This window comes from Amycolatopsis sp. DSM 110486, from assembly GCF_019468465.1.
Taxonomy (GTDB): domain Bacteria; phylum Actinomycetota; class Actinomycetes; order Mycobacteriales; family Pseudonocardiaceae; genus Amycolatopsis.
On record NZ_CP080519.1, the window covers coordinates 10076938 to 10188059 of the forward strand.

The 111122-nt window shown below is 68.9% G+C and carries 116 protein-coding genes and 13 pseudogenes (2 of these 129 only partly in view); 52 read left to right on the forward strand and 77 right to left on the reverse strand.

Going from position 1 to position 111122, the window contains the following annotated elements:
* On the forward strand, positions 1–569 hold the end of the coding sequence (locus tag K1T34_RS48595) for a site-2 protease family protein (protein ID WP_220241544.1). 580 nt of this gene lie to the left of the window's left edge; 569 of the gene's 1149 nt are visible here — the last part of the coding sequence; the start codon falls outside the window, past its left edge; the stop codon is at positions 567–569.
* 4 nt (positions 570–573) lie between these two features.
* On the opposite strand, the gene K1T34_RS48600 is transcribed toward K1T34_RS48595, so the two are convergent.
* The gene (locus K1T34_RS48600) at positions 574–2871 is read right to left on the reverse strand and encodes a heavy metal translocating P-type ATPase (RefSeq protein ID WP_220241545.1); all 2298 of its coding nucleotides are present in this window, start codon (positions 2869–2871) and stop codon (positions 574–576) included.
* An 11-nt stretch (positions 2872–2882) separates the two neighbouring features.
* A complete protein-coding gene (locus tag K1T34_RS48605; protein ID WP_220241546.1) occupies positions 2883–3899 on the reverse strand; it encodes a zinc-binding alcohol dehydrogenase family protein in 1017 nt (338 codons plus the stop codon).
* 165 nt (positions 3900–4064) lie between these two features.
* Here K1T34_RS48605 and K1T34_RS48610 point away from each other — a divergent pair, with 165 nt between their 5' ends.
* Together K1T34_RS48610 and K1T34_RS48615 are read left to right on the forward strand one after the other, a co-directional pair.
* Positions 4065–4352: a hypothetical protein gene (locus K1T34_RS48610; RefSeq protein WP_255638109.1), complete on the forward strand. Its 288-nt coding sequence runs from the start codon at positions 4065–4067 to the stop codon at positions 4350–4352.
* 71 nt (positions 4353–4423) lie between these two features.
* Entirely contained in the window at positions 4424–5284 is an 861-nt protein-coding gene (locus K1T34_RS48615; RefSeq protein WP_220241547.1) for a universal stress protein, read from the forward strand.
* 179 nt (positions 5285–5463) lie between these two features.
* On the opposite strand, the gene K1T34_RS48620 is transcribed toward K1T34_RS48615, so the two are convergent.
* Positions 5464–5655, reverse strand: coding sequence for a hypothetical protein (locus K1T34_RS48620; protein WP_220241548.1), 192 nt, complete (start codon positions 5653–5655; stop codon positions 5464–5466).
* Positions 5656–5792: 137 nt separating this feature from the next.
* On the opposite strand from K1T34_RS48620, the gene K1T34_RS48625 reads away from it, so the two are divergent.
* Positions 5793–6638, forward strand: coding sequence for a hypothetical protein (locus K1T34_RS48625; RefSeq protein ID WP_220241549.1), 846 nt, complete (start codon positions 5793–5795; stop codon positions 6636–6638).
* Positions 6639–7177: 539 nt separating this feature from the next.
* Here K1T34_RS48625 and K1T34_RS48630 read toward each other — a convergent pair.
* Both K1T34_RS48630 and K1T34_RS48635 read right to left on the reverse strand, forming a co-directional pair.
* Positions 7178–7387: a dsRBD fold-containing protein gene (locus K1T34_RS48630; RefSeq protein WP_220241550.1), complete on the reverse strand. Its 210-nt coding sequence runs from the start codon at positions 7385–7387 to the stop codon at positions 7178–7180.
* Positions 7323–8660 carry a nicotinate phosphoribosyltransferase gene (locus K1T34_RS48635; RefSeq protein WP_220241551.1) on the reverse strand — a complete coding sequence of 446 codons (1338 nt, stop codon included), beginning with the start codon at positions 8658–8660 and terminating at the stop codon, positions 7323–7325. The genes K1T34_RS48630 and K1T34_RS48635 overlap by 65 nt, the downstream gene beginning before the upstream one ends.
* 192 nt (positions 8661–8852) lie before the next feature.
* Here K1T34_RS48635 and K1T34_RS48640 point away from each other — a divergent pair, with 192 nt between their 5' ends.
* Together K1T34_RS48640 and K1T34_RS48645 are read left to right on the forward strand one after the other, a co-directional pair.
* The gene (locus K1T34_RS48640) at positions 8853–10271 is read left to right on the forward strand and encodes a glycosyltransferase (RefSeq protein WP_220241552.1); all 1419 of its coding nucleotides are present in this window, start codon (positions 8853–8855) and stop codon (positions 10269–10271) included.
* On the forward strand, positions 10268–11194 hold the full coding sequence (locus K1T34_RS48645; protein WP_220241553.1) for a galactose-1-phosphate uridylyltransferase: 927 nt from the start codon (positions 10268–10270) through the stop codon (positions 11192–11194). The genes K1T34_RS48640 and K1T34_RS48645 overlap by 4 nt, the downstream gene beginning before the upstream one ends.
* Positions 11195–11218: 24 nt before the next feature.
* Here K1T34_RS48645 and K1T34_RS48650 read toward each other — a convergent pair whose 3' ends face one another.
* Entirely contained in the window at positions 11219–11818 is a 600-nt protein-coding gene (locus K1T34_RS48650; RefSeq protein ID WP_220241554.1) for a hypothetical protein, read from the reverse strand.
* A 278-nt stretch (positions 11819–12096) separates the two neighbouring features.
* On the opposite strand from K1T34_RS48650, the gene K1T34_RS48655 reads away from it, so the two are divergent.
* Complete coding sequence (locus K1T34_RS48655) at positions 12097–12438, forward strand: HPP family protein (protein ID WP_255638110.1); 342 nt, start codon at positions 12097–12099, stop codon at positions 12436–12438.
* On the opposite strand, the gene K1T34_RS48660 is transcribed toward K1T34_RS48655, so the two are convergent.
* Both K1T34_RS48660 and K1T34_RS48665 read right to left on the reverse strand, forming a co-directional pair.
* Entirely contained in the window at positions 12352–13431 is a 1080-nt protein-coding gene (locus K1T34_RS48660) for a hypothetical protein (protein WP_255638111.1), read from the reverse strand. The genes K1T34_RS48655 and K1T34_RS48660 overlap by 87 nt on opposite strands.
* Entirely contained in the window at positions 13431–14456 is a 1026-nt protein-coding gene (locus K1T34_RS48665) for a nitroreductase family protein (protein ID WP_220241555.1), read from the reverse strand. Before K1T34_RS48665 ends, K1T34_RS48660 begins: the two co-directional genes overlap by 1 nt.
* A 164-nt stretch (positions 14457–14620) precedes the next feature.
* Here K1T34_RS48665 and K1T34_RS48670 point away from each other — a divergent pair, with 164 nt between their 5' ends.
* Positions 14621–15100, forward strand: a complete 480-nt coding sequence (locus tag K1T34_RS48670; protein WP_220241556.1) for a universal stress protein — start codon at positions 14621–14623, stop codon at positions 15098–15100.
* Between the two features lies 1 nt (position 15101).
* Here K1T34_RS48670 and K1T34_RS48675 read toward each other — a convergent pair whose 3' ends face one another.
* Positions 15102–16823 (reverse strand): GAF domain-containing sensor histidine kinase, encoded by a 1722-nt coding sequence (locus K1T34_RS48675; protein WP_220241557.1) that lies wholly within the window; start codon positions 16821–16823, stop codon positions 15102–15104.
* A 135-nt stretch (positions 16824–16958) separates the two neighbouring features.
* Here K1T34_RS48675 and K1T34_RS48680 point away from each other — a divergent pair, with 135 nt between their 5' ends.
* The gene (locus tag K1T34_RS48680; RefSeq protein WP_220241558.1) at positions 16959–17945 is read left to right on the forward strand and encodes a hypothetical protein; all 987 of its coding nucleotides are present in this window, start codon (positions 16959–16961) and stop codon (positions 17943–17945) included.
* A gap of 3 nt (positions 17946–17948) precedes the next feature.
* Here K1T34_RS48680 and K1T34_RS48685 read toward each other — a convergent pair whose 3' ends face one another.
* The 11 genes and pseudogenes from K1T34_RS48685 to K1T34_RS55005 form a co-directional block, all read right to left on the reverse strand.
* Positions 17949–18587, reverse strand: coding sequence for a response regulator transcription factor (locus K1T34_RS48685; RefSeq protein WP_220241559.1), 639 nt, complete (start codon positions 18585–18587; stop codon positions 17949–17951).
* Positions 18588–18705: 118 nt separating this feature from the next.
* Entirely contained in the window at positions 18706–20406 is a 1701-nt protein-coding gene (locus K1T34_RS48690; protein WP_220241560.1) for a GAF domain-containing protein, read from the reverse strand.
* A 218-nt stretch (positions 20407–20624) separates the two neighbouring features.
* Positions 20625–22985, reverse strand: coding sequence for a phosphoketolase (locus K1T34_RS48695; protein WP_220241561.1), 2361 nt, complete (start codon positions 22983–22985; stop codon positions 20625–20627).
* Entirely contained in the window at positions 22982–23884 is a 903-nt protein-coding gene (locus K1T34_RS48700) for a universal stress protein (protein ID WP_220241562.1), read from the reverse strand. Before K1T34_RS48700 ends, K1T34_RS48695 begins: the two co-directional genes overlap by 4 nt.
* Positions 23881–24495, reverse strand: a complete 615-nt coding sequence (locus tag K1T34_RS48705; protein WP_220241563.1) for an HPP family protein — start codon at positions 24493–24495, stop codon at positions 23881–23883. Before K1T34_RS48705 ends, K1T34_RS48700 begins: the two co-directional genes overlap by 4 nt.
* A 418-nt stretch (positions 24496–24913) precedes the next feature.
* On the reverse strand, positions 24914–25804 hold the full coding sequence (locus tag K1T34_RS48710) for a universal stress protein (RefSeq protein WP_220241564.1): 891 nt from the start codon (positions 25802–25804) through the stop codon (positions 24914–24916).
* On the reverse strand, positions 25791–26069 hold the full coding sequence (locus K1T34_RS48715; RefSeq protein WP_220241565.1) for a DUF1918 domain-containing protein: 279 nt from the start codon (positions 26067–26069) through the stop codon (positions 25791–25793). The genes K1T34_RS48710 and K1T34_RS48715 overlap by 14 nt, the downstream gene beginning before the upstream one ends.
* A gap of 3 nt (positions 26070–26072) precedes the next feature.
* Entirely contained in the window at positions 26073–26438 is a 366-nt protein-coding gene (locus K1T34_RS54995; RefSeq protein ID WP_360586720.1) for a BON domain-containing protein, read from the reverse strand.
* A gap of 136 nt (positions 26439–26574) precedes the next feature.
* Positions 26575–26658, reverse strand: a pseudogene (locus tag K1T34_RS55000) (signal transduction protein); the annotation flags it as partial.
* Between the two features lie 35 nt (positions 26659–26693).
* Positions 26694–27533, reverse strand: coding sequence for a universal stress protein (locus K1T34_RS48725; RefSeq protein WP_255638112.1), 840 nt, complete (start codon positions 27531–27533; stop codon positions 26694–26696).
* 552 nt (positions 27534–28085) lie between these two features.
* Positions 28086–28346, reverse strand: a complete 261-nt coding sequence (locus tag K1T34_RS55005; protein ID WP_360586723.1) for a hypothetical protein — start codon at positions 28344–28346, stop codon at positions 28086–28088.
* 254 nt (positions 28347–28600) lie between these two features.
* Here K1T34_RS55005 and acsA point away from each other — a divergent pair, with 254 nt between their 5' ends.
* The 7 genes from acsA to K1T34_RS54260 all read left to right on the forward strand — a co-directional run bounded on the left by acsA (position 28601) and on the right by K1T34_RS54260 (position 34806).
* Positions 28601–30367, forward strand: coding sequence for an acetate--CoA ligase (gene acsA, locus K1T34_RS48735; RefSeq protein WP_220241567.1), 1767 nt, complete (start codon positions 28601–28603; stop codon positions 30365–30367).
* The gene (gene pdhA, locus K1T34_RS48740; RefSeq protein WP_220241568.1) at positions 30364–31353 is read left to right on the forward strand and encodes a pyruvate dehydrogenase (acetyl-transferring) E1 component subunit alpha; all 990 of its coding nucleotides are present in this window, start codon (positions 30364–30366) and stop codon (positions 31351–31353) included. The genes acsA and pdhA overlap by 4 nt, the downstream gene beginning before the upstream one ends.
* The gene (locus K1T34_RS48745) at positions 31350–32318 is read left to right on the forward strand and encodes an alpha-ketoacid dehydrogenase subunit beta (RefSeq protein ID WP_220241569.1); all 969 of its coding nucleotides are present in this window, start codon (positions 31350–31352) and stop codon (positions 32316–32318) included. Before pdhA ends, K1T34_RS48745 begins: the two co-directional genes overlap by 4 nt.
* Position 32319: 1 nt before the next feature.
* Complete coding sequence (locus tag K1T34_RS48750) at positions 32320–33618, forward strand: dihydrolipoamide acetyltransferase family protein (RefSeq protein WP_220241570.1); 1299 nt, start codon at positions 32320–32322, stop codon at positions 33616–33618.
* Positions 33615–33872 (forward strand): acyl carrier protein, encoded by a 258-nt coding sequence (locus tag K1T34_RS48755; protein WP_220241571.1) that lies wholly within the window; start codon positions 33615–33617, stop codon positions 33870–33872. The genes K1T34_RS48750 and K1T34_RS48755 overlap by 4 nt, the downstream gene beginning before the upstream one ends.
* 273 nt (positions 33873–34145) lie before the next feature.
* Positions 34146–34511, forward strand: coding sequence for a LiaI-LiaF-like domain-containing protein (locus K1T34_RS54255; protein ID WP_255638114.1), 366 nt, complete (start codon positions 34146–34148; stop codon positions 34509–34511).
* Entirely contained in the window at positions 34438–34806 is a 369-nt protein-coding gene (locus K1T34_RS54260; protein WP_255638115.1) for a LiaF domain-containing protein, read from the forward strand. Before K1T34_RS54255 ends, K1T34_RS54260 begins: the two co-directional genes overlap by 74 nt.
* A gap of 11 nt (positions 34807–34817) precedes the next feature.
* Here the strand turns inward: K1T34_RS54260 and K1T34_RS48765 are convergent, their stop codons facing one another.
* The 9 genes and pseudogenes from K1T34_RS48765 to K1T34_RS54265 all read right to left on the reverse strand — a co-directional run bounded on the left by K1T34_RS48765 (position 34818) and on the right by K1T34_RS54265 (position 42908).
* Complete coding sequence (locus K1T34_RS48765) at positions 34818–35804, reverse strand: nitroreductase (protein ID WP_220241572.1); 987 nt, start codon at positions 35802–35804, stop codon at positions 34818–34820.
* Positions 35805–35809: 5 nt separating this feature from the next.
* Positions 35810–36271: a DUF6292 family protein gene (locus tag K1T34_RS48770; protein WP_255638116.1), complete on the reverse strand. Its 462-nt coding sequence runs from the start codon at positions 36269–36271 to the stop codon at positions 35810–35812.
* A 338-nt stretch (positions 36272–36609) separates the two neighbouring features.
* A complete protein-coding gene (locus K1T34_RS48775) occupies positions 36610–37041 on the reverse strand; it encodes a DUF2267 domain-containing protein (RefSeq protein ID WP_220241573.1) in 432 nt (143 codons plus the stop codon).
* Positions 37042–37154: 113 nt separating this feature from the next.
* Positions 37155–39707, reverse strand: a complete 2553-nt coding sequence (locus K1T34_RS48780; protein WP_220241574.1) for an HAD-IC family P-type ATPase — start codon at positions 39705–39707, stop codon at positions 37155–37157.
* A gap of 211 nt (positions 39708–39918) precedes the next feature.
* Complete coding sequence (locus K1T34_RS48785) at positions 39919–40812, reverse strand: class I fructose-bisphosphate aldolase (RefSeq protein WP_220241575.1); 894 nt, start codon at positions 40810–40812, stop codon at positions 39919–39921.
* A gap of 28 nt (positions 40813–40840) precedes the next feature.
* On the reverse strand, positions 40841–41671 hold the full coding sequence (locus K1T34_RS48790) for a slipin family protein (protein ID WP_220241576.1): 831 nt from the start codon (positions 41669–41671) through the stop codon (positions 40841–40843).
* Between the two features lie 4 nt (positions 41672–41675).
* Positions 41676–42104, reverse strand: a complete 429-nt coding sequence (locus K1T34_RS48795; protein WP_370643569.1) for an ATP-binding cassette domain-containing protein — start codon at positions 42102–42104, stop codon at positions 41676–41678.
* Between the two features lie 58 nt (positions 42105–42162).
* Positions 42163–42216, reverse strand: a pseudogene (locus K1T34_RS55010) (hypothetical protein); the annotation flags it as partial.
* The gene (locus K1T34_RS54265) at positions 42198–42908 is read right to left on the reverse strand and encodes a universal stress protein (RefSeq protein WP_370643570.1); all 711 of its coding nucleotides are present in this window, start codon (positions 42906–42908) and stop codon (positions 42198–42200) included. The pseudogene K1T34_RS55010 and the gene K1T34_RS54265, both read right to left, overlap by 19 nt.
* A gap of 111 nt (positions 42909–43019) precedes the next feature.
* Between K1T34_RS54265 and K1T34_RS48800 the strand changes: the two genes are divergently transcribed.
* The gene (locus K1T34_RS48800) at positions 43020–43658 is read left to right on the forward strand and encodes a hypothetical protein (protein ID WP_220241577.1); all 639 of its coding nucleotides are present in this window, start codon (positions 43020–43022) and stop codon (positions 43656–43658) included.
* 68 nt (positions 43659–43726) lie between these two features.
* On the forward strand, positions 43727–44182 hold the full coding sequence (locus K1T34_RS48805; protein WP_220241578.1) for a DUF2267 domain-containing protein: 456 nt from the start codon (positions 43727–43729) through the stop codon (positions 44180–44182).
* On the opposite strand, the gene K1T34_RS54270 is transcribed toward K1T34_RS48805, so the two are convergent.
* Together K1T34_RS54270 and K1T34_RS48810 are read right to left on the reverse strand one after the other, a co-directional pair.
* Positions 44103–44459 carry a universal stress protein gene (locus tag K1T34_RS54270; protein ID WP_360587080.1) on the reverse strand — a complete coding sequence of 119 codons (357 nt, stop codon included), beginning with the start codon at positions 44457–44459 and terminating at the stop codon, positions 44103–44105. The two genes, K1T34_RS48805 and K1T34_RS54270, sit on opposite strands and share 80 nt — an antisense overlap.
* Complete coding sequence (locus K1T34_RS48810; RefSeq protein ID WP_255638118.1) at positions 44460–45131, reverse strand: universal stress protein; 672 nt, start codon at positions 45129–45131, stop codon at positions 44460–44462.
* A 172-nt stretch (positions 45132–45303) separates the two neighbouring features.
* Here K1T34_RS48810 and K1T34_RS48815 point away from each other — a divergent pair.
* The 3 genes and pseudogenes from K1T34_RS48815 to K1T34_RS48825 form a co-directional block, all read left to right on the forward strand.
* Positions 45304–45582, forward strand: a pseudogene (locus K1T34_RS48815) (transposase); the annotation flags it as partial.
* A gap of 46 nt (positions 45583–45628) precedes the next feature.
* Entirely contained in the window at positions 45629–46777 is a 1149-nt protein-coding gene (locus K1T34_RS48820; RefSeq protein WP_220241580.1) for an IS30 family transposase, read from the forward strand.
* 45 nt (positions 46778–46822) lie between these two features.
* The gene (locus K1T34_RS48825) at positions 46823–47743 is read left to right on the forward strand and encodes an IS3 family transposase (RefSeq protein ID WP_220241581.1); all 921 of its coding nucleotides are present in this window, start codon (positions 46823–46825) and stop codon (positions 47741–47743) included.
* Between the two features lie 284 nt (positions 47744–48027).
* On the opposite strand, the gene K1T34_RS48830 is transcribed toward K1T34_RS48825, so the two are convergent.
* From K1T34_RS48830 to K1T34_RS48850, 5 genes and pseudogenes are all read right to left on the reverse strand, one after another.
* Positions 48028–48906 (reverse strand): universal stress protein, encoded by an 879-nt coding sequence (locus K1T34_RS48830; RefSeq protein WP_220241582.1) that lies wholly within the window; start codon positions 48904–48906, stop codon positions 48028–48030.
* A gap of 96 nt (positions 48907–49002) precedes the next feature.
* Positions 49003–49347 (reverse strand): STAS domain-containing protein, encoded by a 345-nt coding sequence (locus K1T34_RS48835; protein WP_220241583.1) that lies wholly within the window; start codon positions 49345–49347, stop codon positions 49003–49005.
* Positions 49348–50004: 657 nt separating this feature from the next.
* A pseudogene (locus K1T34_RS55015) lies at positions 50005–50325 on the reverse strand (transposase); the annotation flags it as partial.
* Between the two features lie 74 nt (positions 50326–50399).
* Positions 50400–50618, reverse strand: a complete 219-nt coding sequence (locus K1T34_RS48845; protein WP_220241585.1) for a universal stress protein — start codon at positions 50616–50618, stop codon at positions 50400–50402.
* Positions 50619–50687: 69 nt separating this feature from the next.
* Entirely contained in the window at positions 50688–51167 is a 480-nt protein-coding gene (locus K1T34_RS48850) for a universal stress protein (RefSeq protein WP_220241586.1), read from the reverse strand.
* Positions 51168–51914: 747 nt separating this feature from the next.
* On the opposite strand from K1T34_RS48850, the gene K1T34_RS54275 reads away from it, so the two are divergent.
* From K1T34_RS54275 to K1T34_RS48860, 4 genes and pseudogenes are all read left to right on the forward strand, one after another.
* Positions 51915–52361 (forward strand): SPFH domain-containing protein, encoded by a 447-nt coding sequence (locus K1T34_RS54275; RefSeq protein ID WP_255638119.1) that lies wholly within the window; start codon positions 51915–51917, stop codon positions 52359–52361.
* Positions 52261–52746, forward strand: coding sequence for an SPFH domain-containing protein (locus tag K1T34_RS54280; protein ID WP_255638120.1), 486 nt, complete (start codon positions 52261–52263; stop codon positions 52744–52746). Before K1T34_RS54275 ends, K1T34_RS54280 begins: the two co-directional genes overlap by 101 nt.
* 113 nt (positions 52747–52859) lie before the next feature.
* Positions 52860–53221, forward strand: a pseudogene (locus tag K1T34_RS54285) (NAD(P)H nitroreductase); the annotation flags it as partial.
* A 25-nt stretch (positions 53222–53246) separates the two neighbouring features.
* Positions 53247–54689: a wax ester/triacylglycerol synthase family O-acyltransferase gene (locus tag K1T34_RS48860; RefSeq protein ID WP_220241587.1), complete on the forward strand. Its 1443-nt coding sequence runs from the start codon at positions 53247–53249 to the stop codon at positions 54687–54689.
* Here K1T34_RS48860 and K1T34_RS55020 read toward each other — a convergent pair.
* Positions 54674–54784: pseudogene (locus tag K1T34_RS55020) on the reverse strand (WS/DGAT domain-containing protein); the annotation flags it as partial. The gene K1T34_RS48860 and the pseudogene K1T34_RS55020 sit on opposite strands and share 16 nt — an antisense overlap.
* Before the next feature lie 278 nt (positions 54785–55062).
* Between K1T34_RS55020 and K1T34_RS48865 the strand changes: the two are divergent.
* Both K1T34_RS48865 and K1T34_RS48870 read left to right on the forward strand, forming a co-directional pair.
* Positions 55063–55242: pseudogene (locus K1T34_RS48865) on the forward strand (transposase); the annotation flags it as partial.
* Positions 55243–55264: 22 nt separating this feature from the next.
* A pseudogene (locus tag K1T34_RS48870) lies at positions 55265–55723 on the forward strand (IS5 family transposase); the annotation flags it as partial.
* A gap of 119 nt (positions 55724–55842) precedes the next feature.
* Here the strand turns inward: K1T34_RS48870 and K1T34_RS48875 are convergent.
* On the reverse strand, positions 55843–59448 hold the full coding sequence (locus K1T34_RS48875) for a hydantoinase B/oxoprolinase family protein (protein WP_220241588.1): 3606 nt from the start codon (positions 59446–59448) through the stop codon (positions 55843–55845).
* A gap of 148 nt (positions 59449–59596) precedes the next feature.
* Here K1T34_RS48875 and K1T34_RS48880 point away from each other — a divergent pair, with 148 nt between their 5' ends.
* Positions 59597–60184 (forward strand): hypothetical protein, encoded by a 588-nt coding sequence (locus K1T34_RS48880; RefSeq protein WP_220241589.1) that lies wholly within the window; start codon positions 59597–59599, stop codon positions 60182–60184.
* Between the two features lie 3 nt (positions 60185–60187).
* Here K1T34_RS48880 and K1T34_RS48885 read toward each other — a convergent pair whose 3' ends face one another.
* The 5 genes and pseudogenes from K1T34_RS48885 to K1T34_RS48900 form a co-directional block, all read right to left on the reverse strand.
* Positions 60188–60841 (reverse strand): hypothetical protein, encoded by a 654-nt coding sequence (locus K1T34_RS48885; RefSeq protein WP_220241590.1) that lies wholly within the window; start codon positions 60839–60841, stop codon positions 60188–60190.
* A 171-nt stretch (positions 60842–61012) separates the two neighbouring features.
* The gene (locus K1T34_RS48890; RefSeq protein WP_220241591.1) at positions 61013–61450 is read right to left on the reverse strand and encodes a pyridoxamine 5'-phosphate oxidase family protein; all 438 of its coding nucleotides are present in this window, start codon (positions 61448–61450) and stop codon (positions 61013–61015) included.
* Positions 61451–61707: 257 nt separating this feature from the next.
* Positions 61708–61848, reverse strand: a complete 141-nt coding sequence (locus tag K1T34_RS54290; protein WP_255638886.1) for a hypothetical protein — start codon at positions 61846–61848, stop codon at positions 61708–61710.
* A gap of 54 nt (positions 61849–61902) precedes the next feature.
* Positions 61903–62119: pseudogene (locus K1T34_RS48895) on the reverse strand (transposase); the annotation flags it as partial.
* 50 nt (positions 62120–62169) lie between these two features.
* On the reverse strand, positions 62170–62295 hold the full coding sequence (locus K1T34_RS48900) for an alpha/beta fold hydrolase (RefSeq protein ID WP_255638121.1): 126 nt from the start codon (positions 62293–62295) through the stop codon (positions 62170–62172).
* 167 nt (positions 62296–62462) lie between these two features.
* Here K1T34_RS48900 and K1T34_RS48905 point away from each other — a divergent pair, with 167 nt between their 5' ends.
* On the forward strand, positions 62463–62921 hold the full coding sequence (locus K1T34_RS48905; RefSeq protein ID WP_220241593.1) for a hypothetical protein: 459 nt from the start codon (positions 62463–62465) through the stop codon (positions 62919–62921).
* Between the two features lie 367 nt (positions 62922–63288).
* On the opposite strand, the gene K1T34_RS48910 is transcribed toward K1T34_RS48905, so the two are convergent.
* Both K1T34_RS48910 and K1T34_RS48915 read right to left on the reverse strand, forming a co-directional pair.
* Entirely contained in the window at positions 63289–63486 is a 198-nt protein-coding gene (locus K1T34_RS48910) for a hypothetical protein (RefSeq protein WP_220241594.1), read from the reverse strand.
* A gap of 118 nt (positions 63487–63604) precedes the next feature.
* Positions 63605–63910 (reverse strand): hypothetical protein, encoded by a 306-nt coding sequence (locus K1T34_RS48915; RefSeq protein WP_220241595.1) that lies wholly within the window; start codon positions 63908–63910, stop codon positions 63605–63607.
* Between the two features lie 306 nt (positions 63911–64216).
* Here K1T34_RS48915 and K1T34_RS48920 point away from each other — a divergent pair, with 306 nt between their 5' ends.
* Together K1T34_RS48920 and K1T34_RS48925 are read left to right on the forward strand one after the other, a co-directional pair.
* Entirely contained in the window at positions 64217–65560 is a 1344-nt protein-coding gene (locus K1T34_RS48920; protein ID WP_255638122.1) for a recombinase family protein, read from the forward strand.
* 1047 nt (positions 65561–66607) lie between these two features.
* A complete protein-coding gene (locus tag K1T34_RS48925; RefSeq protein ID WP_220241596.1) occupies positions 66608–66826 on the forward strand; it encodes a hypothetical protein in 219 nt (72 codons plus the stop codon).
* 322 nt (positions 66827–67148) lie between these two features.
* Here K1T34_RS48925 and K1T34_RS48930 read toward each other — a convergent pair whose 3' ends face one another.
* Complete coding sequence (locus tag K1T34_RS48930; RefSeq protein ID WP_255638123.1) at positions 67149–67667, reverse strand: VOC family protein; 519 nt, start codon at positions 67665–67667, stop codon at positions 67149–67151.
* Between the two features lie 331 nt (positions 67668–67998).
* Between K1T34_RS48930 and K1T34_RS48935 the strand changes: the two genes are divergently transcribed.
* A complete protein-coding gene (locus K1T34_RS48935; RefSeq protein WP_220241597.1) occupies positions 67999–68487 on the forward strand; it encodes a carboxymuconolactone decarboxylase family protein in 489 nt (162 codons plus the stop codon).
* Between the two features lie 84 nt (positions 68488–68571).
* Here the strand turns inward: K1T34_RS48935 and K1T34_RS48940 are convergent, their stop codons facing one another.
* The 3 genes from K1T34_RS48940 to K1T34_RS48950 all read right to left on the reverse strand — a co-directional run bounded on the left by K1T34_RS48940 (position 68572) and on the right by K1T34_RS48950 (position 71054).
* Positions 68572–69885, reverse strand: coding sequence for an FAD-dependent oxidoreductase (locus K1T34_RS48940; RefSeq protein WP_220241598.1), 1314 nt, complete (start codon positions 69883–69885; stop codon positions 68572–68574).
* Positions 69882–70355, reverse strand: a complete 474-nt coding sequence (locus tag K1T34_RS48945; RefSeq protein WP_255638124.1) for a nitroreductase family deazaflavin-dependent oxidoreductase — start codon at positions 70353–70355, stop codon at positions 69882–69884. The genes K1T34_RS48940 and K1T34_RS48945 overlap by 4 nt, the downstream gene beginning before the upstream one ends.
* 69 nt (positions 70356–70424) lie before the next feature.
* Positions 70425–71054, reverse strand: a complete 630-nt coding sequence (locus tag K1T34_RS48950) for a TetR/AcrR family transcriptional regulator (RefSeq protein WP_220241600.1) — start codon at positions 71052–71054, stop codon at positions 70425–70427.
* 740 nt (positions 71055–71794) lie between these two features.
* Between K1T34_RS48950 and K1T34_RS54300 the strand changes: the two genes are divergently transcribed.
* Complete coding sequence (locus K1T34_RS54300; RefSeq protein ID WP_255638125.1) at positions 71795–71959, forward strand: hypothetical protein; 165 nt, start codon at positions 71795–71797, stop codon at positions 71957–71959.
* Between the two features lie 104 nt (positions 71960–72063).
* On the opposite strand, the gene K1T34_RS48960 is transcribed toward K1T34_RS54300, so the two are convergent.
* The 5 genes from K1T34_RS48960 to K1T34_RS54305 all read right to left on the reverse strand — a co-directional run bounded on the left by K1T34_RS48960 (position 72064) and on the right by K1T34_RS54305 (position 75767).
* Positions 72064–72315 (reverse strand): hypothetical protein, encoded by a 252-nt coding sequence (locus K1T34_RS48960; RefSeq protein WP_220241601.1) that lies wholly within the window; start codon positions 72313–72315, stop codon positions 72064–72066.
* Positions 72316–72499: 184 nt separating this feature from the next.
* Positions 72500–73792, reverse strand: coding sequence for an ArsB/NhaD family transporter (locus tag K1T34_RS48965; RefSeq protein ID WP_220241602.1), 1293 nt, complete (start codon positions 73790–73792; stop codon positions 72500–72502).
* Positions 73793–73808: 16 nt separating this feature from the next.
* Positions 73809–74249 (reverse strand): CBS domain-containing protein, encoded by a 441-nt coding sequence (locus tag K1T34_RS48970; RefSeq protein ID WP_220241603.1) that lies wholly within the window; start codon positions 74247–74249, stop codon positions 73809–73811.
* Between the two features lie 39 nt (positions 74250–74288).
* Positions 74289–75512, reverse strand: a complete 1224-nt coding sequence (locus K1T34_RS48975; RefSeq protein WP_220241604.1) for a sodium:proton antiporter — start codon at positions 75510–75512, stop codon at positions 74289–74291.
* 120 nt (positions 75513–75632) lie between these two features.
* Entirely contained in the window at positions 75633–75767 is a 135-nt protein-coding gene (locus K1T34_RS54305; protein ID WP_255638126.1) for a hypothetical protein, read from the reverse strand.
* An 85-nt stretch (positions 75768–75852) separates the two neighbouring features.
* Here K1T34_RS54305 and K1T34_RS54310 point away from each other — a divergent pair, with 85 nt between their 5' ends.
* The 7 genes and pseudogenes from K1T34_RS54310 (at position 75853) to K1T34_RS49010 (ending at position 81136) form a co-directional block, all read left to right on the forward strand.
* Complete coding sequence (locus tag K1T34_RS54310) at positions 75853–76320, forward strand: hypothetical protein (RefSeq protein ID WP_255638127.1); 468 nt, start codon at positions 75853–75855, stop codon at positions 76318–76320.
* Positions 76321–76337: 17 nt separating this feature from the next.
* Positions 76338–76956: pseudogene (locus K1T34_RS48985) on the forward strand (glycine betaine ABC transporter substrate-binding protein).
* Between the two features lie 113 nt (positions 76957–77069).
* The gene (locus K1T34_RS48990; protein WP_220241605.1) at positions 77070–77561 is read left to right on the forward strand and encodes a MarR family winged helix-turn-helix transcriptional regulator; all 492 of its coding nucleotides are present in this window, start codon (positions 77070–77072) and stop codon (positions 77559–77561) included.
* 124 nt (positions 77562–77685) lie between these two features.
* On the forward strand, positions 77686–78351 hold the full coding sequence (locus K1T34_RS48995) for a helix-turn-helix domain-containing protein (protein WP_220247810.1): 666 nt from the start codon (positions 77686–77688) through the stop codon (positions 78349–78351).
* 348 nt (positions 78352–78699) lie between these two features.
* On the forward strand, positions 78700–79380 hold the full coding sequence (locus K1T34_RS49000) for a response regulator transcription factor (RefSeq protein ID WP_220247811.1): 681 nt from the start codon (positions 78700–78702) through the stop codon (positions 79378–79380).
* Positions 79377–80753: a cell wall metabolism sensor histidine kinase WalK gene (locus tag K1T34_RS49005; RefSeq protein WP_220241606.1), complete on the forward strand. Its 1377-nt coding sequence runs from the start codon at positions 79377–79379 to the stop codon at positions 80751–80753. The genes K1T34_RS49000 and K1T34_RS49005 overlap by 4 nt, the downstream gene beginning before the upstream one ends.
* Positions 80754–80875: 122 nt before the next feature.
* On the forward strand, positions 80876–81136 hold the full coding sequence (locus K1T34_RS49010) for a hypothetical protein (RefSeq protein WP_220241607.1): 261 nt from the start codon (positions 80876–80878) through the stop codon (positions 81134–81136).
* Here K1T34_RS49010 and K1T34_RS49015 read toward each other — a convergent pair.
* A complete protein-coding gene (locus tag K1T34_RS49015) occupies positions 81091–81504 on the reverse strand; it encodes a DUF6292 family protein (protein WP_255638861.1) in 414 nt (137 codons plus the stop codon). The genes K1T34_RS49010 and K1T34_RS49015 overlap by 46 nt on opposite strands.
* 13 nt (positions 81505–81517) lie before the next feature.
* On the reverse strand, positions 81518–82423 hold the full coding sequence (locus tag K1T34_RS49020) for a cytochrome c oxidase assembly protein (RefSeq protein ID WP_220241609.1): 906 nt from the start codon (positions 82421–82423) through the stop codon (positions 81518–81520).
* A 103-nt stretch (positions 82424–82526) separates the two neighbouring features.
* Between K1T34_RS49020 and K1T34_RS49025 the strand changes: the two genes are divergently transcribed.
* Entirely contained in the window at positions 82527–84773 is a 2247-nt protein-coding gene (locus K1T34_RS49025) for a cation-translocating P-type ATPase (protein WP_220241610.1), read from the forward strand.
* Here the strand turns inward: K1T34_RS49025 and K1T34_RS49030 are convergent.
* The 5 genes from K1T34_RS49030 to K1T34_RS49050 are packed head-to-tail and all read right to left on the reverse strand — an operon-like array spanning position 84752 to position 90144.
* Positions 84752–85324, reverse strand: a complete 573-nt coding sequence (locus K1T34_RS49030; protein ID WP_220241611.1) for a vitamin K epoxide reductase family protein — start codon at positions 85322–85324, stop codon at positions 84752–84754. The two genes, K1T34_RS49025 and K1T34_RS49030, sit on opposite strands and share 22 nt — an antisense overlap.
* Positions 85321–86061 (reverse strand): thioredoxin domain-containing protein, encoded by a 741-nt coding sequence (locus K1T34_RS49035; RefSeq protein WP_220241612.1) that lies wholly within the window; start codon positions 86059–86061, stop codon positions 85321–85323. The genes K1T34_RS49030 and K1T34_RS49035 overlap by 4 nt, the downstream gene beginning before the upstream one ends.
* Entirely contained in the window at positions 86034–87878 is a 1845-nt protein-coding gene (locus K1T34_RS49040) for a cytochrome c oxidase assembly protein (protein WP_220241613.1), read from the reverse strand. The genes K1T34_RS49035 and K1T34_RS49040 overlap by 28 nt, the downstream gene beginning before the upstream one ends.
* Positions 87879–87889: 11 nt before the next feature.
* Complete coding sequence (locus tag K1T34_RS49045) at positions 87890–88438, reverse strand: DUF5134 domain-containing protein (RefSeq protein WP_255638862.1); 549 nt, start codon at positions 88436–88438, stop codon at positions 87890–87892.
* Between the two features lie 5 nt (positions 88439–88443).
* Positions 88444–90144, reverse strand: coding sequence for a chloride channel protein (locus tag K1T34_RS49050; RefSeq protein WP_370643572.1), 1701 nt, complete (start codon positions 90142–90144; stop codon positions 88444–88446).
* A gap of 195 nt (positions 90145–90339) precedes the next feature.
* On the opposite strand from K1T34_RS49050, the gene K1T34_RS49055 reads away from it, so the two are divergent.
* The 3 genes and pseudogenes from K1T34_RS49055 to K1T34_RS49065 all read left to right on the forward strand — a co-directional run bounded on the left by K1T34_RS49055 (position 90340) and on the right by K1T34_RS49065 (position 91955).
* Positions 90340–90909 (forward strand): TetR/AcrR family transcriptional regulator, encoded by a 570-nt coding sequence (locus K1T34_RS49055; protein WP_220241616.1) that lies wholly within the window; start codon positions 90340–90342, stop codon positions 90907–90909.
* Between the two features lie 284 nt (positions 90910–91193).
* Positions 91194–91568 (forward strand): DUF190 domain-containing protein, encoded by a 375-nt coding sequence (locus tag K1T34_RS49060; protein ID WP_220241617.1) that lies wholly within the window; start codon positions 91194–91196, stop codon positions 91566–91568.
* A 46-nt stretch (positions 91569–91614) separates the two neighbouring features.
* A pseudogene (locus tag K1T34_RS49065) lies at positions 91615–91955 on the forward strand (DUF190 domain-containing protein).
* Positions 91956–92245: 290 nt separating this feature from the next.
* On the opposite strand, the gene nhaA reads toward K1T34_RS49065, so the two are convergent.
* From nhaA to K1T34_RS49090, 5 genes are all read right to left on the reverse strand, one after another.
* On the reverse strand, positions 92246–93586 hold the full coding sequence (gene nhaA / locus K1T34_RS49070; protein WP_220241618.1) for a Na+/H+ antiporter NhaA: 1341 nt from the start codon (positions 93584–93586) through the stop codon (positions 92246–92248).
* Between the two features lie 196 nt (positions 93587–93782).
* On the reverse strand, positions 93783–94274 hold the full coding sequence (locus K1T34_RS49075; RefSeq protein WP_220241619.1) for a hypothetical protein: 492 nt from the start codon (positions 94272–94274) through the stop codon (positions 93783–93785).
* An 838-nt stretch (positions 94275–95112) separates the two neighbouring features.
* On the reverse strand, positions 95113–95616 hold the full coding sequence (locus K1T34_RS49080) for a hypothetical protein (RefSeq protein WP_255638128.1): 504 nt from the start codon (positions 95614–95616) through the stop codon (positions 95113–95115).
* Positions 95574–95948 (reverse strand): hypothetical protein, encoded by a 375-nt coding sequence (locus tag K1T34_RS49085; RefSeq protein ID WP_220247890.1) that lies wholly within the window; start codon positions 95946–95948, stop codon positions 95574–95576. Before K1T34_RS49085 ends, K1T34_RS49080 begins: the two co-directional genes overlap by 43 nt.
* 11 nt (positions 95949–95959) lie before the next feature.
* Positions 95960–98563, reverse strand: a complete 2604-nt coding sequence (locus K1T34_RS49090; protein ID WP_220241620.1) for an AAA family ATPase — start codon at positions 98561–98563, stop codon at positions 95960–95962.
* Positions 98564–99014: 451 nt separating this feature from the next.
* Between K1T34_RS49090 and K1T34_RS49095 the strand changes: the two genes are divergently transcribed.
* The 3 genes from K1T34_RS49095 (at position 99015) to K1T34_RS49105 (ending at position 101006) form a co-directional block, all read left to right on the forward strand.
* Positions 99015–99338 (forward strand): NAD(P)H-dependent oxidoreductase, encoded by a 324-nt coding sequence (locus tag K1T34_RS49095; protein ID WP_220241621.1) that lies wholly within the window; start codon positions 99015–99017, stop codon positions 99336–99338.
* Between the two features lie 325 nt (positions 99339–99663).
* Positions 99664–100272, forward strand: a complete 609-nt coding sequence (locus K1T34_RS49100; RefSeq protein ID WP_220241622.1) for an isochorismatase family protein — start codon at positions 99664–99666, stop codon at positions 100270–100272.
* A 38-nt stretch (positions 100273–100310) separates the two neighbouring features.
* Complete coding sequence (locus tag K1T34_RS49105; RefSeq protein ID WP_220241623.1) at positions 100311–101006, forward strand: DsbA family protein; 696 nt, start codon at positions 100311–100313, stop codon at positions 101004–101006.
* A gap of 65 nt (positions 101007–101071) precedes the next feature.
* Here K1T34_RS49105 and K1T34_RS49110 read toward each other — a convergent pair whose 3' ends face one another.
* A complete protein-coding gene (locus K1T34_RS49110) occupies positions 101072–101476 on the reverse strand; it encodes a nitrile hydratase accessory protein (RefSeq protein ID WP_255638129.1) in 405 nt (134 codons plus the stop codon).
* A 677-nt stretch (positions 101477–102153) separates the two neighbouring features.
* Between K1T34_RS49110 and K1T34_RS49115 the strand changes: the two genes are divergently transcribed.
* Both K1T34_RS49115 and K1T34_RS49120 read left to right on the forward strand, forming a co-directional pair.
* The gene (locus tag K1T34_RS49115) at positions 102154–102507 is read left to right on the forward strand and encodes an alpha/beta fold hydrolase (RefSeq protein WP_220241625.1); all 354 of its coding nucleotides are present in this window, start codon (positions 102154–102156) and stop codon (positions 102505–102507) included.
* A gap of 164 nt (positions 102508–102671) precedes the next feature.
* The gene (locus K1T34_RS49120) at positions 102672–102836 is read left to right on the forward strand and encodes a hypothetical protein (protein ID WP_220241626.1); all 165 of its coding nucleotides are present in this window, start codon (positions 102672–102674) and stop codon (positions 102834–102836) included.
* A gap of 257 nt (positions 102837–103093) precedes the next feature.
* On the opposite strand, the gene K1T34_RS54315 is transcribed toward K1T34_RS49120, so the two are convergent.
* From K1T34_RS54315 to K1T34_RS49135, 3 genes are read right to left on the reverse strand one after another with little or no spacing between them, the layout of a single operon-like run.
* Entirely contained in the window at positions 103094–103300 is a 207-nt protein-coding gene (locus K1T34_RS54315) for a muconolactone Delta-isomerase family protein (RefSeq protein WP_255638130.1), read from the reverse strand.
* A 40-nt stretch (positions 103301–103340) separates the two neighbouring features.
* Entirely contained in the window at positions 103341–103847 is a 507-nt protein-coding gene (locus K1T34_RS49130; protein WP_220241627.1) for an NAD(P)H-dependent oxidoreductase, read from the reverse strand.
* A 29-nt stretch (positions 103848–103876) separates the two neighbouring features.
* Complete coding sequence (locus K1T34_RS49135; protein ID WP_255638131.1) at positions 103877–105052, reverse strand: MFS transporter; 1176 nt, start codon at positions 105050–105052, stop codon at positions 103877–103879.
* A 132-nt stretch (positions 105053–105184) separates the two neighbouring features.
* On the opposite strand from K1T34_RS49135, the gene K1T34_RS49140 reads away from it, so the two are divergent.
* Positions 105185–105556, forward strand: a complete 372-nt coding sequence (locus K1T34_RS49140) for a helix-turn-helix transcriptional regulator (RefSeq protein ID WP_255638132.1) — start codon at positions 105185–105187, stop codon at positions 105554–105556.
* Between the two features lie 98 nt (positions 105557–105654).
* Here K1T34_RS49140 and K1T34_RS49145 read toward each other — a convergent pair.
* From K1T34_RS49145 to K1T34_RS49165, 5 genes and pseudogenes are all read right to left on the reverse strand, one after another.
* Positions 105655–105945 (reverse strand): annotated as a pseudogene (locus K1T34_RS49145) (acyl-CoA dehydrogenase family protein); the annotation flags it as partial.
* A gap of 54 nt (positions 105946–105999) precedes the next feature.
* Positions 106000–106173 carry a hypothetical protein gene (locus tag K1T34_RS49150; protein WP_220241629.1) on the reverse strand — a complete coding sequence of 58 codons (174 nt, stop codon included), beginning with the start codon at positions 106171–106173 and terminating at the stop codon, positions 106000–106002.
* An 86-nt stretch (positions 106174–106259) separates the two neighbouring features.
* Positions 106260–106714 (reverse strand): annotated as a pseudogene (locus K1T34_RS55025) (aldehyde dehydrogenase family protein).
* The gene (locus tag K1T34_RS55030; RefSeq protein WP_360586778.1) at positions 106687–107067 is read right to left on the reverse strand and encodes an aldehyde dehydrogenase family protein; all 381 of its coding nucleotides are present in this window, start codon (positions 107065–107067) and stop codon (positions 106687–106689) included. Before K1T34_RS55030 ends, K1T34_RS55025 begins: the two are co-directional and overlap by 28 nt.
* Positions 107068–107266: 199 nt before the next feature.
* Positions 107267–108283: an NAD(P)-dependent oxidoreductase gene (locus tag K1T34_RS49165; RefSeq protein ID WP_220241631.1), complete on the reverse strand. Its 1017-nt coding sequence runs from the start codon at positions 108281–108283 to the stop codon at positions 107267–107269.
* Positions 108284–108330: 47 nt separating this feature from the next.
* Between K1T34_RS49165 and K1T34_RS49170 the strand changes: the two genes are divergently transcribed.
* Positions 108331–108984, forward strand: coding sequence for a hypothetical protein (locus K1T34_RS49170; protein WP_220241632.1), 654 nt, complete (start codon positions 108331–108333; stop codon positions 108982–108984).
* On the opposite strand, the gene K1T34_RS49175 is transcribed toward K1T34_RS49170, so the two are convergent.
* Complete coding sequence (locus tag K1T34_RS49175; RefSeq protein WP_220241633.1) at positions 108885–109757, reverse strand: helix-turn-helix transcriptional regulator; 873 nt, start codon at positions 109755–109757, stop codon at positions 108885–108887. The genes K1T34_RS49170 and K1T34_RS49175 overlap by 100 nt on opposite strands.
* A 182-nt stretch (positions 109758–109939) precedes the next feature.
* Here K1T34_RS49175 and K1T34_RS49180 point away from each other — a divergent pair, with 182 nt between their 5' ends.
* Complete coding sequence (locus tag K1T34_RS49180; protein WP_220241634.1) at positions 109940–110800, forward strand: SDR family oxidoreductase; 861 nt, start codon at positions 109940–109942, stop codon at positions 110798–110800.
* A 110-nt stretch (positions 110801–110910) separates the two neighbouring features.
* On the opposite strand, the gene K1T34_RS54325 is transcribed toward K1T34_RS49180, so the two are convergent.
* Positions 110911–111122, reverse strand: partial view of a hypothetical protein gene (locus K1T34_RS54325; protein WP_255638134.1) — the 3' portion only. 16 nt of this gene lie beyond the right edge of the window; only the last 212 of its 228 coding nucleotides appear in the window; its start codon lies off the right edge, out of view; its stop codon occupies positions 110911–110913.

Here is a 111122-nt window from a genome sequence, read left to right on the forward strand (position 1 = left end):
AGCTCCTGGCGGCCGTTCTCGTCGGCGGCGGGATGTGGGCGTTCCTGGTGACGGGTTCGTTCGAAGGCCTGTGGCTCGTGGTCATCGGCTGGTTCCTGATGTTCGCAGCGCGCAACGAACTCGTCGCGGCGCCGCTACGGGAAGCGCTCTCCCGGATCAGGCTGGCCGACATCATGACAACTTCCCCCGTGGCCGCTCCCGGCTGGTACACGGTGCAGGGTTTCCTCGATCTCGCGGCGGAGCTACCCTTCCGCACCTTTCCCGTGGTGTCCTTCGACGGACAGCCGGTCGGGGTCGTCAGCCTCGGGCAGCTCGCCCGCGTGCCAGAAACCACTCGCACGTCCACCCGGCTCGAGGCGGTGTGCACGAAGCCCCCGGCATGCTTCGCCGGACCACCGGAAACGCCCCTGACGGAAGTGCTCGGCAGGACTGCGTTGCGGCCGGGACAGAACCTCGTACTCGTCGTCGACCACGGCGCACTCGCCGGGGTCGTCGCGCCGGGTGACCTCGCACGCGCGGTCGAACTCGTCGCGCTCGGAGCCCGCGTACGCCGGCCCGCCGAGTCCTGACCGCTCACGAAACGGGCAGCGTGAAGAACGCTTCCTCCTCCTGCGTGAAATGCAGGGTCAGCACCGCGTCAAGGCCGTAGAGCGTCGCGCGGAGGTCGTCGACCTGGTCGGGCTGGATCATCTCCGGCGACTCCCGCAGGTGCCGGTCGAGCCGGCGGGCGAGGCGGGCGATCTCGGTGTGAGTGCGGCTCATCGTCACCGTGCCCTCCACGCCACCGAGCGGTCCCGCCAACGCCGGGTACAGCTCGTGCTCTTCGGCAGCTTCGTGTGGCAGGATCTGCCGGAACAACACGTCACGCGCCCGCCGCACGACGCGGTCGGCCTCGGCGGTTGGCCCGCCGCCGAGCGCATCAGCTGCCTGCCGGATCGCCACCAGCGCTGGACGAAGCCGCTCGTGCTCCGTCTCGAACCGCCGCACCAGACGGGCGGGTGCTGGATCCGCAGCACCGGGCACCCTCAGTGCTCGCAAGGCGTTCACGATGACGGCGACATCGATGGCCTCTTGCACGAGCGCGCCCCAGACTGGCGGCAGCAAACCGAAAGCCGCGGCCACCATCGCCACGAACGACAACCCGATTCCGGCGAGTGCGCTCTGCACGGCCAGGCTCCGCGAGCGGCGCGCGATCTCGGCAGCGTCGGCGAGCCGAGCCAGCCGGTCGTCGAGGATCACGGCGTCGGCCGCCTGCGCCGCCGCGGTTGCTCCCCGCGACCCGAGTGCCACCCCCACGTCGGCGGCCGCGAGCGCGGGGGCGTCGTTGATCCCGTCGCCGGTCATCACGGTCAGCCCCGTCGCACGGGCCGCGGCGACCACTTCGAGCTTGTCCCCCGGGGTGGCCTCGGCCCGCACGTCGTCGAGTTCCAGGAGCGCGGCAACCTCCCGCGCGTTGTCAACGCGGTCCCCGGTGAGGAGACGAATCGACGTGATGCCCGCGGCTCGCAGCCGACGCATCGTGCGAGCGGCGTCGGGCCGGACCCGGTCCTTCGCCAGCAGCGCCGCAATCGGTTCACCGTCACGGTCCACCCACAGCACCGTCGCGAGGTCGAGCCGGCCGCGGCGCGCAGCACTCTCCGCCCAGGCCGGCACCGCCCGCGCTGCCGGCCACCGGCCGACACGCACAGCGTGGCCCCCGACCCGGCCGGACACGCCGGTGCCCGGCTCTTCCCGGACATCCCCACCGGGCTGGCGCTCGACGCCCGCGGTCTCGGCGGCCCGGACCACCGCGGCGGCTAGGACGTGCGGGGAATAGAACTCGACACTCGCGGCCAGCCGGAGCGCCTCCTCCGCCACCACGCCCGGCGCGCAGATCACGTCGACGACGTCCGGGCGTCCGACGGTGATCGTGCCGGTCTTGTCCAGCAGCAGTACCCGCGCCCGCCCGAGCGACTCCAGCGCGGCACCATCCTTCACCACGACGCCCGCCCGGCTCGCGCGCGACATCCCCGCGGTCACGGCGATCGGCACCGCCAGCAGCAGCGGACACGGAGTTGCGGTCACCAGCACCGCCACCGCCCGGTCGACGACGCCGGTGAGAAGCCAGGCGAGGCCGGCGAGCGTCAGGGCTGCGGGCAGGAACCACACAGCGGCCCGGTCGGCGAGGCGGGCAACCGGTGCCGTGTGCGCCGCGGCCGTCTCGGCCAGCCGCACGACCCCGGCGTATGTGCTGTCACGAGCGCTCGCCGTCGCACGGACCTCCACCGCGGCTCCGGCGTTGACCACTCCGCTGTGGACGGTGTCGTCTGCCGGGCGGGAGACGGGTAAAGGTTCTCCGGTGAGGGCGGACTCGTCGAACAGCCCGCCCTCCGGAAGTTCACCGTCGACGGGAACGACCTCGCCGGACAGCACCACGACCTGGTCGCCCGCCCGCACGTCGCCCACCGGAACGGACCGGAGCTCCGAACCGGCGCGCACGTGAGCGACCCGCGGGGCGCGGTCGAGCAGCGCCGTGAGGTCGCGCCCGGCTCGCCGCCGGGCCCCTGACTCGAGTACCCGCCCGGTCGCGACCATCACCGCGATCACCGCGCCGGCGAGGAACTCGCCCACCGCGAGCGTCGACGCCAGCGCCAGCACGGCCAGCGAGTCGGCTCCCCAGCGCCGCGCCCGCAGGTCCCGGGCGACCCACCAGGCCGTGGGTACCAACGCAACGATGGTCGCCGCGGCCCAGCACGCGCCGGCACCGGCGACCCCGGAAAACCAGAGAATGCCACCGGCGAGCAGCAACGCGACCGCGGCGACAAGAAGTGCCGACTCGCGCAGCCACCACGGCCGGGACCGCCCATCCGGTGGAGCGGAGGTGTGCTCCATGGTCGACCGGCTCAGTCCGCGTACAGCACCGCGGCACCGGTGACCCGGTCCGCGGCCAGGTCCGCCAGGGCCTGCGGTGCGTCAGCCAGCGCGTAGGACACCGTGCGGGCATGGAGGGTGTGCTCGCAGGCGAAGCGGAGGAACTCGCGCGCGGCAGCCCTGGTGTTGGCCGTAACGGTGCGGACCTGGCGTTCCTGGAACAGGTGGCAATGGTAGTTCAGCCTGGGGATGTCCGACAGGTGGATCCCGGCGACCGCGAGCGTGCCGCCGCGGTCGAGCGCCTCCAGCGCAACAGGGACGAGCTCGCCCGCGGGGGCGGACAGGATCGCCGAGTCCAGTGGCTCCGGAGGGCGGTCGGTGGGTCCCCCGGCCGACGACGCGCCGAGCTCGAGCGCCAGCCGCCGGGCGCCTGCGCTTCGCGTCAGCACATGGACTGTCGCGCCACGGGCCAGCGCGACCTGCGCGGCAAGGTGCGCGCTGCCGCCGAACCCGTAGAGACCCAGCCGCCCACCGGTCGGAACCTCCGCCCTCCGAAGGGCGCGGGACCCGATCACGCCGGCGCACAGTAGCGGCGCCAGTTCCGCGTCGGGGTACCCGGCGGGCAGGTGGTGCGCGAAGGCGGCCGGCACCAGCGCGTACTGCGCATACCCGCCGTCTGCGTCCCAGCCGGTGTAAGCCGATTCGGGACACAGGTTCTCCCGGCCCGCGAGACAGAACCGGCAGCGGCCGCATGTGGATCGCAGCCAGGCGATCCCGACGCGATCACCGGGCCCGAACCCGCCCGTTTCGCCGGCTCCCAGCGCCACGACTTCGCCGACGACTTCGTGGCCCGAGGTCACCTTGGCCCGATGCACCGGCAAGTCTCCCTCGGCCACGTGCAGGTCCGTCCGGCACACCCCGCACACGCGCATCCGCACCAGCAGTTCGCCCGGAGCGGGTTCCGGTACAGCGCCGAGTTCCCAGCTCAGGGGACCGGTCGCCACAGACCCCGGCGAACGGACTCGCCATGACCACGCTTTTTCGGTCATCGCCCCTCCCATCAAGGACACCGGGCCCAGCATCGGCGGGCGCCCGGCGGTGACGCGACGTCCGCAGGTCCCGTCGTCCGGGGACGTTCGGCTCTTCTGCGTGAAACCCTGGCCGGACACGGTGGCGGGGTGAGCACTCGAATCCGGAAACACCACAGGTGGGTTGTGGGGGCCATCCTCGTGCTGGGCGGTGCGCTGGTGCTGACGTCCTGTGCGGCCAGTGCGAACCCCGACGCCGGGACCGCGGCCCCGGGCTTCTGGCTGGGGATCTGGCACGGGTTGATCTGCCCGATCACCTTCCTGATCTCGCTGTTCAACGACGACGTGGGGATCTACGAGGTGAACAACAACGGCCACCTTTATGACTTCGGGTTCGTCTTCGGCATCGTCCTCGGCGCGACGATCGCACGGGGCCCCGCCTACGCTCAGCGGCGTAACCGGAAAGAGAACTGACGCCGGAAGTCCCACCACCGGGGGACTTCCGGCCACAGCGTGATAGCGGCACCGCTTCCTACCCTCAAGTTGTGAATCTTCCACTTGATGGTCGTGTCCCGATCATCGCCGGAGTCGACGGTTCGGCGGAGGCGATCGATGCCGTCCGCTGGGCCGCGCGTGCCGCACTCCGCCACCACCTGCCGCTCGAGCTGGTCCACGCCACAGCGTTCACCGACCTGCTGGTCGCCAGCGTTGTCCCGCCCACCGACGAGACCAAGGACCTCATCCGTCGGCACGGCCGTCATCTCCTGCGCGCGGCGCACGAAGTGGCGTGCGGCGCCGGAGCGTCAGATGTTCGGGAGCGCCTGGACCCCGACCGGCCGGCACAGGCGTTGCTGGACCTCGCCGGAGAGGCCACGGCAGTGGTCGTCGGCCACGGTCGCGGCCGGTTCGGCGCGCTACTCGCCGGCTCGGTCGCGACCGCACTGGCCGCGCACGCACCTCGTCCGGTCGTGGTGGCCCGCGGAGACCTCTGGGACGCCCCCACGGTAAGCGGCCCGGTGGTCGCCGGGATCGACGGAGGCCCGGACACCGCCGCGGTCGTCGCGGCGGCGTTCGCCGAAGCCGCCTCTCTCGGCGCGACATTGCTGGTGCTGCACGCGAAGAGCGACCCCGATGTCGGCGAAACGGCCACCGCGCTGGACGAGGTCCTGGAGGAGCCGGGTCGCCGCCATCCCGACGTTCACGTCGAGCACACTGTGGTGGCCGGCCGACCCCGCCACGAACTGCTCGAACGCAGCGCACACGCACAGCTCGTGGTCCTGGGTCGCCGCGGCCGCGGCGGGTTCCCCGGTTTGCTGCTCGGCTCCACCGCTCAGGCACTGGTGCACCACGCTTCCTGTCCGGTACTGATCACCCACGCCGGGGAGCAAACGTCCTCGCAGCCGTGAGCCGCGTCGTCACCACCTCATCGTCGAGGCGCCGAGCGCCGCCGCCTTGGCCGCGTACTTCTCGAGCACCCGGGACCGCTTGACCTTCATCATCGAAGTCAGCTCGTCACCCACGAGGAACTTCCGCGCTCAGCACTCGGAAGGTTCAGCGTCACGCCCGCCGTGGGCTCGATCAGGCCCTACCCATCGAGTACCGAAATCGCCGCGACTCGCAAGGAAAAGCCCGGCTCCGGCGCCAGCGCCGCGCTCGGGGTCGCCGAAGCCGTGCTGACACCGGATACCTCGCTTCTGCTTACCAAGGTCATCGACGACGGCAGCGCTTCCGGAACACCCGGTTCCACCGGGCCGGCGGACTCGCGCTCGTCACTCATGGGCTCCACGGTGCCCACCGCAGCAGGCGCTGGAAGGAGGCCAAGGTCCCTCGCGTCGGCGACGTTCGGACGCTCCCGCGCGTGATGTCAATCGGCCATCGTGACCTAGTGCGCACCTCCACCTCCGGACACGCGCGATGACTCCGCAGCTGGGCGTCGCGGTGGGGTTCGGCGCGTCCGGGGTCGCCGCCGCGCTCGACGGGCTCGCGACGCTCCTCGAATCCCGCGCGGCCCGCACGACCGGGCGGCAGACACGCCGCCGGGTAGCGAGATACGGCGTCGGTCTGACGGTCGACTTCCTCGGCTGGGTCATGACGGTGGTCGCGCTGCGGTTCCTGCCGGTTTTCGCCGTGCAAGCCGTGCTCGGCACCCAGATCGCTATCGCGGCCGTGCTGGCCCGACGTGCCTTCCAGACCTCCGTGTCGGCACGCGACCTCGTCGCGATCGGCTGCGTAGCCGGCGGTCTCGGCCTGATCGCCGCGGGGGCGACCACCCGGACGGGCCCGGTCGCGCCCGGCCCGGTGGTGCTCGGTGTACTGGCCGCGCTCGCCGCGGGCCTCGTGGCCGCCGCGCTGACGGCGAGGACGCGCGAAGGCGCGGTGCCGCGGGCCGTCGTAGCGGGGCTGGCCTACGGCAGCTCGCGGGTGGCGGTCCGTGCCCTCCTTCAGATCCCCGGTATCACTCTGGTGGTGCTCTGGCGACAGCCATTGGCGTACCTGGTGGCGGTGTTCACCGCGCTCGGCATCGCCATGTACGCGACGTCGCTGCGCCGCACCACACCATCGGTGCCCAGTGCGGTCACCACCGTGACCGGTGTCGTCTTCCCAGGCGCACTGGCGATGCTGCTACTCGGCGACCGCATCCGCCCCGGGTGGTGGTGGCTGTCCGGGCTGGGCCTCGTCCTGGCCGTCGCTGGGGTGAGTGCGGTGGTGCACGACCAAAACACCACTGGAACCCGGACCGAGAGCCAGACCGTCCGCTGAGCGGGCTCAGGCTCGGCCGGGCCACGCACGCCGGGCTGCGGCCTGGCTCGCGCCCCACACCCGTGCTCGGGCCCGTGCTCCCTCGACAAGCCGGGTTTCGCTCCCTGCCGCCTCGACGAGGAAGCTCGCCGGCGGAACCACCGGCGCGTGCCGAGCCGGCGCAAGATCTTCGCCACCGCTCGCGCCGCCGACCCGGTGAGCCACCGCGGTTTGGCGAGCCGGGTCCAGAAGACGGCCGTGTCCAGCCCCGGGGGCAGTATCCGGAACGCGGCCAGCCACTCGCGCATCCCCGGCTCGTGCGTCTGGGTCCCCTCCGGCGCCTGCTCGGCCGCAGCCTTGCGCGTGGCCGGCCGACTCAAGCCGTGGACGTGCGTCGGCACGCCCACGACCAGCCGGTCGCGGCCCGCCAGGTCGTGGGGTGCCGTGTCCACGGGCACGACATCGGCTGCACCGAGCCCCTCGGCCACAGCGCGGGTAAGCTCCTCGGTCGTACCGAACATCGATTCGTACACGATCGCCGCGCCCATCCCGACCTCCCGTCAGCGCTCGAGCCGCACCGGCTCGTGGGTCACGCCCTCGATGTCTCCGGCGGCCACCTCCAACAGCCGCTGTGCCAGCTCGCTCAAGGCTCGCGCTGCCGCGAGTTCGTCGCCGATCTCAGGCACATCGCGATCCCGATCGGCACTATCGAGCCACCGGGGCTGCGTGCTCGTGGTCTTCGCCCACGCGTCCGGCCACGTCGGCGGCAAGGCTCGCCAGCGCGGTCGAGTGCACCACGCCGACCGGCTCGGGGCGACGCAGCCGCCGCGCCGGCGGCGGAAGCCAGGCGAGGTCGTGCTCGCACCGGCGGCGCGAGCCGGAAACGCTGGGCTGTCCGAGGCTGCGGCCGCCCAGCATCACCGGAAGCAGCAACACGTCGCGGCCGGAGCACGGCGGCTCGCCCGTCGTCGCGAGCACGTCCGGTTCTCCCGCGGCACCCCGGTAGACCTGCTTGGCGCCGGGGAGCGTCCGCTTCCCGGTCGACAGCTTCACCACCGGCCTGCCGTCGTAGCCGACGAGCTTGTACGCGGTGTCCAGCGTCGGCGCGTCCGCCGAGACGCCCACCGCTGTGCCCAGCCCGTAGACGTCAATCGGAGCCTCCGCACTGGTGAGCCGTTCGAGCTCGTACTCGTCCAGCCCGCCACTCGCCATGATGCGGGCCGCGCGGAACCCGGCCTCATCCAGCATCTTGCGTGCGATCTCCGACAGCGCGAGGAGGTCGCCGGAATCGAGCCGCACTCCCGCGGCCGCGGGCTGAACTCCGAACTCGCGGAACACCTCGATTGCACGGGCGATCCCCGTGACCGGGTCATAGGTGTCGACGAGGAGCACCGGTGCGGCCGGAAAGTCTTCGACGAAGGCGCGAAAAGCGTCGGGTTCGGACCGGAACGCCTGGATGTACGAGTGTGCAACGGTCCCGGCGGCGCGCAGGCCGTAGCGAGCGGCCCCTTCGACGTTGCTGGTGCGGCTGAACCCGGCCAGCGCCGTCAGCCGGGCCGCGGCCAGCGCCGCGTCACCCCCGTGCGCGCGCCGCGCCGAGAAGTCGACCAGTTCGGCGCGCGGAGCTGCGAGACGGCACCGGGCGGCCTTCGTAGCCACGGCAGTCGCGAACGTCACGGAGTTCAGCAGCATCGTCTCCACCAGCTGCGCCTCCGGCAGCGGTGCGGTGACCTCCAGCAGCGGCTCCCCAGCGAAGACCGCCCGGCCTTCAGGGACCGCGCGGACGTCGCCGGTGAACCGGAGCCGGGACAGCGCCTCGACGTCGGTCGCCGGGAAACCGAGCTCCTGTCCCACATACGCCAGTTCCTCGGGCTCGTCGCGCAGAAGGTCGAGGCATTCCGCGAGCCCGGCCGCGATCAGGAAACCCCGGTCGCGGGGCAAGTCGCGGACGAACAGGCTGAACGTGGCCGGGGCAGTCATGCCGCGGCGGAGGTAGCTCGCGGCCATCCGGATCTCGTAGAGGTCAGTGCGCAGCGCGTTCATCCTTTCCACCTCCGCGAAGTCGTCCGCACCCCCAAGCTACGAGCGGTCTCGCCCGGGTCCGGAAAGTCACACGGCCCTCGTCGCGACGACGATGGTCACCGCTGCGCGACATCAGAGGGCTTTCGCCTCTTTCCGCGTCACGGCGTCCACCGGTTGGCTGTGCCGTGGAAACCGCGACGAGAGGTGCGTCCGATGCAGACCGTTGACACCGGTGACTTAGCGCTCGACGCCTACCACGCCGTCGCACCGGAATGGATCCTCGATTCCCTGGTCTCCGTGGCGGAACGCCTGCGTGGCGCACGCGTGCTGCACCTGAGCGCCACGCCCTACGGCGGCGGCGTGTCGGAACTCCTCCGGTCAGTCGTCCCGCTCTACAACGACCTCGGCCTGCACACGGAATGGCAGATCATCAACGGCGAACCGGCCTTCTTCGCCGCCACCAAGAAACTCCACAACGCCCTGCAAGGCGCACCGGATCCGCTGACCGCCACCGACCGAGCCGTCTACGAGGAGACCACCCGTCGCAACGCCGCCGACCTCGGCGAGGACCCTGACTTCGCGTCGTGGGACTTCGTCTTCGTCCACGATCCGCAACCGGCTGCCCTGCGTCCTTTCGCGAGCGATTCGCGGGCCCGCTGGATCTGGCGCTGCCACATCGACACCTCGCAACCGCACCCCGAAGCGTGGCGATACCTGGAGAGGTTCATCGCCCCCTACGACGCGACGGTCTTCACGCTCGCAGAGTTCGTCCCTCCGTCGCTGTCCAGTGACCGCGTCGACGTCATTCCTCCGGCGATCGACCCGCTGAGCCCGAAGAACATGTCGCTCGACGAACGCACCGCGCACGCGGTCCTGAACTGGATCGGGATCGAGCCCGCGCAACCGCTCATCACGCAGGTTTCTCGTTTCGACCCGTGGAAGGACCCGCTCGGCGTGATCGAGGCGTATCGGCTGGTCCGTGACGAGGTGCCGGACTTACAGCTCGCCCTGGTCGGTTCAATGGCGCTCGACGACCCGGAAGCCTGGGAGGTCTACCGCACGATCAGCGACGCGACCCGGACCGACAGCGGCGTCCACGTGTTCACAAACCTCACTGGCGTCGGCAACATCGAGGTCAACGCCTTCCAGCGCACGTCCGCGGTGATGGTGCAGAAGTCCATCCGCGAGGGGTTCGGCCTGGTCGTCTCCGAAGCTTTGTGGAAGAACACACCGGTCGTGGCGGGCCGGGCCGGCGGGATCCCTCTGCAAGTCGCCGACGATTCGGGCGGAGTACTGGTCGACTCGACGGAAGGCTGCGCAAAAGCGCTGGCCGAGCTGTTGACTGACCACGTGCGGTCCGCCGCGCTGGCCGCTGCCGGCCACGAACGGGTCCACCGCCACTTCCTCGTGCCCCGCCTCGTACTCGATGAGCTGACCCTGCTCGACGGCCTAGCCCACGGAGACCAGCCCGGCGCCTTGATGACACGCAGCGGGCACCGGGACCCGATCTGCGGACTGTCGACGACGCCCGGTGACGAATCTTTCACCGCACTCCGAGACGGGGTGCTCCACCGATTCTGCTCGCAGGCGTGCCGCACCGCGTATCTCGCATCCGGGAGGAAGAACCGATGACTGCGAAGCCCTGGCACGGAGGCGAACTGCGCCGTAACGCCGAGACCCACGGGTGGTCGATCCTGGCGCCCGACCGGGCCGCCCGGCCGCACTTGCCGACCCGCGCGTGCTGCCCGTTCTGCCCCGGGCCGAGCGAGGACACCCCCGCCGAGACCTGGCGGCTCGCCGACGGCAACGGCTGGCGTGTGCGCGCGGTACGCAACCGGTTCGCGCTCTCCGACCGGCACGAAGTCGTGATCGAATCACCGCGCCACGACTGGGATCCGGCAACGGCTACGGTTTCCGAGGTCGCCGACGTGCTGTCCGCGTGGCAGGCACGGCACCGTGCGCTGCGGGTGGACACGGCCCAGGTCGCCGTCTTCCGCAACTACGGCCCGGCCGCAGGCATCTCCCTTTCCCACCCGCACTCGCAGGTAGCGGGCCTCCCCGTGCTGTCGTCGGCCACCCGCCGCGAGCTCGAGATCGCCCGCGAGCACCACGCTTCGACCGGCCGGTGTATCGCGAACGACGAACTGACGGCCGAACTCACCACCGGCACCAGAATCGTCTACGCCGACGAGCACGTCGTCGCGTTCAGCCCTTTCGCGCCGGCCGCCGACTGTGAAGTGCGGTTCACCCTCCACGAGCCGCACGCCGACTTCGCAGTGGCGCCCCGTGCGAGCATCGACGCGCTCGCTCGCTGCTTGCGCGCGGTCCTCTCCGCCGCACGGGCCGAGTTCGGCGATCCTGCCTACAACCTGGTCGTCCGCACCGCACCGAGCGGATTCGAGGACGCACCGTTCCTCGCGTGGTCCCTTCAGCTGCTCCCCCGGCTCGGCATTGCCGCCGGGCTGGAGCTCGTGACGGGGATCCCGGTGGTCACTGTTTCTCCGGAACGAGCCGCCGCCCGGCTACGCAACCGGGTTGCCGCCGCCCCGGCGTGAGTCACAGCACTGAGGCAAAGCGGCTCAGGAATGCGCCTTCTTCGCCAGCTCCGCATACCACTCCTGCTGCCACTTCCGGGCGCGATAACGGTTCAGCGCAATCACAGAGATCCCGTAGGCCACCGCCAGCGCCAAGCATGTGACGAAGTACAGGCCGACTGCGGCGGCAGCCGAGTTGACCACCGCGCCCGCAGAAGACGTCGGCGGAGCGACGACGGTCCCGGAGCTGTTCACCCAGATCGGCACCACGTCACCGCGGTGTGTGCCTGCGTTCGCGTTCACCTGTCCGAGGTGGCGCGCTCCATCGCGACCAAACCACATGGCGTCGGTCGGCATCGGACTGCCGACTTCCCCGCTGCGGCCCCCGATTGAGACCGGCGGCCCATCTGCGAGCAGCGTCGCGGTCGCCGGCCGGTTTTCGGCGAGCTCCCGGGCGGACTGCTCCTTCTGCGCGGCGTAGACCGCCGAGCCGGCCGCTGCGGAGAACGGGATCGCGGCCAGCGCCACCAGGATCGTCACAAGCACCAAGGCGGCTTGCACCCGGTCCGAGGTCCGCGCCACCGAGCCGTGTCCGGGGACGAGTAGATGCCACCACCGCAGCAAAGGGTTCGCCGACGAGTTCATGTCTCTCACCTCTCCTTGCCGCGCAACGGGCTTCGTCCCCCAGCATGGGCCGAACACCGGCCAGGCCGAAGAGGCCTTGTACCCGCGGTGGCGGGCCGCCGGCCCCGCAACCGGCCGCGTTGCCCGTCAGATGAGGGCCAAAGACCCTTGGCCTCTCGTCGACGCGACCGGCAGGGTCGGATCAGGAAGAACGGACACGTCATGCAGACGCACGACATCATGACCACCCCGTGATCGCGGTGACCGCGTCCGCCTCACTCGCGGAGGCCGCAGGTGTGATGACCGAACACGGCTTCACCACGCTCCCGGTCGTCGACCAGGCCGCCAAACTGGTCGGGCTCGTCAGCGAGGTCGATCTCGTGCAGGCCGGCTTTCCCAGCGACTCCACGGCCACCGGTGATCCCGACACGGGCGCGATGCTGGGCCGCCACCGCACGGTCGCGACCGTCATGCGCTCCCCCGGCTTGGCTGTGCCAGGAGGTCTCGATCCGACCGAACTCGCCCATCGCATGACCGAGGCGGGCGTGCGCGCATTACCCTTGGTGGACAACGGAATCCTGGTCGGCATGGTGACGTTCCGAGACGTGCTCCGTGCCGTGCCCGCCACCGGAAACTCCTGAGGCCGTCCCGCCTATTGGCGCGTCCGGCGTCGCGCGCACCGTCGTCACATCGGCTGCCGGCCTGCGCGCCGTCATCCGGGTTGGGAGGCCGTGGCCGACGCGCAACAGGGTGTGCGGTTGCCCGATCCCGCGGAAGAGTTCCAGCAGCGGCCCGCGGGTTGCCTTCGTTTCGAAGGGCTGGGAGACGAAGGACGTGGCCAGGCCATCGGCTGTCGCGGTCAACAGGACCCGCTGCAGAACGAGACCGGCACGCACGTCCGCAGCCGCGCCGTGATCACGCGTCAAGACGACGGCCAGCAAAGCGTCTTGCTCGAACGACCGCGACGGGATGGCGGGATTCTGGTGCGAGGCCCGCAGGGGCAGCGCACCCGGCAAGTCCGGCAGTGGTCCGAACGCGACCGTCGGCACGCCGTCGGGGCTCTCCGGCTCGCGGCCGGTCCACTGGGCCGACTCGGCTTGGAACGCCGTGTCGATGGCTTGATCGGCCTCCGCGCGCCGGACGAGGGCGGTCACCTTCGAGTAGCGGCTCGAGGTGTCGAGGAATTCCAGCAGGCCACCCTCGGCCAGCGCCGCTGACCTGAGCCGGACGCGTGCCGCAGTCGAGACCGGCTGCGTGGACAGGGGGCGGCGGTTGGTGTGCCGGCGGAAGATGGCCTCCGCCAGGCGTCGGTCCGCGGGAGCCGGATGCACGTTCCCATCGAACCGCACCACCGCCAGGAGATCATGTACGGCTGGGTCAGGCAGGATCCGCAGCGCGGTGCCGTACCCGTTGCTCCGCAACATGAGGACGAGGTTGTAGACGGCCGCGCCGCATGACAGCCGCGCCTCACGCCCGGCCGGATCGGCGACAGTCAGCACCCGGCTCCAGTCGAGCCACACCTCGATCCGCGGCCCATCCACGACGAACCACCACGGCTGGGTGTTGTGCGGCGACGGGGCACGCACCGCCGCCGCCAGCGCTTGTTCGACCGCGGAGGGGAAGGCCGTGCTCATCATGTGCTCCGGGTCGGGTTGTCCGGTCCGGTCCGCGGGCCGGGAAAGTCGTCCGGCAGCAGGTCGGCGAGGGGACGTCGAGGTGACGGAGGCACCGGCACGGCCGGGTGGCCGAACCGGAAGATCGCCTGCGGCACACCGGGCAGGTCGAGCCGTTCGGCGAGCAGCTCGCGGAAGCCGCGCAGGTGCAGCGGCTGGGTGAGTACCGATCCCGCCAGACCGCGTGCGGTGGCTTCCAGCCAGGCCCGTTCTACAGCAGCGCCTGCGGCCAGGTGCTGCTGCCTGGTGTCCCCGTCGGCGCAGAACACCAGAAGCCGCTCCGCCTCGAGGTATTCGGTCAGCCGCGCGTCGTCGGGCACCGGCGTGTCCCACCGCACGAGGCCCGCGGCCGGCAGGGCATCATCGCTCAGCGCCGCTTCGGGCACACCGTCTTCGGCGCCCAGTGCGCGGAAGCCGAACGTGCGCGCGGTCCACCAGTGCAGCTCACGCTGGTACGCCGGGTCGGCGCGGAACACGCGCGTGGCAAAGCCCAGCATCTCGCCCAGCGCGTCGAGGTGCCCGGGCTCGATCACATGGACGTCCGCCTCGGCACCAGCCGCCGCGACAGCCATGGAGTCCATTTCGGACACTGCCGCGGCGCTGAACCGCCGGCGGTGGCTCCTGCGGCGCCCGATGGCGTGGTAGCGCGCGAGGTCCGCGGAGTCCGGGCTCGCCCCGGGGACGGCGTGAACGGTGGCCACGACCGCGCCCTCAGGCGGAAACGACGTCGTGTCACGCCGCCGGAGCACGCGGGCCGCCAGCTGCAGGTGCGCGAGCGCCGCGCCGCAGGACAGAAACCGGTCGCGATCCTCCGGGTCGTGTGCGGGCAGCCTGAGGGCAGTGCGCTCGACCAGGTCGACGTCGGATTTGCGGACACGCAGCTGCCACGGCTGCGTGTTGTGGACGGACGGGGCCCGGCTCACCGCACGGGCGAGCACCGTGATTTCGGAAGCGGCCAAGGCCGCCGTCGACGGCGTCGTCGTCATCTTCACTCCTGCTCCCGGAGACGGGTACTCCGGCGCATCCCATGCTCACCGCGGCCGATTACCCCCGCAGGGGCCCAAAGTCCTCGCCCCGGCGGCGGACGTCCCTAGCCACCGGTCGCCCCGTTCACCGACGCTCGACCCGTACCCGAGGAAAGGCGAATCCGATGAGTTCCGCGACCCCGGCCACCGGCCGCTTCATCGTCGTCGGCTTCGACGGCTCGCCCTCAAGCGACGCGGCACTGCGCTGGGTGCTCGGCGTTGCCGCGCAGCCCGGCGACTCCGTACACGCGGTGGCGGTGCGGCCCGCTGAGGTCCTCCTCCCCGGTACGTCGTGGGCGCTCCAGCCGCACGGCCGGCGTCCGCCCGGCCAGTACTCACCGCGTGAACACATCGCGAGCATCCGCTCGGATTTCCCGGGACAAGCCGAAGTCATGATCTCGACCCCACAGGGCGATCCGGCCACCGAGCTGATCACCGCGTCCACTGATGCCGACCTCCTTGTCGTCGGTGCCCGCGGTGCGGGACGGACGCAACAGCTCCTGCTGGGCAGCGTCTCGCGTGAGTGCGTGCGCTACTCCCGCTGCCCCGTCGTAGTCGTCACCCCCGAAGCGGCACGCCGGCTCGTCCCCACCACGACCGCCTGACTCAACGCAACGGAGCGGCCCAGTCGAGCCGCACCCCGCACCCGGGCCGGGAGTCGAGGGCGAACGTGCCGCCCACTGACTCGGCGCGCTCCCGGAGATTGCCCAAGCCGCTGACGGAGACTTCCGCCGGCAGCCCGGTTCCGTCGTCCACCACCGAAATCGTGACCTTTCCCTCCCTTACCGCCACTGCGACGGTGAGCGTCGTGGCGGCGGAATGGCGCACGGCGTTGCTCACGGCCTCGCGCACCACCGCCTCGACGTGGTCGGCCAGCTGTGGCGGCACGGTGTCGAGCGTGCCCGACATGCTCACCGTCGGGTGCAGGGGTGCGTCGTCGGTGAGTTCGGCGATGGCGTCGTGCAGCCGATGGCGCAGCCGGATCTCCCCTGCCTCCCCGCCGTGCAGGTCGAAGATCGCGGTCCGGATCTCGTGCACGATCTCGTGCATCTGGTCGATGCTCTCCTGGAGCCGGTGCTGAAGGTCCGGGTCCTTCGCCCGCCGCCGCGTGCTCTGCATCGTCAGCCCGACAGCGAACAACCGCTGAATCACGTGATCGTGCAGGTCCCGCGCGATGCGGTCGCGGTCGGACAGGACATCAAGCTCCCGGGCCGCCCGCTGCTGCGCCGCCAGCTGCAGCGCCAGCGCGGCTTGGTCGGCGAACGACGCCACCACCCGCAGCTGCGCCGTCTCGAACTCCGGCGCACCGGGTTCCCGCATCGCGATCAGCACTCCGGAGGTCCGGTCCGCCGCGCGCAGCGGAACCACGAGCGCAGGACCGTACTGGCGATCGGGCGCGAGCCGGAGTTCGGAGAAGCGCCGAGGAGTGCGGTCCCGAAACACCGCACCGGGCACGGTGCCGGCGACGTCGATACGCAGGCCGGTCAGCGGATCCGCGGGGTCACCTACACACACCGTGACCGTGAGGTCATCGGGCTCTGCGTCATCGTCGGTGTCGAGTCGGCCGCCCCCGGGCAACGCGAGCATCGTCACGTCGGACGACGTCAATTCAAGGGCCCTGCTCGCGATCAGGTCCAGCGCGTCGACCGGATCGGTTCCCCCCAGCAGCTCTGTGGTGACCTCGCTGGTCGCGCCGAGCCACCGCTGGCGGATCCGCGTCTGCTCGTACAGGTGCGCGTTCTCGATCGCGATTCCAGCCGCCGCGGCCAAGGCCTGGACGATCGCCTCGTCGTCGTCTGTGAACGCCTCCGCCCCCTGCTTCTCAGTGAGGTACAGGTTGCCGAACACCTCGTCGCGCACGCGGACGGGAACCCCCAGGAACGAGTGCATCGGCGGATGGTTCACGGGGAAACCGACCGACGCAGGGTGCCCCGAAATCTCCTCCAGCCGAAGCGGCTTCGCATCGTCGATCACCAGGCCCAACAAGCCGTGTCCCTCAGGCAGGTGCCCAATTCGCTCGCGCGTCTCCGCGTCGATGCCGAGGTAGACGAACTCCGCGAGGCCGGTGCCGTCTCCAACCACGCCCAGCGCGCCGTAGCGCGCCTCACCCAGATCGACTGCGGCCTGCACGATCCGGCGCAAAGTGGTGTCGAGCTCAAGTCCCGATGCGACCGCGAGGACCGCGTCGAGCAGGCCGTCCATCTTGTCCCGCGTACCGATCAGCACCTCGATGCGGTCCTGTAGGTCGCGCAGGGTTTCCCGCAACTTCAGCTGCGACAGGGTCTCGGACAACCTCCGGTCGCCGCCTGCGGACGTCTTGGCCGACATCGCGCCCTCCTCGCCATCGACGACAATGCGGAGGAAATGACTTTTTCCTCTGTGGTCCCGCCTGCGTCGCGCACAGGCTGGACTTCGACGAACACACACCACACAGTGTGCCGCTTCCCGCGGCTCTGGAGACCGATGACTCTTCACGTGGCTCCGGCCGGGCAGCTCAGCACCGAGCAGGTGACCTCGGTGCTGCGCGCCGCCACGCTGGCGCCGTCAACGCACAACACCCAGCCCTGGTTGTTCACCAGCGACCGCGACGCAATCGAGCTTTACGCGGATCCCGACCGCGCACTCCCGGTCGCCGACGGAGACCGGCGTGAACTCCTGCTCTCGTGCGGCGCGGCGCTGTTCAACTTGCGCACCGCGATCCGTGCGCGCGGCGTCCACCCGGACACGACGCTGTTCCCCCGACGCGGCGACCCCGACCTGCTCGCCGTAATCCGGCCGCGAAGCGCGGCGTCGATCGACTCCCGGTCTGCTGCGCTGGCCCGGGCGATCCCTCGACGGCACACCAACCGTGCGCCGTTCGCGGCGAAACCGGTTCCTTCGGACCTGGTCGGGCTCCTCCGGCACGCCGCCGAAACGGAATCGGCGTGGCTCCCGCGCCTCGACGAAGACCAGCTCGCCGGCCTCAACGACCTCGTCCGCGAAAGCCACCACGTGCAGTCGGCCGACCCGGCGTTCCTCGCCGAGTGGCGACGGTGGACTGGTCGAGCGCCCTCCAGCCGCGACGGCGTGCCCTTCACCGCCGGCGGCACCGCGGCGGCCGACGACACCTGGGTACTGCGCGACTTCGGGGATCGCGCCGCATCGGCCGCTACACCCTTTCCCCCACTCGTGGTGGTGCTCGGGTCCTTCGGTGATTCGCCGGCCGACCGCGTGCGCGCGGGCCAGGCGATGCAGCGGGTGCTGCTGACGGCGACCATGCACGGGCTCGACGCCTCGTTCATCTCCCAGCCGGTCGAGGTCCGCGCCACCCGGATCCGGCTGCGGCACTTGCTTGGTGACGGGCTATGGCCGCAGATCGTGCTGCGGTTCGGCTACGGCGAGCCGGTGGCGTGGACGCCGCGACGGGCCCTCGCGGACATGCTCCTTGAACGGCCGTCGCTGTCGGCCTGATGACTACCCTCTCTTACCCCGCAACTCCGTCGCGAGCACCGCGGCCTGGGTACGCCGCTCCATCCCGAGTTTCGTCAGCAGCCGCGAGACGTAGTTCTTCACAGTCTTCTCCGCCAGGAACATACGCTCGGCGATCTGCCGGTTGGTCAGCCCCTCGCCGATCAGTTCCAGCAAGCTCCGTTCCTGCTCGGAAAGCTGCGCCAACGGGCCTTTCTTTTCCGCAGTGTCGCGCAGCTTCGCCATCAGCGCCGCCGCCGCGTGGGCGTCGAGCAAGGACTTGCCGGCCCCCACCTCACGCACCGCGGACACCAGGTCGAGGCCCTTGATGTCCTTGATGACGTAGCCGCTGGCACCGGCGAGCACGGCGTCGAGCATCGCCTGCTCGTCGGTGTAGGACGTGAGCATCAGACACTTCAGCCCCACCAGTTTCGACAGCAGCTCGCGCGCCAGCTCGATGCCGCTGCCGTCCGGCAACCGCACGTCCAGCACCGCGACGTCCGGCCGCAGCGCCGGGATGCGAGCCAACGCCTGCGACACGCTGATGGCCTGTCCGACAACGGTCAGCTCGTCGTCGTCCTCGAGCAGTTCGGCAACCCCTCGCCGAACCACTTCGTGGTCGTCGACCAGGAACACCCGCAGCATCGGAACTCCTCGTACTCGGGCACAGCGGTATGAGCCGTGCGGTATTCGGAAAGCCTATGGCCGGATTGCCGCTCGACGGCGATGACCGAAGTCCCCGCCGGCCCACCTTTGGTCCCTTTCAGCGCGGTACCGACCAGCTCAGCCGGGTCTGCCCCGTTCCGCGTTCGAGGTTCAGCATGCCGCCACGTTCCCGCGCTCGCTGGTCCAGAGCAGCCAGCTCCGGCGCCGCCACCTGCGTGATGTCGCCCGGCCCGTCACACCCCACAACGGCGGTGAGCCGGCGCGCATCCGCGGTGATCTCCACGCTCACCGCCGTGGCCGCGGCGTGAGCGGCGACCAGCCGCAACGCCTCCCCGAGGAACGGGACCACAGCGTCGACGGGATAGGTGTCCAGCTTTCCGGCGAACCGGGTGGCCGGAACGAGCCCCAGTGACGATTCAGCTTCCGCCACCACGCGCAGCACTTCGTTGCGCAGCAGCACCTGCCGGACAGGCGACACGTCGTCGAGCCGGAAGACGGTCGCCTGGACGTGGTTGATGACGTCGTCCAGGTCGGCGATCGTGTCGCGCAGGCGCTCGGCAACGACAGGCGCCTTCGCCAAAGCCCGCGTGGTCTGCAAGGACAGGCTCGCCGCGTACAGCCGTTGCACGATCTCATCGTGCAACTCGGCGGCAATCCGGTCGCGCTCGTCATGCAACGCGTTGCGCTGCTGCTCGGCCCGCGCCTCCGCCAGTTCGATCGCCACCGCGGCCTGGTCCGCGAACCCCGCGGCCATCTCCAGATCCTCGTCGGTGAACGCCGGCCGACCGGCGCGGCGCGCGGCAGTCAGGACCCCCGTCACCCGGCCATTGCTGGTCAGCGGCACAGCGAACACGGCGTCGATATCCAGCTCGATCACCGGTGCGCGGCTCAATCGTGCTCGTTCCTGCGGCCATGAGCCCGCCCTCGGTTTTCCGGTCGCCATCACCGTCCCGGACATCGTGGCCTCAGCGGGGACGAGCATGCCGAGCAAGGCCTCCGACTGGAGTCCCACCGCGCGATCAACCCGCAGCCAGCGGGGGTCGCCGCTCGGACGGACGATCGTGACCAGATCCGCGACGGCCAGTTCCCGTGTGTGGTTCGCGACCAGATCCAGAGGACTTCCCGGATCGAACGACAGGAGCTCACGCGCGATGGCGCCCGATGCGCGAAGCCAGGCCTGCTGGCTCCGCGCGGTCTCGTACAACCGCGCATTGTCGATGGCACTGCCCGCCGCGGCAGCCAGTGCGAGCGCGAGCTGCTCGTCCTGCGGGCTGAACCGGCCCCGCTCCCCGTCAGCAAAATACAGGTTCCCGAAAACGCTTTCCCGCACGCGGATCGGCACCCCGAGGAAGCTCTCCATCGGCGGGTGCCCCGGGGGGAACCCGATCGAACGTGGGTCGTCCTGGAGCCGAGTCCACCGGATCGGCCGCGGGTCGTCGATGAGTGCGCCGAGCAGGCCCTTGCCCTCGGGCAGGTGCCCAATCCGGGTGAGGGCGTCCGCGTCCATGCCGACGTGCACGAACTCCTCGAGCCGCCCGTCCGCACCGATCACCCCGAGTGCCGCGTATCGCGCGCCGATCAGCTCGTGCGCGGCGTCGACGATCCGCCGCAGCAACGCCGGGAGAGCGAGGTCGCTGGTGATCATCTGGGTCGCCCGCAGAAGGCCTCTCAGGCGGCCCTGAGTGCCGATGACTTCTTGGGCGCGTTCGATCAGCTGGGCCAGCAGCTGGTCCAGCTCAAGCCGAGGCTGGTCGGGGAACGTCAACCGGCCAGGGTCGGCTTCGTCGTGTTCGCTCACCCCGGCTCCCGCTGTCTCGAAAGCCCGCGTTTGGATGAAACCGCGCAGCGCCCAAGTGTCGGCACCTTCAGGCAACGACGTCAACCCAGCGCATCCCGACCGTAGATCTCAAAACTGCGCGATCAACGAGTAAAAGTGCCAGACGTTCATGGTCGGGAAGGTCCGTCACGGCGGGCGCAGGACACAGGACCGCCGACACAATGCGAGACTGCGCCCGATCAGCCCACCCACTTCCATTCCAACACCTCAGGCAAATCCTCGCCGTGCTCGTTGATCCACCGCCGGTGTCGGTCCTGCGCCTGGGTCATCCTCTGCCGCAGCACGCCAGCCGTCGCGACGAGACCCGGCACGCGGTCGATCACGTCGATCACCAGCTGGAAGCGGTCCATGTAGTTGAGCACCAACATGTCGAACGGTGTAGTCGTGGTGCCGTGTTCGGTGTAGCCGCGGACGTGGAATTCGGCGTGGTTGGTCCGGCGGTAGGCGAGCCGGTGAATGAGCCACGGGTAGCCGTGGTAAGCGAAGATCACTGGACGGTCGGGGGTGAACAGTGCGTCGAACTCGCGGTCGCCCAGGCCGTGGGGGTGTTCGGCGGCCGGTTGCAGCCGCATGAGGTCGACGACGTTCACTACGCGCACCGCCAGGTCCGGGAGTTCTGCGCGCAGGATCGAGGCGGCGGCGAGAACCTCCAGTGTGGGGGCATCGCCGGCGCAGGCGAGGACGACGTCGGGCTCACGGTCGAGGTGGGTGCTCGCCCACTCCCAGATGCCGACGCCTCGGGCGCAGTGCAGCGCGGCCTCCTGCGCGTCGAGCCAGTCGGGCGTCTCGTTCTTGCCCGCCACGATCACGTTCACGTAGTCCCGGCTGCGCAGGCAGTGCGCGGCGACCTCGAGCAAGGTGTTGGTGTCCGGCGGGAAGTACGCGCGCACGACCTCCGGGCTCTTGTTCGCCACGTGGTCGACGAATCCGGGATCCTGATGGGAGAAGCCGTTGTGGTCCTGCCGCCACACGTGGGAGGTGAGCAGGTAGTTCAGCGATGCCACCGGCCGCCGCCACGGGATATCGCGGTGTGTGCGCAGCCACTTGACATGCTGGTTGACCATAGAGTCCACGATGTGCGCGAACGCCTCATAACAGGAGAACAGGCCGTGGCGGCCGCTGAGCAGGTAGCCCTCCAGCCAGCCCTGGCACAGGTGCTCTGAAAGCACCTCCAGCACACGGCCCTCCGGCGCGAGATGCTCGTCGGTCCCGACGACGGTCAGCTGCCAGGCCTTGGCAGTGACGTCGTACACGGCATCGAGGCGATTGGACGCCGTCTCGTCCGGCCCGAACAGCCGGAAGTTCGCCTGTTCTGCGTTGCGCCGGAACACCTCGCGCAGGAACCGTCCCAGCACCCGCGTCGGCTCCGCGGACGTCGCTCCCGGTTCGCTCACGGGCATCGCGTGCTCAGCGACCTCGGGAAGAGCCAGCGGTTGCAGCAGGACGCCGCCATTAGCGTGCGGGTTCGCGCCCATTCGCCGGTGCCCGCGGGGAACCAACGCGGTGACCGCAGCGGTGGGCCGGCCGCGTGCGTCGAACAGCTCGTCGGGCCGGTAGGACCGCAACCACACCTCCAGCGCGTGCAGGTGCTCGGGGTCCTCTCGCACCCGCGCGAGCGGAACCTGGTGCGCGCGCCAGGTTCCCTCCACCTGCTTACCGTCCACAGTGGCCGGCCCAGTCCAACCCTTCGGAGACCGCAACACGATCATCGGCCAGGGCCGCCTGCTCCGACTCCGCTGCTGCACTGCCAGATCGGCGACTACGGCGTCGAGCGCGGCCGCCATCGCCTGGTGCATCGCCGCCGGCTGGTCGCCCTCCACGTACACCGGTGCCCAACCGGCCCCGCGCAGCAGCGAATCCAGTTCGGACGGCGGGATCCGCGACAGCACCGTGGGGTTGGCGATTTTGTAGCCGTTGAGGTGCAGAATCGGCAGCACGGCGCCGTCGCGGCGCGAGTCGAGGAACCGGCTCGCCTGCCAGCTGGTGGCCAGCGGTCCCGTCTCGGCTTCACCATCACCGACGACGCAGGCGACGAGCAGGCCCGGGTTGTCGAACGCGGCGCCGAACGCGTGAGCGAGGGAATACCCCAGCTCACCCCCTTCGTGGATCGAGCCCGGGACGTGCGGGGAGACGTGGCTCGGCACGCCGCCGGGGAAGGAGAACTGCCGGAAGAGCTGATGCAATCCCTCCTCGTCGCGGGAAACCTCGGGCCACAGCTCGGAGTACGTGCCCTCGAGCCACGTGTGCGCCCGCAGTGCGGGCCCGCCGTGGCCGGGACCGGTGACGAACATCGCGTCCAGGTCGTGAGTCAGGATCGCGCGGTTGAGGTGCGCGTAGACGAAGTTCAGCCCGGGCGAGGTCCCCCAGTGGCCGAGCAGGCGCGGTTTGACCTGCCCGGCCACAAGCGGTTCCTTCAGCAACGGGTTGGCCATGAGGTAGATCTGCCCCACAGTCAGGTAGTTGGCCGCCCGCCATTGGGAGTCGACCTGAGCCAGCTCGACCGGCGACAGCGTCGCGGCGGTGGTGTCGAGAGCCGTCACCGCTTCGGCTCCGGCCGCACCACGAGCACCGGACACGACGCGTGGTGCAGCAGCGCCTGGCTCGTCGAACCGAGGAGCATCCCGGCGAACCCGCCGCGCCCGCGGCTGCCGACGACCACCAGCTGGGACCGGTCGGACTCGGCAAGCAGGGCGTGCCGCGGCCGGTCCTGCACGAGCGTCCGGCGGACCTCGACCTCGGGGTACTTCTCCTGCCAGCCGGCGAGCCGCTGCGCCAGGAGGCGTTCCTCGGTCGGCTCCAGGGATTCCGGCTGCGGCATCAGCCGGGCGGTGCTGTCGGCCGAGTCGTACGTGACGTCGTTCCACGCGTGCACCGCCACGAGCGGAACACTGCGGAAGTCGGCTTCTTCGAACGCGACCCCGATGGCGGCTTCGCTGTTCGGGGTGCCGTCAACCCCGACCACGACGGGGCCGTCCAGAGGCACCGGACCCTCGCCGTGCCGCCCGCGGACCACCGCCACCGGGCAGTAGGCGTGGCTCGCGACGGTCGCGGCCGTGGCACCGACGAGCATGCCGGCGAACCCGCCGGTCCCACTCCGGCCGACCACGATCATCCGCACGCGCCGCGACCGCTCGATCAAACTGGCGGGCGCGGCGTCGGTGAGCACCTCTGTGCGCACGGTGAGAGCCGCGTCGACGAAGAGCGCCTGTTCCCGGGCCTTCGCGACGATCCGGTCACCTTCTTGCCGGAGCTGGTCGAACAACACGTCGCTGCCGGCCGACGCACCGCCGTAGTAGAGAGCCGCCACCTGCAGGCAGTGCACGATTTCCAGCTCGAGGGCCCGACCTGACACGAGCCGCGCGGCCCAGTGGACCGCCTCGTCGGCGCCGGGGGAACCGTCGACGCCCACGACCACGGTGGTGCTGTTGCGTGTTGTCATGACCAAGGGTCCTCTCCGGACGAAACTGTTTCGGCGCCGACTACGCCGGGCACCGCGAGCGCGAGCAGGGTGGCAACGTGACGGTCGGTTGTGTCGTCGTAGCGGTCGACAATGCGCACGAGCCCGTCGTGGACCTCGACCTTCCAGCGGCCCGTCCCGCCGTAGATTTCGAGCCAGTGACGCACGTCCACCGCGATCGCGGCGTCCTCGCGCGCCAGCACCCGGACCACGTCTCCCCGGGTGACGATGCCCACCACGCGGCTGCCGTCGACGATCGGCATCGCCCGGATCTTCGCGTCGACCAGGGCCTGGCAGAGATCGGCCACGTCGGTGCCGGAAGACATCGCGGTGACCGGCGTGCTCATCACCTGCTCCACGGTCGTGTCGACCGGCGCAGAAGGTTCGGGACGCAGATGCGCCGACCGGGTGTCGGCCGGGATCCGGCCGCGGATCAGGTCGGCTTCGGTGACGATGCCGATGAGACGTTCGTCGTCGTCGACCACCGGCAGTGCGGTGAATCCGTGCTCGGACAGCACCTCCGCGGCCTCTTTTGCCGGCGCCCATGGATGGACCGTCACCACCGGCGCGGACATCAGGTCTCGTGCACGCATCGGGTTCTCCCTTTCGTTGTGCTACACCGAAAATAGGCAACACCCGGCATCCGGCACTCCGGTCCGGAGTCACCGGCGCGAAGGACCAACGTCCTCAGCTCGGTGACCGAGCACCCACCCCAGGCCGTTTTGCCGACGCTCTCTTGGCACACACGGGCAGCACCCGGACGGCCAACGAACGAGCTCCGAGTCGCGGCTGCTCGCGCGGACAATCCACCGCAGTTTCTCGGAGTTCCCGCCCGCAGGCGGCGCTTCGACCCGGCACCCCGCGCCGTCACTGCGACCGAGCCGCCACCACGTTCCGACTTGCCTCAGCACGAGGTCGTGACACGGCAACCGCAATGCGGGGTATCGCGGAAGATGCTGTCGAAGGGCACGCGCAAGCGCGCGTCACTCGCGAGGGACGGAAGCTTCGCGATCATTTCCTGCTTCCCGGCCGGACCACCGCGACCGGGCACGCGGAGTGCACCAGCAGTGCCTTACTCGTGGAGCCGAGCAGCATCCCGGTGAATCCGCCGCGCCCGCGGCTTCCGACGACGATCAGCTGGGCCTCGGCGCCGCGTTCCAGCAGCGTCCGGACCGGCCTGCCGCGCACGACCACCATCTCAACCGGCAGATCAGGGAACTTCTCGCGCCACGGAGCCAACTGCTCGTTCACCAGCCGGCGCTCGGCGGCGGCATCGGCCTCCGGGTCGAAGTCCCGTTTCCGCAGCGACCCGTCCGGAGTGATCTCGCTCCAGGTGTGGATCGCCACGAGAGTGGTTTCCCGTGCGGCGGCTTCTTCGCAGGCATAGCCGAGCGCATCGGTGCTGTCGGAAGAGCCGTCGAGCCCCACCAGAACGGGACCACCCGCCGGCGGCGGGTCGTCCGGCTTCCGGCCACGAACCACGACGACGGGGCAAGGCGCGTGGGCGGCGAGCGAGACCGCTGTAGAGCCGAGGAGCAGCCCGGTGAACCCGCCGAGACCGCGGGAACCCAACGCCACCAGTTCGGCACTCGCGCACTCCCGCAGCAAGATGCCCACCGCGCTGCCCTCGACGGCGGTCTGCTGGATCTTCAGCGAAGGCCAGCGTGCGAGCACGGCGCCTTCGGCCTCGGCGAGGCAGGACTCGGCCTGGGCCCGGAACCCGGCCCTGACGGCGCGAACTGCCATCCCCGACACCCCTGGTGGAGGAACGATGTAGGCCTGCACCAGGCGCAGCACGGCGCCCCGGCGCGCGGCCACCGCCGCGGCCCACTCTGCGGCGTGCAGCGCCGAATCGGAGCCATCGATCCCGGCCAGCACCACGCGTTCGTCACGCCCGGACATTGCGTGCACCTCCCGCCCGCCGCAGGGCGCGCAGGCGCTCGAACCGGAGCCGGTCCTGTTCGTCGCGCTCGGTGATCTCGGCTTCGGTCAGGACGACGCCGTCCGGTCCGGGAAATACCGTCGACACGTGGTCGTCGGCGAGCCAGCGGACGGTGAAGGGCGGTGTCCCGTCCGGCCCGCCGACAGCGAGGATCCGGCCCCGCTGTTCGGGTAGGTCTACCCGAACCCCCTTCACGATGAGCCAGTCGCCCGGTTGTGCGTGCATCAGTCACTCCTCCTCGAGATCTGCGCCGGCGACCGCCGCCGGTCCCGACAGTTCCACCCCCGTCACTCCGTCGACTGTCTTCGCGAGCGCGATGACGAGTCGCCATTCGGCTTCGTCGGCGAAAGTCCCGGAGACAGTCACCAGCCCGCCCGTGACGGACACCGACCAAAGGTCTCGGTGTCCGGTGTAGTCGCTGAACAGGCTGCGTACCTTCGATGCGATGGCGTCGTCGTGGCTCACGAGCCGGCGGAGCAGGTCGCACCGGCTCACAATGCCCACGAGCCCCCCGCCGTCCACTACCGGGACACTGCGGAGCCGGGCGACGAGCATCCCGACGGCGATGTCGCTGACCTCGATGTCGAGGCCCACGACCTCGACCGGCTTGGTAATCACCGACTCCACGCGCAGACCCGGCCCGACCGGGCTCGCCCGTCAACACCCCGATCAGGGCATCCGACTCCGTGAAAAGACCGAGGACGCGATTATTGTCATCGACCACGTGCAGCGCGGCGATGCCGTGCCCGGTCAGCAACGCGATCGCTTCCCGCCCCGGAGTAGTGGGCCCGACCCGCACCACAGGGCGGCTCATGATGTCCCGTGCGCGCACGAGGTCCCTCCTCCGACTCAGTGGACGACCGCGACTGGACACGCCGCTTGCGCGAGCAGCCGGTTGCCGGTAGAGCCGAAGAGCCCGCCGGATACGGGGCCCCGGCCACGAGTGCCGATGACGATCAGCTGTGCATCGTCGAACCCCATGAGTGCCCGCGCGGCAGAGCGGTCGCGGACCAATCGGCTCCGCACCTGCACCTCGGGGTACTTTCGCGCCAAGGTGCCGACCAGCCGGCGAAGCTCCTCTTCTTCGGTCTGCGACTCCGCTTCGACGATCTCCTGTTCATCCAGAAGGCCCTCGTGCCACGCGTGCGCGGCGATCACCGGCACGCCCCGGCTCAGAGCGGCCTCGAAGGCGAACTGGAGCGCGCAGTCGTCCTCGTTGACGCCGGCGACCACCGGGCCGTCCGGATTCACCCGCCCGCGCACCACTACCACCGGACAGTGAGCGCCGGCGGCCACCCGGAGCGCGACCGAACCGATGGCGACGCCGCGCAACCCGCCAACGCCGTGCGAGCCGACGACGACGAGCGAGGCTTCCGCCGAGTGCTCGATCAGCAGGTCGGCGGCGAGGCCGAGGCGCACCAAGTACTCCGTCCTAACGCCCGGCGCCGTCTCTTCCGCGACCTGCGCGGCCCGCCGCATCCAGCGGTGGGCCCGCTCGAGTAGCAGGGGGACTTCCGGCGACCGTTGCCGTGCGGTGAGGTCCGCCGTCTCGAACAGCCCGGCGTGAAACAGCTGCAGCGCGCAACCGCGACGCGCGGCTTCCTCCGCCGCCCACCGGACGGCGGCCAGCGCCACCTCCGATTCGTCGACTCCCGCCACCACTGGTGGGCGGGCTACCCTTCCGATCACGTCCTGCCTCCGTTCCCCGCCTGCGGTTCCGGCGGTGATCCCACGGTCTCCCAGTGGCGACCAGACCAGTCAGGGGCCGAAGTCCCTTCCCCGTGGGACGAAAGCGCGGAACCCTTCAGCACCGTGGCCGAGTAGACAGGCACCTCACGCTGCAGGCGCCGGTCGGTGCGGGGTGTAACCACTGTCCCGTGTCCTGGGCGGCAGCGTCAGGCCTCCCGCAGGAGAGCGGGGTAGGGGCACGCGCGAGCAGGTCGCGATCATGTTGATCCGCCCGCGCCGCTGCTGGGCGCTATCGACGTACCACGGCGCCTCGGGAATACCGGTGTGCACGGCCGTGCCGTTCTTCACCGGCGAGAGCAGTCGTCCGACTTCGAAACCTGGAACCGGTACTTCCGCAGCAGGTTGTCGGCGCCGACCAACAATCGCTCGAAGATCGGGTACGCCTGCAGGAACCTGCGGGTACTCCTCGGGGTTGCAGAACGCCAACATGTCCTCCGCGCCGGCGCAGGTTGTACTAGCTGCGGTCGAACAGCAGGACCTTCCCCGCGGCGGTCAGCAGTTCCACGTACCGCTAGAAGTACCACCCGCGCGCCCGCGCTCGGTGCGCTTCGGCAACGCCTCGATCTTCACCGCACGGGGGTTGAGGTGCTCGGAGAAGCGTTTGAGCGTGCTCCCTTTGCCTCCGGCAGGTCCACCAGCTCGATCTGCAGCCGTGCGAGCTCCGTCTCGTAGAACGTGCGCGGCAACCACCCGACGGGCCATACGAGGGTCATCAGGCCACGTCGTGCGGAAGCGTGAACCCTGACCACCCATCGCTCTGCCGCACTGAGCAACGCGAAACCAAGGTCGCGCCGCGCGGCGAACCTGCTAGGGACGAAAGCCCACAGCGTCCCGGCACCAGCCACACGGCGTCCGAAAGTCCCCCGTGCGGGGACCAACGCCTCTCACGGCGACCGGCGCGCGGAGAGAGTCTGAGCACCCGGACACGAGGAGAAACTGATGGGGTTCAGCACCGCGGAGCCCACATACACCACCGAGACGCCGCCGCGCCATGGTCGGGGCCGGCCGTGACCTGGGCACGGATCGGAAAGCCCGAACAGGTCCAGGCTGCGGCCAACCTGCGCGACTACGCACGGGCGCGCCGCGAGTTCCGCTGGGACGAAGCGCGTCGGGAGCTATCCGGTCTGCCGAGCGGGAACAGCCTCAACATCGCCTGCGTGGCGGTCGACCGCCACGCCGCCGAACCGAGGCGAGGGCAGACGGCGATCCGCTGGATCGACCGCCACGACCGTGCGCACGATCTCAGCTACAGCGAACTCCGCAAGCGAACCAACCGGTTCGCGAACCTGCTGCGCGAACTCGGGGTGCGCCGCGGCGACCGGGTGTTCACCCTCCTCGGCCGCGTACCCGAACTGTACGTAGCGGCCCTGGGCACGCTGAAGGCCGGATGCGTGGTGTCGCCGCTGTTCTCCGCGTTCGGTCCCGAACCGATCCGCGAGAGGCTGCGCCTCGGCGAAGGTTCCGTACTGGTCACCACGCCTGCGCTGTACCGGCGGAAGGTACGCGGAATCCGGAACTCCTTGCCGTCACTCAGCCACGTACTCCTCGTCGGCGGCGACGCCGAACCCGGGACGATCGCGCTCGGTCCTGCTTTGTCCGCAGCGGATTCCGAGTTCGACACCGTACCCACGAAACCGGAAGACCCCGCGCTGCTGCACTTCACGAGCGGCACGACCGGCACGCCGAAAGGTGCCCTCCACGTCCACGAATCCGTGCTCGCGCACCACGTCACCGCCCGCTACGCCCTTGACCTGCGGCCGGACGACGTGTTCTGGTGCACCGCCGATCCCGGCTGGGTGACCGGGATGTCCTACGGTGTCATCGCTCCGCTGACGCACGGCGCCACGCTGATCAGCGACGAAGGAGAATTCGACGCCTTTCGCTGGTACCGAATCCTCGCCGCGCAGCGCGTCACCGTCTGGTACACCGCTCCGACCGCGCTGCGGATGCTGATGCGCGACGCGCGAAAGCCCGGAGGTTTCGATCTGGCTGCACTACGGTTCGTCGCCAGTGTCGGCGAGCCGTTGAACCCGGAGGTCGTGGTGTGGGGCCAGGAGGCACTGGGCCTGCCGGTACACGACAACTGGTGGCAGACCGAGACAGGCGCGATCATGATCGCCAACCTCGCCGCGGCGGAGATCCGGCCAGGCTCCATGGGGCGGCCCCTCCCCGGCGTCACGGCCGGTCTGCTCGAACGAGGACCGGACGGACGCGCCCTCGTCACCGGTGGCCGGGTTCGGGAGATCACCGCGCCGGGGATGGAAGGCGAGCTCGCCCTGCGACCCGGCTGGCCGTCGATGTTCCGGGCCTACTGGCACGACTCCGAGCGCTACGCGCGCGCATTCGCCGACGGCTGGTACCTCACCGGCGACATCGCCCGGCGGGACCAAGACGGCTATTACTGGTTCGTCGGCCGCGCGGACGACGTCATCAAATCCGCGGGCCACCTCGTAGGCCCGTTCGAAGTCGAGAACGCGCTGCTGGCGCACCCAGCAGTCGCCGAGGCCGGGGTGATCGGCAAACCGGATCCGGTGGCCGGCGAACTCGTCAAGGCGTTCGTGACGCTGCGCCCCGGCTACGAACCCACCGACGCGCTCCGATGGGAACTGCTGACTTTCGGGCGACACGCGCTCGGCGCGGTCGCACCCAAGGAGCTCGTGTTCGACCAGTGGCTACCGCACACCCGAAGCGGCAAAGTGATGCGCCGCCTGCTCAAAGCCAGGGAGCTGGGACTCCCCGAGGGCGACGTGTCCACCTTGGAGGTCCCGGGATGAGCAGACGACAGGCCGCGCAGAGCGCTCGCGCGAAACACCGCACGGAACTGCTGCGCCAGATGATCCGGATCCGGCGGTTCGAAGAACGTTGCGTCGAGCTGTACAGCACGGCGCGGATCCGCGGCTTCATGCACCTCTACATCGGCGAGGAAGCGGTGGCGGCCGGAATTCTGCAGGCCGTCGGTCCCGACGACGCCGTGGTGTCGACCTACCGCGAACACGGGCACGCGCTCGCACGCGGACTGCCGATGGACTCGGTGCTCGCCGAGATGTACGGGCGCACCACCGGGTGCAGCCGCGGCCGAGGCGGCTCGATGCACCTGTTCGACGCGTCCCGGCGATTCTACGGCGGCAACGCGATCGTCGGCGGTGGACTGCCGGTCGCCGTGGGCCTGGCGCTCGCCGACGCGATGCGCGGCCGACCCCAGGTCACCGTCTGCCTGTTCGGCGACGGCGCCGTGGCCGAAGGCGAGTTCCACGAATGCCTCAACCTCGCCGCGCTCTGGCGATTGCCGGTGCTGTTCTGCTGCGAGAACAACCTGTACGCGATGGGCACGCGGCTGGACCGGGCCCAGGCGGAGGTCGATCTCGCCGCCCGCGCCGCCTCCTACGGCATGCAGGCTCGCGCAGTTGACGGCATGGACGTGCTCGCCGTCGCCGAAGCCGCCGATCAGGCCGTCGAGAAGATCCGCACCGAACCCTGCCCGCAGTTCCTCGAGCTGCGCACCTACCGCTTCCGCGCGCACTCGATGTACGACCCGGACCGGTACCGCGACAAATCGGAAATCGAGCACTGGAAGGAAGCCGACCCCATCCCCCGCCTCATGCACCGGATGACCGAGGACGGCGAACTGACCGGCCGCCGGGCGACGGCGATCGAGGCCGACGTGGACCGGGAGATCGCCGCCGCGATCGAAGCGGCCGAGGCCGGCCCGCTCGAGCCGGTCGAGGACCTCACGCGGTTCGTCTACTCGGAGCAGCCATGACCACCTATCGCGAAGCGTTGCGGGCCGGCCTGCGCGACGCCCTCGAACACGACGAGCGCACGTTCCTCATGGGCGAGGACGTCGGCCGCTACGGCGGGTGCTTCGCGGTCAGCCTCGGCCTGCTGGAAGAGTTCGGGCCCGAGCGCGTCCGCGACACCCCGCTGTCGGAGTCCGCGTTCGTCGGCGCCGGGATCGGCGCCGCACTCGGCGGGATGCGGCCAATCGTCGAGATCATGACGGTCAACTTCAGCCTGCTGGCGCTGGACCAGATCCTCAACAACGCCGCGACGCTGCTGCACATGTCCGGCGGTCAGCTCAACGTGCCGCTGGTGATCCGGATGACAACCGGTGCCGGCCGGCAACTCGCGGCGCAGCATTCCCACAGCCTCGAAGGCTGGTACGCCCACATCCCGGGCCTGCGGATCGTCGCCCCCGCGACGATGGAGGACGCCCGTGGGATGCTGTGGACCGCGGTGCAGGATCCGGACCCGGTCCTGCTGTTCGAACACGGCACGCTGTACAACGTGTCCGGTGAGCTGGCGCCGGACGCAGGCGCGGTGGACATCGACCACGCGGTGATCCGGCGTCCCGGCACCGACGTCACCTTGATCGCCTACGGCGGCACACTGCGCACCGCACTCGACGCCGCCGGCGAACTCGCCGATTCGGGCGTCGACGCCGAAGTCCTCGACCTGCGTACGCTGCGACCTCTCGACGAGCCCACGATCCTCGACTCGATCGCCCGCACGCACCGGCTGGTCGTCGTCGACGAAGGCTGGCGCAGCGGCAGCCTGTCCGCCGAGATCGCAGCACGGGCCGCGGAAAAGGCGCTCTACGAGCTCGACGCCCCGATCGAACGCGTGTGCACCGCCGAGGTGCCGATTCCCTACGCGCAGCAACTCGAGTACGCCGCCCTGCCGCAGCCGGCGGACGTCGTGGCAGCAGCCCGGCGGGCGGTGGGCTGAGGTGGCTGAATTCCTGATGCCCGCGCTCGGCGCGGACATGACCGAGGGCACCATCCTGGAATGGCTGGTGAAAGCCGGGGACACCGTGCGCAAGGGTGACATCGTTGCTGTAGTGGACACCGACAAAGCCGCGATCGAGGTCGAGTGCTTCACCAGCGGCACCGTGAGCGAGGTTCTCGTGCCTGTGGGCACGCGCGTTCCGGTGGGGACACCGCTGGCTGTACTCGCCGCGGGTCCCGGCATGACTGAAGTCGGACCAACTACGCAGGACGAGCGTGAACCTGCTCCTGAGACCGTTCCGCACGTAGAGCCAGGTCCTCCAGCCGAAGTGGCGCTCGCGACACCGCCGACCCGCAAGTTCGCCGCACAGTCCGGAGTCGACCTCGCGACCGTGCACGGCTCGGGCCGCGACGGACGAGTGACTCACGCCGACGTCGCACGGGCCATCGCCGCACGGACCCCGCTGCCGGCAGGCCGCGTCCGCATTTCCCCCTACGCCAGGAAGCTGGCGGTCAAACTGGGAGTGGCCGTGTCCTCCCTCCTCCCGGCGCAGGCGGGCCGGGCGATCCACGCTCGCGATGTACGAGCAGCGGCCCAGCGCCGGGCGGAACGAGCGCCGGCGCGCCACGGCCAGGACGCGGAAGCCATGCGCCGGGCGATCGGCGCCCTGATGGCGCGGGCCAAGCGCGAGATCCCGCACTACTACCTGTCCACCACGATCGACCTGCACACCGCGGTGGAGTGGCTGCGCGAGCACAACTTGCACGTTCCGATACCCGAGCGGATCCTGCCCGCGGCGCTCCTGCTCAAGGCGACCGCGCTGGCCGCCCGGCGCGCACCTCAGCTCAATGGACACTGGGTCGACAACAGCTTCCACCCGGCGGACTCCGTGCACCTCGGGACGGCAGTCGCCCTGCGCGGAGGTGGACTCCTCACGCCCGTGATTCTCGACGCGGCGGATCGCTCCGCATCGGAGCTGATGGCCGAACTGCGTGCCGCTGTGACCCGGGCGAGGACGGGGGCCTTGCGCTCCACGGACCTCACGGCAGGCACCATCACCGTGACCAATCTCGGCGACAACGGCGTCGAGTCGGTTCACGGCGTCATCTACCCGCCGCAGGTCGCCCTCGTGGGGTTCGGCACGATCACCTCGCGCCCGTGGGCAGTCGACGGCCTGCTCGGCGTCCGCCCTCTTGTCACCGCGACGCTGTCGGCCGACCACCGCGCCAGCGACGGCGCGACCGGTGCGCGCTTCCTGAGTCGCATCGCCGCCCTGCTGCAGCAACCGGAGGAACTATGACCCCGCCACTCACCCGTGCCGAAGCGAAAAGCGCGCTCCACGCCGCGCTGGCCGGCTTCGCCAGCGAAGCCGAACTCGAGCAACTGTCACCGTCGGAAAACCTCCGCGAAGCCCTCGAACTCGATTCGATGGACTTCCTGACCTTCGTGGAACGGCTGTCGGAACAGCTCGGACGCCGCATCGAGGAGGACGACTACGACCACCTGGCCACCCTGGACTCAGCCGCCGACTTCCTCGGCGAAGCACATCGCTGACGGCGGTCAAGCCCCTGGGAGAGCTGTGCTCACTCGTCGTCGGCGCGAGCTGCCCGCGGTGGTGTGCGTGGTCGACGACCTGGCCACACAGTTGCCGCCTTCGACGGCCGGGGACTTCTGTGCTTCGAGTCTCGGTCGTGACGCCACCGCGATGCGGTGCGCGTCGAGAAGATCACGCGCGGCCATTCGCCCCGCCGACGAAGGCGGTCCAGCCCTCGTCGCGCCCCTGCATCCGGCGAAAGCTGGTAACCCCACCGGCACAAGGAGGTCATCATGAAACTGGTCCGCATGTGGTTCGGGCTCGTTTTGGTGGCCCTGGGCGTGCTGGGAATCCTGGACACCGTCGGCGTCGCGGAATGGAGCGTCACTGCCGGGCGGTGGTGGCCGCTGGCGATCATCGGATTGGGTCTCGCAGCGATGTGGTCGCAGCGACGGGTCTCGTTCGGTCCGGGCCTGCTGACCGTCGTCGGGCTGGTGCTGCTCGCGGGGCAGCTGCAGTGGACGCAAAAGACGTTGTTCTGGCCGTCGCTGCTGCTCCTCGCAGGCGCCGTGGCACTCGCCGGGCTTGCGGCCAAGCCGGTCCCGCTCCCAGCCGCGCACCGTATCGCTGGCGCTGCTGGGCGGGGCGAAGACCGTTGACCGGTCCGGGCACTTCACCCATGCTGACGTCGCGGCGGTCCTGGGCGGATCCACCCTTGACCTGCGTCACGCCCACATCGACGACCGGGCGACGGTCGACGCGTTCGCGCTCTTCGGCGGCGTCGACGTGCTGGTGCCCGAAGACTGGCGCGTCCAGGTCGGCGGGCTGCCGATCCTCGGCGGCTACGAGGACAAAACTTCCGACGACACAGCTCTGCCGGACAACGCACCCGTCCTGAAGGTCAACGCCACAGCCGTGCTCGGCGGGGTCAAGGTCGCGCACGACCCGAGCTGACAGCCGGGCCGTCAGTCCTCGACGTGCTGCACGAGCTCTTCGGTCGACCGCCGCACCCGCGGCGGTTCCGATTCCGAGCTGTGTCCGATCCGCACGAGCACCTGCGGTACGCCTGTCAACGAGAGCTCTTCACCGAGTTTCGCGCGCACCGTTTCGAGGTGCAGGGGCTGAGTCAGCACGGCGCCCACCAGGCCGAGGTCGACTGCCGTGAGCCACGCGAGTTCCAAGGCGTATCCGGCCCGCAAGTGGTCCAGGCGGGTATCGCCGGGCGTCACGAGAACGACCAGGACGCCGGCCGCCAGCCGCTCTTCGATCTCGGTCCAGTGCGGGACCTCGGTCGCCCGGCGGACCAGTCCCGCCCACGGCACCGCACCGGCCGGGATGCGACCCGCGGGAATGCCGACGCCGTGGCGGTGCGTCGCCTCGTCCCGGATCGTCCACAACGACAGCTCACGCTGGTACCCGCTGTCTGCTTGAAACTTCTCCGCGGCGACGTGCAGCAGCTTTGCGACGGCCGCGATGTCGGGCTCACGGGTGACGAGCCGGGCATCGACGCCCAACGTCCTGGCGGCCGAGACAACCCGCCGGGCCGCGCTGTCGCGCACCGGTTGCAGGCCGAACGGCCTCCGATGGCTCGTTCGGTGGGCGATCGCGCGGTGCAGCCGGACCTCTTCGTGCGTGGGCGCCGACGACCGGTGGGCATCCACCCGGGCAACAATCTCGGGGCGGTGCTCGTTCGGCAGCAGGACGACGTCAGCTGCCCGGCCCAGCGTTCGGACCGCGAGCTCGAGGTTCACGACGGCTGCACCGCACGACGCGGCGCGATCCCGACCGTCCGGGTCGTGGTGCGGCAGAACGAGGTCGCCCCGTTCACGCAGCCACGCCCGTCCCGGTGCGAGGTCCAGCAGCCACGGCTGGAGGTTGTGCACCGACGGTGCGCCGAGCACGGCCCGGGCGAGGTGCTCGGTCTCGGCGCTCGTCCAGACACCAGTCTCCACGGCACTCACCCCTTCCGGCTGAGCCGACCTGCACCCGCGGTCCACAGGTCGCGGCGATAACGCTGCAGGCAGGTGAGCAAGCGTTCCTCCGGACCTCCCAGTTCGGGTGCTGTGGTGAGGACCGGCACATCGCCGCCACTGAGCTCCGCGAGGAACCGCGACAGGCGCGCAGGCTCCGGTACAAGCTGCACGCCGGCGTAGGCGACGATGAAGAGATCTTCGCCCGAGTGTGTCTCGATCGCCACCGCCCAGCCGTGATGCTCGTCCCACAACAGCGCGACGTCCCGATCGGGGTGTTGGGGCAGGCGCGTCTCCAGCGCGATGTACGCCGAGAAGGGCGGATTCACGTCGGTGGTACACGACTCCTCGCCCACGCCCATCGCGGCACTCACGGCGGCGACGTAGCCCGACAGACCGCACAGGAACGCGTATTCCCGATCCGAATCATCTCCGAGCGGGTGGGTCACGGTGCCCCTCCGCCTTCCGTCGCCACTTCGCTCCGATGCACTCGGCCAAGTGCAGCCATTCGTTTCTCCTTCGCCTACCCGTCTCGTCCCCAGCACACCTCGGCCGACCGGTGCGCCGATGTGGCCGTACGGCCCCCGTCCGGGTGACGAACGGCCTCAGCGCGTCCTGCGGCGCAGCATTGCGGCGGCCGGCATCGGCAGGCGCGAGCACCGCCGTCCGGGCGGCACGAGAGCCGCGACAGGCACCAGCCCGTCTTGTCCGTGCCACGAAAAGCCCGCACAGCAGCAACAGCGGCAGCACGGACCGTGAGAATGTCGAGCTTGTTCCGCGGCGTCGGTCATCTCGCGAGGGGCCTTCTTGCCCCGGGCCCACCGCCGAGCAGCTCGACCACCGACGCGGGCAGCAGTTCCAGAACGCCGTCGAGGCGGCAAAGGCTCCCGACCGCCGCCGTCACCGCCGCGGCCGCCGCCGGTACCTCGGCGCGCGTGGAGTCGGCGGACCCAGCGAACCGGGCCACAAAACCGGGGACGGCGTACCGGGTCGGTACGAAGGCCGGATGCCAGCCCTCGTAGAACAAGCCGCGCAGCAGCTCTGGCAGCTGGGCCGCGAACCTCGCGGCGCCCTCGACAGTCAGCCGATCGCGCACCGTGTGCAGCCAGGCACGGAGCATCCGGTACGCGTCCCGGTCGTCTTTCGCGCCGAGGTGGTCACGGACCACGGCCAGCCAGTCGTGCGCGGTGCTTTCCGCGTGTGCAAAGGGGTCGGACATCGTGGCCTCCTGCGGACGAGGATCTCAAGGTTCGCATCGGCCCCTTGACCCGGGAAGGGCCCGAAGGACCGGTCCCGGTCGACCGCCGCATTGACCGTCAAGGGTGGATTCGCTCAACCGCGCCAGACGACCTTGTCGGCCTCGACCGCCACGAAGGTGACCGCCCCAGCGACCAGGACCCGAAACCACGTCCCGGCTCCGACCGGCGCGGTGTGGAACAGCGTATTCATCACCGGCACGTAGGTGAGCACCAGCTGGAGCGCCGCGGTGGCTCCGATGCCGAGGGCCAGTATTCCGCTGTGTCGGGGCCACGCGAGCACGACGAGCCGGTTCAGCGAACGGCAGCTGATCAGGTAGGCGATCTGCACCCCGACGAACACGTTCATCGCGCTGGTACGCGCCTCCGCGATCGCTGCGCCGGCAGCGAGTTCACCGCGGTAGGCCCAGAACGCGGCGGCCACCAGCAGGATCGAGAGCAGGACGACCCGCCGCAGCAGGGCAGCAGTGAACAACGGTTGCCGCGGCGAGAGCGGCGGGCGGCGCATCAAGTTCGGCTCTTGCGGCTCGAACGCCAAGGTGAGCCCGAGGAACACCGCCGTGGTCATGTTGATCCACAGGATCTGCACCGGCACGATCGGCAGGGCCACACCCAGCAGGACCGCGGTGAGGACGACCACGCCCTCGCCGATGTTCGCGGGCAACGTCCAGGCGATGAACTTGCGCAGGTTGTCGAAGACGCCTCGTCCTTCCCGCACAGCGGCGGCGATCGAGGCGAAGTCGTCATCGGTCAGCACCATGTCGGCAGCCTGGCGGGCGGCGTCCGTGCCGGTCCGGCCCATCGCGACGCCGATGTCCGCGCGGCGCAGCGCGGGTGCGTCGTTCACGCCGTCGCCGGTCATGGCCACGATCTCGCCGCGGCGCTGCAACGCTTGCACCAGGCGCAACTTCTGACCCGGTGACACCCGGGCGAACACCTGCGTGCGCGCCACCTCGGAGTCGAAGCGGTCCCCGGCGACCCGATCCAGCTCGGCGCCGGTCATCACCACTGGCTCCGCACCCAGCCCGACGGAGGATGCGATCGCACGTGCCGTTCCGGGGTGGTCGCCGGTGATCATCTTTACGTCGATACCGGCCTCGTGACACGCCGCCACGGCCTCCCCTGCCTCCGGGCGCGGGGGATCCTGCATCGCCTGCAGGCCGAGAAAAGCCGGTCGTGGGCTCGCCGCCGAGCTGAACCAAGCGAACGCCAGCACTCGCAGCCCACGCGCGGCCAACTCGTGGTGTGTGCGCACGACTCGGTCGGCTCCGTCAGTATCCAGTCCTTCGCGACACAGGGCGAGCACCTCCTCCACCGCGCCTTTCACGTACCCCCGATCGCCGTGCACTGTGGTCATCAGCCGCCGCTCCGGCTCGAACGGCACCACATCGGTCCGCGGTGCGGTCGCGCGCAGCGCCGACACGTCCAAACCCGCGGCGGCCGCAGCGGCGAGCAACGCACGTTCCGTCGGGTCACCTTCCTCGGGTTCAGCGTCGTTGCAAAGCACGCCCGCGATCAGGCACTCCCGCAGCGCGGGATCCAGACCGGCATCCTGCGGCGGAGCTACCCGTCCGCCCGCTGCGATCGCGACGACGGTCATGCGGTTGCGCGTCAGAGTTCCGGTCTTGTCGGTGCAGATCACTGTGGTCGACCCGAGGGTTTCCACCGCGGGCAGATGGCGCACGATCGCACCGCGCCGTGACATCCGCACGACGCCGATGGCCAGCACGATGGTCACCGCCGCAGGCAGCCCCTCCGGGATCGCGCCCACGGCAAGTGCGACGGCGGCGGTGAAAATCTCGGCCACCGACATCCCCCGCACCAGGCCGACCGTGAACGCGGCCACAGTCACGGCCACAATCCCGATGGTCAGTTGCCGGGAGAATCCGGTGAGCTTGCGGGTCAGCGGGGTGACGACCGTGCCGGCACCGCTGACCATCCGCTGGATGCCGCCGAGCTGCGTCGCCGCGCCGGTGGCCACGACCAAGGCGCGCGCCGAGCCACGTGTGACGACCGTCCCGGAGTACGCGGTATTCGTCCGATCGGCGACGATGGTGTCATCGGGCAGGACCGCCACGGTCTTCGACACCGGTACCGACTCGCCCGTCAGTGCCGACTCGTCGACTTCCAGCGCGTGCAGTTCGGCGAACCGGACATCGGCCGGGACCCGGTCACCACCCGCGAGCTCCACAATGTCGCCGGGCACGAGTTCCTCGGCCGGCACCCGCTGCCCGCGACCGCCGCGAACCACCGTCGCTTCCACCGGCACCAACCGGGCCAGCGCGTCGAGCGCGTGCACAGCGCGAGACTCCTGCACATACCCGATCAGTGCGTTGAGCAGGACCACCCCACCGATGACAGCGGCGTCGACGTAGCCGCCGAACGCCAGTGTGACGAGGCCTGCGGCCAGCAGCACGTAGATCAGCGGGTCACGAAGCTGAGCCAGCACCCGCCTCAGGAGTCCCGGTCCCTGCGCCGTCTCGAGCTGGTTCGGCCCGTGACTGACCAGCCGGGCAGCAGCCTCACCAGCGTCCAGCCCGGCTGCCGGGTCGGTCCGAAGCTTCTCGACCAGCACCTCCAACGGGATCGCGTGCGGTGCGTCGAGCGCTCCGGTGCTCGGCGCGGCCATCAAGCGTCGCCGCGGTGGATTGCCGTCGCACCGACGAGCTGGTTCCGTTCACGCAAGACCCTGGTCCGCATCACGCCTCCTCAGCTTTCGAGTCGCGGCCTCCCGGCGAGCCGGTTGCGGCCGAGCGGCCGCACGGGTCCGGGCGTGCCGTCCTCGCCGATGAAGATGCCTACCAGCCAGTGGCTTCTCCCGCCCAACCGCCTGCTTCGGATCAGACGCTGGGATACTTGGCGAGGATTTCGCGCAGCGCGGAGACAAACCGCAGCGATTCGTCGTGTTCGCGCTGCCAGACGTTGCGGCCGAAGATCAGGCCGGTCGCCCCGGCTTCCATCGCCTGCTGCGCCTTCTCGAGCATCGCGTCGTCGCCCGCTCTGGACCCGCCGGAGACGAGCAGCAGGGTCCGCCCGGCCGAGCGCACGACGGCGTCAATGGCCTGCTGGCTCGTGAACTCGGCGTCGTAGGCCCGTGGCACGTGCGAATTCTTGTCCGGGTGCGGGAAGTTCACCTTCACGACGTCGGCACCGAGTTCGGTGGCCGTCCGCGCGGCGTAGTCCACGGCGTAGAAGGAATCCCGCCCGCCTTTGGCCTCGATCGCCGCGCCGCGCGGGTAGGCCCACACGATCAGCGGCATGCCGAGCCGGTGGGCGTCCACGCGGACCTGGCGTAGCTGCGCGAAATCGTGTTCCTGTGCGGGCGTGCCGACGTAGAGGGTGTAGCCGACAGCGTCAGCGCCGAGCCGCACGGCTTCCTCGACGCTGCCGTGCAGCGGCGACAGCGCCTCGGCATCAGAGGGGATCTCGGTCTTCCCGTTGAGCTTCAGCACCAGCGGGAGCTCGCCCGCGTAGTCCCAGTAGAACTTCTCGGCGAGCCCGATCTGGATGGCGATCCCGTTGAAGCCGCCCTCGACAGCCAGCTTCAGGATGTACTTCGGGTCACCGGCCCGCGGATTGGCGAAGAAGTCCCGCGGCCCGTGCTCGAGCCCCTGGTCATACGGCAGGAAGAAGGCGGTCCCGTTGCGCAGGCCGTGTTCGTGCAGGATCCGGTGCAGCCGAGTTTTCTTGCCGGTGTTCAGCCCCAGCTCGGCCAGCGGTGGACGTGGTGTCATGACGGATGTCCTTTCCGGTACGGCGGGTTCAGGGACCCACGGAGACGGCGGGTTTTCCATTCGGTTCGGCGGCCTGCGGCATGGGCGGCTTGGCCGCGGCCGCCTCGTGCGCGAGGAACGACCCGAGCTCGCCGATGGTGCTCATCAACGGAGCCGGGAACACGACAGTGCTGTTGTGATCGACCGCGATCTCGACCAAACTCTGCAAGTTGCGCAGCTGCAGCGAAAGTGGGTGCGCCATCATCGTGTCCGACGCCTCGCCGAGCTTCGTCGCCGCCAGCGCCTCACCCTCGGCGTTGATGATCTTCCCCCGCTTCTCCCGTTCGGCTTCGGCCTCCTTGGCCATCGCACGCTTCATCGCTTCCGGCAGCTGAATGTCCCTCAGCTCCACCAACGTCACGTCGACACCCCACTCGGTCGTGGTGTCGTCGAGGATCCGCCGGATGTCGGAGTTGATCGCGTCCGTTTCCGACAGGGTTTCGTCGAGCGTGTGCTGCCCGATCACCTTCCGCAGAGTCGTCTGCGCGATCTGATTGATCGCCGCGTGCACGTTCTCGATCGCCACGACCGACTTCACCACGTCGACCACTCGGAAGTACGCGACCGCCGAGACGTCCACGCTCACGTTGTCCCGAGTGATGATGCCCTGCGACTGGATCGGCATGGTGACGATCCGCAGGGACACCCGGCGCAGCACATCGACCACAGGGATGATCAGCCGTAGCCCTGGCTCGCGTACTCCGATCACTCGCCCGAGCCGGAACTGCACCCCCTTCTCGTACTGCTTGACGATCCTGATCGAAAGGCCCAGCACAAGCAGGACCGCCACGGCGATCCCGGTGATGATCCAAGGGTTCATGGCGTTACTCCGTTCCTTGTGGCTCGATCCGGGAGGACCGGCCCGTGGTCATGAGCTCGATGAGGGTTTCCTTGTCGACGTCGCTGGCCGGGTGCCCCACCGCCAGCCGGCCCAGATACAAGACAGCGACCCGGTCCGCGACGTGCAGGACCCCGTTCATGTTGTGAGAGATCGCGATCACCGCCGGTCCGCGGTCGGCCGGCGTCCGCACCAGCCGCAGCACGACTTCGGTCTGCTGCACGCCGAGCGCCGCCGTCGGCTCGTCCATGAGCACCAGCCTCAACTTCCACAGCAGGGATTTCGCGATCGCGACCGCCTGGCGCTGCCCGCCGGTCAGCAGGCCGACGGGCTGGCGCACCGAAGGCACCGTCGTCACGCCGAGCTCGGCAAGCGTCTTGCGCGTCGAGAGCTGCATCGTGTCTTCGTCCAACACGCCGTGGCATACGAGTTCGCGGCCGACGCACCGGTCGTCCCTGCCACCGGAACTCACCGCTGTCCAGCGAGTGGATCCCCGCGATGCACTTGATCAGCACGGACTTCCCCGCCCCGTTGTCCCCGACGAGCGCGGTGACTTGCCCGGCTGGAACATCGAGATCGACCCCCGCCAGTGCCTGGACGGCGCCAGCCGCCCCACCGCGCTGCCCGGCAACCACGCCCGCGGAGGGATCACCACCACCGGACAGTGCGCGTGCCGTAGACAGGAACCGCTCACGGAGCCGGCCAGCAGGCCGCGCCACTTTCCCCAGCCGTGGCTGCCGACCACCAGCATCAGCGCGTCACGCGAGCACTCCACGAGCACATCAGCGGGATCGCCCTCGGCAGCCACGCACCGCACCTCCACGCCTGGCCGGCCCGCGCAAGCCGAGGCCACGTACTCCTCGAGTTGCCGCAGGTGTTCTTCCCTCGCCTCAGCCGCCTTCCGGTTCACCGACTCGTCGTCGAGCATCGGGTCGTACACCCACGCCGTCACGGCTTGAACGTCGGCGGCATCCGATCCGTCGAGACCCACCACCAGCCGATCGTTGACTTCTGCCATTGCCGTGACCTTCCGCCGAGGCACAGTTGCCGACTCAAGGACAGCGGTTCCCTCCGGTGGGGGAAACGGCCGGTGGACACCGGTGCCGAGGACCAAGGGCCCGGCACGGTGCACGCTCGCGACACTGACGTAAGGCCCGGGCGAAAAGACATAGGACCCTATCCGCGAATTCCCCAGCCAACTCAAGCTGGGCGTGAACATTGCGGAATACCTGTGAGGAGACACACCGCTCGCGGACACCCAGGACGGCCCGCGAGGAACCGGCTTCGCCCCTCCCGATCCCAGGAACCCAACAGACTTCCGAGGTGTGCCGTGTTCGCTCACGTCGCGTGGTGGTCGACGATCTGCTTCACGAGTCTGGTGTGCGCGCTCGGTGTCCTGGTCGTGCCGGCCGCGGCGGTCATCGCCATAGCCTCGATGGCACTGGCACTGGCCTCGCTCGTCTGGCTGTGCGCGGACGGGGTGCGTTGGGTGGAACGTGCGTTCGGCCCCCACCACGCGTCCCGGCGCGCAGCGATGGCATTGGCGCTGGGTCTGATGGTCGTAGGTGTCTTCGCCGCCACGATCGCAGTGATCGCCGGTCCGGGGCCGGCTTTCACGACGACCGCTGTTCTGCTGTTAGCGGGAGCCTGGTCCGGGTGGCGAACTCTCTTCAGAGCGCCGCAGCGAGGCAGCCGGAGTCGACAGACGACATCGGCGTCGCACACAGGCGTGCCCTGCCCGATGCCGGTCAGCGCCCTCTCGCTCGACGAGCTCTGCCTGGCGTGGCGGCGGAGCTTCGTGCAGCTGCAACACGCAGGTGACGAGCGCGGGCGGCACATCGTCGTCTCCGCCCGGCAGGCCTACCTCGACGAGTTGGAGCGGCGCGACCGGCAGGGGTTCGCGAAATGGCTGGACAGCGGAGCGCGGGCCGCCGGTGACCCGAGCCGGTTCGTGCGCCCCGGCGAATGACCCGTCGACGCCTTGCACCCGCAGCCCATTGACGAATGCGCAGAACCCCCGACTCGAAAGGAAAACCGATGACGACGCACTCCGATCCGCTCGCACCCGCCTATCAGACGGCCCGCCGCTGGCTGACCGCCATCGCCGAGCAGCTGGGTACCGAAGACCACCACTACGTCTACCGGGTGCTGCGAACGTGGTTGCACCTGGTCCGCGACCGGCTCACCGTCCAGAGCGCCGCACATTTCGCGGCCCAACTGCCCGAGCTGCTGCGCGGCGTCTACTTCGACGGCTGGAAACCGAGCAGAGTCCCCGTGCGCTACGACGCCGCCACGTTCACCGTTTTGTTCGCCGAAGGAGCGACGATCAGTCCGAACGACGTCCCGGCGGCCGCAAGCGCGGTTTCGGCGGCGCTGGATTCACTCTGCTCCCCAGGCCAGCTCGAGCACGTCTTCACACTTCTGCCGGCGGCCCTCCGCGGCGAGCTCGAGTTCGGGACCCCGGTCCGGCCGACGTCTGTTCGCCGCCGCTGAACGCGCGCACCCGAGACTCGCCGGGCCGAATGCCGACCCGGCTGCGAACGTCGCTGTCAGCCGAAGGCGTTCCACGCGCGGCGATGACCGGGCAGAGCGCGTAGGAGATCAGGCTCTGGCTCGTCGAGCCGAGTGCCAAACCCGGTGCCCTGCCCCGCCTGCCTACGACCAGCAGCTGTGCGCGGTCGGGGTAGACGAGCAAGCCCTCCGATGGCCGTCCCTTCGCCACCACGCGGGTGACTTCGATGTCCGGATACTTCTCCTGCAGGCAGGCCAGTCACTGGGCCAGCAGTTCCCGCTCGTGCTCCTCGATCGCCTGCGTGTCCATGGTCCAGCCACCCTCCTTGAAAACCGAGGGCAAGAACGCTTCCCGCCAGCAGTGCACCGCGACGAGCGGAGCCCGGCGCCACGATGCCTCCTCGAAAGCGAGAACGATCGCCTCCTCACCAACCGGCGTGGCGTCAACGCCGACCACCACCGGCCCGTCAACTGGCGGCGCGTCGTCGCCGGCGTGTGGCCGGACGAACGCGGCCGGGCACTCGCCCTGCGCCGCGAGCGCGACCGACACCGATCCCAGCAGGATCCGGCCCAGACGACGAAGCCCGGGCGTGCCGAGGATCAGCAGGCCGGCGTAAGCGGATTCGTCGCGCAACGCCACCGCCGGACGCTCCGGCCGGAACACGACTTTCACGGTCAACCCCGGAGCCACTTCAGCCGCCGCCTCCTGCGCCTGCTGGAGCACGCGGCGCCCGCACTCACGGGTGAGTCGCTGCACGTCGGCGTACATCGACACAGCATGCGGATAGGCCACCGGGACCTCGTCGACGGCGTACACGACGCGGAGACTGCGGTGGTACTCCCCCGCCATCCGCGCGGTCCATATCAGCGCCGTGATTGACGCCTCGGATCCGTCGACTCCGACAACCAGGTCAGTGGACAGGCTTGTCATTCTGCACCCCGCATTCAGCGCTGGGCCATGCGCGGCGGATACCCCGGCAACCAAGCTTCAGCTGTGAGCTCTCCGCCGGGCGGACGTCGAGGGGCACAGGGTGTACTCAGGCCCGTCGACTGTCCCGCCCCGGGTTTGATGGAGGTATCGAACACCCGGAGGATTCACGGTCATGGCGGCACCACGGAAGTACCCCGAGGAGTTGCGGGAGCGGGCAACGCGGCTGGCAGTCGAGGCTAGGCGAGACCCTGCGTCGGCTGGTGGTGCGATCAAGCGGATCGCCGACCAGCTCGGTGTGCACCCGGAGGCGTTGCGGACGTGGGTGAAGCAGGCCGAGACCGACGAAGGGGCACGGCCGGGCACGACCTCGGCAGAGGCGGCCAGGATCGCCGAGCTGGAACGTGAGGTGCGTGAGCTGCGCCGGGCGAACCAGATCCTGAAGTCAGCGGCCTTAGATTCAACCGGTCGGTGCATCGGGGCTGGTTGAGGAGGGGTTTGTGGCGCGTCTGGGTCGGCCGGGCATGTCGGATCCGATGAAGGAGGAGTTGTGGGGGCGGTGGAGGGCCGGAGAGTCGATCAGCGTGATCGGACGTGCACTGGACAAGCCGCCTGGGTCGGTGTTCACCGTGCTCAAGCATCATGGCGGGATCGCCCCCAAGCGGCCGGTTTCCCGAGCGGACCACCTCAGTGTCGATGAGCGCGAGGTGATTTCGCGTGGAATCAGCGCTCAGTTGTCATTCCGGGCGATCGCGGCGAGTCTCGGGCGGTCGGCATCGACGGTGAGCCGGGAGGTCCGGCGCAATGGCGGCCGCGACGTCTATCGCGCCGTCGCGGCCCAGGAGCGTGCCGATGATCAGCGCAAGCGCCCTAAACAATCCTTGCTGGCAAGGAATCCGATCCTGCGCAACCGCGTCGTGGACTGGCTCGAGCAAGAATGGTCGCCCCAGCAGATCGCGCGGCGGCTGCGGTTGGAACACGAGGGCGATCCGGACATGATGGTCAGCCACGAGACGATCTACCGCAGCGTCTACACCAGCCGTTGGAAGCTCATCCCGAAGGCGATGTCGAAGAAGCTGCGGACCGGGCGTCCGATCCGCAAGAACAAGCGGCACAGTGTGAAAGGGCAGTGGCGCTCGCAGATCATCGATGCACGCCCGATCACCGACCGGCCGGCCGAGGCCGAAGACCGCAGCGTCATCGGGCACCTTGAGGGCGATCTGATCGTCGGCGGTACGAGCAGTCAGGTAGCGACGCTCGTAGACCGCAAAACCCGCTACCTCACAGTGGTTCAGCTGGCTGACCGGCGCACCGAGACTGTCGTCGCAGGGCTCATCGAGCGATACGCCACGATGCCCGAGACGCTGCACCGCAGCTTGACCTGGGACCGCGGGATGGAACTGGCCGACCACCGCGTATTCACCACCGCCACAGGCGTTGACGTGTTTTTCGCCGCGCCCCGCAGTCCATGGCAACGCGGCACGAACGAGAACACGAACAAGCTGCTGCGCCAATATCTACCGAAGGGCACCAACCTCGCCGCCTACAGCCAGACCGAACTCGACGCGATCGCCGATCGACTCAACAACCGACCCCGAAAATGCCTGGGTTACCGCACACCGGCCGAGTGTGTTGCCTTGACGGGTTGAATCTAAGGCGTCTTTCTTCGCAGCGGAGCTGGACCGTCCGTCGCGATGAAGGTCGAGTTCGTTGACTCGCAGCGGAAGGAGCACGGTGTCCAGCCGGTCCTGCAGGTGCTTGAGGGCACGCCTGCCCAGATCGCACCGTCGACCTACTACGCCGCCAAGTCCCGTCCCGAATCCGCCCGCGCGGCGCGGGACCGGGAGCTGACCGAGAAGATCAAACGGGTGCATGAGGCGAACTACAGCGTCTACGGAGCCAGGAAGGTCTGGGCTGAGCTGAACCGCCACGGCGTCGAGGTGGCCCGGTGCACGGTCGAGCGGCTTATGCGCGAGGCCGGGTTACGCGGCCTGCTCCGCGACAAGTCTCCTCGCACGACACGGCCGGCGCCGGAGACCGGAAGGCCGACTGACCTGGTGGAACGTGACTTCACGGCGACGCGGGTGAACGAGTTGTGGGTCGCGGACATCACTTACGTGCGCACGGCCGCGGGCTGGGCCTACGCCGCGTTCGTGCTGGACGTGTTCTCCCGCCTGATCGTCGGCTGGCAGGTCGCCACCAGTCTCTACACGGATCTGGCGCTGGACGCGCTGCAGATGGCGATCTGGCGCCGCCAGGCCGACCGCGCCGACCTGACCGGGCTGGTCCACCACAGCGACCGCGGAGTGCAATACCGAGCGATCCGCTACACCCAGCACCTGGCCGAGGCCGACGCCGTCGCCTCGGTCGGGTCCCGAGGCGACAGCTACGACAACGCGATGGCCGAGGCGTTCAACTCGCTCTACAAGGCCGAACTCGTCCGCAACAGCGGCCCCTGGCGCGGCCTCGACGACCTGGAAATCGCGACCGTGGAGTACATCGACTGGTACAACAACCGGCGCCTGCACGGCGAGCTCGGACACCTCCCACCCACCGAATACGAGACGCTCCACGCGATGACCCACCCGGTCACCGCAACCCAGGAAACCAACTAATCCACTCTCCATGAAACCCGGGGCTTGACAGACAGCTTGCGGTAGCAGCGCGCGGACGCGCTGCTGGCTATTGGCTCCGCTGGCTTGACATCGCTGTCTCGTCGGATACCTGGCGCTGGTGGCCACCCTGCCGTGAAACTTGATCGTCGGCGGGCTCGCCGTGTTCGCGCTGGGTATCCGGTCGCCTCGTCGTTCTGGCTTGGCGCTGGCGTTTCGCTGCAGGCGGTGGGGAAACGTCGTTACGGCAGCCCCCGCACCGGCCCGCTCTGGGGTGCCTCCACATCTCAGCCCTTTTCCGAGCGCACCACCATGACCGGGCAGTCCGCGTGGTGCAGCAAGGCCTGGCTCGTCGACCCGAGCACCAGCCCGGCGAAGCCGCCGCGGCCACGGCTGCCGACGACGAGCAGCTGGGCGTTGTGGCCCAACGCGAGCAACCGATGGCGGGGCTTGTCGTGGTCAACTTGGCGTTCGACGTAGACGTCGGGGTACTTCTCCTGCCAGCCGGCGAGGCGTTGGGCGAGCAGGCGGTGGCCGGTCTCCTGGAGGCTCTCGCCCTGGAACATGCCACTGCCGACGCCGGTGTGGGAGAGGTCGCCGTCGTGCCAGGTGTGGAGGGCGATGAGGTCAGTTTTGCGCAACGAGGCCTCCTCGAAGGCCCAGCCGATCGCCGCTTCGCTGAGCGGGCTGCCGTCGACGCCGACAACGACCTGGCCGTCAACAGTTTCCTGGCCGCGGACAGCGACCACCGGGCAGTGAGCCTTTGCGGCCAGATCGACACCCGGCGAGCCGCTGAACAGGCCGAGCAGCGGCCCGATCGGTTCGCCGACCACAAGGATCCTCGCGCGTTCCGACGCGATGAGGAGGGCGGGCACACGGCCTCGGTCTGTCGCTTCGGTCGAGACGTCGAGCCCGGGCACGACGGCTTCGAGCGTCTCGCGCGTCCGGCGCAGCAATGCTTCTGCCTCCGCGCGCTTGACGGCTATCCAATCCGATGGCATGTCTGCTGCGCTGCCGAACCAGGTGTCGTCGAACCCGTAAGCGGTGAGCACGACCAGCGGAGCGTGCCGCCGCGCTGCTTCCCCGACTGCCCACACCGCCGCCGCGGTCGCGGCCTTCGAGGCGTCCACGGCCACGACGACGGGTGACTTTCCGGGTGCGGTCATGATGTGTCCTCCCGTTCCACTACGACGAAGCACGAACGTAGGCCCGCGCGGACCTGCTCTGCTGCAGCCGTTCGTCCTGGCAGCCGGGGACCAACGTCAGCTCCGCGCGGCGACCCAGTCCCGGTCGCCGCTCACGGCCGTCGGCAGCGTCGGGAAAATCCGCTTCTCCCCCACCTTCCCGACCAGTCCCGCGGCTTCGAGGTCGTCGCGCAGGTCCTGCTTGACGTGCGCGAGCGCGGACACGCCGCAGCGGGTGAGTTCCTCACGCAGCTGGTCGAGGGCATCGGCCGCAGTGAGGTCGAGCTCGACGTTGGCCTCGGTGTTGCGCACGAACCATTGCACCGGCCCGGACACCTCGTCCGACACCGCGACGAGGGCACGCCGGCGGAAGTCCTCATCGTTGACGCCGATACACCGCCGTTGTGCCGTCGATCGCTTCATGCAGCAGCGCGGTGAAGGTCTGCTCGCAGGCCTACCGCACCGCGTACCTCGAATCCGCAAGGGCGAACCGATGACCGCGAAACCCTGGCACAGAGGCGAACTCCGCCGGAACGCCGAGACGCACGGGTGGTCGGATCCTGGCACCCGACCGGGCGGCCTGGCCGCAGGTGCCGACCCGCACTGGGTGTCCCTTCTGCCCACCGGCGCGATCCCGGGCAGCTGTAGAAGGGGCTCAGGAATGCGCCTTCTTCTCCAGCTCCGCCGACCACTCCCGGTGCCACTTCCGACACGATGACGGTTCAGCGCGAACACGGAACTCCAGTAGGCCAGCCGCGGTGAAAAGCACGTCACGAAGTACAGGCCGACCGCGGCGACCGCGTTAACCATGGCGCCCGCGGAGGACAACGGCGGGGAACGCGCCCCGCAACGGGGTCGCGAGTGCGTCGGCTGTCGCTTTAAGGTGACGTTGGGCCTGACTGGGGTTCGCGTGTCCGGCGTCGCGAGCTGTGAAGGCGACCACGGCCCCGATCCGCGTCACGTCGAAGGTGACCGGTGTCCCATCCCTGCGCCGAACCTGCACGGGCCACGACCGCTTTCGCGAGCGGAGCTCGCCCCGCGAGTGTCCAGCGTGCGCAGCCTGCCACGGCAGCGGGTCTGTCAAACGAGCAGTGTAAGTCGGGTTGAGGAGCTACTTGCGTCCGGCGGCCAGGCGGCCAAGGCGTTCGGAGCGGGTTTCCAGCGCATGGTCGGTTTGCGGCCGGCGCCGGTCGGGTCCAAGCTCATGATCGCCAGTAGACGCATTTGAGCGCGGCCTGCTCGCCTCGGGAAGTGTCCGCGGGCCTTCACGGCGCGGAGGATTCGGGCCTTAACACTCTCGATCGCGTTGGTCGTGCACATCACCCGCCGGATCTCGGGGTCGAACGCCAGGAGCGGCACGAACTCGGCCCAGGCTTTGTCCCACAACCTGACGGTGGTCGGGTATCGAGCCGTCCTCGCGTCTTACGGTCAATTCCGCTCCACCGGAAATCGATGAGGACATGGCCGGGGCCAGGCTACGAAGCACGGCCGAGCATGGTCGGGCAGAGGGCGTGGCGGGCACAGTGGTCTGCGGTGAACCCTAGTAGCAGGTTGGCCAGCGGGCTGTGTCCGCGTGACCCCAGAACCAGCAAATCGGTGTGATCGCTGCGACGGACGAGAACGTCGGCAGGGTGGCCGTGGATCACTTCCGGCTCTGCGGTCACACCGGTCTCGTCGAATTCCTTGGCCAGCAACTGTCCAGGAGGTCGGGACAGTGGGGGTGGCCCACTCAGCGCCGAAGTGGTTCCAGCAGACGGTGTGGACTATGTGTATCGCGAGCAGAGTGGCGCCGCGCAGGTGGGGGCGTGGCGGGCGGCCGTGGATCCGTCGACGCCGACGAGAATCACGCCGTGGGTTTCCTCTGGTTCCGTGCGCACGGCCACGACCGGGCACGCGGCAGTGTGCACACAGGCCCGGCTGACCGAGCCGAGCAGCCGTCGAGTCACCGGGCCGTGTGCTCGGGAGCCGACAACCAGCAGGTCGGTGGTGGCGCAGGCTTGGACGAGGTGGGCCGCGGCATCGCCGTGTTCGATGTGGTGCTTGACCGCAAGGCCGTGGCTGGCCCGTTCGATGGCAGGCAGCATCTGCGCGCGAAGGTCCTCACTGCGGTCGCGTCGAGTATGGCGGTCGACGACGGTGAGTGCGTGGATTTCCGCGTGGCGCAGGCGGGCTTGTTCGGCTGCCCACGCCAGCGCTGTCGCCGAGTGTGGTGAGCCGTCGTATCTGGCGATCACGCGGTCCATCGGAGCCTCCTCTGCGCCGGTGCTATCGCGCAGTGTTTCGGCGCTCTCGACGGTGAGCCGGTCGCGTACCAGGAGGAATCGGTTCCGGGAGAACACGACGCGGTGGCAGTGCTTCGCTGCGGTGGCAGCGAGGATTCCGGCACTCTCTTGGACGACGAGATCGATGACGACGGCCCTGACCTCACTACAGCTGATCGGCCCGTAGTGACCCGACGTCGATCGTCACTGGCAGGCCGTTGGGCTCGACTTGTGGTGTCGCCGTTGGCTGGTAGCCGTCGACGGCATGAGTGCGCAGGTTGAAACGTTTGCTCCGGAACTTCCCGATGCAGCGGATTGGCCACCCCGAACACATCGGTCGAACGGCCCGCTTTCTTGTTCTTGAGCTGGCCTTCTGCCTGATTGGCAGCCACATCGCCGATGACAGCGGCGTCTTGCTCGCTTGAGCCTCTCGATGCGCGACGAGTGAACCCTAGGTCGATCGCGCGATGGATGGATCGTGCGCCGACGGCGATTCGGCTTGTTTCGTTTGCGATGCGGGTGGTTGACCGAGGTCGTCGCGGAGGGCTGTGTACGACGTTGCAGGCAGTTGGCCTGACTCGCCTAGCGGAATCCGTCCCCCAGTGGCGCCCTGGCGGCCACCGCGAGTGCCTTTGGTCCTCGTGGCCAGGGCCGAGCGGCCGTTCCCTGGTGCCAGGCGGAACCGGTCTGCTGGACGGGCGAACCGCGCTTCCAAGGAAGGAACCGACGATGAATCCCTGGGTGATCGTTGGTATCGCTGGTGTGGTCCTGTTCCTGTTGGGTATGTCGATCAGGATCGTCAAGCAGTTCGAGAAAGGTGTTCAGTTCCGGCTGGGCCGGGTGATCGGTGTCCGCGAGCCCGGGTTGCGGTTCGTCATACCGGTGATCGACCTCCTGCGCGGGATCTCTCTGCGCATCGTCACCATGCCGATCCAGTCGCAGGGCATCATCACGCGGGACAACGTCAGCGTCGACGTTTCGGCCGTCGCATACTTCCGGCTAGTGGACGCAGTGAAGTCGGTCGTCGCGATCGAAAACGTCTACGCCGCGATCGACCAGATCGCGCAGACCAACGTTGCGGAAGGTCATCGGGGAGCACACGCTCGACGAAACGCTGGCCGAGACGGATGCGGTGAACTCCGACATCCGCCTGATCCTCGACACCACCACGACTGAAAGGGGAGTCGACGTGACGCTCGTGGAGTTGAAGGACATCCAGGTGCCGGAGACGATGAAGCGCGCCTTGGCGAAACAGGCCGAAGCCGTGCGGGAAAAGCGCGCGAAGATCATCAACGCGGAAGGTGAAGCGCCGGCCGCGGCGAAGCTCGGCGAGGCGTCGGACACCATGATGGCGCACCCGCTTTCCCTCCAGCTGCGGAACCTCCAGAGCCTGGTCGAGATCGCCGTCGACCACAACAGCACCGTCGTGTTCCCGGCGCCGCTGATGAGCACCATCGGCGAGCTCGGTTCGTTCCTGACCCGCGAGGCGGCTGCCTCGACTCCGCCGGCCCCGCAGGTGGCGGAGCCGAACGGCAAGGCCGCCGCCTCGGTGGTTGCCTGAACGCTGCGCGAGATCCTCGCCAAGTATCCGAGCACCTGATCCGGAAGGAGGCCTGTGATGCAGGAGAAGCACTGGCGGCTGGACATCTTCATCGACGAGGACAACGGCACGCCGGGGAGGTCCCGGCTCGGCCCTTCGCCGAACCCGAATTGGCCGAACCGCCCGGCGCCGCCAGCGAGGACGATGAGACCGTGCTCCTCGTGCTGAGTACCGCGTCCGTAGACCAGATGTCCCGCCTGCGCAGGGGAAGCGACCAGCGCGGCCCCGCTCACTGCGACCTGCTTCGGGCTCGCCGCGTGCCCGATGACCGAACCGCTCGAGCTGCCCACCGTCCGGGACACCGTCAAGGCGAAAGTCTCGTCCTACACCCTTCCCGCAGATGGTCCTGCGCCTCGGCTGGGCACCCGCCAACGCAGACTCGCTGCCAGCCATCCCGCGCCGTGACTTGGAAGACGTCGTGACGCCCCTCGACACGGCCGAAGATCACCGAGGAGGTCGCCATGGAGCGGCTCAGTCCCCTCGACGCGGCGTTCCTGGAGATCGAGGACGAGGACCCGCACGCGACTCTCGCGATCGCGTCGCTGGCGATCCTGGCCGGCCCCGCCCCGGCGCAGGACGAGTTCGCCGCGGCGATCACCTCCCGGCTGCCCGGCGTCCCGCGGTGCCACCAGAAGATCCGCCGTGTGCCGTTCGACCTCGGGCCTCCGGTGTGGGTCGACGACGAAGCCTTCCGCCCTGAGGACCACATCGGCCGGTTGGCCGTGCCGGCACCCCATGACGAGGCCGCCCTGGGCGAGCTCGTTGCACTGCTCATGGACGAACGGTTCGACCGCGACGGTCCGCTGTGGCGGTTCTGGGTGATCGAAGGGCTCACCGGTGGCCGGTGGGCCGTGCTGTCCAAGGTCCACCACAGCCTCGCCGACGGTGTCGCCGGCATCGGCTTGCAGCGGGTGCTATTCGGCTCGGCGCCCCCATCCGCCGAGGACGCCGAACCCGCGCCGGACCCCGGTTCGCTGCGGCTGCTCGCGTTCGCGCTCGGCGACCTTGTGACCAGCCCGTTCAGCGGGCTGGGCCATCTGGCCCGCAGCGCGCTGCACCCCCGCGCGCTCGCCCGCCGCGCTACCGACGTCGCCCGGGGGTTCGCCGCGCTCAGCACGGCACTCATGCCCGTCGCCCCCACTTCGCTGAGCGGGCCGCTCGGCCGGCGGCGCGGTTACGCGTTCACACGCGCCGCGCTGGACGACGTGGTCACCACCGCGAAGGCGTTCGAGGTCACCGTCAACGACGTCCTGCTCGCCGCGGTCAGCGGCGCCTTGCGGGAGCTGCTCGTCCGCAGCGGTGAGGAACCCGCCGCCGACAGCGTCCGCAGCCTCGTGCCCGTCGCGGTACGAGCCGGGCACGAGTCCGAGGTGGACAACCGGGTGTCGCTGCTGCTGCCGCTGCTGCCCGTCGACCTGGCCGATCCCGTCCAGCGCCTGATCCGGGTGCACCGCAGGGTCGCCGCGCTGAAGGACAGCCGCGAGGCCATCGCGGGCGAGTTCGTGACCACATCGGCAGCGCTGGGCCCGTTCGCCGCATCGGCGTGGGCGATTCGCGGCGCCGCCCGGCTTCCCCAGCACAACATCGTCACGGTGACCACGAACGTGCCCGCTCCGCCCGGTGAACTCACCGTCACCAGCCGCGAAGTGCTCGAGCTCTACCCGTACGTGCCGATCGCCCTGCGCCTGCGCACCGGGGTCGCGATGCTGACCTACCGGGGCTGCGTTTTCTTCGGCGTCACGGTCGACCGCGCGACCGTGCCGGATCCGCGGTTCCTCGCCGACGCGGTCGTGGCAGAGCTGGATGCGCTCAAGACCGCCGCGGTCTCGGCATCGAGGGCCGCCACGAGATCCCGCGGATCCGGCAGCCCGCGCCGGTCCATGCCGAAGCCGAAGCGGACCTGACCGGCGTAGCTGAACTCGCACACCGTGATCGCGTGGCGGTCGCCGCACGGCGCCCAGCCCACGATCCCCTCGACGGGTGCCCCTGCCGTCGCCATCGACCCGCGGGGCCGGGCACGTTGGCGAGCACGCCCACCGCCTTGGCGGACAGGAATGCGCTCAGCCCCTCCGACACCGGTCCCGGGGTACGGGCGACGACGTATTAGAGCCCGTAGTTCACCACCGGTTCGTAGGATTCACAGATCCGCGCGACGCGCCAGTGAGTCTCGGCGAGCCGTTCCCCGAACGTCCGGCCGCCCAGCGGCAACCGCGCGAACACCAGGGAAAAGTGGTTGCCGAGCCGTTCGGGGAGTTCGGCGTCGAATCGGGACTGCCGGCGATCCACGCGACCCTCGATCATCGCCTGTCCAACGCACTGATCGAGTCGACCAACACCAAGATCCGGCTGCTGACACGTCTGGCGTTCGGGTTCAAACACCCCCACGCCCTGATCTCCCTCGCGCTCCTCGCCCTCGGCGGCTACCGCCCCGAACTACCCGACCGCACCCACACATAGATCAACAGAGCCCGAAAAAAGGGGACCCATGACCGGCCCGAACCCGGTCGACCGCGGCAAGTCCGGATCGAAGATCCATGTTCTGTCCGACCGGGCCGGTCTGCCCCTGGCGGTCGCGGTGTCCGCCGCCAACACCAACGACTCCTACGCCCTCAAACCCCTGGTCATGGCCATCCCGTCGATCAGGTCCCGGCGCGGACCCCGCCGCCGCAAACCCGGCAAGCTGCCCGCCGACAAGGCCTACGACCAGGCCGACCTGCGGGACTGGGTCCGAGACCGCGGCATCGCCGTGCGCATCGCCCGCAAAGGCATCGAGACCAGCAAGAAACTCGGCAAACACCGCTGGGTCATCGAATGATCCATCGCCTGGCTCTTCGGCTACCACCGACTCGCCATCCGCTATGACCGCTACGCCAACCACTTCTGCGCCTTCCTCACCCTCGCTGCCACCCTCACCTGCTACAAGAAACTCACCAAATGAGACACGCTCTAAACCGCTGTTTGTTGGATCTACGGTGTCGGTTCGTCCAGTCTCGGACAATGAGTCAGGAACTGAGCCAAATCGGAGCTGGATCGCGGCCACTGATGATCCGCTGTGGACTACTGTGGTGGTTGCGGCGCGCCGTAGCCACCACCGCCCGGGGTTTCGACGATCAATACGTCACCAGGGCGGACCTGGGCCGAATCGGCTCCCGCGAGGTCGGTGACGGTGCCGTCGGCGTGCCGCACGTGGTTGCGACCGAGCGCTCCGGGCGAGCCGCCCGCCATGCCGTAGGGCGGGACCTTGCGGTGGCTGGACAAGGTGCTCACGGTCACGGGTTCGGTGAACTCGAGGCGGCGAGTGGCGCCGTCGCCTCCGTGCCATCTTCCGCGGCCGCCGCTGCCGCGGCGGATGGCGAATTCCCGCAACAGGACGGGGAAGCGCCATTCAAGTACCTCGGGGTCGGTGAGCCGGGAATTCGTCATGTGCGTCTGCACCGCGGACGCACCGTCGAATCCCTCGCCTGCACCGGAGCCGGACGCGAGGGTTTCGTAGTACTGGTGACGTTCGTTGCCGAAGGTGACGTTGTTCATCGTCCCCGAGCCTTCGGCCTGCACCCGCAGAGCGGCGAACAACGCACCGGTGATCGCCTGAGAGGTTTCGACGTTGCCGGCGACGACGGCCGCGGGATAGGTGGGCGCGAGCATCGAGCCCTCCGGGATGATGATCCGCAATGGGCGCAGGCAGCCGTCGTTGAGCGGGATCTCGTCGGCGACGAGGGTCCGGAACACGTACAGCACCGCGGCGTTGGCGACCGAGGACGGTGCGTTGAAATTCGTGTCCAGCTGGGGCGAGGTACCGGTGAAGTCGATGGTCGCACTGCGACTCGCGCGGTCCACTGTGACCCGCACGGCGATGATCGCGCCGGAGTCCATACGGTACCGGTATTCACCGTCGCCGAGCGTGTCGATCACACGGCGGACAGCGTCCTCGGCGTTGTCCTGAACGTGCCGCATGTACGCCTGGACGACTTCGAGTCCGAAATGGTCGATCATCTTGCCGACCTCGTCGACACCTTTCTGGTTGGCGGCGATCTGGGCACGTAGATCGGCGAGGTTCGTCTCCGGACTGCGAGACGGGTAAGGCAGGTCGGTCAGGAGGCGCAGCGTTTCACTCTCGCGGAACCGGCCGCTTTCGGCGAGCAGCCAGTTGTCGAACAGCACCCCTTCTTCGTCGACCTCGCGGCTGTGGGCCGGCATGGAGCCAGGCGTGATACCGCCGATTTCGGCATGGTGCCCGCGAGAGGCGACGAAGAACAGAATGTGCTTGCCCACGGCGTCGAAGACGGGGGTGATGACGGTGATGTCCGGCAGGTGCGTGCCGCCGTGGTAGGGATCGTTGACCGCGTACACGTCACCGGGTTTCATCTCGCCGGCGCGTCGGCTGACCACCTCCTTGACGCTGGTCCCCATCGAGCCCAGATGGACGGGGATGTGCGGCGCATTGGCGACGAGGTTGCCGTCCGCGTCGAACAACGCACACGAGAAGTCCAGCCGCTCGCGGATGTTCACCGACTGGGCCGTGGCTTCCAGCCGGGTGCCCATCTGTTCGGCGATCGACATGAACAGGTTGTTGAAGATCTCCAACAGCACCGGATCCGACGCAGTCGCCGCGTCCGTCTCATCCGGCGCCGCCACCCGCTCGGCGACCAGGTGCCCGGACCTCGTCATCGTCGCCCGCCAGCCGTCGTCGACCACGGTGGTGGCGTTGGCCTCGGCAATGATCGCCGGCCCGGTCAGAATATCGCCGGGGCACATCCGCTCCCGCTGCCGCAACGGCACCTCGCGCCAGGCTCCCTGGGTGCAGAGGGACGCGGTGTCGCCCAGATCGGCGGCGTCGGGAGTCTGCTCGCCCAGCTGGGACAGATCCGGTTGTTCGGTCAGTCCCGTGGCCTCGACGGAGATCGCTTCGGCGATCAGCGGACGGTCCATCAGAAACGAATACGTCGCTCGGTGGCTTGTCTCGAACTCGGTGATCATGGTGTCGAGTTCGGCCAGTTCTACTGGCACCGCGGTGTCAGTGCCGTCGTAGCGCACCTGCACTCGACGGACCGCTCGGATCCGCTCAGTCGGGATGCCCTCGTCGAGCAGCTCGAAACGCGCGGCCTCCTCGAGGGTGTCGGCGACCTGCGCCAGCTTCGGCAGCGCCGCGGCGTCGAGCCTGATCTCGACGGACTGTTCCCGCATCGCGGTGGTGTCGGCCAGCCCGATCCCGAGCGCGGAGAGCACGCCGGCCATCGGCGGCACGAGCACCGTGCGGATACCGAGTGCGTCCGCCACCGCGCAGGCGTGCTGCCCGCCCGCACCACCGAAAGTGGTCAGTACGTACCGGGTCACGTCGTGTCCCTTTTGGACGGAGATCTTCTTGACCGCATTCGACATGTTCGCCACCGCGATCCGCAGGAACCCCTCGGCGACCTCTTCCGGTGAGCGCTCATCACCGGTCTGTGCCCGTACCTCGCCGGCCAGTTCGGTGAAGCGGCGCCGCACAACGTCACTGTCCAACGGCTGGTCCCCGTCGGGGCCGAACACAGCCGGGAAGTGTGCGGACTGTACCCGGCCGAGCATGACGTTGGCGTCGGTGATGGTCAACGGTCCGCCGCCGCGATAGGAGGCCGGGCCGGGGTCCGCGCCGGCCGAGTCCGGGCCGACGCGATAGCGGCTCCCGTCGAAGTGCAGGATCGACCCGCCCCCGGCGGCCACGGTGTGGATGTCCAGCATCGGGGCGCGCAGCCGGACCCCGGCGACCTGAGTGGTGAACACCCGCTCGTACTCGCCGGCGTAGTGCGACACGTCGGTCGAGGTACCACCCATGTCGAAGCCGATCACATGGTCGAATCCCGCCAGCGCCGACATCCGCACCATGCCGACGATGCCCCCAGCCGGGCCGGACAGGATGGCGTCCTTGCCACGGAAATGCCCGGCCTCGGCCAGTCCCCCGTTGGACTGCATGAACATCAACCGGACGCCGCGCATCTGAGCGGCCACCTGGTCGACGTAGCGACGCAACACCGGGGACAAGTAGGCGTCCACCACCGCGGTGTCTCCGCGAGGCACCAGCTTCATCAGCGGACTGACCTCGGACGACAGCGAGATCTGGGGAAAGCCGATCTGCTCGGCCAGGCTGCCGATCTCCTGCTCGTGGGCCGGGTACAAGTGGCTGTGCAGGCACACCACCGCGACGGCGTGAATCCCGTCGGCGTACGCCTGCCGCAGCCCGTGGCCCAGCTGGTCGAGATCGGGCGCGCGCAGCACCGTGCCGTCGGCGGCGATCCGTTCGTCGACCTCGACGACACGCTCGTACAGCATCTCCGGCAGCACGATGTGCCGGTCGAAGATCCTGGGACGGTTCTGGTACGCGATGCGCAGCGCGTCGGCGAATCCCCGCGTGATCACCAGCAGCGTGCGCTCGCCCTTGCGTTCCAGCAGTGCGTTCGTCGCCACCGTAGTGCCCATCCGCACCGTCTCGACCCGCTCGACCGGCACCGGCGCATCCCCGCTCACCCCCAGCAGCACCTTGATCCCAGCCACCGCCGCGTCGCGGTAGCGCGCCGGGTTCATGGACAGCAACTTGTGCGTCAGCAGCTGCCCGTCCGGCCGCCGCGCCACGATGTCGGTGAACGTACCGCCCCGGTCGACCCAGAACTGCCACTCCGCATTCGCCACACCGGCTCCCTTCACCGGTCACCAGGCCCCTCCCACCGAGCCTACAATCGTCAGCGGTGGCGGACACGCCCGCGCGTTCCGCACCGAACAGCCGGTGACTCACGCTTTTCGGGTTGTCAACAGCGACCGGCAAGCGAGGTGATCCGAAGTGACAGCCCAGACGATCGGTGTCTACACCGAGGACACCCCTGGCGAACGGCGCGTCGCCCTCGTGCCCGCGGCCGTGAAACGAATCCGAGGGCTTGGCTTGGACGTGCTGATCGAGAGCGGCGCCGGGCGACGGACCGGAATCCCGGACGACAGCTACACCGCGATGGGCGCGCACCTGGTACCGCGTCAGGACCTGTTCGACACCGCCACCGTGCTCGCCGGCGTGAGGCTCCCGGTCAACCCGTTCGGGCATCGGTTCCGCCGTGGACAGGCACTGCTCTGTCTCATGCAGCCGCTGCGCATCCCGCTCCGGATCCGCGATTGGGCCGATCAGGGACTCACCGCGATCGCGCTGGACCTGCTTCCCCCGACCTTCGTCAGCGTACCTCCGGCACACGCCGGATCGGAGGACTACGCCACGATCCTCGCGGACCTGCTCGAGCACCTGGTCCGCGACGGGGCACTCACCATCGACCTGAGCGACCCCCTCCAGGCCACGATCGTGGTGACCCATGACCGGCACGTCCTCAACAGCGCGGTGTGGCGGCGGATCCTCGCCGAGACCGCGATCGCCGGGCTGCCGTGAAACTCACGTCGTCGCTGTGTCCACATCGAGCAGCGCTGCGCGGCGAGCGACCGCCATGGCATGCCAGGCGAAGCGTTCGTAGCAGCGCGCCACCAGGGTGAGATCGACCGCCGCATCCGCGTCGATCGAACCACCTCGAGACAGCAGGCGCCGGTACAGCAACCGCTGCGCACGGTCCGCTGACGCGTCGAACCCGGCTAGCTCCGCGATCCCGACAGCCCCACGCGACTCCACAACATCGGCTGCCTTGACAGTCATATCGAGGCAGATCCCGCTCACCTCGCGCAGCACCTCCCGCAGCGCCTCGGGGATGGATGACCAGGAACGCCGGGTCCGGGCGATGTCGGCGACCTCCCTCGCCAGCTGCCCCATCTCCTCGGCCTCGGCGTTGATGTGCACGGCCGCAATGGTCGCGGGCAACAGCTTCGGCTCCGCCGAGCAGCGACGGACGGCCAAGGTGTCAGTCACATGGCTGTCAACCTCACGCCGCAGCGCATCGACCGCCCGGTAAGCGGTGTTCAAGCTGTCGCCCAGGGAAGCATCCGGAGCAAACACGGCCTCGGTCGCGCGACTCATCGCGTCGCTCGCCAAACCGACCAGCTCAACCAGCTCCGTGCTCGCCCGGTCCACCTCCCAGGCCAACGTTTCCTGGTTCACGAGCAACCTCCCGCCATCGCGGTGAGCCACGATGGACGACGCTACTCCGCCCCGGCGAGGTCACCAAGGACACGGACAGAACCCGCCGACCATGCGCCAAGCATCAACGATGAGCGGGGGGACGAACTCCTCACCAGCCGGACTGAGGGTTCCCGGCACGGACGAGAGAATCTATTCCTGGCTTCCCAGTCCGCAGGGCTGAGTGGTGCCAGCGTCCGACACGTGGAACATTCGCCCGTTGATGACTTCTATCGGGATCCGCACGAAGTGTGAACGTTCTCCACCGGGCCATGGCCGGTGGCGGGGCTCGGCCAGCGCCACCAGTTCGTCGATTTCGGTGATCGGATTCGCCTTGCCAAGCACGACAACACTCCATCCGGTGCGGGTGGCGAGGTCGATGCTGTCGACCTCGAACGCGACCACTTCGTCGCGGAGCTTGGCAACCGACCCGGTGCGGCTGCTCCGGACGATGATGTTTCCCTCGTGCACGGAGAAGTTGACCGGCCGGATGGCAGGCAACGCGTTCTCGGTAAACACCAGCCTGCCCACAGGCTGGGTCGACAGCAGGTCGATGCATTCCCGCGTGGTCAAAGGGCGCAACTCGGTCATCGTTGATCCCGGTAGTCGGCGGAAAAGTGAGTTCACCGTCGAGTGTGCGCGGCTGCAGGCAGCGGGGTCAGGGCAAGAAGTCCCTGACTCTCGGGACAGTCGGCCAGCATCGGGCCCGCTGCTGCGGTATCCAGCCGTGCACCTCGCTCATCGACCTCGCACAGGTAGGGTCCGCTGGTGGCGGCGGCCGGCGACACGCGAGCGCATCGCTGGAACCCGCGGGTGATCTCAGCGCCTGAACTTCAGGGCGACGGAACTCACGCGGTCGGCTTGATCAGATGCGGGCAGGCCACTTCGACGGTGTGTGCGTGTGCCCGGCAGGCCTTGAACCGCTCGGGATCGGGCGAGATAGCTTGATCGTCCTTGGCAACCATGTACCAGGAGGGATCGACTTCCATCGCCCAAGCGGCGATGCGCGCCCACCGCTGATCCGCGGGCCAGCGTCAGACGAACGACGCGATGCGCGGGCGGCACCGTGACACCGAACGACGGCGGCAGATACCGCCAGGCGCACCCCCTGGTCAACACGAACACGATCGCCGTGAAAACCTCCCGGTCATCCACCCGCGCCGGCCCACCGCCCTGCGGACGAACCCCATGCTCCGGAATCAGGGGCTCCGCCAGCGCCCACAACTCATCCGGCACCAGCCGCCGAGACAGATCATCCACAACCCAAGATCATCCACCAAGACCAGCCAAACCCCTACTGAGACACGCTCTTAGCCGGTGGCGAAGAAGTCGAGGTAGGCCTGGGCCAGGGCGTCGGGGTTCTCCCACGCCATGTTGTGACCGGACGCGGGGATGACGACGCCGCGGACGTCGCGGCAACAGGCCCGGCGGCGCACAGTGCGACGCCGGTAGAAGACCCATCGTGCGCAGCTGGGGAGTCCTGATCGAGGCCGAAACCCCGCGACCAGACCGCGAGAGGTATGCCGCTGTGACTGCGCGGTCGGTCGGCCTTGTCGTCACGAATTTCCGCCCCACCCGAGTGACTAGACGCCACAATGCTCCTGTGACAGCCGAGCACACTCTGCCCATCGACAGCGCCGCCGAGGCGTTGCTCGCCAAGATCGACGCACGGCGATGGTCCGTCAGCGACCTGAGCGCGCAGCAGGCCTGGGCGGCGTTCCTGGACTTCGCAGCCCTTCGTTTCGACCTCCCTGACGAGCCAGATGCCGACGGCCTGCTTTACCAGTTCGGTGTCTACGACTTCACCGGTGAGCCGGCCTTTCACCTGGACCCGACGCGTCAGCTTGCCCTTCGCGAAGAGCAGTACGTCCAGGTCCATCTCGACATCCGATTCGCGCTAGACCCCTCGCTCGTCGCACTCGGCCGACACACCGAATGGTGGTTCAGCGAGGACGACACCGCCGTGGACGACTGGGCGGGGGCCATCTCACTCCGACCGGAGTGGTCCGTCCTGAACCAGCTCAAGCCGACCTCGATCGACATCTACCAAGACGAGATCTGACCCCGCCGAGCCGACAGCCAGTCGAACTCAATGCCCCATCTTGGGTGTGCTCTGGCATTTCCATGGCCGGCGCGCGCTGATCCGCGTCGGCGAGCTGCGGCAGTAGTTCGCGGAGATCGGCAAGCGCGCTGCCGTCGCCGGCCAAAGTTGTCGGTGACTCTGGCTATGATGCGGCGCCGGACGGAGATCGTGAGGGACTCGCGGCCTTCGGGGGTGGGTGTGAGAAGGTCCCCCGCATCGGGGCCGGGGACTGGATTGAATCCGTGTCCCCGCCCCCCAACTAGTCCCTCGTTCGCGGAAATTGGCAAGCGCACCACGTCGTTGCGCGAGGCCGCCGAGCACCCCGAGTCGTGACCTACCAGCTGATTTACGACTTGACGTGGACGTCGACAGTGATGTCGTCGGGGTTGAGGTCGAGGGCGGCAGCGATGGATTCGCGGGCCATGCGAGGTGCGTCCTTGAGACAGCGGGCCTGAGTTAGCCCGTCGATCTCGGGGATGTGCACCATCCACCATTTGCGCCACCATTTGCCCTCGCGGATGACGGTGACCTGGTAGTGCTTCACTGCTGTGCCCCCTCTTCGATCGCGGTGGGGGCCAGGTGTCGGGTGCCGCCGAAGACTTCAGCCCGGCACCCCAAGATTTCAGTGGGCGTTGCAGCGGGACGCCGAAGGGCTGAGTCGATCAGGCTGCGTCGTTGAAGATCCTCCGCTGGACCTCAAGGGAGCGACGCAGGTCCACGACGGGAGCGTCCGCCGAAGTCGGGGTCGACTCAGGCGACTCATCCAGATCGATCGAGTTCGCCTGGGCCAGCTGCCGCGTGTAGTCGATGACAACCTGGACCAGGGTCTCGTACTGCTCCGCAGAGAAGTCGACCGTGATGTTGCCGCTCTCGGAGTACGCCTTAGCCGCATCAAGATCGGCGATGAGGCGGTCGATGATCTCGGCATCGAGGCTCTGGTTGCGGACAGCCTCGCAGCAATCAACCAACGACGCCGGACAGCTCCAACGTCGAGCCGACCGCCACCAACTGCACCGACCGCCAGCAACGCGCTGCCGTCTCCCGGTCGGAAGCCTGGTCGAATCCCTGTGACCTGACGAGGCGGAAGGCGCCGAGTTCAAAGACTCATACACGGCGATGACTACGGCGTTATACGCCCTCGTCGCCGGTGCCTCGGCTGCGCTGTTCGGGCGAACGTAGCCAGGCTCACCGTCATGAACCCGGAACCGGTGCATCGGTTCATCGTGCCCCCTCCCCGACCACTCCCCGGGCCAGCGCCATCCTCAACAGCGACGGTGGACGCGCTCGCGCAGTGGATGACCACCAGCAGACCTACCCAGCCCTCTCCCCCACCCCACCGCGACGGCGGGCTGCGGTTCGCCTTCTACGGCCGCACCTCAACCCTGCGCCACCAAGACCGCGTGTCCTCGCAAGGCTGGCAACGCGACACCGCCGACGACCTCGTCACCAGCCACGGCCAGATCGTCGCCGACTACTTCGACGCCGGCACCTCCCGCCGCACCCCGTGGCCGCAGCGACCCCAAGCTGCCCAGCTGATGGCAGAGATTACCAACCCCGAGCCGGCGATCGATGCGATCGTGGTCGGTGAATACGAACGCGCCTTCACCGGAAGCCAGTTCGCCACGATCTACGCCTGGTGCACCCGGTACGGCATCCAGCTCTGGCTACCGGAAACAGAAGGTCCAGTAGACCTCGGCAACCGCGACCACCGAGCACTGCTTTCCCTGCTAGCGACCCAGTCGCAACGCGAAGTACTCCGCGCCCGACACCGGGTCCTGGCCGCGATGCACAACCAAGCGACCCAGCAAGGCCGCTACCTCGGCGGACGACCCCCCTACGGCTACCAACTCGTCGACGCCGGACCGCACCCCAATCCCGCCGAGGCTCGCTGGGGCCGACGACTCCAACGCCTCGCCCCCGACTCACGCACCGCACCCCACGTGACACGGATGTTCCAGCAACGTCTCGCCAGGCACACTGTCGCCAGCATCGCCCGATCACTCAACGAACGCGGCATCCCCTGCCCCTCCAGCGCCGACCCACAACGCAACCGCCACCGGACCCGCGGCACCTGGACACTGCGCACCGTCGCCGCCATCCTCGCCAACCCCCGCTACACCGGACGCCAAACCTGGAACCGCCGCGCCACAGGGTCCACCGATCCCAGCTCAACACCCGCGCTGTCGATCAAGCTCGCCCACCCAGCCCTCGTCACCGAGCACGACTTCGTCGCTGCTCAGCAGATCCGGGCGGCGCGACCATCCAACGACGGCCGGACCCACCAGTTCGCCCTCGCCGGCCTCATCCACTGCGGCACCTGCAACCGACGTCTGGACTCCCACTGGAACCACGGACGCCCCACCTACCGCTGCCGCCACGGCCACACCAGCACCCGAGGCCCAAACCAGGCTCGGCCGAAGACCTTGTACATCCGAGAAGACCATCTCATCGATCAGATCAGCATCCAACTCGAAGACCCGACGACCCACGGCGGCCACACCGGACCTGGATCCGACCGAACACGACGCAACCGCATCGCGACAGCGCTACGCACATCGGCAACGTTCGTCATCTGCGACAGCACCGGTTGGCGACTCGAAACGATCAACTCGATCTGAGCCACACGCCAGCCAGAACCACCAGGATCGCGTTTCGCGATCCGTGGGGTAATACTGTGTCCGAGACTCGAACCCCCACGTATGGGAGATCTCCCAGCTTCTGGGAGATCATGCCGTCAGAGTAACTGACGCGACGCGCGTCTTGCGAACGCCCCTCCAGCCTGCAACTCTCACTGCGTGGTCGGCTGCGAGCTGCGTGGACGAGGCACCCATCACGCCTCCACGGTGATGGGGCGAATATGGCCGGCCAGGCACTTCGGTGAGGTCAGAACCATGACGCTCCTCCTCGCTGAGCTCGTCACCGCCGACCCGGCTGGTCACGAACTCGTGGGCGGTCGCGGCGATCGCCGCGACGGCCTGGCCCAGGTCCTTCAGAGTTATCAACGGGTCGTCGTTGCGCTCGCCAGCCAGCGCGATCCGCGCAGCCCCTCCGCGGTGCGACCTATCCGGAACCGGGGAGCGCTGCCAAGAGCCGCCGGCACGCCTCCTCACACCGCCGGCACGCCTCAGCGCAGATGCGGCAATGTTCATGGTGCGCAGCGTGCAGCTCGCACTCCTCGGCGCATGCAATACAAGCGGCAAGGCAGGCCTCCACGGCTGCCCGGGTGACGGTCAGGTCAACAGCTGTGCGACGCGATAGGACGGTTGCTGTCGCGGCACACACGTCAGAACAATCGAGATCTGTGCGCATGCACTTGATCAACGAGACGATGTCAGGTTCCGCCATGCAAGCATCGGCACACGCGGCGCAGGCCTGGAAACAGGCGAGGCATTCTTCAACGCACTCGATCAGTGCGTCGTGGTAGACCGGCCGGGAACTCGGGTAGACATCGGCCATCTGTTTGACAACCAGGGGCATGATGCGATCCGTCCGTCGTCTTGAGCTGGGTTCGGTATGTAGCAGCGAAACTAACTCGCAGGAACACTGCGGCGCTAGAGCTTGATGGTCTTACCGATCAAGCCTAACGAGGCATTGTTACTGAGCGCGCCTCAAGCAACTCGGCACGCCATTGGGTGGGGAACGCGCGACGCACGAACCCCGCGGTCGTGGCGACGAACAACGACGCGTCCTCGCCGGTGACCATGTGCATGGCCCACGTCGCCAGGTCGTTGCCGCATTCGGCCGCGATCCCGCGCACGGGCATCTCCGATAAACGCGGGTGCCTGCTCACGCAGCACCTGCCGGCGAAGCACGTCCCGCCGCACGAGGGCCAGGCCGCGGCCGTAGCTGATGCGCAAGGCCTCGGCCAACGTCGTTTTGCCTGAGCCGTACAGTCCGCACACGACCAGGCGCGTGGTGTTCTCGTGCCCGATGGGTCACTCATGCCGCAGGTCCTCGACCGATCGGTCTCGCGAGATCGCGCGGGAGAACGCCTCGCCGGTGCCGGGCCGGCTGGGCAGCTACGACCCGTTCGACAACATCACTGATGTCTTCTCTCCCCACAGGGTTTTGCAGCTACTGCTGCACGACCTGATCGACGCTGTTCCCGGTGATCGTTGCGTTGTTCGCGATCACTACGTAATCGTGCTGGGATTTCAGGCCTTCCTGATGAGGACCACGGCCTGGCCCGCGAGTCCCTGCTCGGCTCTAATCGCCTCCGCGTCGGTCCCAGGTCGGCAGTCCCGTGCCGGTTCGTTCGGCGACCATGTACTCGGCGTACCAGTCGCGCCAGTTGATGTCACGCTCGCCGGTGCGCTTCCCGTGCTCACCGTGCGCGGCCTCCGCACGGCGCAGAGCCGCGGCGAGGTCGCCGGCCGACGAGAACCTCGCCTCTGCCGGGTCCACCCGCCCCGGCAGGCGGCTCGTGATCTCCCGCAGCAGCCACTGCTTGCCGTCCGGATCGGCGAACGTCGCGCGTGACCGGTACGTCCCGCGGTCCGGATCGAGGCCCGCCTCGCGTCCACCGGGCCCCTCGTGGAAGATCTCCTCCACCTCGACCCCGGCGGCTACCAGCGCGTCCCGCGCCGCCACGATGTCCGCGACGATCAGGTACCCCTTGGCGGAGCCGGGCTCGGCCTCGGTCAGCGCCGCCCCGAACTGCACCGAACACGCCGATCCGGGCGGCGTGAACTGCAGAACCCCCGGCGGGTCACGTCCAGCCGCCACCCGAGACGCCCGTAGAACTCCTTCGCGCGCTCCACGTCGGCGACGGGAAGCACCAGCACCTCACCCCTCACATCGACACGCCGCACGTCCTCAACAGCTATCCATCCTCCCCGGCGAGACAAGCGCCCACCGTAGCCGCGAACCACGCCGCCGCCGACACATGCGGGCCCGGCCATCTCTCAGCTGAACTGCTCCAAGCTGAGCCATCGCCTGCGCCAGAGCGACCGGGTGGACGTCAGTCCGTACTCGAAACCCTGAACGGGACTATACAGTCCAATCCTGAGGTTTAAGCTTTCGCTGGGAGATCACCATAACCGACAGGAGTAACGAGATGACCGACGAGACCGTTCGGAACCGGCGGGCCGACAGCTCAGCCCACGAGGCCCTCGCCAAACTGGCTCGCCAGGGCGCTGATGCCTTCGGTTACCGAGCCGAGTTGCGCATCGACCGCCAACTTGCCCAGCTCCTGCGCCTGAGGGTTTCGCAGCTCAACAACTGCGTCTATTGCCTGAACCTCCACTACGAGGCAGCCCGCGCCGCCGGCATACCCCGACCGGTCATCGACACCCTGACCGCCTGGTGGGAGACCGACTTCCACGACGACGCGGCACGCGCCGCCCTCGCCTACACCGAGGCGCTCACACGCGTCGCGGATGCGCCCATTGCCGGTGGTTTCGGTGCCCGGCACGACACTCTCGCCGAGCATTTCTCGCCCGAGGAGATCCTCGAGATCATCGGTATCGTCATCAACATGAACGTCTGGACCCGGCTCAAACTGGCCGAAGGCGCCGTGCCCATCCTGACCGCGCGCGCGAACTAGCGCTCTCACCGCAGTCGGCAACTCCGTCATTCCGGCGACGCCGGAATGACGCCAGCTCACACAGCTCGCCACCTTCGAGACCAGTTAAGCGGACCGCACCCACTGGGGTCGGCACCCCGCAGGAGCGCGATCGTCTTCCTCCTCTCGTCCGTCTCGAACTGGACCACGGGCGCCATCGTCAACGTCGACGACGGGGATCCCCGCCAGGACGGCGAACTGTGGTGGCGGGCCGCCCGGCCGGGGCTTGCTTCCTCGTGACGGCGGAGCCGCGAGTGGGAGCACCTCCCCCACGTCCACTGTGGAATATCCGGAGCCGGGCAGCGTTGCGGCCTTCAAGCCACCCGTCCAGCTGCGCCCCCTTCCGCACGGCAGCGCGGTCGGGCTCATGTGCCTCCTGCTCCTGCCGCTGGACTCCCGCTGCCGCGGCGGTAACGGGAATGTCCAGCCCCACCACGAAGACTCCCGGTCACACCCACCGGCCCCATCGGCACCGCGCGAGCAGGATCGAGTGCCCCTGTTCCCGCGACCGTGCCAGCTCCCCGCTCCGCCGACGAGGACGACGTGGCCGCTGCTCCAGCGTGGCATCACGATTTGCGCGACTTGGTCGTAGTACACCTCGTCGTCCGGCGGGCAAGCGGCGAGCACCCGCGGCGCGATCCAGCCGAGCCCCCGATACTCGCGCCGGAGCGCGGCGGCGCGGTCAGCGGGCAGCGTCGGATCCGGGGTGCGGTGGACCGCGAAGACGGCGACCCGGCCGTCACGGAGCCCGTAGCAGCCGAGTTGCGCGCCCGTGCTGTCGGAGAGGCAGAACCGGTCACGAACCAGCGGTTGCACCTTCGGGTCCTCGAACGTGAACGCCGCGGTGTGGAAGTCGAGGTACTTGAAATAGCCGTGCTCGGGACCGAACACCAGCCCGCGGACAGTCGAGTGCACCCCATCGGCGCCGACAAGCAAGTCGGCCTCGTAATCGGTTCCCTCGGCCATGCCCACCCGGACGCCGCTCTCGCGGTCGGAGACGGCGGTGACCTCCGCGCCGAACCTGAGTTCGACGTCGCCGGGCAGGCTTTCCCGCAGCGCCAGCTCGAGATCCGGCCGCATGATGCTCAGCAGCCGCCCGCCGACCGGCTTGGCGAACGCGTCGTGCCGGATCACGGCACGCTGCCGGCCGGTTTCGTCGTAGTAGCCGGCCTCGTCGACCGCGTAACCGAGCTCGCGCAGCCGCGGGAGGATGCCCATCGCCTCCGCGGCGTCGTATTCGGGGCCCATGAAGTCGATCATGTAGCCCTGGGCGCGTGGGGCCGGTGCGCGCTCGAGCATCACGACTTCCCAACCGTGCCGCGAAAGGCACTGTGCGGCGGCCAGGCCGGCGATCCCCGCACCACACACCACGGCCTTCATGATCCCGCTCCGTCGAGGCGCAGCTCGACCATCGGCAGGTCGGTGTCCCGCTCGCTGATCGTCGTGCCGAGAGTGTTCTCGAGGATCGTCTTGAAGCGGCGCCAGGCTCGCCGGTGCTCGCTCACGTAGACCGCGAGCACGGCGTCCGCCTCCGCGGTGGGCAGCCTCCGCGCAGTCGCCGGCGACAGGCCCCGCGCTCCGCTGGCGACCCGAACCCGAGGCTCGGCGACGACATTGCGGTACCACTGCGCCCGGTCGCCGAAGCCGGACGCCACCACGTACGTGTCCGGGGCTGGGTGTCCGACGACTTCCAACACGACCGTGCGCCGCGCACCGGTCTTGCGGCCGACGTGCTCGAGCAGGAGCAACCGGGAACCGAGGAGGAACCCGAGCCGGGCGCGGTAGAGCCAGATGGGGGCACGCATGAGCCGCCGGTTGCGCAGCAGCCGGGCGCCCGTGCGTCCGATCATGCCTGAGGCGAAAGGTGATGGGGCATCGGTCATCTGCCGACCTCGATTCGTTGTCGGAGGAAGGGTTTGTCAGCCCGGCCCGGCCGCGGGGTCGCCAAGGCCGTCGCGGTAGACCGCGAACACCTCGGTGCCCCAGCGGCGCATCCCCTCGGCCGACAGCGGGTCGACGCCGAGCACATCGCGCAGTCGGTCGCGCAGGATCAGCACGGCGAGGTCGTTGACAAGCAGGAACGCCGCACGCACCTCGGGATCGGCACCCGCATTCGCCAGGCCGGCCCGCGCCATGGCCGTGAGCACGTCGCGGCTCAGCGCGTGGAGCTTGCCGAACAACGCGGACGCCGCCGGCCCACCGGCGAGCAGCAGCCGACCGAGGTATCCGGGGATGGCCGAGTCGGCCGGAAGGTTGCCGGCCACCGCCTCGACGAGGCTGGGCACTGCCTCCGGGTCGAACGGGTGGTCGCCGCTCGGGGCGGCGGCCTCGGCGAGCGCAGCCGCGAAGACTCGCGCCACGTGCTCGTCGACCGCGGCACGCAGCCCGTTCTTGGACCCATAGTGCCGGATCACCAGCGCCGGCGAGACGCCCGACGCCGACGCCACCTCACGGACCGTCACCGCGTCCGGATCGCGCTCGCCGAACAGCCGCAGCGCCTCGTCGCGGATCCTCGCCTTCGCCGTCCGGTCGTCCGGAAGTGAACCCATGTTTATCATTGTAAACCGATGTTCACCGTGGTGGTCACGAGGATGATGCCGAAGGAATCCGGCAGGCGACGTCGCACCGTCTGCGGGTCAAGTCGACGCGTCAGCGCTGCCCCCCAGCTATCCCCACAACGTGACCCTCGAGCGGGCGGCAGCGTCATCATGGCCCGCGCCGAACCGGGTGGCTGCAAACACGTCACGGCGGCCGCCGGCGAACAGACCGCGCAACAGGTGGTCGTGCTGATCACCGTTACGACCGCGCCTTCCGGGCAGCGGTGCCCGCCGTACGTGCGCGAACTGTCGCTGCCGGTGCCGCTGACAGAACCGCGCGGCCCGAAACTAATACTGCGTCCTGGTTCAGGATGTCGTGCAACGCGGTACGGCGCGCATTCCGTCGTAGAGGCATGCGGTACTTGACGAAGCTGGTCGGCGCAGTCTCGGCCCTCGTCACGGTGATGGCCTGTGGCGGCCCGACGACCCAAACCCCACCTGGCTCGGGCGGCGTCTCTGGAGCGCCGAGCGGCACCATCTCGACCTCGCCGCCCTCGGCGTCTTCGCCATCAGCCAGCCCGCCTGGCGATTCGCGGTACGACGTACCTGCGGACAGCACGCCAGTGCCGGCGGGGCAGGTCGACGCGGCCGCTCTGCCACCCAGGTTCCCAGCCGAGGCGTACATCACCAACGGAGGCACCGTCCTCTACGTCCGCGCGATAGAGGGCGGTTGCCAGCACGCCCTCGCGGAGGTGACAGAGCAGACCGCACAGCACGTGGTCGTGGACCTCAGCCAGACCAAGGTCCCACCCGGCCAACTCTGCACGAAGGATCTGCGCTACCCGTACCTCCCCGTGACGCTCGCCGCACCGCTTGGCGATCGCACCGTGGTACTGACTCAGTCGCCACCCCGGTGACCAGGTCCACGGCCGCTGAGCGACACCGCCTGAGCGGAATCAGCGGCGAAACAGTGAGCTGACGATGGCCTTGCGACCGCCGTGAGTTGAGGCGCGCAGGAAGATTATTTCTTTGCCGCCGTAGGTGTGTGGTACGGGGAGCCGCACTGGACGCCGGTGACCGTAACCACGCCGACCATCATCGCGGCACGGAAGCCTTGTTCGGTGACGACGTCGAGGACGCGCTCGTCGAACTGGTGCACCCGAACCATGAGGCCCGCAGGTGTGCTCACCGTCGTGGCCGAAGAGGCGGCGATGAAGCCATCAGCGGCAAAGAGGTTGGCCTGGTAACGAAAAGCAGCGCCGGCACTCCGCAACAGGGGCCAGTTTGGCGTGGACGTGTGCGGTGCCCGGTGTTTCCTACGCGCGGATTTGCCGGGTCAGCGGTCTTGGTGGTGGTTGGAGAAGCGCAGGACGAGGACCACCAGAACGAACACCACGATCACCACCACCGCGACGAAAAGTTTGTTCATGCGAGCTCCATTCGCTCGGTGTGTGTCTTCAGGAAAGCACGAAATAGCGCAGCCAGAGGTAGGGTGCCGCGACGATAACGGTGATCACGGTGATGATCGCGCCCTTCTTGGTGAACTCCCAGAAGGAGATCGGTGAGCCGGAGCGGGCGGCGATGCCGAGCATGACGACGTTGGCGCTGGCGCCCACCGCGGTCATGTTGCCACCGAAATCGGCACCAAGCGCCAGCGACCACCACAGCGCCTGAGAATGCGCCGGGTCAGGGATGTCCTGCGCAAGAGCCAGCACGAGCGGACTCATCGTGGCCACGTACGGGATGTTGTCGATCACGCCGGACAGCAGTGCGGAAACACCCAGAATCAGGAACACGGCGAGCAGCGCGTTGCCGCCGGTGGCCTCGGCCGCGAGGTGCGCCAGGTTGTCGATCACACCGGTCTTGACCAGCGCGCCGATCATGATGAACAACCCGGCGAAGAACAACAGCGTCTCCCACTCGACCCCGGCGAGATACTGCTTCGGCTGCGTGCCCGAGACGAGAACGAGCACCCCGGCACCGAGCAGTGCGACGACCGACGGGTCGAGGTGGATCACCGAGTGCAGCACGAACCCGGCGAATACGAACAGGAGCACAACGCCGGATTTGAGCAGCAGTTTCGGCCGTTGGATCGCTTCGCGTTCGTTGAGTGCCATCACGTCGGCGACCCGGGCCGGGTCGGCCGAGAAGGAACCGCGAAACAGCCACGGCAGCACCAGGACGAGCACCACGAGCTCGAGGGCGACGATGGGCGCGAGGTTGACCAGGAAGTCGTTGAAGGTCAGGCCGGAGCGGCTGCCGATGATGATGTTGGGCGGATCGCCGATAAGGGTCGCCGTCCCGCCGATGTTGGACGCGACGACCTCGGCGATGAGGAACGGTGTCGGCCTGATGCCGAGCCGGTCGCACACCAGCAGGGTCACCGGGGCGATCAGCAGCACGGTCGTGACGTTGTCGAGGAACGCCGAGGCGACCGCGGTGATGAGCACGAGCAGGATCATGATCCGCAGCGGTGAACCCTTGGCGCGCTTCGCGGCCCAGATGGCGACGAACTCGAACACCCCGGTACGGCGCAGGATGCCGACGATGATCATCATGCCGAGCAGGAGGAAGATGACGTTCCAGTCGACGCCGGTGTCCTCGGAGAAGAACGCATCGGCCGATCCGCTGACCCCGGTCGCGAGCACGACACCGGCTCCGGCGAGTGCCGCGGCCATCTTCGGGATCTTCTCGGTGGCGATGAACAAGTAGGCGATGACGAACACGGTGACCGCGATGACGGTGCTCATCGCGGCACCGCCTGGGTCAGCGCAGCGCGAGCTCCAGCAGGCGCGAGGCGGAAACAACGCCGAGCAGCGTCCGGCCGTCCATGACGGCGACGAGCGGGCAGCGTAGCCGTGCCATCATCGCGGCGACCTCCACCACGGTGTCGTCCGCGTTCGCGCGCGGCAGCTCCGTGGGCTCGGCCGGCAGCAGTTCGCGGACGGTGCGGCCGCCGAGCCTGTCTGCCACCCGATCGGCCATCGACTCGTTCAGCACCCCGGCCAGGGCCGGGTCGTCCACCACGTACCGGGGCACCAGGAACTGCACTACCTGTGAGGCCGGCAGCACCGATTGCGGACACCCGGTCGAGTCGGTCACCACCAGGCCGGGCAGCCGCTGCTGAGCGAGCAGCCGCGCCGCGGCCAGCGCATCGGAGTCCAGGTCGACGACCGGGTACTCCTCGGCCATCTCGGCAGCATGCATTCGCCCAGGTTACGACGAACCGAGTGGTGGTGCTGGGGCTCACGGGCCGCTCCTGTCGTTTTCTTGACGATCACCGGCGGGGGCCCGGCCGGTGGGCAGGTTGTCCGGTGGCTCGACCCGCAGCAGCTTCGCGATCGGCACGTCGGTCGACGAGTGGAGCACGATCGACAGCGCGATCGTCACCGCGACCAGGTCGAACACGAGTTCGCTGTCGGCGATGCCCGACTGCAGCGCGAGCAGGCCGTAGACCACGGAAGCGAAGCCTTTCGGCCCGAACCACGCAGCGGTCGCTCGCTCGCGCCCGGACAGCGGGGTCCGCAGCAGCGACAGCAGCATCGCGGCGGGCCGGACGAGCAGGATCGCCAGCACGGCCAAGACCCAGCCGCCGGCGTCGAGGTGGGAGAGCCGGTCGGGGGTGATCAGCGCGCCGAATACCAGCAGAGCGGCGAATTTGGTGATCTCCGAGAGCAGGTCGCCCAGCGGCTCGAACTGCTCGGCTGCGGTCTTGTCGACGGTCGCCAGTGTCGAACCGGCGGCGAAGGCGGCCAGGTAGGGGTTCGCGTGGGTGAGGTGGCAGCCCGCATAGAGGATCACCGCGATCGCCAGCGGCCCCAGCGCTTGCAGGCGTGGTTCCGCGGTGAGGACCTTGAGCCGCCACGCCAGGCTGACCAGCAGGGGCAGGACGATCCCGAGGGCCAGGCCGAGCAACAGTTCGACGACGACCGTGCCGAGGTCGGACGAGGTGTGGGTCGCGGTGGCGAGGAAGATCAGCACGAACGGCAGCGCGAGCCCGTCGTTGAGGCCCGACTCGACGTTGAGCAACCGCCGCAGCCGCAGGGGCACGTCATCGCGCCCGACGATCGCGGCCGCGAACACCGGGTCCGTCGGGGAGAGAATCGCGCCGAGCAGCAACGACGTCGACCAGTCCACACCGACCAGGAAGTGGGCGGGCACCGCGATACCGACCATCGTCAGGGGCATCCCGAGCCCCAGGGCCCGGCCCGACAGCCGCCAGTTCTCCCGCAAGGCCGGCAGGTTCGCGCGCTGCCCGTCGGTGAACAGGACCGTGAACAGCGCGATGTCGGCCAGCGAGGTGACGAGCGGGTCGCGTGGCGCGATGTGGATCAAGTCCAGACCGCCGCCCCCGAGCAACGCTCCCGCGAGCAGAAACAACAACGCCGTCGACAAGACCGTGCGCGCCGCGACGCCGGACAGCGACACGCTGATCAGCAACACGACACCGAAGGCGAGAACGAGCGCCATGGCACTCCCCGAGGTCGACAAACCGACTCGTCACCCGGGCGGGCACGAGCAGGCCGACCAGACTTCCCGGCGCTCCGCGCGTAAAGATGCCGCAAAGACCGGCTCGGGGCAAACCGGGAATCACTCCTCCTGGCGCAGCGACCACACCAGGCGTTGCGGGGAAAGCCGCTCGGACGCGACGTAGTAGACGGTCGCGCCGCGTGGAAGGGAGGTGTCTCCCGCTGGGTTCACGATCACCCGGTCGCGGTCCCGCACCGCGAGCAGCGTCGCCCCGTGGCGCCGGCGGAGTGACGCCCGGCACAGTTCGACACTCGGAGATCCCGCCGACTCCGGAACCACCGTGGAGTACGTGCTTGCGCCGCCTCCGGTCATCAGGTCCGCGCAGACGTCGGCGATGTTCAGGGGACACCAGCTCCTCGATCCCGCTGGCGATGCCGACGATCATGGCCGGGCCAACCAGATCACCATGCCGGCGCTGGCGATGGTCGTGATCTCCGGCATGGTCGGCGCGCCCGGCCACGGCGCCGAGGTGTATGCGGCGATGACCACCCTGAAGCTCGACCCAGGATTCGAATCCGGGCTCGGTGTCGTCGTCCTCGCCATCTACCTCGACAGGATCACGTCGTCGCAGGGCGATCGCTCGGCCGTGGACAAGCCCGCCAGCTCGCGGGCGCCTCCCGATACGAACGCCGTCCAGAAAGGACTGATGAGTGCGCACAGCCAAGTGGATTCTCGCGCCGGGCACGGCCATCGTCTCTCTGACCGCTCTCGATCGGCTACATCAACTGGGACGAGGACATCGCGCTGAGCACCCTGTACCAGTCGGTGCTCGCGGATAAGGGTTACACCGTCAAGACCCAGCTTCTCGACGTCGGCCCCATCTACGCCGCCCACGCGCAAGGACTACTGGAACCAGTACAAGGACAAACTCGAAGACCTCGGCGTCTGGTATGACAATGCGACTCTGAACCTCGCAGCGCCCGACTACGTCAAGGACGTCGACAGCATCGTCGACCTCAAGACGCACGCCGCGGAATTCGGCGGCAAGATCACCGGGATCGAGGTGAGCGCCGGCGAGACCACGGCGATGCTCGCCGCGCTGGACAGCTCGATCAAGGCCCGGAAGCCCATCGTCGTGACGGTCTGGCACCCGCACTGGGCCTACTCCCACTACCACCTGAAGGACCCTCAAGATGCCATGGGCAAGGGCGAGCAGCTGCACGCCATCGGCCGCAGCAGCTTCGGAGCGGATTTCCCCGCTCTGGGCAAGATCACGAACAACCTCACGCTCACCGACGACCAGCTCGGTTCGCTCGAGGACATGATCCAGCAGGCACCCAGGGGCCAGGAGATGGCCGCGGCCGGGAAGTGGGCCGACCACAGTTGGTCGACCAGGCATTCGCCGGCCTCTGACGGCTCGCGCGGTCCACTCTCGTCGCGGTGAGCGGACCCCGCCCGCGGCACGGCCGGTCGCGCCCTCCACACCGGAGAAGCACACTGCCGGAAACGCGCTGGCCTTGTCCGACCGCTTTCGACCGGATACGGCACACTGAAAGCATGGCCCGTCCCACGCCCGCCGCAGCCGGTACCGACGTCGACGCGATCACGGATGCCGTGCTCACGGCGTCCCGGCTCCTGGTCGCCGTGTCGGCCCGATCCATCGCGGCAGCCGGCGACCTCATCACCTTGCCGCAGTTCCGCGTCCTGGTGATCCTGCACTCGCGCGGCGCCTTGAACCACGCCGCGCTGGCGGAACTGCTGAACGTCACACCTTCGACCACGAGCCGCATGGTCGACCGGCTCACCGCAGTCGGCATGGTCGCCCGGCAGAACAGCCCGTCGTCACGCCGGGAAATCCTCATCGAGCTCACCGACGAGGGCGCCCGGGTGGTGCGACTGGTGACCAACCGGCGCCGCCGCGAGATCGCCAAGATCGTAGCGAAGATGCCCGAACACGCCCGCCACGGCTTGGTCGATGTGCTGACCGCCTTCACCGAAGCCGGCGGCGAGCCCTCTGTCGACGCGACCGCGGACGGCATCTGGGGCTGACAGGATCGTCAGGCAAATGTCAGGTGCTGCGGACCCGCCGCGCACGAGAATGAGCCAGTGAGCGCTCCCGATCGCACCAGCCATCGACAGGATCAGCCGCACCCGGGCCGGACGGTGCTGCGGGATCGGTGATGCGCTACGCCCCGCAGCAGCCGAAGTCCGCGGTGAGCCCTGGACCGTACTGATCATCCGAGAACTCCTGCACGGCAGCAGCACTCCCCCGCAGCTGATCCGCGGACTGCCAGGCCTGTCGCGCGGTCTCCTCGGCAAACGTCTCCACCAGCTGTCCGCAGCCGGGCTGGTGACGGTGGCGCGGTCGAAGGGAACGCTCACCGCGTGTGCCTTGACCGACGCCGGCCGAGCACTCGAAGGCGTGATCGACCTACTCGGGCGCTGGGGACGTCGGTGGCTCCCACCACCGCGCACCGGCGACCTGGATCCGGAACTGCTGTTGCTCGACATCGCCCGCGGCATCGACCGGCTCCGGTTGCCGGCCGCCCCGGTCAGCATCCACTTCCGGTTCACCGAAACATTGCGGCAGCGGTGGTGGTGGCTGGTCCTGTCGGAGGCAGCCGCCGTGGCCACAGCCGAGGACCCCGCACTGCCGATCATCATGCAGGTCGAGTGCACGCCCTCCGCGCTCGCGGCGATCTGGCTCGGCCACGACAGCTGGCTCAACGCGATCAAGGACCACGTGGTTCGCCTCACCGGCGACCGCGAGGCCGTCCGGTCGGCCGTCGCGTGGCTCGGGACGAGCCGCTACCACCGGCCCGCGGAGCCCCCGGGGTGAACCGCGTACCACCGGGCGACGGCAGACAGCCAGGGTCGCGGCGGCGATGCCGCACGGATTGCTCCGGCCGGTTCACCCATGAGTCGAACGCCAGCAGCGACAACGCCGCGACGACCCCCAGGCCGCCCAGCAGCACGGCGCCGAAGGTCACCGCCAAACCCGACACCAGCAGCACGGGCACGACCGCGAGCCAGCAGTACGGGTCCGGCTTGCCGAACCACCTCCGGTCACCATTCGCCACAGCTTCCCACCTCCCCGGTCACCATTGCAGTATGCAACACTTTCCTACGGCATCAATTTGGGGTGGGCGGTATCGTGGTGAACGATGACCGGGAAGGGCCCGAAACGATGACCGTGCGCGTGCTGCTGGTCGAGGACGACGTGATGATCAGCGAGGCGCTCGCCCTGACGCTCGCCGACGAAGGTTTCGACGTCATTTCCGCGGGCTCGGGTGAAGAAGCGCTCGAAACTGTGGAAACCACCACCGTCGACGTCGTGCTCCTCGACTTGATGCTGCCCGGCATCGACGGGTTGAGCGTGTGTCGGACCTTGCGCGACAGTGGCGACCTTCCGGTCATCGTGATCACCGCGCGCACTGACAGCTCCGACGTGATCGCGGGGCTGGAAGCCGGCGCGGATGACTACGTGACCAAGCCGTTGGTGCCAGGAGAGCTGGCGGCGCGGGTTCGGGCCCTGCTCCGCCGGGCGGCTCCGGCTCGCCCGGCACGGCTGCGGGTCGGTGATCTGGAACTGCGCCCCGAAGACGCGAGCGCGTACCGGTCGGGTAAGCCGATCCACTTGACCCGTACCGAGTTCCGCCTTGTGACCGAGCTGGCCGTGGCCGAGGGCGAGGTTGTCACGAGGGAGCAGTTGCTGCAGCGGGTATGGGGCCACAGCTACTTCGGCGACACCCGGCTGCTCGACGTCCACATCAGACGGCTGCGGCGCAAGGTCGAACACGACCCCGACGTCCCCACCTTGGTGGTGACGGTGCGCGGGATCGGCTACCGTGTGGGCTCGCCGGCGTGAGTACCGGCGCGCTCAGTCGCGTTTCCCTGCGCTGGCGGGTCTCCGCGGCGTTCGGGCTGGGACTTCTGCTCGTGGTGAGCACGCTCTCCATCGCGGTCTGGAACCTCACGACGGGGTACATGTTCAGCCAGCGCGAGCAAAGCGCGGCACGGCAAGCGGACATCAACGTCAGGTTGGTCGACGCGGCGATCCGCGCGCACCCCGACAGCCTCGACGAGCTCCTGACCGGACTCGCGACCGGACCTGACTCGACGATCCTGCTGTCCCTGCCGGACGGTTGGCTGACCGCCGGCCGCCAGGTCGTCCCCCAGGCCCTTCCGGCCGAGCTGGTCGCGCAAGCGCGAGCTGGGCAGCCGGCCCGGCAGCGGTTCACGGCCGATGGCGTTCCTGTCCTCGGTGTCGCCCTTTCCGTCGGTGCCCAGAACGGCCTCTACGTCGAGCTCTACCCCCTGCTCGAACTCGATCGGACCTTCCGCTACCTCAGCACCATCCTGATCGCGGGCACCGTGGCCTGCAGCGTCCTGGGGGTCGCGCTGGGCGCGTGGTCCACGCGCCGCGCCCTGCGCCCGTTGACCGCGCTCACCGCTGCGGCGTCCCGGGTCGCAAGTGGCGACCTGAGCGCCCGGCTGCCGGACCAGGCCGATCCCGATCTCGCTCCGCTGGCCACCAGCTTCAACGCGACCGCCGACGCGCTTGAACAGCGAGTGCGCCGGGACGCTCGGTTCACCACCGACGTCAGCCACGAACTGCGCTCCCCGCTCACGACGATGACCACCGTCGCCGAAGTCCTGGACCGCCGCCGCGAGTCTATGCCGGCCCCGGCGCAGAAAGCGTTGCGGCTGCTGCTCGCCGAGCTGCGCCGTTTCCAGCGCATGGTGCTGGACCTGCTGGAGATCTCTTCGGCCGACGAACAGGATGCCGACCACGACCGCGAACTGATCGATCTGGCGGCGCTGGCGCGCAACGTCATCGCCGGCAGATCCGGCCCGGGCCTCGCCGTCGACTCACCGGCGGAACCGCTTCTGGTCTTCGGCGACCGGCGACGGCTCGACCGGGTCTTGACGAACCTGCTCGACAACGCCGATCGCTACGGCGGTGGGCCGGTTCGCGTCGGGGTGTTCGCTCACGACGGCGCGGTACGGCTGGAGGTCGACGACGCCGGCGAGGGCGTGCCCGCGGATCTCCGCGAACGCGTCTTCGAACGCTTCGCCCGGGGCGTGCACTCCGGGCGGCGCGGACCGGATTCCGGAACCGGTCTCGGCTTGGCCATCGTCGCCGACCACGTGCGCCGCCACCACGGCAGCGTGCACATCGAAGACCGCCCCGGCGGCGGAGCCCGGTTCGTGGTCGAGCTACCGAAAGCTCGCGGATGACCCGGGTCTCCACCAACGCTCGCCCCTGGCCGCACCGATCGTCAGGCAGTCGTCAGGTGCACCACAGCCGTGGAGCAGCAGAATGGGACGGTCATCACAGCAGCAGGAACGAGGAACCACCCGTGCCGAACCAAACTTCTCCAGCCGTCCCCGCCCAGGTCAGCGAGCGGTTGGCGGAAGAATTCACCGGACAGCTCTCCGCCGCGGCGATCGATACCATCGTGCACGCCGCGGCCCGCGACCTCGAAGGCCAGATCGTTCCGGAAGCACTGGACGAAATGCTGCACCGGCTGGCCCGGTTCCGCCTCGTCCGGCTGGTCGACGCCACGCGCGGAACTCAGAACAGGCTTCCCTCGTCCTCCGGCCAGCCCCAGACCGCGTAGGAGCCCGGCAGTTCCCGCAGCCCCGCCACCTCCAGGCCGCGGGCCGGCGCGCCGCCTTCGCGTGCGCCGGACAACACATCGCGCACAAAACCCTCGACCACAGCGGGCGGCGGCACCGTCGCTTCCGTCAGCCGGGCAAGCACCGTTGAAGGCTGCCGACTCGTGTTCTCCAGCACGACTTTCCAGCCGCTGCGCGCGGACCAGATCGCCATCACGTCTCGGTCCGGATGGCGGACGCACCGGTCGGGCAGTGCCAAGTAGGCGGCTGGTCGTGCCCCGCCTTCGCAAGCCGTTCCCCTGGCGGCACCCGCAGGGCGTCGCCGATCGCGCGGACGTACGCAGCGAGCCCGAGGTCCTCCGGCGGCAATGGCCGTTCGCGGATCACCGGCGCGCGTCGCGGTCCGAGAGGCGGGCCAGCATCGTGTTGTACGCCCGTAGCGCGTCCTCGTCCTCGTCGACTCGAGTCCCGTCGCCGAGCTCCAGCGCGGACCGGCGCGCGTTCTCCAGCCACGATCCGAGGTCGTCGCCACGCTCGGCCGACCGGAGCCAGCCGCCGATCACGACGACGGCCAGCACGGCCATCAGCGCGTCGCCACCGACCCACATCATCGCGCCGCCCCAGTGCAGGTCTTCGACCAGTCCGGGCCCCCAGTGCCGGGCCACGGCCGCATAGGCGGGGAACGGCTCGTGCGGCGTCATCATCAGCGCGACCCCCACGACCGCGTCGACCACCATCGCGGCGAACAACAGCACCAGCCGCATCAAATAGGGCGTGGGACGTCTGCGCGGTCGTACCCCCAGGATCGGCAACAGGAGCAGCAGACCGGCGAGCACGTAGCCGGCTTCCTCGACTCCGTGCAGTGCCGGGACGGTGAGGGCGCCCTGCAGGAACGGGGTGAGGTGGGTGCCCACGACCACCACCGTGTACAAGGCGAACCCGCAGATCGGGTGAGCGGCTGCGGCGACGACCGCGCCGCCGCGGGGCAGCAGCTCGAACGGCTGCCCGAACAGCAGCAGCGCCGGAGCGACCATGATGAGCAGCAGGTGCTGAGCCATGTGCACGGTGAACAGCACCGAGCTGTAGGTGTTCACCCCGCTGCCGAGCGCGAACAGAACCACGATCAGGCCGGCGGAGAACGCGCACGTCCGCCGCGCCGGCCAGGAACCGGCCCGCGCCGCGGCCCAGCCGTACCCCAGCGCTGCGAGACCGACGGCGATCGCGCCGGCCACCGGCACGTCCCAGTCGGTCAGCAGCGTCCACGCGCCGAGTGGTGCCACGGTGGTCACCGGGGCTCGGCTCGGCCGATAATCATGCTTGGGGTAACTTTTGCAGTGAGCAACACTTGCACGATGCTACTCGGCCTGCTGGGCCCGGAGAGGAGCGGTGCGGATGACCTCGGTCGCCCCCGTGCGCTCGGTGGAACTGGCCATCGGCGGCATGACCTGCGCGGCGTGCGCGGCGCGCGTCGAGCGCAAGCTGAACAAGCTGGACGGGGTGCGCGCGAGTGTCAACTTCGCCACCGAACGGGCAATCGTGGAGACTGACGCCCCGCCGGACGAGGACGTGCTGCTGCGGCAGGTGAGCCAGGCCGGCTACACCGCCGAGGTGCTGCGGCCGGAGCGGATGTCGGCGGCGCGGGGCGACGAGGCCCGGCGGGTGTGGCGTCGCCTTGTGGTGGCGCTGTTGCTCGGCATTCCGGCGGCGGACCTGTCGTTCACCCTCGCGCTGGTTCCGTCGCTGCGGTTCACCGGCTGGCAGGCCGTGGTGCTCGCACTGGCCGCGCCTGTCCTGACGTGGTCGGCGTGGCCGTTCCATCGCAAAGCCGCTGTGGCGCTGCGGCACGGGAGCACGTCGATGGACACCCTGGTGTCGGCGGGGATCCTCGCGGCGAGCGCGTGGTCGCTGTATTCGATGTTCGGGGCGGACACCGCTTCCGGCGCCGACGGAGTGTGGGGGTTGCTGCTGCGGCCGGCCGGCTCGATCTACCTGGACGTGGCCATCGGCGTCACGGTGTTCGTCCTCGCCGGCCGCTTGTACGAAGCTCGAGCAAAGCGGACGGCCGGAGCCGCCTTGCGCGCGCTGTCGGAGCTGGGCGCGAAAGCTGTGTCCCTGCTCGACGAGCACGGTGGCGAGCGGCGCGTGCGCGCGGCCGAACTCAGAGCGGGTGACCGCTTCGTCGTCCGGCCTGGGGAGACCATCGCCGCCGACGGCGTGGTCCTGGACGGCGCGTGCACGGTCGACGGGGCCACGATGACCGGGGAGTCCGTGCCGCGGGACGTGACCGTGGGCGACACCGTGCTGGGCGCGACCGTCGCCCTCGGGGGCCGCCTGGTCGTCCGCGCCACCCACATCGGGGCCGACAGCCGGATCGGGCTGCTCACCCGGCTCGTCGAACGAGCCCAGCACGACAAGGCCTCCGCGCAACGGCTGGCCGACCGGATCTCGGCGGTGTTCGTCCCCGCCGTGGTCGCTCTGGCGGTGCTGACCGCGGTGGGCTGGGCGCTCGCGGGCAGCGGTGCGCCGCGCGCGTTCAGCGCCGGACTCGCCGTGCTGATCATCGCCTGTCCGTGCGCGCTGGGTCTGGCCACACCTACGGCGCTGCTGGTCGCGTCGGGCCGCGGTGCGCAGCTCGGGATCTTCCTCAAGGGGACCGCGCCGCTCGACTCGGCTCGCGAGGTCGACACGGTCGTCTTCGACAAGACGGGGACCGTGACCACGGGACAGCTCACCGTCACCGGAGTCCGCAGCGAGCAGTACGGCCGAGAAGAGTTCCTGCGGCTGGTGGGAGCCGTCGAAACCGCGTCCGAGCACCCCATCGCGGCAGCGATCACGGCCGAGGCCCGTGCTGAAGCGGGTGAGGTGCCCATGGTCGAGGAGTTCAAGTCGCTCTCGGGGCTGGGGGCACGCGGCAGCGTCGAAGGCCACGACGTGCTCGTGGGGTCGACCCGACTGCTTCGAGACCACGGCATCGCGCTGTCGCCAAGCTTCCACGACGACGTGAAGACTTGGGAACACGCCGGCCTCGGCGTCGTGGCCGCAGCGGTCGACGGCACAGCAGCGGGACTCATCGCGGTCGCGGACACCCTGCGCCCCACCGCGCCCGCGGCGATCTCGGCGCTGCACGGTCTCCGGCTGCGCACGATCCTGCTCACCGGTGACCGCGAGGCCACCGCCCGCACCATCGCCGCCCGAGCCGGCATCGACGAGGTGATCGCCGACGTGCTGCCCGACGGCAAAGCGGCGGTGATCGACCGGCTGAAACGTGAAGGCCGCACGGTCGCCATGGTCGGCGACGGGGTCAACGACGCCCCGGCGCTGGCCCGCGCCGACCTCGGGCTGGCCATGGTCACCGGAACCGACGTGGCCGCAGGCGCGGCGGACATGATCCTCGTGAGCACCGACCTGTCCGTGGTGCCACGGTCGCTGCGCCTGGCCCGCGCCACCACCCGGACCATCCGCGGCAACCTGTGGTGGGCGTTCGGCTACAACATCGCCGCTCTGCCGCTCGCCGCAGCCGGCCTGCTCAACCCGCTCGTCTCCGCCGCGGCGATGGCATTGTCCTCACTGTTCGTCGTGTCCAACAGCCTGCGGCTGCGCACGTTCGACGCCGACCGTCAGACCACAGTGGACCAGTAGGGCCAGAACGCCTGCAGCACCAGCACCACGACAACGACATACCACAACGCGAGCAGTCCACTGTGGACACGTCGGACGAGTCCGCCGAATACAGTCCCGCGCAGGTTGTGGAGCGTGGTGTACCAGAACGTGGCGATCGTGACGATCCACACGACCATGCAATACGGGCAGAGCGCGTGGATGCGGTACAGGCTAGCGAAGATCAGCCAGTGGACGAACCCGACGCCGAACGTGGCGCCGACCTGCATCCCGAACCACACCCAGCGCGGCGCTGTGTACCCAGTCAGCAGCACCACACCAAAAGTCACCACGACGGCGAAAGCCGCGATCCCGATCAGCGGATTGGGAAAGCCGAACGCGGAGGCCTGAGGGCTGTCCATCACCGAGCCGCACGAGATGACCGGGTTGATCGAGCAGCTGGGCACGTAGGCCGGATCGCGCAGCTTCGCGATCTTCTCCAGCGTGAGGGCGATCGCCGCGGCCAATCCGAGTGCGCCGCCGATCAGGTAAAGCCAAGCCGGCCCCCGGGTGGTGTTGCCGGTGGCGGTCACGAGGCCAGTGCCCGGTCGAGCTGCCCGCGCAGCTGCCGGGCGACCTGGGCATAGGTGGTGCCGGCCGGCGAGAACTTGCTGCCGTTTACGAAGATCGTCGGCGTTCCGGTGACCCCGGCTTCGTTCCCGTCGGCCTGCCCCTGGTCGATCCGCGCCTGCACCGCCTTCGAGGCCATGTCGGCGTGGAACCGGCCGAGGTCGAGGCCGAGGTCCTCGGCGTAGCTGTCGAACCGGGCCTGGGCACGAGCAGTGTCGTCACTGACGTTCTTGCCGTCGGCGGCCAGGGCCCACGTGGGGTAATCGCCGTAGAGCTTCTCGTACATCTGCCGGTACTTGCCCTGCAGCGCCGCGGCTTCGGCGGCCCGGGCCGCAGGGACGGCGAGCGGGTGCATGGGGAGCGGGAAATTCCTGGTGACGAACGTGATCCGGCCCGCGTAGTCGTGCTCGATGCTGCTGGTCACGTTCTGGTAGTAGGCCTCGCACACCGGGCATTGGTAGTCGAGAAACTCGACCACGGTGACCGCGCCGTTGTCCGCCTGGCTCAACGTGTGGCTGTCGGGATGGCGCAGGACGTCCGCGGCGACGGTGCCGGAGCTCGGCGCGGGCTCGTCCTTGCGGTTGAACACCAGAACACCACCGATGACCAGCACGGCGACGACGATCACGGCGATCGTCGTCCACGTGTTCGCCGACAGCCCTTTCCCGGTTGTCACCGGGTTGCGTTTGTTCCGTGCCATTTCTCGAAGATGTCCTTTCGTAGTGTGTCCGGGACGTCGAGGTCGGCGCGATCCCAGCTCGCCAGCAGCGCGACGAGCACGGCGAGCAGGACGAGTTCGCTCACGACCAGCGCGAGGATCCCGGCCAGCCGCTGGTCGGCGTGCAGGTCCGGGACCCAGGGCAGTGCGAGGCCCTGGTACATGGCCGCCGCGGCCGGGCCGTTTCCGAGCACGCGGTGGCTGGTCACCACGGCCGCACCGAACACGACGTCCGCCGGCATGGCGGCCAGGACCACCCCGAGGCGGGCGATGTTCGGCATCAGGCGCGGTGGCGGATCGGTACCGATCACCGGCCAGAAGAACAGGTAGCCGGCCACCAGGAACCAGCAGTCGATCGCCAGATGCGCCCAATGGAAGCGGACCGCGGCGTCGAAGACTCCGGTGAAGTAGAGCCCGAACGGGGAGCCGGCGAACAGCAGCAGCGACGGCACCGGATGAGTGAGGAACCGTAGCGGCCCGGTGCCGATCAGCACGTCCAGCCGCGGTCGAAGGCCGGGAGCGGACGCTCTGAGAAGACCGAGCGGTCCGCCCAGCGCCAACAGCGCGGGAACCAGCATCGAGAGCACCATGTGAACGGTGAGGTGCACGCTGAACTGCGCGGCCGCGTACCGCCCGAAGCCCGACGACGTCGCGAACAGGAGCACGAGGCAGGCGCCCAGCCACGCCAGAGTGCGAGACCACGGCCATTCACCCGCGCGGCGCGCCAAGAGCCAGTACCCGATGGCGAGCACGACCGAGAGCGGGCCGAACACCACATCGGGGCGCCAGTCGACGAGCAGCCGCAGCAGGGTCGGCGGTCCGGTGAGGTCGTAACCCAGCACCACCTGTCCCGTCGTGGCCGCCCGCGAAAAGAACTCGGGCAGCGGGAGGTGTGTCAGATCCACGGACGCCGCGAAAACACCGGCCAGCGCCGCGAACTCGGCACCCGTCCAGGCGAGCCAGCCCGGACGGCGACGCAGCCGGAAGCCCAGGACGCCGATGCCCAGGACCACCGTCGCCTTCCCGATCAAGACGAGCCCGTAGCCGGATGTCCAGCCCGTGGCCGGGACCAGCACTCCGGCAAGGACCAGCCCGCTGGCGACGAGAACGAGCCAGCACCCGACTGCGGCACGGTGGTACCTGAGCAATGCGGAACTATCGGGCGCCGGGCGTCGGCGCAGCACAGCGAAAAGCAGTCCCAGCCACACGCACGCCGTCGGGACGTGCAGGATCAGTGCGCCCAGCGCGAGGTCGTGACCGACGTCGGCCGAACCGTGCCCCGTCACGACGGGAGGCAGCACGGCCAGGACGGCGACCGCCAGCAACGCAACCGATGTGGTCCACCGGAGGGTGCCCTGGGCGCCCAGAGCGGTCACCGCTGCCAAGACCGTCGTCACAAGCCAGGCACGCGGTTCCTCAGTCGCCCCCATGAGGTCGATCAAATGCTCAGGCACAAGCACATCGCCCAGCCGCAGCCCAGCGGCGTTCGCCGCGGACAGCGGCACCTCGACGAGGGCGGCCAACATCCAGCAGGCGGCAGCGGCGGACGCCACGCGCAGCTCGCGGTACGCGTCGGGCCCCACCGATCCGGACGGGCGCGGCCGCGTGCAGAACACGGTGTAAGCGAGCGAGCCCACACAGATCGCCGCGGCGAAGTCGGCGACCAGCCTCGCCACCGGAGCCCCGACGGCGACCACGACGCCCGGGTCCCCGTCGCCCACCGCCAGATACGGCCCCGACCCCGCGAGCCACGCCGCGACGCCGAGACCGACGACCGCGACGGCACTGGCCGTGGCCACGCGCCGCGTGATCACCGCGCAGCCACCAGCATGAACGCCATCCCGCCGGCCATCGTGGCGAGCATTGCCCGGGCCCCGAGGTCGGTGCGGGTGACAACCGCCGGGTTCCGCGCGGGTTCGGTTCCGGTACGGCCCTGGTGGATCCGCCCCCACACATCGAAAACCCACGCCAAACCCTCGATGGTGAGGTAGGCCGCGCAGAGCTGCGCCAGGAGGCCCAGCCGCGCCGGCGACTCGGCGCACATCGCGGCCATCACCAGGAAATCCGCCGTCGACAGCACCCAGCGGTGGTGTACGCGGCGGTCACGCCACCACAGACTGACAGTTGTCACGGCGAGCACGGCCCCGCCGGCCGAGAACAGCACTGCGCCGGCCTCGTAGAGGCTCGGATGGGCCATTCTCGGCAGCGCGTACATCGCCGCCATGGCCGCGGCCATCACCGTGTGCCCGGCGTGCCACCAGCGCTGCCGGCCGTCCATCGCGACGACGTGAGCGAGGTGCACGACAGCAGCGCCGGCGAGGACGGCCACCCAAGCCAGGCGGGCCCACTGCGGCAGCATCGACGTCACGTGGCCGCCGTCGCGGGGTCCAGGGCGGTGAGGACCGCCTGGTGGGTGATCCACCCGCTCAGCCGGTGTTCTCCTTCCAGCACGGGCAGGCCCGTGCCGGGAGCGTTGGTCAGCGCGGTCAGGGCGTCGGCGAGGCTGGTCTCACAGGTCACCAGCGGGGGCAGCTCGGCGAGGTCCCCGACGGTGCCTTCGTGATCGTCGGCGAGCGCTTCGGCGACCGCCCGCGCGGTGACGCATCCTTGGTACCGGCCATCCGATCCGACCACCGGCAGGATCCCGTGACCGGACACGGCGAGGGCGTGCGCTGCGCGCTCCAGCGCCAGCCCCCCGTCCAGCGGATCCGGCAACGGTTCGGCAACCGCCGCCACCCGGGTCTCGGCCAGCCGGCGAGCGTCCGGGTGCCGGTCGAGGTCGACACCTCGGCGGCGCAGTTTGAGCGTGTAGATCGTGTCGCGGCTCAACGCCCGGCTGGTCGCGGTCGCGATCACGATGGCCGTGAGCATCGGCAGGATGATCGTGTACTGCCCCGTCAGCTCGAACAGCACGATCACCGCTGTGATCGGTGCCCGGGCCGCTCCGGCGAAGGCCGCGCCCATCCCGATGAGGCCGTAGACCCCCGGTGAGGCGGTAAGATCCGGCAGCCAGGCGTGGGCGACGATGCCGAACGCAGTGCCCGCCATCGCCCCGATGAACAACGACGGCGCGAATACCCCGCCCGAGCCGCCGATGCCGATCGTCAAGCTAGTCGCCACGATCTTGCCCACCAGCAACAGCAGCAGGAACCCGATCACGTACTTGCCCTCGACCGCGTTCTGCAGCACCGGATAGCCGACCCCGTACATCTGGGGCAACAGCAGCAGCAGGCCCCCGAGGAACACCCCGCCCACCGCGGGCCGCAGCCACTCCGGACCGCGCCACAGCCAGTCGCACAGATCCTCGATCAGGTAGAGCACGCGGGTGAACAGCACACCACACGCCCCGACGATCAGCCCGAGCACGATGAACAGCAGATACTCGACCGGATTGCGCAGGGTGAACGGCGGCAGGTCGAGGAACGGCACGTTGCCGAACACCGCGCGGCCCACCACGCTCGCCGTGACGCTGGCCAGCACCACCGCACCGAAGGACTCCGCGGCGAAATCGCGCAGGATCAGCTCCATCGCGAAAAAGGGCCCGGCCAGCGGCGCGTTGAACGTCGCCGCGATCCCGCCCGCGGCACCACACGCCACCAGCACCCGCAACCGCGACTCCGGAAGCTTCGCCACGCGCCCCAGCGTCGAGCCCAGGGCCGACCCGATCTGCACGATCGGCCCCTCTCGTCCCACCGAACCGCCCGACCCGATCGTCAGCGCGGACGCGAGGGCCTTCACCGCGCTCACCTGCACCGGGATCCGCCCGCCCCGCTCCGCGACCGCGTACATCACCTCCGGCACCCCGTGGCCCCGGGCTTCCGGTGCGAACCAATACACCAACGGCCCGTACACCAGCCCCGCGACCACCGGCGCGAGCAGCAGGAACCACGGTCCGAGCTGGGGAAACCACGGGTGCGCCTCACGTCCCGCGGCCGAATAATCGCCATGCCCGGAGAACACGTGCGTGAACGTGGTGATCAACCACCGGAACACGACCGCACCCAACCCCGCGCCGGCACCAATGACCAGCGCCAGGCCGATCAAGCCGGTCGTGCTCTCCCGCAACCACCGACCCAACAGCTGCCGCGGAGGAACCACCAGTCGCCGACCTGTCACACCATTACCTCCAGACACAGTTGCAGTATGCAACACTTGCCGTGAGTAACAGCTGGCGGCCCACACTACGGTCCGCCTGCGTCGACGACGTCGCCGCGCGGATCAAGCCGCGTGGTGGCCACCGGGAGGAGCCCCATGGTTGGCGTGCGCCAGTTCGACGAGCGCGTGACCCTCGACCGCGCCCTGGACCTCTTCACCGAACGCGGCTTCCGCGCCACAACGATGCCCGAGCTCGCCACCGCCACCGGCGTCCAGCGCGGCTCCCTCTACCACGCCTACGGCGGCAAAGAGGAGATTTTCCTGCTCGCCTTCGGCGCGTACACCTCCCGCTTCCTCGCCGGCGCAGAAGCAGCCCTGGACCGGCCCACGAAGCACGCCGCGGTGCTGTCCTTCTTCGAGTACTGCATCCAAACCTTCACCGAGGGCCGTCCCTCTCACGGCTGCCTCTCCACCCGCACGGCGATCGAAGCGGCGAATGAGGTGCCCCGGGCGGAATCCGCAGTCCGCACCATGCTGAACAACCTGGAGACCATCATCTTCATCAAACTGTCTGCTGCCGACGACGGCGCGTCCCCTTCCGTCGACCTGCGCGCAGCCGCCCGCCTGATCGTCACCACAACCCGCGGCCTCGCAGTGATGGAACGCGCGAACTACTCCCCGACCGAACTGAAGTCGATCGCGGAAAGCCTGGTGACCTCACTGTTCAGCCGCTGAGCCCGCCGGCTCCGCAGTGAAGCCGCACCACGTCAGAAATCAAGGCAGGGTGCGAATTGCACCGTGACTCGCGCTGGTGTGACTCGTGGGCGTGGCCATTTGCGCAAGCGGGACCAGGTCGACGTGAATCGCATTTTTTCTCGTGCTTGACGCGATCGGGCCACCGGGGATGTGCTGGACCTGGCGATGGATCCCCCCGGGCCCGCTGGGCCGAACCGCCTCGCATGAGGCTGATGGCTTCCTGGTGCAGACGTGTGACGACCACTCGTGCCAGGAGGACGCAGATGACCACGAAGAGCTCCGAGCGGGTTTTGCGGCTGTCGATCTTTGTCGGCGACGGCGACCTCTGGCACCACAAACCGCTCTCCACGGAGATCGTCGACCGCGCCCACAATGCCGGCCTCGCCGGCGCGACCGTCATCCGCGGCATCGAGGGCTACGGCGCCACCTCCCGGATTCACACCCAACACGCGTTCCGGCTCGGCAACGACCTCCCCATGCTGATCACGATCGCCGACAGCGAAGAGCGGATCAGGGCCTTCCTGCCACAACTGGACGACCTCGACATGAGCGGGTTGGTCACCCTCGACGAGGTCGAGGGCATCCGCTACACCGCACCCGAGCGCCCACACACCCACTGGTGGCAGCACACCGAGTAGGCAGACGGTACCCGACACGAGGACTCCCGGGCAGGAGGCGCGACCCATGCAGCTCACCGAAAAGGCGTTGCGCACCTTGATCTTCCTCGGCGAGGACGACACCTGGAATCACCAACCACTGCACCACGAAATCGTGAAACGTGCCCGCGAAGCCGGCCTTGCCGGCGCGACGGTGCTGCACGGCTGCGAAGGTTTCGGCACGACATCACGAATCCACACCGACGAGATCTTGAGCCTGACCGAGGACCTTCCCATCGTCGTGATCATCGTCGACACCGAAGACAAGTCCGCGCGTTCCTGCCCGAGCTCGACGAGCTCATCGCCGATGGCACAGTGCTCCTCGACGAGGTCGAAGTCGTCCGCTGCGAAGGGGCACCCCGAGCATGACCCATCGCGCTCGGCTGCGGGGGCTCTCGGTTCCGACGCACTCGATAGTGACGACAAGACTTCACAAGTCGGAAATAAGACACCGGTCATTGTCCTGTTGCGCTCAATCGACGACCCGGCCTCGGGGCGGCATTGTCAGCCACGCGCCAGTCCACGCGCGCCGCGACCAGCAATGACGCGGGAGCTTGGCCGAACGGACTACCGTCGACGCGCGGCTCCGACTCAGCGGGACCCGGCGAGCGGTGGGAGGCTGCAGCGGCATGTCTCCCAAGCGCACGCGCGAGATTTCGTCAACGGGACTTGTCAACTCCTGTCGCGGGATCGGTCGGTGTCGCGAGTTCGGTGTAGACGTCGGGGATGCCGTCGCGATCCTGGTCTCGGGTTTCAGCGTCGTGGATGCGGCGGTACACGCGGTTGCGGGCACGGAGCACGATCGTGGCGAGCAGCGCCGCGATGAGGGAGCCGGTGAGGATGGCGATCCGCGCGTGGTCGTCGGCAGGAGTGCCGGTTCCGAAGGCGAGTTCGCCGATGAGCAGGGACACGGTGAATCCGACACCGCCGAGCAGCGCGAGCCCGGCGCAGTCGATCCAGTGCAGACCTTCGGACATGCGGGCGCGGGTGATTCGGGCGGTGAGCCAGGTCGCGCCCAGGATCCCGAAGGTCTTGCCGAGGAGCAGCCCGGCGACGATGCCGAGCGCGACGGGGTCGGACAGGGCATTGGTGAGCCCGGTCCAGCCGCCGAGCGGGACCCCGGCGGCCATCAGGGCGAACACCGGCACCGCGACCCCGGCCGACAGTGGCCGGAACCGGTGCTCGAAGTGCTCGGCCAGACCGGGGCCGGCATCGGGGCCACCGGCGGCCTGGCTGCGGACCACGGGGACGGCGAAGCCGAGCAGGACGCCGGCGACGGTGGCGTGGACCCCGGAGGCGTGCACCAGAGCCCATGTCGCAACCGCCAACGGCAGCAGCAGCCACCAGGACCGGACCCGGCGTTGCACCAGGACGGTGAAGGCGGCCAGCGGTGCCAGCGCACCCAGCAACGGCCAGAGTTGGAGGTGGTCGGTGTAGAAGCCGGCGATGATGACGATCGCGATGAGGTCGTCGACGACGGCCAGGGTGAGCAGGAAAGTGCGCATCGCCGCGGGGAGGCACCGGCCGACCACCGCCAGCACCGCGAGAGCGAACGCGATGTCGGTGGCGGTGGGGATCGCCCAGCCCTGGAGGGCTCCGCTCCAGTTGACGAGCAAATAGATCAGGGCGGGGAGGGCGACACCGCCGACAGCGGCGGCTACGGGAACAGCAGCGCGGCGGGGATCGCGCAGGTCGCCCGCGACGAACTCCCGTTTGAGCTCGAGGCCGGCGACGAAGAAGAAGATCGCGAGCAGCCCATCAGCCGCCCAGGCGCCCAACGACAGGTCCAGGTGCAGGGCGGCCGGACCGATGGTGAACGAGCGCATTGCCTCGTAAGCCGGCGCCCAGGGGGAGTTCGCCCACACCAGAGCCACCACCGCGGCCGCGAGCAGCAGCGCGCCCCCGATGGTCTCTTTACGGAGAATGTCAGCGATACGTCGCGCTTCCGGCCAGGATCCGCGGATGAAAACCGCCCGGTACCGTGATGGGGTCGAGGTCATCGCCGCTCCAGTCGGTCGGGTGCACGTCACATCGCCGACCAGACTTCCCGGCACACCACAAGCGAGCTTAGGCGGCTTTTACGGTTTATGTACAACCGAACCAGCCGGACGGCGCGTTGTTCTGGCCCAGCGCCCACTGGACTCCTCGCTCGCGCGCAACCTCTGCACAGCTGGCGCCCTGCCATTCGCCCACGGCTCAGGGTGGGCGGCGACGAGCGTCGCCCGACGGGCGCCGCTGGTTGGCCACGAGATGAGCTGCGTCCTGACGGCGGGCTTGCTCCAGGAACACTTCGGCGGATCGGCCGCCAGAGCCCTGCCGAGCGACCGCAAGCAGCCCTGGCTCCTTGCCCCCAACCTCGACACGGACCGACGCTCCCACGGACTGCCAGCCGACCGCACTATTCCCGCATCCAGCACCGCCAGGCGCTTCCGCCTCCGGCGGTGAGCCCAGCCCGCCGTTGACACCGGCGACGCCAAGGCCGGGCGGGGCCAGGTACCAACGCCAGGAGCACCCCGACGAGGGGCTGAAGAAGAGGTCGGGACGCCAGTCGGTGACCAACTGCAGCAGCGTTGCGGCGGGGAACGCCAGCTCGTTCAGCGCGAACACCGGCTTGCCGGTGAGGGTTACAGTGAACTCTCTGCAGTCGAGCGGCGGGCTGAGGGGCACGAGATCGTCGGGCTGCTGCACGCGAGTGTGCAGTCCTCGCAGCCGGGCACCACCCGCGAGATGCTGTCACGGGTCGAGTCGTAGCCGGTTTCGAACGTGCTCCACAGCACGCCGTGGTCGCCACCGAACGGGGCACGCGCGAGCCGTGCGATGATCGCTACCTCTGAGAACAGGTGGTCGCTCGCCGGGGCCAGCCAGGCCACGACCGGCGCCCTCATGTAGATCACTCACATCCTCGGTGAGTTCCGGGGCGATGCGCAGTTCACGGCCTGGGCCTGCAAATTCGCCATCTTCGAGGTCTCGACGAAGGTCGGCCGGCGCTGCTGGCAGGACCACCGAGTGTTTCTCGACGAGGACGAGACGAATCGCACGCGAGCCCCGGTCGGTGACGAATCACCCCACCAGGTGCAAGCCGTCGGGCTTCGAAACGCCCCCGTCCAGGCCGTCCAGGCCGTCGAGAACGTGCTGACCGAACACCAGCGGCGTCACCAGCGCCAATCGTAGGAGGTGCACTCGTACTTGTCCCGGTATCGAGGTCGGTTCGATTCATCACGCCTTCGAGCACGACGAATGACCGCCCGGTACATCCAACGAATGTCGCACCGCACACGACCAGATTGCCGCAACGGGGACGGCCGACGTGGCGATTCCTCGGCGACGCCAACGCGAGACGACCGTGCCGAACCCGCCCCTACGGGGAGCAATCCGAGCCTACGACCTGCGGAGAGACGCGTTTCACCAGGTCGAACCAGGTGCCACACTTCCCTGACACGGAAGAGGTCACTGGTTCAATCCCAGTATCGCGCACCAGCTGAAACCGCAGGTCAGAAGCCCTGTCCCTCCCCGGAGGGGCGGGGCTTCAGTCGTCGGATGGCGATGATCCGGCGATGGCCCCAGGCCCGGGCCCGATCGTCCGTCGAGACCGCAGGTGCGGGAACCACGACACCAGTTTCGCCCGTTCCCCCGGATACAGCGAAGCCAGCGACCGCAGCCAGCGCTCCTCCAACGCGTCCAGGATCTCGTTCACCATCGCCGGGGTCACATGGTCGTATACCCGCGCTATCCCCTTCATCTTCTGCCCCAGCCGCGCCCGACGGGCCACCTCCGGGATCCCGTCCTCGGTCAGCCACGTGGCGTGGGCGTGCCGGCCCTCGTGGAAGGTGAACGTGGGCAGAATCGGCGGTCGCCGCTCCCCCGCCCCGGACTCGTCGAGATCCACTCCGTCCCACGCCGGACGCCAGAACCGGATCCGGAAATTAGACCGCCGCCAGGGGTGCCCCTCCGCCGTGGACAACACAAAGGGATGCCGATGGCTGTCCATCAGCTCCTCGTACAACACCGCGATCCCCGACGGCAGCGCCACGAAGCGAGTACCCGCCGGTGTTTTCGTCCGCCCCTTCTTCGGCCGGGCGTTCCCGCGCCGTGCCGGAGGCCGCTGCCGACCCGGCGAGTGATCGCGATCACTCTTCCGGCCGCCCAGTTCGACGAGGTGCCGCGCGGCCGTGGCGGGTCGACGGCGTCGGCGACGCTGCGGCCGATGATGACGATGTCCCAGTCCCGGCTGGCGAACACGCCTGAGTCGATGGCACTGAACCCGCCGCTGACGGCGACGGGGAGTTCCGTCCAGCTGCGGACCGCGCGGGCAACGTCGAGCGGGGTTGCGCTGCCGATACCGATGTCGATGTTGGTGGTCACCGTGAAGCCGTCTACGCCGGCACGTTCCATATCCGTGATCCATCGATGCGTGGCGTTGACAGGAGTGTCGAGCAGGATCGGGACCGCAAGCCGACGCCCGGCATCAACTGCTGCTCGAACGCTGGCGGTGGTCGCAGGACCAATGAGCTGAACGATGTCTGCCCCTGCATGAGCGGCGAGGAGCAGGCTCGTCGAGCAGGGAAAACGCAACGGCCGGTGGCTCGTTGCCCGCGAAGCCGCCTACATCTGTGAAACGTCGCCCGACGATGAACCTCGCCTTGCCCGCGAACGCTTCCGCCGCAGGCGAAATCGCTCCGACGCCGACTTCCTTGATCAGAGGATCGCCAACTTCGATCAGGTCTGCCCCCGCGTTGGCCGCAGCACGAGCGACGGTGACTGCGTCTTCGATGTTGTGCATGTCGAGCGCGATCTGAATGGAACGGCGGGTTGAGATGACCGGTGCGGACTTCTCGGAGGATGGTGCGCAGGGCACGGTGGTCACCTCGCCGTCGTCGGAGTTCGGCGATTTCGTGTGGCGGTTCGCCGCTGTACAGGATTCGGAGTCGGTCCTGTGTCGGCTCTACGTTTCCGGGCGCATTTCGCCAGGTGGCCGATGTATCCATGATGGACAACGCGCAGTCGATCAGTTCTTTGCGCCGGGGAGGTATGCCAAGGCGATCGAGACCCCGCAGCGCGCGGTCGCGCACATGCCAGTTGTTGTCTTCAAGCAGGATCGTCAGGAAGTGGATCGCGGCGTCTCCGGGAGCTCGGGTGACGACGGGAGCGACCGTGGCACGGACCTTGTAGTCGGCGTCGGCGATCAACCGCGACATGACCGTGAGGCCGGTCTCGTCAACGGCGACGGTCTCGTCGGAGAGGGCTTCGGCGAGTGCCGCGCGCACTCGCCAGTCCGGGTGGCTAAGAAATGTCTCGAGCGTCGTGTCGCCGGCGTCGCCGAAAAACAGGTAGAAGTGGCGTGCGAAGAAGGTTGCTTCGCCGCTGTCGGCGAGGTTGGTGCTGTCGAGAAGCGTGTAGGCGTCGACACTGTTGAAGGTTGTTTCGACGAAAGTCCCGATGTCGGGCCAGATTTCTGTGCCAAACCTGCGGAGGAGTGTCAAGAGCCACCGGTAGCTGGTGCGCGCGAGCGCGTTGTGGGTGTTCGGGTTTCTCAACAGGGCCCGACTCAATGCGGGATCCTGACTGGTCGCCGCCCGGTCGGCGCACGCTCGCAGCACTTCGGAAGTCGCGAAGCGAGTGCGCTCTGCTCCCGTCATCATCAACGGGACTGTCGAGACGAGCGACGCCGTAGGGGCGGTCGCCACGAAATCGAGGATCTCTGGCGCGACGGCGTCGAGGCGCTGCAGGACGAGGTCGTAGATACTGCGCGCCGTCCCGGATGTGGCCGCGCGGTCGGCCAGTTCGTTAAGTGCCCTGACCGTGTTCACGGATCGGCCTTGTTCGTGCAGGCGATCAGCAAGACTGGTGCTGAGGAAGAATTCGCACAAGACGTCGTGGGTGAACTCGCGCTTCCCAGAGTGAGTTCGCCTGATCACCGTGGCGGGCATGCGCAGGGGCAGTTCCGGCGCGGTGGTCACGGCGGCGCTGGTGAGGCCGGCGAGGGTTGGCGGAACCTCGTCCTCGCTCTGATGTTGAGCCAAATGGGTGAGCAGGGCGATGCGCTGTTCGACAGCGTCTGTGTCGTTGCCGAGGACGCGGCGAACGCAATGGTCGATGAGGGCGTAGGTACTGAGGTCTCCGCGTGTTGCGTCGGGCGGAGCATCGAGAGCGAGGGTCATGTACAGCGGTGTGCGTATGAGGTGCTGCACTCCGGCGGGGAGTCCACTGAATGGAACATCGGCCGCGCGATCCCAACGGGCCCGGGCTTGAGCGGTGGTCCATGGCTGGATCGTGTGGTAGCCGGCGTGTTCGCCGCCGTGGTTCTCCTTGAACAAGGACGCGTGCAGCAACGGGTGGGCGGTGGTCTCGATCGCCGGGGGGCTGCGGACGGTCAGCACGAAGCGCAGTGCACTGGTCGTGACCTGACGCAGAATTGCGTCGACCTGGCGTCCGATCGCTGCAAAGGCCTCATGGGTGGCGGTGCCGTCGATGACTACCAGGAACGGCCGGGTGAGCTGGGCGCTGTGGGATTCGAGGCTGAGCAGGGCGTCGTCACCGCGGGGGATCGACGTGTACCGCAGGATCTCTGCGGCGACGTCGACGGTGGCGAGCTCCCAGCTGGCCAGGGTGAGCAGCTGGCAGTCGATGGAGGGCCCGAATTGCCGAGCCAAGTACTCGATGAAGGTCGTCTTGCCCGTCCCCGCAGCCCCGGTAACCAGGAACACCCGGGCTGACGAGGTCACGAAGCCTCGGACCGCGTCCTCGATCGGCTCTGGCGGCGCGTACGGCACTGCCGGCGCCAGTCCGTCGCCAGCAGCGTCGAGGAGGACTGCCGTGCGCGTGGCCGACCCTGCGCCGAGGCGGCCGGCCGTGACGTTGCGTTCGCGGTCGAACAGGTCCCGTTGCTCCGGCGAGAGTCTGCCCAGCTCGGTGTTGAGCACATCGATCGTGTCGGTCTGGAGAGCGGAGTCACGGTCGGGCTTTTCCCACGTGACCACCGAACTTTATGAGTATCCGAGCCGCTTGGCGAAATCACGCTGGTTGCGGTTCAGGACGGTACGCAGCAGTTTCACCTCGCGTGGTGTCCAGGTCGGCTGTCGGTTCACTGCGGGTTTGCCTCCGTGAGATGGGCCGATCACGCATCTTCGCCGAATCGCCAGCGTAGCGGGCCGTGTACGCGCGGCTGCTGATCGCGGCTGATCACTCCACGAGCAGCCAGGCCTTCCGGCTCGTCCGTCAACGAGGTGCCGATCCCGGGTCACGCCACCGCGGGCGCGGTACCGATTTCACAATGAGCGGACACCGTTCAACACTGGCCGCACATTCTTCGCACCCGTTGGGTGTCAAGCCTCTCGCCTTCACGCACATTCATGTGCCTTTTGTACGCGTCCGGAATCTGCTGCACAATGGACGAAGACCGGGAAAACAGAAGCCATTGAGAGCGAGCACATGTCCTACCTCCTGCGCATCGACGCGTCCCCGTCGACCGAATCGTCCTTCTCCCGCCTGGTCGCGGACACGTTCGAACAATCCTGGACCGGCGACGTCATACGCCGGGACCTCGCGCTCACCCCGGTCGAGCACCTCGGTCAGGCGGGAATCACCGCTCGCACCACACCGCCGGGCGAACACACCGCCGAGCAGGCTGCCGCGGCCGCGCTGCAGGACGAACTCGTAGAAGAATTCCTCGGTGCGAGCGCATATCTCTTCGCCGTCCCGATGTACAACTACTCGATTCCGTCGGCTTCAAGGCCTGGCTGGACCAGACCATGATCGTCGACCGGACCATCGGGATCGGACCGGATGCGGCACCCTCAGCCGGCCGGCGCGCCGCCATCATCTCCGCCCGCGGCGGGGGCTACAGGCCCGGAGCCCCTCAGCACGGCAAGGATTTCCTCGTCCCCGCCCTGAAAACCATCCTCGGCGACCCCATCCCTCATGGCACTCGACGTGCACGTGATCACACCGGAACTGACCTACGCCCCCACTGTGGACGCGCTCCGCCCACTGCACGCCCTCGCCCGAAATACGCCACCGAAATGGCCACCGGCCAACACGTAGCCTGACCCACCTGTAAATCAAAGAACGGAATTCTGTCATGTACAAGCCCCTCAAGGCGCACGACGCAGCTCTGGTCCTGATCGACCAGCAGATCATCTCCATGACGACGATCAAGACTCAGTCGCCGGAGGTCGCCAGGCACAACACCATTGCCCTGGCGAAAACGGCGTCGGTCCTCGGCATCCCCAGCGTGTGGACCAGCAGCACCGAGGACGAGAACGAGGACTGGTGGATGCCCGGCCTCGAGGAAATCAACCCCGAGGCGTACAAGAACCGCATCAAGCGGACCGGGATCGTCGACTCGTGGAACGATGCGAGGTTCGTTCGGGCGGTGGAGGCGACCGGTCGGCGTACCCTGATCATGGCGGGCACCACCAACGACGGATGCCTCCTCTACACCGCCCTGAACGCGCGGAAAGCCGGCTACGAAGTGCACGCGGTGCTCGACGCAGCCGGATCCCCTTTCCAGTTCTCCGAGGACGCCGCTCGCGTCAGGATGGCGAACGAGGGCGTGATCCTGACCGCCACCAACACCGTGATCGGCGAACTCGCGCTCGACTGGTCCACCAGCACCGGTAGCGCATTGCGTCAGATCCTCGCCGAGACGTTCACCTCCACCTTGGGTGAATTCGGCCTCAAGAAATAAAAAAGCACCTCGCCGATTGATCACGAAAGGAGAAGCTGATGCGGATCGAGATGTGGTCGGACATCATCTGCCCGATCTGCGGGCTCACCCAGAACCGCCTGCACCGGACCGTCGCCGGCTTCGAACACGGCGACCAGGTCGAGGTGGTGCACCGGTCCTTCCAGGTGCACCCCGGCCTGCCGCCGGAAGGCGTGACGCAGACTCAGCTCAGTCTCAACGCCGGCATGACCGTCCCCCAGATGGAGGCGATCCTCCGGCCCATCGAAACCGCGGCGGAAGCCGAGGGGTTCACCCCCTACCGGGCTATCGACCGCACGCTCGGCCCGACAGATCTCACCCACGAACTTCTCGCGTACGCGACGGAAAAGGGCAAGCACCACGAAGCGTGGACCAGGATGTTTCGCGACCACTTCGGGGCAGGACGCCAACTGTGGACGCTTGAGCAGCTGGTGGACTTCGCCGGCGAGATCGATCTGGACCGTGAGGAAGCCAGGGCGGTCCTGAGTTCCCGCCGCTACCGTCGCCAGGTGGAGGCCGAGCAGGCGCGTGGCGAGCAACTCGGCGCCCGCGGTACGCCGTTCACGGTGATCGACGGGAAGTACGGGATTTCCGGCGGAGTCGACGCGTCCACGCTCCTGCGCGCCATGGAGCGGGCCTGGGCGGAGACCCGGCCATCGCTCACCTTCCTCGGGGACGGTGATCACTGCGGTGTCGACGGCGCATGCGCCGTCTGAGGGCGCATCGCCAGGCGAAGCTGAACGATGAGATGGCCGGGGCCACAAAGGCGCCGGCCATCGGCTCAGTGCGGGTGCGGGTGCGGGTGCGGGTGCGGGTGCGGGTGCGGGTGACCGGCAGGACGTTCGGCCAGCAGTTCCGACAAGGCCTCCACAGCACCCGCGTCCACCGTGCCGTTGTCGACCAGCACGTCCTCGAGCGCGGCGAGCCAGTGCCGGTAGTAGCTCCACTCGCCGGACGGCGCGGCCTCCCACGCGGCGATGCGCGCGATCAGCGCGGCCTGGAAGGCCGACCACGGGAACACCGCCGCGTCATGCAGCGCGATGGCAACCCCGAACGCCCGGCTCTCCCAAGGTTCGGTGAACAGCAGCTCACCATTGCTGCGCGGCGGCGCGGCCGGTCCGTCGATGTCCAGCGGCAGAAAGTTCGTGACGGCCGAACAGCGGCCTGTCTTATTCGACACCACCACGGGCCGGAGCCTTCCGATCACGGGTCTCGACTCCGGCGGGGACTGCGGCTTCGGTGCCGACGGCGTCGTGGTTGCCAAGTACTCAGTCAGTGGCGCATCACGGCAAACCCGCATTGTCGTCTCCGGGCTCGACGGTCGAAGCCGCTGGCGTAGCACCTGTCCCTTCGAAGCCCGGATCCGGACCAACGGCGGCGGCCGAAGCTGGCTGGCCTTGCTCGAGGGCGTAGCGGAGGAACCGAGCTTCACCGGCGAACTGCTGCGGACGATACCCGACGTCGCCGACGCCAAATATGACGAAAACGGAGGCTTAGTGGCGATCAGCCCCTCTGGCGCAGTTCGATGGCTAGCCGGACCGCAGTGAACTCCAGTCCAAAATGCCAGTAGCAGCTGACGACGGATGCCCACGGCCGCAGGTCAAAGGCATTGCGCGAACGGCTCTCTACCCCAGCCGTTCCACGATGGAGGCCAAGACCGGGCCGCTCCGGGGAGAGCTGACCGACCTGAACGTCCTGCACGCCGCTCCCCCAACCCGCAACACCGGGCGCTCCGGCGGCGTCTCCTGCTGCGCCGCACCACACACCATCCGACTCTTTCCCTGACGTTCTCAGTGAGGATCAGCGGACGCCGGTCGTGCCAAGTTCTCGACGACAGTCCACTGGCGTGGCCTCACCTCGGCGGTGCTGAACCGGGACAGCTCCTGGCGGCGCTTCCTGATCTGGTCGGCGGGGCAGGACATCTTCGACCAGCCCGCCGCACAGGTCATCGTTGCCGGGATCCGCGCCTACCGCGCCCGGGTCCCGTTCCAGACCTGCCCGCGGGAGGAAGACCTGCGCGCGATCCAGGTGCCCGTAGTGGCGCTGTTCGGCGGCCGCAGCGTCGTCCACGATCCGGCCGCCGCCGCAGCGAACCTCCGCACACTCCTCCCCCATGCCGAGGTCGACCTCCTGCCCGAAGCCGGGCACTACCTCTATCTCCGGCCCCCCGACCGGCAGCGGATTCTCGGAGTGATCAGCACTGCCCGTCTTCGGTGATGCCGCGCACGTGGCTCGTTCGGCGGCCGCCAGCCTAGTCCGCGCAGCGGCAGGTGCCGCGGAAGTTCTCGCTGACCTCGACGACGCGGACGCCATCGACCGCCGGGCTGAAGTCTCGAACCCGATCGTTGGACGCCACACCCGACGCACCGGCCTGTTATCGCTTGGCCCGGTCAGCGGTGTGGCGCCGGCAGGTGTGGCTGTCCAGCCCGGCGCTGCTTGTGCGCAGCATCGCCCAAGCCGGGCAGGGCGCCGTGTCCCTCGTCGCCGACCAGATCACCCCACTCGACCTGAAAAGCCTCGCAGCGGCGTCCCACGACTTCCGTTGAACGCCGTACGCTCGGGATCAGCTTTGCTGACGCAGTCCGGTTGAGTTGGCTGGCTTGTCCCCCATGCGCGTCCTTGCCTTCGTGCTGAGCACACCAAGCACTGACGCTCAGATGGCTGGCGACGCCCGGCATCTCGGACGGCGCCTGCGGGTCCGCACCGGCGCGTCGGGCCGGCAACAGACCACGAGGAGCACCTCAACCCGGGAAGACTGGTGGGCTCGCGTTTCAACCGTCGCGAGTTCTCCGTCCACGCGCTGTCAGATCGCTGTCGCCGGATCGAATCGATGAGGCGTGAGCGGCCTGACGGGGACGTGCATCCACAGACGCAACGGAAGATTTCCCAGCAGGTACCGCAGTTCAGCCTCACCGTCGGCGCACCGGAACCCCACTATGCGGGGAGCGTCGCCGTCGCTGGTACGCCACAGCCGCTTGACCAGGCCCTCGGGCGCATAGCGGGTGATCATCGCGGCTTCACCCTGCTCCAGGTGGTTTCGGGTGTCGGGGTCAGGTCGTCCGGGAGATGGGTTCGCATCTCGACCAGGAACGCTTCCATCGTACGAGCGTCTGGTTTCTGAGGGCGGCTTGATCCGGGATCTCTATTTGGTGCTCGGGATTAGGCTGTCGCCACAACAGGTAAGCCTTGGCGGCGAGGGCGAGTTGTTCTTCTGTGCCGTGACCGACTCCGTTCAGGAAGTGGCCGCCGACGTACTTCATGCCTTCGAGGGCATGGCCGCCGGGGCCATAGGCCCAGCCACGCTCCAGAACCTCGTCGAGCCAATCGCGCAGGATTCCCGGGGCGCTGTACCAGTGGATCGGGCACTGCAGGATGATCCGGTCGTGCGCAGCCAGCTGTGCCTGTTCCCTGGGCACGTTGATCCGGCCGTCGGTGAGGTCGTCGCTGAGAACGTGGACGTCGACGGCGCCGCTTGCGGAGAGAACATCGGTCCACGCACGATTCACGCGCGAGTGGGCGAGATCCGGGTGAGCGACGACGGCGAGGGGGCGCGTCATGTTCACTCTCCTTCGCTGACGGCTTCGGCTCAATGGAGTCCCACGCTGCGCCCGGTGGTAGCGAGGGCGGTGAGGGCCGCGGCGATCAGAACCGCGCCAAACAGTGCGACGGCGATGGAGAGCCCAAACGCGTCGGATGCGTAGCCGACTAGGACCGAGAGGATGCCGGCGGGGATGTAGCCGCCGATGTTGAGCACCGCGTTCGACTCGGCGCGCTTGTCTGCCGGGACGTGGGTCGCGATCAGGGAGAGGCCGGCCAGCTGGCCCAAACCTTGTGCAGCGCCGGCGAAGAGAGCGGCGATGACCACGAGCGCAACAGTCGGCACGGCGGTGACGGAGAGAACGATGGCCACCATCGCGGCGATCGCCGCGACCGAGCTGAGTGCCAGGTGGACGCGCGTGGTCAGTCGTGCGACGGCGAACTGCACCCCGGTGGCCACCAGGAACATGGCGCAGGCGACGGCACCGGCGACGAAGGTCCCTGACACTCCGACGGAGCGGAGCACGGTCGGCCCCAGGGACAGGACGAAGGAAGTCGCAGTGATGCCAGGCGCGAAGGCGCCGATGCCCCACCGCAGCTCGCGACGGTTCTCCCGCGGAGCCGCTGGCCAAGCCAGCAGCCGACTGGCGCCCGGCTGGGCCGGGCGCTTGAGAGGCAGCAGGATAGCGACAATCAGCGCGAGGAGTTCGATGCCGAGCACGATGCCGAAGACCAGGTATTGGGGTGAGCGGGATCCCGCCGAGGCCACACCACCGGCCAGTAGCGGTCCCAGTCCCGCGCCGAAGACCATTGCGACAGAGGCGACGAGCGAGCCGGTGCGCTTGTGGTGGCCGGGGGCAAGGTCGACGGTTGCTGCCATGCCTGCAGTAACGGCGGCCCCGACCGCGACACCCGCCAGGAGCCGAGCGACCAGCAGCCAGATCACACTCTGGGCGCTCAAAAACAACAGCGAGGCCAGCGCTGCCGAGGCAAGCCCGGGGACCAGCACGGCTTTGCGGCCGAACCGATCGGCCAACCGCCCGGCCACGACGAGAGCGGCGATGAGCCCGACCATGTAGGTGGCGAAGATGACGGTCAGCATGCCCGAGCCCACGCCCCATTCGGCCTGCCAGTGGGCGTAGAGCGGCGTGGCGGAGTTGGACAGCAGAAAGACCGCGGTGACGGTGCCTGCGGCGCCGATCGACCTGCCCAGGCCACCGGACACAACAGGGTGCTGCTGTGGCGAGCCATCGTCGGGTTGGCCAGCCCTCACCTGTTCGACTATACTCGTACTAGTTCGCATAAATTCGAACAGTAGGTAGCAGTACGAGAAAAGTCAAACAAGGATGTTGGACCCGTGACCGAGCTCGCATCGACTTACGCCAACCCGTCCGACGAGGCAGGACTGCCGCCTCGTCTTCCAGAGCCGAGCATCGAGGGGATGCAGCTCGACCGCGTCTTCGCAGTGCTGTCTGAGCCGCTCCGGCTGACGATCGTGCAGCGACTGCTGACCAGATCGGAGGAGTTTGACCACACTTGCGGCTGGTTCGAGTTCGACCGACCCAAATCGACGCTCACCCACCACTTCAAGGCCCTTCGCGAGGCCGGCGTCATCACCCAGCGGCAGTACGGCCTGGAACGGCGGAGCCGCGTACGACTCGAAGATTTGAATATGCGGTTTCCCGGACTCATCGACCTGGTTCTGGCGTGGAGGCCGGCTGCTACATGAACGGCGACGGGGCGCCGCTCCAAGTGAGTGGGCGCCCCGCGGCCTTGGGCGCCTTGCGACTCAGGCCAACCGCGCTCAGGTACTCCCCCCGCCGCGATCCGGGGCAGGTACCGCGCGCTGCTCGGCGTCGAACCGGCGGTGAACGGCTGGCCCCGGGCTATCAGGCTGGCCACGCTCATCCAGGCCCGGGCGAGCTCCTCGACGGTGATCGCGTACTCGGACAGGCTCAGGCCGAGGCCACCGTGTCCCTCGGGGACCAGGATCCCGAAGAAACCGAGCTCGGCCGTCTGGTTCCGCAGCTTCATCGGGATCTCACCCGGCGCCGGATCGAAGGCGTTCGCGACGGGCAGTACCTTTTGCCGGGCGAAGTCGCGGGCCAGCTCGCGCAGGTCAGCCGGTCGTCGTCGGCGAAGGGGCGAGGGCCGGCGGCGTGGTCAGCGGGATCAGCCACGGGGCATCAGCTCGCCCTCGTTCCCGACAGCCTGCGCACCGCGCTCGTCGGCGTCCCGGCTTGGCCGCAGGACCGGGGTCGCCACGAGCGTGATCAGGGCGGTAGCCGCCATGTACCTGCCGAACAGGCCCCCGACACCCGCGTCGGTGAGGGCGGTGCCGATCATCGAGACCGTGCCGCCGACGAGGGCTAGAGCCAGCGCGAAGGGGAACGCCGGCCCGGAGACGCGGATCCGGGCCGGGAACAGCTCGATCAGCGCTGTACCGGCGACACCGGGGCGATGATGGGCAGGTCGCAGGCGCGCTCGCCGAAAGGCCGTAGTCGCCGGGTTCTGCTCCGCGAGCCGTTCGCATCGGCCTGCGACATCGGGCCTATTTCGGTCTGCGGGTCACGAGGATCGCCGAACCTGATCGTCTTGGCTCGCGCGGCTACACGGCTGACCAGTTCGTCGGCGATGCTGGTTGGCAGGCGGCGAAGATCCCCGTCACGACACCGTCGACCGCCTGGTCGACGGTGTCGTCGCGAAAGAAGATGCCGGCGGCCTTGCCACCGAGCTCGAAGACGCTCTGCTTGAGACCCTGGGCGGCGCGGGCCGCGACCAGTCGCGCCGAGTCCACACCTCTGGTGAAGAACACCTTCCTCACGCGCGGGTCTCCCACGAGCGCGTCGCCGCCGCCCCTCACCGTGGACGACGTTGAGGACACCATCGGGAACCCCTGCCTGCGTGGCGAGCTTGGCCAGCAGGCACAGGGGCTTGGGGGTTCACCTCCGGTGACTTGACGACGACCGTGTTCCCTGCTGCGGTCGCGGGCGCCAGGCTCATCGAGCCAAGGAGCATCGGCGAGTTGAAGGCCGGGATCACCTCACCCGGATCACTCCGTACGGCTCCCTGAGTGTCACCGCGAGCAGGAAGGCCTTGATATGCGGGATCTGGCGGCCGTCGAGTCGGCAGGCCAAGGACGCGTAGCAGTGGTACTAGTTCGACAGCACGTTCTGCTGGGCGAGGACGTCGCGGATCACCTTGCTCGCGTCGCGCGACTCGAGATAGGCCGGCCCTCACGCGTGCTCGGCGATGAGGTCACCCAGCTTCCACAGGATGTTGGCGCGCTGTGATGGCCCCCCGGCGCCCCGAGCGGAAGGCCTCGGCGGCGGAGACAGCCGCGTGCACGTCGTTCTCGTCCCCAGCAGCGATCTCCCACCACGGCTGCTTGTCGGGGCGGTGTCGTGGCCCCGGATCCAGTGGTTGGTACGCGACGGGCTCACCCGACCACACCTCCCAGGTGCCCCGGCACCTGCCGTTTGCGCGGTGCGAAGGCGAGCTCGTGCTCGGGCAGCTTGCCCAGCAGGTAGTCGGCCAACTGATCGGTGGCGCCCTGGGCGAATTCAGCGAATGCCTCTGCCACCACCCATCCGACATGAGGAGTGAGGACGACGTTGGGCAGAGTCCGCAGCGGCGAGTCTGCCGGGAGCGGCTCGTGCACGTACACGTCCAGGCCGGCGGCCCGGAGCGGGCCGTCCGCGAGGGCCTCGGCGAGCGCGTCCTGGTCCACGATCGCGCCGCGGGCGGTGTTGACGAGCACCGATCCGGGCTTCATCGCCCGCAGCCGTTCCCGGCTGAGGTAGCCACGCGAGCGCTCCGAAAGCCGCAGGTGAACGCTGACCACGTCTGAGGTCGCCAGCAACTCGTCCAGGGGGATCCGCGGGATTCCGTCGACACTCTTCGTGTTCCCGCTTTCGCTGGCCGAGGCGACGACATCCATTTCGAAGGCCTTGGCCAGCCGGGCGACCGCGCGACCCTGCAGGCCGAGACCGAGGATCCCGAGCCGCCGCCCACGCAGCGTGCCGCCCATGGTCTGAATCCAGCCCCCGGCGTCGGCATCGCGGACCGCCTCGGGCACCCGACGCAGCGCGGCGATCATGAGCCCGATCGTCAGCTCACGCACCGCAGCCTCACAGGCTGCATTTTCCCGCCACAGAGGAACCACGATGTCTCGCTTGGCGGCTTCCTCCAGATCGATGTGGTAGGCGTGCCCGCCGGTCTGGAGAATCATCTCCAGACCGGGCATCCGATCGAGCACGCCGACATCGATGCGGGTGCGCTCGCGCACGGCCATGATGAACCGCGCGTCACGAACGAGCTCGTCCGGAGTCTCGCTGAGCGGCTGCTGGAGCACGTGGACCTCGGCCAGCGTGCGCATGGTGTCCAGTGCCGCCGAGCGCCCGATCTCCCCCTCCCAGTCATCGAGGATCAGCAGCTTGGGCTTGCCCGCAGTCATCCGTTCACCTTTCGCGTTCTACGAAGTCGATTTCGAGTTTCCGGATTGTGTTCCCCGCCGAGGAGGCCGGGCCACTGCCCAGCCGCGAGGGCGGGGTGAGCACCGACACCGGTGGCGGCCGGGTCCGCGTACCCGCCGTGCCGCGCGCCCACCGCAAGCACGTCGCTCTCGGCGTCGCAGTCTTCGCGCCCGGGATCACCTCGACGTCGTTCGTGCTCTCGCTCGGCCCGGCGCTGCTGACGGACGTGCTCGGCGCCGCCCTGGCTTGCTTGGGTTCGCTGGTGCTTGCCGTGCACGCGCGGCGGCTTCCCGCCATCGTCGTGACCGCGATCCTCGCCGGCGCCGCTCAAGGCCTCGGCCAGCTCGGCGGGCTGACGATGATCAGCACCCACGCGCCCGCCCACCGGCGAGCCGAGGCCAACGCCCTGCTCGACTTCGGCGGCTACACTCCCGCAGCGCTTCTCCCCGTGGCGGCCGGTTACCTGAGCGTCGCCGTGGGCCTCACCGGCGGCGCCACGACCTTCGCTATGGTTCTGGCTGCGGTCACGCTCGTCGCCGGTGTCCTCGTGAGACACCACACTCGCGAGCGCGATTCCGGGCTTCACTTCGCCGGCGGTGGCATCAAGGACCCTTCCGAGAGCGCCCAGCTGCCCAGCAGGTTCAGCGCACGCTGTGACGGCGAATCGGGTTCCGCGGTGTAGACGTAGAGCGTGGTGTCCGGGTCCCCGACCGGCGTGAGCGTTTCGTAGTCGACGGTCAGATCGCCGACAACGCGGTGGCGCAGGCGTTTCGCGCCGTGGGTGCGTTGGTAGACGCGGTGTTCGTCCCACCACTGCCCGAACTCGGTGCTCCGCTCCCGCAGATCGGTGATCAGCGCGGCCGTGCCCCGGTCGTGGCGGTCGGCGCCGATCTCCAGCCGCAGGTTCTCCACCACCGCGCGCGCCTGAACGTCCCAGTCGACGAACAGCGAACGCGCGTCGTCGTCGAGGAACATCCACCGCGCGTAGTTGCGTTCGCTCGGGCGCATGGCGTCGAAGTCGGCGAACAGCGCCCGCGCCATCCGGTTGGCGGCCAGCACGTCGGTGCGCCGGCCCAGGACGAGGGTCGGCTGGCTGTCGAAGGCGCCGAGAAGCTGGTAAAGGCCAGGGCGCACGCGCTGCACCGCGGTCGGCCGGGCGCGGTTGCCCGCGCCGACCAAGCCGACGAGGTCCTCGAGGTGGGCCCGCCCCGCCGCGTCGAGGTTCAGCGCACGGCCGAGCGCCTCGAGCACAGCCGGCGAGGGCACGATGCGGCGTCCTTGTTCGAGGCGGGCGTAGTAATCGGTGGAAACACCGGCCAGCAGTGCCACTTCCTCGCGGCGAAGGCCAGGCACGCGCCGGATCCGGGAATCGGTCGGCAACCCGGATCGGGCCGGGTCGCACTGGCTGCGGGCGCGGCGCAGGAAATCGGCGAGTTCCTGGTTCTTCTCGGGCATGTGTCCATTGTGCACGGCGATCGCCGGCCCGCCTGGTCCTCTGAGTCCTAGGCAACAGCGTCCGGGCCCTTGCAGGGCGCGAGATGACGGTCCACAACGCCCTTTCAGTTGCCAGGCTGGGAATCGCACCGGACAGCCGGCAACGGTTTCAGGACCGTGCCACCGCACAAGGAGAAAACACCATGAGCTATCCCGCCGACCGGCCCGCGACCTGGTTCGTCACCGGCGCTTCCCGGGGTCTCGGCCTCGAACTCGTCGCCCAGCTTCTCGAGCGCGGGGACAACGTCGCCGCGACGACGCGCTCCACCGAGCGGCTCTCCGGTGCCCTGCAGGGCCGTGCCGACACCACGCGCCTGCTCGCACTGGAGGTCGACCTGCGCGACAGCGGCGACGTCAACCGTGCGGTACGGGAGACCACGGCCCGGTTCGGCGCGCTGGACGTCGTTGTGAACAACGCGGGCTACGGTTTCCTTGCCGCCGTCGAGGAAACCAGTGCCGCCGACGTCCGCGACATGCTCGACGTCCAGGTCGTCGGTGCGTGGAACGTCCTGCGCTCGACCCTGCCGATCCTGCGCACGCAGGGCAGCGGCCACGTCGTGAACGTGTCCTCGGTCCTCGGCCTGACCACCATGCCCGGGTGGGCCCTCTACTGCGCGGGCAAGTTCGCGCTCGAAGGCCTCAGCGAAGCCCTCGCCGCCGAGGTCGCCGGGTTCGGGGTCAAGGTCACCGTCGTCGAGCCCGGGTACTTCCGCACCGACTTCCTCACCACCGACTCCCTCGCCCTGCCGGCCACGACAACCGAGGCCTACCCGGCGATCCGCGAAATGGTCAGCAACCACCTCGGTTTGCAGGGCACCCAGCTCGGCGACCCGGTCCGCGGCGTCGCGCGGATCATCGACAACGTGGTCGCCGGGAACGGGCCGCTTCGCCAGCTGCTCGGTTCGGACGCCCACACCTACGCCACGGCCAAGGTCGACGCGCTGCGTGCGACCCTGGACGAGAACAAGGAGAGCGCGCCGCTGACCGACATCACGGCAGCCTGATCCGCGAGCCGCCCCAACACCAGTGCTTCGGACGGCCGCCTCCGTCATCGACCGGGGCGGCCGTCGGTCCAACGCGCCGTTCAACACCGGCGCCGCGACGTAGCGAATCATCACGGCGCCAGACGGAGCGCCGCCTCGTGAGTGGTCATCCCCACGGGAATCGGGAGGATGACGGGCACGGTGACGCCGTTGTCCACATAGGAATTGATGTGCGCAACGCAATCGGCCGGGCTGCCGTGGACGACGAGAGCGTCGACGGCCTCGTCGGGGATCGCGGCGACAGCACCCCCTGCGATCGCCGTGATCCCACCGCTGCCACAGC

Excerpts from the sequence above, each read along its gene's own strand:
- K1T34_RS48755 (WP_220241571.1), top strand. The coding sequence starts at position 33,615 with ATGACCCCGCCACTCACCCGTGCCGAAGCGAAAAGCGCGCTCCACGCC.
- K1T34_RS49180 (WP_220241634.1), top strand. The coding sequence starts at position 109,940 with ATGAGCTATCCCGCCGACCGGCCCGCGACCTGGTTCGTCACCGGCGCT.
- K1T34_RS48935 (WP_220241597.1), top strand. The coding sequence starts at position 67,999 with ATGACCGACGAGACCGTTCGGAACCGGCGGGCCGACAGCTCAGCCCAC.
- K1T34_RS49095 (WP_220241621.1), top strand. The coding sequence starts at position 99,015 with ATGTCCTACCTCCTGCGCATCGACGCGTCCCCGTCGACCGAATCGTCC.
- K1T34_RS48650 (WP_220241554.1), bottom strand. The coding sequence starts at position 11,818 with ATGAACTCGTCGGCGAACCCTTTGCTGCGGTGGTGGCATCTACTCGTC.
- K1T34_RS48825 (WP_220241581.1), top strand. The coding sequence starts at position 46,823 with ATGAAGGTCGAGTTCGTTGACTCGCAGCGGAAGGAGCACGGTGTCCAG.
- K1T34_RS48715 (WP_220241565.1), bottom strand. The coding sequence starts at position 26,069 with ATGCACGCACAACCGGGCGACTGGCTCATCGTGAAGGGGGTTCGGGTA.
- K1T34_RS48670 (WP_220241556.1), top strand. The coding sequence starts at position 14,621 with ATGAGTTCCGCGACCCCGGCCACCGGCCGCTTCATCGTCGTCGGCTTC.
- K1T34_RS49060 (WP_220241617.1), top strand. The coding sequence starts at position 91,194 with ATGACCACGAAGAGCTCCGAGCGGGTTTTGCGGCTGTCGATCTTTGTC.
- K1T34_RS48705 (WP_220241563.1), bottom strand. The coding sequence starts at position 24,495 with ATGCGTGCACGAGACCTGATGTCCGCGCCGGTGGTGACGGTCCATCCA.
- K1T34_RS49165 (WP_220241631.1), bottom strand. The coding sequence starts at position 108,283 with ATGACTGCGGGCAAGCCCAAGCTGCTGATCCTCGATGACTGGGAGGGG.
- K1T34_RS48785 (WP_220241575.1), bottom strand. The coding sequence starts at position 40,812 with ATGACACCACGTCCACCGCTGGCCGAGCTGGGGCTGAACACCGGCAAG.
- pdhA (WP_220241568.1), top strand. The coding sequence starts at position 30,364 with ATGAGCAGACGACAGGCCGCGCAGAGCGCTCGCGCGAAACACCGCACG.
- K1T34_RS54290 (WP_255638886.1), bottom strand. The coding sequence starts at position 61,848 with ATGGAAGTCGATCCCTCCTGGTACATGGTTGCCAAGGACGATCAAGCT.
- K1T34_RS49150 (WP_220241629.1), bottom strand. The coding sequence starts at position 106,173 with ATGATCGGCACCGCCCTCACCGACGCGGGTGTCGGGGGCCTGTTCGGC.
- K1T34_RS49175 (WP_220241633.1), bottom strand. The coding sequence starts at position 109,757 with ATGCCCGAGAAGAACCAGGAACTCGCCGATTTCCTGCGCCGCGCCCGC.
- K1T34_RS49130 (WP_220241627.1), bottom strand. The coding sequence starts at position 103,847 with ATGACGCGCCCCCTCGCCGTCGTCGCTCACCCGGATCTCGCCCACTCG.
- K1T34_RS48635 (WP_220241551.1), bottom strand. The coding sequence starts at position 8,660 with ATGAACGCGCTGCGCACTGACCTCTACGAGATCCGGATGGCCGCGAGC.
- K1T34_RS49000 (WP_220247811.1), top strand. The coding sequence starts at position 78,700 with ATGACCGTGCGCGTGCTGCTGGTCGAGGACGACGTGATGATCAGCGAG.
- K1T34_RS55005 (WP_360586723.1), bottom strand. The coding sequence starts at position 28,346 with ATGGGTGGTCAGGGTTCACGCTTCCGCACGACGTGGCCTGATGACCCT.
- K1T34_RS48835 (WP_220241583.1), bottom strand. The coding sequence starts at position 49,347 with ATGAAGCGATCGACGGCACAACGGCGGTGTATCGGCGTCAACGATGAG.
- K1T34_RS54265 (WP_370643570.1), bottom strand. The coding sequence starts at position 42,908 with ATGTTCACGCCCAGCTTGAGTTGGCTGGGGAATTCGCGGATAGGGTCC.
- K1T34_RS48990 (WP_220241605.1), top strand. The coding sequence starts at position 77,070 with ATGGCCCGTCCCACGCCCGCCGCAGCCGGTACCGACGTCGACGCGATC.
- K1T34_RS48860 (WP_220241587.1), top strand. The coding sequence starts at position 53,247 with ATGGAGCGGCTCAGTCCCCTCGACGCGGCGTTCCTGGAGATCGAGGAC.
- K1T34_RS48645 (WP_220241553.1), top strand. The coding sequence starts at position 10,268 with ATGACTGCGAAGCCCTGGCACGGAGGCGAACTGCGCCGTAACGCCGAG.
- K1T34_RS48700 (WP_220241562.1), bottom strand. The coding sequence starts at position 23,884 with ATGACAACACGCAACAGCACCACCGTGGTCGTGGGCGTCGACGGTTCC.
- K1T34_RS48665 (WP_220241555.1), bottom strand. The coding sequence starts at position 14,456 with ATGACGACGACGCCGTCGACGGCGGCCTTGGCCGCTTCCGAAATCACG.
- K1T34_RS48805 (WP_220241578.1), top strand. The coding sequence starts at position 43,727 with ATGACGACGCACTCCGATCCGCTCGCACCCGCCTATCAGACGGCCCGC.
- K1T34_RS48640 (WP_220241552.1), top strand. The coding sequence starts at position 8,853 with ATGCAGACCGTTGACACCGGTGACTTAGCGCTCGACGCCTACCACGCC.
- K1T34_RS48660 (WP_255638111.1), bottom strand. The coding sequence starts at position 13,431 with ATGAGCACGGCCTTCCCCTCCGCGGTCGAACAAGCGCTGGCGGCGGCG.
- K1T34_RS48890 (WP_220241591.1), bottom strand. The coding sequence starts at position 61,450 with ATGACCGAGTTGCGCCCTTTGACCACGCGGGAATGCATCGACCTGCTG.
- K1T34_RS48625 (WP_220241549.1), top strand. The coding sequence starts at position 5,793 with ATGACTCCGCAGCTGGGCGTCGCGGTGGGGTTCGGCGCGTCCGGGGTC.
- K1T34_RS48945 (WP_255638124.1), bottom strand. The coding sequence starts at position 70,355 with ATGATCGGACGCACGGGCGCCCGGCTGCTGCGCAACCGGCGGCTCATG.
- K1T34_RS49100 (WP_220241622.1), top strand. The coding sequence starts at position 99,664 with ATGTACAAGCCCCTCAAGGCGCACGACGCAGCTCTGGTCCTGATCGAC.
- K1T34_RS49105 (WP_220241623.1), top strand. The coding sequence starts at position 100,311 with ATGCGGATCGAGATGTGGTCGGACATCATCTGCCCGATCTGCGGGCTC.
- K1T34_RS48810 (WP_255638118.1), bottom strand. The coding sequence starts at position 45,131 with ATGACAAGCCTGTCCACTGACCTGGTTGTCGGAGTCGACGGATCCGAG.
- K1T34_RS48655 (WP_255638110.1), top strand. The coding sequence starts at position 12,097 with ATGACCGAACACGGCTTCACCACGCTCCCGGTCGTCGACCAGGCCGCC.
- K1T34_RS48620 (WP_220241548.1), bottom strand. The coding sequence starts at position 5,655 with ATGAGTGACGAGCGCGAGTCCGCCGGCCCGGTGGAACCGGGTGTTCCG.
- K1T34_RS48950 (WP_220241600.1), bottom strand. The coding sequence starts at position 71,054 with ATGGGTTCACTTCCGGACGACCGGACGGCGAAGGCGAGGATCCGCGAC.
- K1T34_RS48685 (WP_220241559.1), bottom strand. The coding sequence starts at position 18,587 with ATGCTGCGGGTGTTCCTGGTCGACGACCACGAAGTGGTTCGGCGAGGG.
- K1T34_RS49025 (WP_220241610.1), top strand. The coding sequence starts at position 82,527 with ATGACCTCGGTCGCCCCCGTGCGCTCGGTGGAACTGGCCATCGGCGGC.
- K1T34_RS48675 (WP_220241557.1), bottom strand. The coding sequence starts at position 16,823 with ATGTCGGCCAAGACGTCCGCAGGCGGCGACCGGAGGTTGTCCGAGACC.
- K1T34_RS48780 (WP_220241574.1), bottom strand. The coding sequence starts at position 39,707 with ATGGCCGCGCCGAGCACCGGAGCGCTCGACGCACCGCACGCGATCCCG.
- K1T34_RS48605 (WP_220241546.1), bottom strand. The coding sequence starts at position 3,899 with ATGACCGAAAAAGCGTGGTCATGGCGAGTCCGTTCGCCGGGGTCTGTG.
- K1T34_RS48830 (WP_220241582.1), bottom strand. The coding sequence starts at position 48,906 with ATGACCGCACCCGGAAAGTCACCCGTCGTCGTGGCCGTGGACGCCTCG.
- K1T34_RS48940 (WP_220241598.1), bottom strand. The coding sequence starts at position 69,885 with ATGAAGGCCGTGGTGTGTGGTGCGGGGATCGCCGGCCTGGCCGCCGCA.
- K1T34_RS48970 (WP_220241603.1), bottom strand. The coding sequence starts at position 74,249 with ATGCATGCTGCCGAGATGGCCGAGGAGTACCCGGTCGTCGACCTGGAC.
- K1T34_RS48600 (WP_220241545.1), bottom strand. The coding sequence starts at position 2,871 with ATGGAGCACACCTCCGCTCCACCGGATGGGCGGTCCCGGCCGTGGTGG.
- K1T34_RS48745 (WP_220241569.1), top strand. The coding sequence starts at position 31,350 with ATGACCACCTATCGCGAAGCGTTGCGGGCCGGCCTGCGCGACGCCCTC.
- K1T34_RS48710 (WP_220241564.1), bottom strand. The coding sequence starts at position 25,804 with ATGTCCGGGCGTGACGAACGCGTGGTGCTGGCCGGGATCGATGGCTCC.
- K1T34_RS48850 (WP_220241586.1), bottom strand. The coding sequence starts at position 51,167 with ATGGACCGCGTGATCGCCAGATACGACGGCTCACCACACTCGGCGACA.
- K1T34_RS54255 (WP_255638114.1), top strand. The coding sequence starts at position 34,146 with ATGAAACTGGTCCGCATGTGGTTCGGGCTCGTTTTGGTGGCCCTGGGC.
- K1T34_RS48680 (WP_220241558.1), top strand. The coding sequence starts at position 16,959 with ATGACTCTTCACGTGGCTCCGGCCGGGCAGCTCAGCACCGAGCAGGTG.
- K1T34_RS54275 (WP_255638119.1), top strand. The coding sequence starts at position 51,915 with ATGAATCCCTGGGTGATCGTTGGTATCGCTGGTGTGGTCCTGTTCCTG.
- K1T34_RS54315 (WP_255638130.1), bottom strand. The coding sequence starts at position 103,300 with ATGATCACCCGCTATGCGCCCGAGGGCCTGGTCAAGCGGCTGTGGCGT.
- K1T34_RS48975 (WP_220241604.1), bottom strand. The coding sequence starts at position 75,512 with ATGGCGCTCGTTCTCGCCTTCGGTGTCGTGTTGCTGATCAGCGTGTCG.
- K1T34_RS48965 (WP_220241602.1), bottom strand. The coding sequence starts at position 73,792 with ATGAGCACCGTCATCGCGGTCACCGTGTTCGTCATCGCCTACTTGTTC.
- K1T34_RS48790 (WP_220241576.1), bottom strand. The coding sequence starts at position 41,671 with ATGAACCCTTGGATCATCACCGGGATCGCCGTGGCGGTCCTGCTTGTG.
- K1T34_RS49045 (WP_255638862.1), bottom strand. The coding sequence starts at position 88,438 with ATGCTGCCGCAGTGGGCCCGCCTGGCTTGGGTGGCCGTCCTCGCCGGC.
- nhaA (WP_220241618.1), bottom strand. The coding sequence starts at position 93,586 with ATGACCTCGACCCCATCACGGTACCGGGCGGTTTTCATCCGCGGATCC.
- K1T34_RS48775 (WP_220241573.1), bottom strand. The coding sequence starts at position 37,041 with ATGTCCGACCCCTTTGCACACGCGGAAAGCACCGCGCACGACTGGCTG.
- K1T34_RS49035 (WP_220241612.1), bottom strand. The coding sequence starts at position 86,061 with ATGGCACGGAACAAACGCAACCCGGTGACAACCGGGAAAGGGCTGTCG.